This window comes from Methylomonas sp. MgM2 (assembly GCF_054172045.1).
Genome location: NZ_JBSYXO010000003.1, coordinates 1 through 115343, shown reverse-complemented (window position 1 = coordinate 115343; position 115343 = coordinate 1). Strand labels below are relative to the sequence as shown.

Here is a 115343-nt window from a genome sequence, read left to right as displayed (position 1 = left end):
GCGATTCCATTCACTACGATGACCGCATCTATGAGTCAAGTCCTAATATATTGAAAAACGTTCTGGCGGATTGTCCGACGTTTGCCGGGAGGGTATTGTTGATCGGGCATAATCCTGGCTTGGACGCATTATTGGTGGATTTGGTAGCCGGCGTAGTTCCTGCGGAAGACGGAAAGTTGTTTGCTACGGCGACGGTGGCAAGGTTAAGTTTGCCGGATAATTGGCTGCAATTAAATCCGCAATCCGGTCAATTGCTGGAGCTGCGGCGGGCCTCGTCACTATATGGGTTAGATGAAGATGCAATGTAACATACCGGGTTTATGCGGGGTCGGTATGGGTGGCGCTCCGGTATCACGGCACCGTGTCCACTAAGGATTTGGCCAAAAACAACTTCCCGTTTTGCCGGTGCGAACCCCGGGGCATACCGGAATGAGGAACGCCGTGAACCCTTCCATGGGGGCTTGACGGCAGCGTCCTTGCTGCCGACATCCTCACTCGGTACGTCCCCAGTGACTATTGCCATATCGGGAAGTTATTTTGGACGATATCCTAAGCCCTCAAAAGAACATATTTCAGCAGGCAATTTAATGAGCGGAATTCCGTTTCCGTGTCAAACAAAAGGCTATGGCCAATTTTTTGCCATCCGAAATTGCAATGCATGGCACGCTTAAAGCAAGCATTAGGACATTGCCGTTAAAGGTTTAGGTTTGGCCAAGCAGTAACCTTGCGCGTAATTTACGCCTATCGTTTTCAGTAAGTTTAGTATGTCCTCGTTCTCGACGAATTCGGCAATCGTTGCGAGCCCCATTACATGGCCGATGCGGTGAATCGCTTCGACCATCGCGTAATCTGTCGGATCGTTAACCATATCTTTGACGAATCGGCCGTCGATCTTTAGATACTCGATTGGTAGCGTTTTGAGGTAGGCGAACGATGACAAACCGCTACCGAAGTCATCCAGCGCAAAGCTGCAACCTCTTGGTTTGAGTGCCGAGAAAAAGCGGCGGGCGTGGCTTAAGTTACTGATAGCGGCCGTTTCGGTTATTTCGAAACAAATGCGATCCAGGGGTACGCCTCGTTCGGTGACTTGCTGCTCGACAAATTCCAGGAACATGGGGTCACTCAAGGACTGGCCTGACAGGTTGATCGCCAGACTGACGGATTTCGGCACGATCGCGGGATCACGCATGAGGATAAAGGCATTCCGCACCACCCAACGATCGATTGCTTGCATTTGACTATAGCGTTCGGCCGCCGGAATGAATACCGAGGGCGGTATCAATTCTCCGGATCGGTCGAGCATCCTAAGTAACACTTCGTAATGAGTGTTGCGGTTCGCTTGCAAAGGGAAGATGGGTTGAAAAAACAATGCGAAACGATCCTCCGCCAGAGCTTCCTGTATGCGAGGAACCCATTGCATTTCACCTTGACGTTGCGCAAGTTCCTGGTCGCCGGCCTGATAGACATGTACTCGGTTACGTCCTCGTTCTTTGGCCGCATAACAGGCACTATCGGCAGTCCTAAAAATACCGGTTAAGGTATCGATGCCCGGTTCTATGGGAACCAAACCCACGCTGACGCCCACCTTGAAGCTTCGGTCATTCCAAACGAAAGTGAACTCTTGCATGATGCTTCTTAATTGCTGAGCGATATAAAGTGCCTGCTCCAAGCCGCAATGTTCAAGTAAAACCCCAAATTCATCGCCACCGAGACGAGCCAAAGTGTCTCTTTTACGGATAGCAGGCGCTAAAATCCCGCCCACTTGCCGCAACAACTCATCGCCAGCGGCATGGCCGCACGTATCGTTGACAATTTTGAACTGATCCAAATCCAAATAAAGCATGGCATGCGATTCTTCAGCGGCGGCCGTTGTCAACACGCGTTTCAAGCGCCGTTCGAATTCGCTACGATTAATCAGACCGGTTAAGGCATCGTGTGATGCCTGATAGATCAATTGATGCGTCGCAGTTCTAATATCGGTGACATCGCGGCAGACCAAAACCGCGCCCATGACAACACCGTCGCTGCCGTGAATCGGAGCGGCCGAAATATCGATCGAGAGCTCCTTTTGGTTCGGCCTAAGCAAAAGAATGTTGCTCAGTTCGACTACTTTTCTGTCCGTAACACACTGTCTAACCGGATCGTTTATAGGAAGACGGCTAATCTCGTCGACGATACCGAAAGTCTCAGTGAAACCGCGGCCGATGGCCAATTGTTGCGGTAGTCCGGCCAGGGTTTCAGCCAAGGCGTTGAAATATTCGATGCGGCCTTGAATGTCGGTAGTAATTACCGCGTCGCCGATCGAGGCCAAAGTCACTTGGCTCCGCTCCTTTTGATTATAGAGGTCGATCTCGGTTTGTTTCCGCACCGCGATTTCCCGCTGCAAATCCTCGACCGTATTCGCCAATTCGGCTGTTCTTGTCCGGACACGGTGCTCCAAGTCCCGCTGCGTATCGGCAACATGGGCGGCCATACGGTCGAACGCTCGACCTAACATCGCAACTTCGTCACGGCCTCTTAAGGCGGAACGCGCATCGAGATCGCCACCGGCAAAGCGAACTGTGGCGTGCACCAAGTGTTCCAAACGTCGAGTAAAGAAGACGTGAACCAAGAGCCCGATGACAAAAGCGAGTATCGTAAGCAAACCGACCATTTCGGTGGTTTTTTCCGAAACCGCCTGCCTGGCACGAGCCAAATCAGGGCTTAAATCGCGCCATATGACCAATGCACCCATACGAGCGTCCCGGTCTTGATGTTGAGTTCCGCCGAGAGATGCCGGATAAACGGCTAATAAGTAGCGGCCTTCGCCTATCAAATGAACTTCACCGCCCGATTGACGCTTCACGCGCTCGATAATGGTTTGCAAAGGCTCGCTCAAGCGAGACTGCCAACTCGGCGTTCCCAATTGATAAAGAGACCGTCCGACCCAATCCTGGTTGGTCGCGTTCATCACGATGGCGCTATCATCCGTTAAGGCTACCGATTGCAGAGTGGCATCGCGGCCGATAAGGGAAACATCGTCGGCCAAGCGATCCAGTTTGCCGGCGTTCAACGCATCGCGAAATTGTTGTTTTAGTTCGGGGGCGCGGCCCATCATGTGCGATATGGCTTCGCCACGCACCACGGCTTCCGCCGTTTCCCAGTCCCGCCGTACGGTGTAGGCAGTCAAACCTAGGGTGAACAGGACGATTAGCAACGGAATGCCGTAGCGTATGGGGATGAAGCGCATAGTCCTGCTCTGGTTGCAGATGACGAAGTTTGCGATTTATTTTCTAAAACAGTACCGGCTCCCGTTTAATGTCGTGCAGTAATAAGATTGTGAACTCAGACCGAACTGGATATTCTCAGGCTGATATTGGGGCTGGTCGGATGCGAATGTACAGCTATCAACCGCGCCTGTTTGAGCCGACGGATCGCATTGCGAGATTTGTTCCTCGCAACTGCAAGCTTGTACGTCCCCGTCCGAATTATCTGCTTCTTCAATTTGAAGAACCAGAGTCGTGTCGGCCGAACAAAGATTAGGTTCGCAGGCCGGTAACTCGGTTGGGTTGTAAGGATCGGCCAAGCCATAACAAAATGAGACCGATCTGATTTTACCTTGAGCGACTTCGTCGGTGTCGCTGATGGCCCCTTCGGAGTTAAAGTGGAACACTCTGCCGCCTGCTCTGCCTTGCCTTCTCAGTACCACAAAACTGGCGGGCAGCTGACCGTCACCCGGCAGCGGCGACAAGATTTGCCAACTGGCAATCGTATCCCCCGTCATATTGGTGCTGCCGATATAATACCTGAATGTCTGTCCGTCGGGTCCTGTCACATCATGATACTGGCCTACTTCCGGTGGGCTTTGATCTATGGCTTCCATGGCCGGATTACCCGCGAGCGAACCGCATGAGGAGCGTCCGTCTATGTTAAGCACCGCTGTGCTGTTGGTGGCCCGGGCTGGCTGGCCAATGGTCAATGCCGTTAGTAAAGAGACTAGGCCTGCCATCATGCATGGTTTAATTAGGTTCATTATTTTTTCTCCCGTTTAAGAAATATAAGTCGAAAAAGTGATTAGCTTTCTTAAAAAGAAAACTGCAGTCGTCCCATGATGATTCGGTCCGGAAAATACGGACCTATCGCGGGTTCATCCCTAAACTCCCGATAACTGTTGTCCTGATAACTGAATTTGGTATTCAACAGGTTTTTCACGCCAATACTGACTAGACCCCAGCGTTTCGGCAGGCGGTAGCCCAGTTCGGCATCCACAAGAAAGAAACTGTCGTTGCCTTGATTGGAATATATAGGATCACGCTTCACATTCTGATGCACGAAAGTGCCGCCTAAACGGCCGAACCACCCGTTCGGATGAAAATAACTGGCCGTCAGCGGCGCAGAAAAAGTCTCGACCGTTTGCGGAGTACCGGTTTCGGTCAATATGCCATTTTGGTTCCAGTAGCGGTCGTAGGTAAATTCGGCGTTGAGCGCCAATCTGTCCGAGGGTGTCCAATAAAAATACAGACTGTGCAATTGTTCCTTGATGTCTTCAAAAATGCCGATTGCTTGTCCGAAGTCATCGAAGGTTCGGGTAGGCTCGTCGAGAACTCGCCAAGTGATTTCGCCACCGACGAAAATATCGCGGCCGGGATGCCAGTCAAAACCACCTCCGTACCGAGTCGAGCGAGTTCCGTTCGGATCGTCGAACAGTTGATTGAAACCGGCTATTTGGGTGGGTTCTATCGTCCGGTTGTTAACCAGGGCCGATTTAATGCCGCTAAAATATGCTCCGCGCAGTCGAAAGTCCGTCGTGATATCCCAAATCGCTCCCAATTTCGGATTGAACTTCGATTCGCCGATGATCCCCTCTTCGTAGTCGTCGTAACTAAACCCTAGCGTCCAGGTAAGCGATGCCGGCAGTTTTAGATGAGAATATAGATAGCCTTTAGTGTTGTTTATCTGTCCAGAGCCATTGTTGGACAAGGTAAATGGCGGCGGGCTGGCGGCATCATCGAAAACAACGCCACCGTCTGTACGGCGCTCGGTCAGGCTCTGCGTGAAACCCGCGATGATGTTGAAATTTTCATGCAGGTAAAGATATTGCCCCTCGAATTGATCGCCATCATCGCGCGCGCCAAGAGTTGAAGTAATGGTTGTAGTCGGATCGATTGGTAATCCGTCGATAAATTCGTTTTGGGTTCGCTGACTGTGAATATACGAAAACAGAAAATTGGATCTTACGCTGGGTGTAAACCGGAGCCCAAAGCGGACTGTATCCTGTTCCCGCTTAACGCTTTTTTCTTGCGTGTAATCGTTCGGATCGAAATTGAAAGGTAAATCGCCTTCATCCGAATTTCGATGCCGGTATTCCGCTTGCACATTGAACTGCGGTGTAATCGCCGCTTGCGCGAAAAAATCGTATAAGGTCTGGTTTAAACCGTTGTTGTCCCGCCATCCGTCGGATTGGTAATGCGTCCCCGCCGCGCCGAAGGAAAAACGATTGTACAGCGCCGTTACCGCTCCTTCTCCGCCGTAAGTGCCGTTATTGCCGCCGAAGCCTATGCCATCAACTTTGGTGCTGTTATGTTCGTACAAAGGGGTAAACTCGTTGAAGCCGGGCGTAAAGGAGCCGCCTAAGGTGGTGATATTGAGGTTGGTCTCCGCGATACTCGGCTGGATGGGGTTGATGTTGACATCCTGCATTAGTTGAGCCTGCAGCAGTTCGCTGACCCTGGCGATTTCGCGCCGGCGCACGCCGCGGTAGGAATCGGACAGAAAACGGTGGGCGGACGCGTTGGCGGGATCGTCCTGCAACGAAATACTGGCTTCCCTTTGCGCCGTCTGGAAAAAGCCGAGTTCCTTGTACACTCGGGCTAGGCTGGCCCCGCGCGAAGCGCGGTCTTGGTCAAGCAGCAGGCGGCTTCGGTACACTTCGCGGTTGTCGTTAAGGTCTTTTGCCGTCTGCAAATCGTGCAGGCCTTCTATGGGCCGGTTTTCCGACTGTTTGCGTATGCCGTCATAAAAATAAGCGGTCGGATCGAGCGGGTCCAGTTCTTTAGCGACTTGATACTGGGTGGCGTCGATCCGGGTGCGCCTTTCGCTAAAATAAGCCTTTCCCAAATACGCGCGAAGCAAGGCGTTGTTTGAGTCCAAGGCAACGGCGACCTCGATTTCTTTACGGCCTTCGATTAATTCGCCGGAGCTTATCTTGGCCAGGCCCAAGCCCAAATGCGCCATCGGGTCGGCGGATGCCGATTCGATAGCCTTATTGAAAGCGGCGATCGCCTCATCGTTGCGGTAGTCGGACAATGCGCTGAAACCCAGTACCCACAGAGCTCGCGCAGAAGACGGCGCCAGCGAAACCGCCCGTTTGGCCGCCGATATTGCTTGCGAGCGGTCGCCAAGCATCAGTTCAAGTTCACCTAGACGAGCCCAGGCGAGCGCGTTTTCCGGATGTTCCCGGGTTACCGTGAGCATGGTTTCCAGGGCGGCTTCTAGCTGTAAGTTCGCCTGCAACGCGTATGACAGAGCTATTCGGCCAGCCGGTGTGGATTGTAGCGCAAGCGCGTGTCTGGCATCGATCAGTGCGGTCTCTTGCTGGTTTTGCACGATATTGATTATCGCCCGTAAAGCATAAGCCAAACTTGTTTCCGGTTCTAGTCGCAGCGATGACGCGATATCGGCCCTGGCTTCGTCGGGACGACCGACGGCCAAGAATAATGCCGCCCGGCACAAAAAGTACCGTCCGTCGCGTTCGGATTCGGGGATTCGGTTCAGCAGGTCAAACGCCTCATTCGAACGGCCGTTGCCGGCGAATACGGCGGCTTGGCGGAACGTTTCCGCGCTGGCTGCTTTCTCGTCGTCAACTTGCATATCGTCAGCCGATAGAATAGGCGGATAGTAAAGCCCCCACTGTACCGCGTCCCGGGGATGAACGACCGTTCGCACATAGGGCGCGGTGCCGGGTTGAGCGATGGCTTCTTCGCCGGGGTTAACGCTGACGCGGCCGAAATCGTTTTCGACATCGACATGGCCTTCGAGCACGGCCAGTTTCGATTGGGTTTGATCGGCGCGAGCATAGAATTCCGTACCGCCGATGAGCGCTTTAAGGTAGGGGGTTATCACTTTAACCTTCCAAGGCATACGGCTGAAAGAATGGATCGTGCCCTTGGCTAAATCCAGCCAAGCCCATTCTTCGTTGTCGTTGGTTACATTCACCAGCGTTAATGTCGTATTTTGGTCCAATCGAAGAACGGCTTGATTGGCCAACTGGATCGCCGCCCGGCTATTTTCGCCCACTCGGATGGTATCGGCTTCGCATAATACATCGCCTGTAGTCACTGGCGCCCAACCGCTCCAGGTGCCGGAGCGCACTTCAACCTCTCCGTCAATGCTGGTAAATTTACCCGCTTCCTGAGCACATTTCGCTTCGGCATAGGCATTGCTTGGCCATATTTGCAGGAAAAGGAAAATAAAGCCGAAAAAGCCGCAGACACGCGCTGTTGTTTTGGTCATGATTTCTACTATAAGACCAGACCTGCGCATTTGCTTCCAGCCTGACATGAAATAATAAAGCTTATCCTTGAAGCAGTTAGATGGAAAAATTGCAAATGAACTTGGCCATTACAGGTTTCGTCTTTTCGTTTTAGCGATTTCAAAAAACCGGATCGAATGGCATAAATTCTGATCGGATATATAAATTTCACATGCTTACATCAAACAAATCGTCAGGCGCTTTAGGTATTTCTCTAATACTTTTTGAATATTATTGTAGACCATAAAGCCAAAGGCTTTCGGTGGCGTTGGGCCCGAACGTTCCGCGAAATACCTGCAAGTATAGGGACAAGACGCTACGAGTAAAAACCGAGCCGAAAAAAGAGCCGCGCCTCCCGCTTAAACTTTCCGCGGCTGTTTCCGTTTTTTCGCTGTAGCAGCAGGGCAACCGCAGTTAAATGCCGGGAATCAACCGCAACAAATAGTCGATATTCCTAGCAATCCGCTTGCGTCGGACCTTGATCCCGACCTTGCGTTGGGTATGGTTTTTGATGAGGTTTAAGGCGATATCGGGCATCACCGCCAAATTGACGGGGCCGTGCCCAATTGCGATCCTCGTAGAAAGCCGGCATCCTGTGCAAAGTTGTTTTCGGTCACCCGTGCGTGGCCAAGCGATATCGTTGTTCGCCGCACCGTCAATGGCGATGATTTCGTCGCCGTTCAACTTGGCTAAATCAGCCAACCGGCGCGAAAAACGTTCGCTGAATTGGGTGTGATCGATCGCGGCGAATACGGTGCCGAACGTGTCGTGGGACGGAATGCCGTTTACCGCCGAGTGCTTGCGGAAACCAATCGGCCTTGGCTCACGATTTTCAGCCAATTGCCGGTCCTGCGGACACCGCAGACAGCGCGATTGCCACGGTTGTAGCAGCACTTGTACGCTACTTTTTCGAATTTAAAAAGTAAATTGTCTTAGATTATGCTAACTTATCGGCGGCATAGATGGCCAGCGATCGTCGCCTATCCTGATTCGCGGCGCGAGACCGTTGACCCGTGTTGGTTTGCCGGCGCGACGGCGAGCGTCTGAATTTAAACCGTTACCATGTGTTGTCCCGGGCACGGGCAGCCGCATCGGTTCCCGGCTAGTTGCAATGCATTCCGACTTCCCGAGTATGGCCGGTGCTGATATACAGTCGTTTCAAATTTTCGGGGCCGCGGTCCTAAAGCGTCGCCGGATTTCCAGCCGAGTAGGTTCAATCGCGTATCCATCATACCTTTCTTTTTATCCACTAACCCTTAGAAATTAGATAATGAGTGATTTACCAAATTGTCCCGAATGCGGCTCTGAATATACCTATCAAGAAGGCAAGCTTTACGTCTGCCCGGAATGCGCACACGAATGGTCGGCGGATGCGCCGGGCGATGTTGCCGGCGACGAACGCGTCGTCAAAGATGCTTACGGCAACGTGTTACAGGACGGCGATAGCGTGACCGTTATAAAGGATCTGAAAGTAAAAGGTTCTTCATCGGTGGTAAAAGTGGGAACCAAAGTTAAAAACATTCGCCTGGTCGACGGCGATCACGACATCGATTGTAAAATCGATGGTATCGGCTCGATGGGTTTGAAATCGGAATTCGTCAAAAAGGCCTAATTATTCTTTGCGTTGAATAGATGGGGATCTTTGCTCATCTATTCCTGCCGTTGCCGATTTCTCCGGTAATGTTGTTTTTATCCGCTTCATCCGTTCATGAAAAAAAGCGATTTTAACTATCACCTCCCACCCGAGCTGATTGCGCAGAAACCCCTAGCCCAACGCAGCGCCAGTCGATTGCTTCAATTAAACCGTAAAACGGGCGAAGTCGCCGATGTACAATTTATTGATTTTTTGAGTCTTTTGACCCCGGACGACTTACTGGTTTTCAACGATACCAAAGTCATTCCGGCACGCATATTCGCAAACAAGAGTACCGGCGGTAAGGTTGAAATTCTGATTGAACGCATTCGGGATGCCCATCATGCGCTGGCTCATGTCAGAGCCAGCAAGTCGCCTAAGGCCGGTGCCGAACTTCGACTAGCTAATGGCGTTACTTGTCGGGTGTTGGAGCGCGAGGACGATTTATTTCAGTTGCAGTTTGAAACCGACATGACCTTGTTGGAATTATTGGCCGAGATCGGCCACATACCTTTACCGCCGTATATCGACAGAGCCGACGATAAAGATGATCTGGAGCGCTATCAAACCGTATTTGCCTCACAAGCCGGCGCCGTGGCGGCGCCGACTGCCGGTTTGCATTTCGACCATGAAATCATGCAACGCTTGGAGCTAAAAGGCATTCCCAAAACGTTTGTGACCTTGCATGTTGGCAGCGGTACGTTCCAGCCGGTAAGGGAAGAGGATTTAAGCCGGCATGTGATGCATAGGGAGTTTTTTCAAGTATCCGAAGCATGTGTCGATGCGGTCGCTGCCGCGAAAAAACGCGGCGGCAGGGTTGTCGCCATCGGCACGACGGCGGTCCGGGCTTTGGAGTCGGCTTCCGCTTCGGGTGAATTAAAAGTGGGATGTGGCGATACTCGGCTGTTCATCACGCCCGGTTATCGATTCAAAACCGTCGACGCCATGCTGACCAATTTTCATTTGCCGGAGTCGACTTTGCTGATGTTGATATCGGCATTCGCAGGTTACGATGCCGTGATGAGCGCCTACCAACACGCCATTCAACAGCGCTACCGCTTTTTCAGCTACGGCGATGCGATGGCAATTTTTTGATAGCCTGTATGCTCGGTGTTTGCGTGGTTTGTTATATCTTATTTGCCTGAGGCTATGAACATGAAAAAAATTGCGCTAATGACGCTGGGTCTCGCATTTGTGGGTTTTACAACGCATGCGAAAGAGACGGTTTCCGAAAATGTGCACGCCGACAAGCTCGGTGTTGACCAACGAGTGCCTTATGTGGTCGATCAAGCCGTTGAGGGGTTTGCCAAAACTGCAAATGGTGGTGTCATGCAGATCGTTGCCAAGGCCGACGCCGATGCCGAACAAATAAAACTGATACAACAGTATTTGCGTCAAACGGCGGCGGAATATAGTCAAAACGACTTTTCATCCACCGAACGTTTTCACGGTAGCGATATGCCGGGTTTGGCCCGGATGAAAACGGCGAAACAGGGCGAGATCAAGTACGAATACAAGGCCTTGCCGAATGGCGCGCAAATTCGTTTTTCAACCGTATCTCCCCAGTTACTACGGGCGCTGCATGACTGGATAGCGGCGCAGATTGAAGAACACGGTAATGCGGACTTGTCCGATTATCGATAAAACCCGAGCCGCCTTCTAAGTCAATTTCTGAATGGATTAACTTAAGGCCGGATAAATCTTGCGGAATCGGTAATGGCTGGTCAAGCGTAATGAGCGTCAAGAAACTGCTGTTTATCGCATGCTTGCTGCTCTGCAGCCGCCGCTTCGGCCTTGCCGATTCCGTCAAAATAGCGATTGATGTCGGCCATTCTCGAATATTCCCCGGAGCAATCAGCGCAAGAGGTAAACCGGAGTTCGAATTTAACGTCGATTTAGCGCAATCGCTACAGCGGGTTTTGGATGCGCGTCGAATCGATTCATTCCTGATTGGCGCAGACGGCAGGATGGTGGAATTAAAACAGCGCGCCGCTAAGGCAAATGCCAACCGCGCCGAACTTTTACTGTCCATCCATCATGACTCGGCGCAAGAAAAATATTTGAAGCGATGGAAATGGCGAAATAGCGAATTCAGTTATAGCGACGATTTCTCCGGATTTTCCTTGTTTGTTTCGCATAAGAATCCATACCCGGAACAGAGTCTTGATTGCGCTCGCTTGCTCGGTGAATCGCTTAAAGCGGCAGGCTTTAGATCGTCAAATCATCATGCCGAGCCGATCCGCGGTGAAAATCGGCTGTGGGCTGATCAAGACTTCGGCGTCTATTACCATGATGATCTGGTTGTGTTGAAGGAAGCGCAAATGCCGGCGGTCTTGGTTGAAGCGGGCATCATCATCAATCGAGATGATGAGCAAAAGTTACAAATGGATTCGATTAGGACGTTAATCGCATCCGCACTGGCGCAAGGGTTGCAAAACTGTTTAAAACCTCATTCTGGATGACTGAATTCGCCGCAAAATTTTCGATGTGAGCAAAGATTGCGAGTGCTTTTAGGCATAATTAGATGCGAGCGGAGTTCGCTTATTTCCCGAAAAAGCCGGTTTTGCGTTGTCCTGCGGCAATGCGGCGCTTCAGTTGGTTCAGCCGCCTTTAACATCAAAGGCCTTCAGGGCATTCTCGTCGAAGCTGAGGTTATGGTTTTGGTTTCGAAAGCATAGGCTGGCGGCGTACCATGATTGAACCTGACCGCGGACACGGAATAAAGCGTCATCCGTCGGGCCATTCTAAAACGATGCAACCCCGAAGGCTAGCATCTGAGTAATCGGCATGTCGGTCTGCTTGCCCCAGTGTTAACGACGGTGTCCAAGGTTGCCGCGAACATGTCCAGGCCCGCTTCCGAACCCCCGATTCCCGCCGCGAAATTGTCCGCGTCCGCTTCCGAGCCCCCGATTCCCGCCGCGAAATTGTCCGCGTCCGCTTCCGAGCCCCCGATTCCCGCCGTGAAATTGTCTACGTTCGCCCCAGTATTCCCGATTACCGCGGCGATAATGTCTCATACCGCTGTCGTGTCGCCATCTTCCGCTGCGGAAATGTCGTTGGCCGCCACCATTGTGCCATCTTCCGCCACGGGAATACCCGCCACGGTAGGCCCAGCCTTCGCGGTAGCCGAAACTTGGATAAATTCCAATACCCATACCGGAACCGTAATAACCAGGCGGATAGCCGTAATATCGATAGCCGTACGGATAGGATGAATAGCCGACAGCCACTCTCGAAGGCACATATGTCGCACACCCCTGCAATGCGATGCCTAATGCGATTAATAAGAGTGTTCGCAGGATTCTGATGTACATAACTCTCCTTAACGTTTGAATTCCATTCGGAAGTAGACAAATTTGTCGGAGTACTGCTAGTAATTATTAACAGTGACGATTCGACAATGGTTGTATTGGTAAATATCCGATTCCGTGGGAATTTGTTTGGCGGGCAGGCTTTAAAAAAGAGTCAAGCTATTGAAGCGAAACCGTTTAGCGGGACCGGAGCGCTTATAAAGGCGGACTTTATACTGTCGGTAGATGTGATTATGACAAACGAGAAAATGCCCAACCGGCCGAAACACGGTTTGGAATTTAAGCAGGATGCCGCCAAGCTGATTTTCGAAAATGGCTTATTGTTAACAACAGATTTGGCCTATCCAGAGACGCGGCAGGATTAATCTCTCGAAGGCTAGCATGGAACCGGCAAAGTTATGGAGATCGTCATGCTGATTTATGTCCGGAGCATTTACCGATCATCCGGCTTATTTTGCTATAAACGTTAACGTAAGGCGAAATGATGACTTTCCTTATTTGACAAGGCGCTGTCCATGAAGTGACTGACCCGTCGAAACGGAAAAAAGCCGCATATGAAAGGCATTGAACCGGTGTTAAAAGCCTAAATGCCGCTCGGTTAGTCATTCAAGAAGTGCGGATTCCTTGTACGCTTGCAGCCAGGGAGACATCGGCCTCCTCTGACCCTATGCAACTAGCATCGGCGGCCATTTGCCGGTTTTCATTACATGATATTGAACTCAGCCTCCTGGCTGAGAAGGAAGTAAAGATATCTAAAATCGGGTCTTCCGAAGCGGCTACACACTGTATTAATTTACGATTTCTGTTGTCTGAGCTCGTAATTTTCTCGCGGTATTTCGCGACACGGAGCGAAGTTTATACTGCATATGGTGACCCGAAGCTTTGGTCGCGCCCGTTTCAAAGGCAGAAAAATCCGCGCGTTCCGAGGGAAGATCCTTAACTTTTAACAATACACAGTTATAAGGAACCTTTGGATAGAAGGCCGTGCAGTTGTCGGCACCCGCCAAAACGTTAGTTGAAATTAAAGCAATAACCAAAGCTGCCAACCAACTTGCAATAGGTGTAGGTTTTTTCATTTTTATAGCCCCGCTGTTGATCTAGTTATAAGTAATTAACTCCGCCCGCCATTCCAGACGCTGAAAAGAGCGGCTTAAATTATATCGAATCGAAATTAATTATGCAACACAATTTTGCAAAATACGGCTGGGATCGAAATTGAATGCGTACTATTTTGGTGCTCTTTTATGCAAAATGCTCTAATTTGGTGCTATTAAGTTTCGGTTAACCAGGTTTTATGCTGATAACTATTTGTAACTAAAGGATTTGTATTTATGGCATGCGATATGCGGAGCAAACAGATGTGAGGTAATTTGATTTTCGAGGTCATTATGTTTACACATATCTTGACTGTTGTATTTGTTAGTTTGTACTTTTTCGCAACGCCAGCTCAAGCTGTGCCAGCCGCTCAATTCGGTACGACGGTTCCGATGAGTAAAAAAGGGACGGCTACCTTTTATGTTCCAGTCGAATTTGACGGAGTAGCCAGGAACGAGCTTATGGTTGATACCGGTTCTGACTACGTTACTATCAACGAAGCTACGCTTGATTTACTGAAGGAGCGAGGAAAAGTCGACTACGTCAAGCAAGTCGGCGGAATAATGGCCGACGGTACCGACGTCATTGTCCCGATTTATCGCATTTCCAATCTGAATATCGGTTGCTGCTGTATCGTTCATGATGTGGAAGCGGCTGTATTTAAGGGGACCGAACGCCAGATACTTGGCTTAAGCGCATTGAAGAAAGTAGCTCCATTCGCGCTCTCGGTGGATCCCGCTCACTTGATTCTCAGTGAATGTAAAGCGCGTCCGCTGGATCTGGCTGAATATTAGCCGTTAGACAAGGATCAGCGTTGGCAACAACGTGTCTATATAAAAATTCCTTCCAGGCTCTCCTGGTTTTCACTTAACGAAAGCGGCTATAACAATTCGCCCGGCTGCTTGCCGATATTATTATCCTTGTCGTGGCGAGCGCTAAAAAGCTGCGGATGCGATCGCTATGTCCGCTGAAGCGTGCCGCGAGTTTGGAGGAGAGAAGTTGACTCGCATTTTTAGCGGGTCAAAGCCGTCAAGCCTTGAACTCAACTGTTAAATGGGATTGGCTCAATTCATCCCCATAGATCAAGCTGAGGCTCGATGTGTCGGGCGTATCGATTTGTTTTGCCGAATAGGCATCCAATAGCGGCGAAATATATCGTACCGATTTAGGCGTGATATAAACGAAATAGCAGGTTTCATCATCTTTCCAGCACCCGAACATTGCCATGCCTGCGGGCCCGTTTTTTGCCACATAGGCTGCACGGAACGCCCCCAATAGCACGTTCAATTCACCGGATTCGTATTCATGGCGCGAGAGAGCGATGCGGTGCCAGCTTATGGGTTTCGTCATCTCCTATCTCCTGTTGTTTAAGTCTTATCTATAAAATTGGATCGTCGCTTATCCAATATCGCTATCTTGCGCTTAGCCAAGATTGTCCGTCGCCAGCATCGTTTTCATTTTCACGGTTCAGTCAAACTCCATTGCACGGGCGGTCCCGCTTTGATCGTGTCTGTGCCGATCGAAATTAAAAGTCTATGAATCGGTAGTATTGGCGATGATTTTGTGAATTCGCTTCGTGCTGATCGAGATAATGACCAAAATTAAAGGAATCGATACGCCCTCAACAAATTCAGGGTTAAGCTGCCATCCTATTGAATGGAGGGCTTCGGCGATTTTACCGATAAGACTCGCCGCATAATATGTAATAGCGACGATCGATATGCCCTCGACCATTTGTTGCATACGTAATTGCATTTTCGCGCGCAAAGCCATAGAGGCCAGTAAGCCTTGATTTTGGCGTTCGATAACTATATCGACTTTGGTACGCAATAATTGGCTGGCATTGCTAATCCGTTCCGAAACCAAATTGAATCGATGAGAGATTGAGTTACAGGTGTTCATTGCCGGTTCCATGCGCCGTTTCATGAACTCGCCCAAGGTCTGAATGCCCTGAATACGCACTTCGCGCAGGTCCACCAGGCGTTGACCGACTAGTTTGTAGTAGGCGCTAGCGGCGGCAAAACGGAATTGATGGGATGAAATATGGTTTTCGACTTCTGCGGCCAATGCCGTTAACTCATCGAGTAATTTAGCATCGTCGTTATCCGGTTGTTTCATCGAATTGGTGATGCTATACAATTGGCGGTCGGCTTTTTTCAGTTCCGGATAAAGTTTGCGCGCAATCGGGAAGGCTAACAAAGCCATGACCCGGTAAACTTCAACGTCGAATAATCGATGCAACAGCCGTCCGGCTTGCGCCGTTCTTAAAGCGTTATTTACAACCAGAAAGCGGCTGAACCCGTCCACATGGATGCGGAAATCGGTGAAAACGGAAGCGGCCCCGCCGGTCACTTGAGAACCTACGATCGGGTTGCCGGCAAAATAACGGGATATAGGCGATAAGTCCATTTCGCTTTGGTAATTAACGTCCTTTGCCGGTACGACGCTAGCGTGAACGGCAATGATCACTTTTCCGCTGAGTTGCGACAGCCAATCGACCGGTACTTTTTTCAAAGCCGGATCCGAAAAAGGTTCCTTTTCCGCGTCGTAGGCATAAAAGGTATAGGAGCTGAATTCCCCGTGTTGTTCCCAACTCATTTGAAATGAATCAAAACTTGCGGTGAAGTGGTCGGCATCGTCGTCCGGCGATACGGAGCCAAATCGTTCGCACAGGGTTTTGAGATGTTTACATTCCGTGATTTTTTCTGCGCTCGATAACGATAATGCAAGATAACTGGCCCTAACGGGCAGGCTTCGGATGGACGAAGCCCTTGCATGCACTTCGTTATGCAGGATAAAGCGTTGCGGATGATTTTGCGGGATTTTAAATAAGGTGGTCACGATGATTTTGGTTAGTGTATTTTTGGAGTTAAGCCATAAGGCTTATCTTAGCATCATGCAGGCTTGCGCTGGGAGCCAAGCGACTTGCAATTCCGCCTGCGCCGGAGCGGGCGCAGGAGAATCTCGTTTGATTATGAATCCGGAAGGCACGCCGATGAATTATCCGGCGGCACTAAGAAAGCTTGTTTGAAAAGATGCCGGTCGCTATCACCGGAGCCCGGTCACGGCGGATATATTTTTCGCGCGTCGTTAGACCGAACCCGGTATAGTACCGTAGCCTCTCGGGCGGTAAAAACGGTATTGTTCCTATGCAGTTCATCCGCTTTAACGGAAGAACAAAAACCAAGGCAAAAAATGGCAAATAGACCTTTGAAAAACGGTTGGGAGGTTACATGGAATTCGCTAAGAATTTACTCTCCGAAAACGTTAAAATTCTAAAAAGCGAGGTATCAAAAAGCGCTTATCATGGCGTCGGGATTGCCATAGGCGCCATTTCAATCGCCACTCTGGCAGCGGCTTTTTTCGGCAGCGGCGAAATTTCTTTAGAGAGCGTCAGTAAAGCTCAATCGGAAAATTACGCCCTATGGGTACTGGATACTATTCCCTTTATATTCGGTTTTTGGGGTCAATATTCCAGCTCGGTAATAGCCTATCGGGCGGGGGCGATCATTCTGGACCAAACCCAAGAGCTGCGTTCTCGGGCCGAATCCATGGAAGAGCAGGCGAACTATTCCGCGACCCACGATTTGGTGACCGATTTACCGAACCGGGCGTTGTTCTACGATCGTGTCGAGCAAGCTATTTTCTCCGCCAACAATCAGAACAAATTATTATCGATTCTGTTAATCGAAGTTGCCAATTTTAAAGAAATCTACGATACCTTGGGCCGCAATGCCAGCGATTTGCTATTGAAGCAAATGGCGACCCGCTTGCAACACGTAGTGGTAGGAGTCGATAGCGTCGCGCGTATCGATGGGAATATTTTCAGTCTGTTGGTGCAGGCGACGGACAATGCCGATGCCGGAATCGAATTGGCGAAAAGCGTGCAATCGTCGCTCGATCCGGCATTTAAGGCGGAACGTTTGAGCCTGACAGTCCACTGTAATATAGGGATCGTCAATTTTCCCGAACACGGAGACGACGTCGACTCCTTGGTGCAAAAAGCCGGCGTGGCCTTATTTATGGCCGGAAAATCCTCTGAAGGCTACGTCGTCTATTCTCCCTCGTTCGACGACCATAGCCCCAGGCGTTTGACTCTGATGGGCGAACTGCGGCGAGCGATTCAACAGAACCAATTGCAGCTTTATTACCAACCCAAAGTATCCGTCCGCACCGGACGCTTGTACGGCGCCGAAGCGTTGGTGCGCTGGGTGCATCCCAGGCACGGCTTTATTTCGCCGGAAGAATTCGTGCCTATGGCCGAACGGACCCGCATGATTAAGCATTTGACCAAATGGGTGTTAAAGCATGCGTTCAAACAATGCGTCGAGTGGCATAGGCGGGGTCTGGAACTCGTCGTATCCATCAATTTATCGGCCAGGGATTTACACGATCCGGAACTGTCGGACATTATCGCCGGCACGGCAGCGGCTGCGGGGATTCAACCGGACTGGATCATGTTAGAAATTACCGAGAGTTCCATCATGAGCGACCCGGAACGAACCCTAGAAATCGTGCAGCGTCTACACCAGATGGGCTATCAATTTTCCATCGACGATTTCGGAACCGGTTACTCGTCGCTAGGCTATTTAAAAAAAATGCCCCTCACCGAGCTGAAAATCGACAAATCGTTCATAATCGATATGCTGCAAAGCGAAAACGACTCCGTGATCGTTAAAGCGACCATTAATCTCGCGCACAATTTGGGTTTGACGGTTACCGCGGAAGGCGTGGAATCCCAAGATGTACTGACATTGTTGAATAGCTACGATTGCGACATTGCACAAGGCTTCTATTTCAGTAAACCCGTCAGCGTGGACGATTTCGAGTATTGGGCGCAGACTGAAGCGGCGGAATTTATCAAGCGCTGAGGTTTGGTTTCTCATTCGAAAGCTTGAGTTTAATCGGCCGGACTCCGTAGGAATGTTGTGACTAATGATGCGGCTTTTTCATCGCCGACTATTCGCAAGGTGTCGATGAAATAAGGGGAGGAGGGCCGATATATGGCCCCTATTTCGCTTCGGCGCCGGGCAGTGCATTTAAAAAGCAGCGCTGCGTCGGCATGGTCTACCATAAGATAAATGCTTACCGTTTGATGGCCGTCGGGTTGCGGTCGGGATTGATTCGCATCGCGCTGACTCCATTTGATTTTTTCCCGAAAAGACCGGTTTTCCGCGGGCATTTCCAACAATACCGGCGGATTTGTCGATTTTACGACAGAAAAATGGCCGAAAAAATCCGGCAATTAATATCAACTATTTGAATTTAAACAAACTATTAAAAACCATAGCAATTGGACCGTTTTTTGATTGAAAGCGGCAGCATCCACGTACGGAAATCAGCCGCTAACATGTCTCAACCGGAATACATTCATAACTTATATCCGCCGAAAAAAAAGGTCGCCAAACCGCGCTTGCCGATCCTAGAGATCGGCAAGCGCGTACGTCTGCAAAGCTCGTCGTCTGTGGCCGGCCGGCCCGTACACGGGCTGATAGGCGGTTACCGGTTCGATGCACATTCCGCCGAGGTCTTGCCAGCCCTGGCTTCTCGCAACGGCGAAATCGACGCGTACGTTTGGGACACGAACTGCGACCTGGCGGACTTACAAGTGAGTCTGGAATCCGAAGACGGTTCGTCCGCCCAAGCGCTTTCGGCCTATCGATTGCAAACCAATAGTCTGGAATTCTACCAAGTCGCGCTAAAAGGTCCGGAAATTATCTCGGACGAATCAAATATCGCGCTGAGCTTATCGGCGCATTTCGAGCTGACTTATACGACGGATGTCTTTGCGGCCCGACTGGGGCTATTGCATCTGGTGCAAGCTCAGCGTTTTCTGATTTTGGCCAACGGGGAGCGAATTACCTTATTGGATAGCGGCGACGAAGACTGTCCTGTCCTGTATTTGCCTTATCGGGACGATGACCGGCCTATGTCTTGGTTGTCCGAAAATCAAGCCGCAGGCGAATCGAAAGCTTATGACATAACAACCTCTATCTCGCAGAGCATTCCGGTCGAGATCCATGGCGCCGCCGTGGAAGGGTTGACAGTGCAGGAACGCTACAGCAGTTATTTTATGCAAGAAGCCACGCCGTCGAGCGCCGAAAAAACGATCTGGACGCCGATATATCCCCGTATCAGTTGGGGATGGAGTATCCGGGCCGGATGCCGCGAAGACGGCGTATGGGACATCATGCGTCGAAAACTGATGTTGCCCATTGTCGACGGCGACGGTTTGCAGATACCGCTGTGGCAAACCAACAGTCGAGCTTGTTTCGTCGGCTGAAGCGGGCGGTCTATCCATGCTGGACATAGCGATAGTCGGCGGCGGTTTGTCGGGTCTGTCCTTGGCGCGGCGCCTGCAAAGCCAGCGGCGCGAATTCGCCCTGTTCGAGGCCAGAGAGCGCTTCGGCGGGCGCGTATTGAGCCATGCTGCTCCGCCCGGCTATCCCGGCTTTAGAAACGACCTGGGTCCGAGCTGGATTTGGCCCGACGATCAGAGGCGCATTGCTGCCTTCCTAGCCGAAAACGGGATGCATACCTTTCCGCAGTGGCTTGACGGCAGGGCTTTGTACCAAAGCGAGCGTCAACTGCCGCCGCAGGCATATCTCGACCATACGACTTACGCGACGGCACGCAGGATAGCCGGCGGCAGCTATCGCCTGATAGAGGTTCTGCTGGAGCGCGTGTCGAATTGTAGTCTGCATGCGGGTCATCGCCTGCTGCGCATCGGCGACATGGGCGAATATGTCGAACTACAATTCGAGTGTGCCGGAAATGTCACGGCGGTTGCTGCTAGACAAGCGGTGTTAACGGTGCCGCCGCGTTTGCTGATAGGCAGTGTCGAATTCGAACCGGCGCTGGATGCCAGATTGCAACAGGCAATGAACGATACGCCGACCTGGATGGCGGGCCATGCCAAAGCCGTGATTTATTACGAAAGGCCGTTCTGGCGGGAAGCGGACTATTCCGGCAGCGTATTGGCCGCATATCGTGGCGCAGCGCTGATGGAAATTTTCGACGCCTGCTCGGAAAGCGGCGAAGTGGCGGCATTGTCCGGATTTTTCGGGCTGCCGGCCGCGTTGCGTCGGCGCTATCGAGACGATCTCGAAGCGTTAATCGTCGAGCAATTGGTCAGCCTGTTCGGTCCGGAAGCGGCAAAACCGCACGCTTTCCTTATTCAGGATTGGTTTGCCGAGGCTTACACCGCCACCGAATTGGACGAAATCCCGCCACCGGCGCATCCGCATTATGGTCATCCGTGGCAGCAAATGGACCATTGGAACGACAAATTGTTTTTCGGCGGTACGGAAACGGCCGCCGAACACGGCGGTTATCTGGAAGGCGCATTGGTGGCGGCGGAAAGGGTGGCAAGCGCCTTATCGCTGTCGCAGCGATGTAAAACAAACCGAAATTGTCGCTGACTTTTTGCGATGACTACAAATCGGCTCGTATGGTGAATGATGGTTATCGCCGGCGCTCGTTCGGTAATATGCAGTGCTTCTATCGAATGAGCCTCGGCATTAGCCGGTCTAGGACGTGCTTAAAATCGACGGCAGCTCTGCATGCTTCCTTTTTAGAACAGGCGGCGGTCATCGGCGGATTTCGGATATGAATGAGCCTCAAGCCTGATTAGGTTTGAAAAATCGACGCATAATGATCTTTAGTTGATGTGTACGGTCACATGGCTCATCATGATGTATCGTCCTTGATCAAGGACCGCATCAGTTGAAAAAACAACCCTAAAGCAATATGCCTAATCCCTGGAACATAAGCCGTCAATTGCCTAGAAAATGGATAATCAGTATAGCCATATTGCTCGCAATGGCCGTTGCTATGACTGACGCTTATGCCGGAAGTGAAATCCGGCTTTTACCATTTTATTTTGTGCCGATTACTCTGGCGGGTATGAGTTTGAGTCAAGCGTGTGGCTATCTATTTGCGGTTAGCTGTTCCATTCTGTGGGGAGTCGCAAATTATCACGCCGGTCTTCGATTCAGTTCTGATTTGATTTGGGAATGGAATTTGCTCGTTCAGTCGATCGCTTTCATTACGGTATTGGAATTGGTGCGTCAATTACAAGCAGCAAGGATTAAAGAACATGAAGCGGCAAGGATTGATCCGTTAACCGGCCTTCTTAACTCGCGCGCATTAGATGAACAAGCACGCGCCCTAATAGCGCTTTGCCGCAGGGAAAACCTTTCTATTGCCTTGGCATATATCGATCTTGACAATTTTAAGGCAGTAAACGACGACGAGGGACATCAGCGCGGAGATGAAATTCTTAAAATCATTGCCGACATAATGAAATCAACTTTTCGGGCAAGCGACTTAATTGCCCGGGTCGGCGGAGACGAGTTTGCCGTGATCTTGCCTAATACTGCCGCCGATGATGCGCACGAAGTGCTCGAAAGATGTCGAATAGCAATCTCCGATCAAATGCTAGATTTAGGAAACAGGGTAACTACTAGCATAGGATGCATCGCTTATAGCCGTTCGCCTTTAGATCCGGACATGATGATCAAGACAGCCGACCAGTTTATGTACAATGCGAAGCGTTCCGGGAAGAATCGGGTTTCTGTGAAGACACTCAGTTAGGTTTACAAGACAGGCAGGCCGAAATGACACCGATTTTGATCGGCAGGTAATCCGCGCAGAGCAGTTACTCGATTAACCAAATTTGATAGCCGGCAAAGGGTCGGTCGCCCGCTTACGTTGCAATTCGGCGCGACTAGCGGAAAGGGCTAATACGCCTGATTCAATATGCAACACATGTTAACGTTACGGTAACAACATTGCGGGCCTATTTTGTTATTTTGACAAATGGATTGCTGCGCATTTCTGCGGCGAACGTGGACATGGGGCCGTGTCCCGGAATGAAGGCGACGTCGCCTCCAAGCGGCCATAATTTATGCCGAATTGAGTCGATCAGGGTTTGGTAATCTCCGCGCGGAAAATCGGTGCGGCCTATCGAACCTTTAAATAGCACATCGCCGACGATTGCCAAGCGCTCGCTGGCGCTGAAAAACACGATATGGCCCGGTGTATGGCCGGGGCAATGAATGACTTGCAGCGTTTCGTCGCCGACTCGCACTTCGTCGCCATCGTCAAGCCAGCGACTAGGCGTGAAACTGTCGGATCGGGGGAATCCGAACATTCGGCATTGTTCCGGCAAGCTTTGTATCCAAAAGTCATCATCCCGATGCGGGCCTATGATCGGCAAACTCATTATCTTGGCCAACTCGGCGACGCCGCCGATATGATCGATGTGACCGTGCGTGACCAATATCGATTCCAGGTCAACGCCTTGTTTTTTGACTTCCGCCAATACCCGTTCCAAATCACCGCCCGGATCGACCACGGCCGCTTTGTTGGTCTTTTCGCAGACTAACAGTGTGCAGTTTTGTTGATAAAGTGTAACGGGAAGGATGGTGTGGCGCATGACGGCATGAATGCGATGGGGCGCACCGGGTGTACCGATGCGCGCTTTTAGTTCAGATGTTGAGTAGTAAGTGGGCGGGTGCTTCCAGGCTTTCTTTTATGATGCCCAAAAACTGTACGGCTTCTTTGCCGTCGACGAGTCTGTGATCGTAGGACAACGCCAGATACATGATAGGGCGGATCACGATTTCTCCGTTTTCGACTATCGGTCTGTCTTTGATGGCATGCATGCCTAAGATGGCGCATTGCGGCGGATTCAGTATAGGAGTCGATAACATGGAGCCGAAAATGCCGCCATTAGTAATCGTGAATGTGCCACCGCTTAGATCTTCGACGCTAATCGAGCCGTTACGGGCCTTACTGCCGAAATCCTGTATGCCTTTTTCAATGCCGGCGAAATCGAGCTGATCTGCGTCGCGTAGAATGGGAACGATCAATCCGCGCGGCGTCGAGACGGCGATACCGATATCGTAATAGCCGTGATATATGATGTCGTTCCCATCAATCGACGCGTTAACAGCGGGGAAGCGTTTTAACGCCTCTATGGATGCTTTGACGAAAAACGACATAAAGCCCAGTTTTACTTTGTGCTTGGTCTCGAACCGGTCTTTATATTGGTTGCGCAAGTCGATGACCGCCTTTAGATTAACCTCATTGAAGGTGGTTAACATTGCCGCATTTTGCTGAGCTTGCAACAAGCGTTCCGCTACTCTGGCGCGCAATCTGGTCATCGGCACTCTTTGTTCCGGCCGCAGACTGGCGACGACGGTCGCCGACAACGGCACTTGGCTGGCCTCGGCAATTGGCGTCGGCTCTTCGGGACTGGATTGTTGTTCGTTCAGATAATCCAATACGTCCGTTTTCAGGATACGGCCGTGCTTACCTGTTCCGGCGATGGCGGAAGGGTTAACGTCGTTTTCGGCGACCAGCTTGCGGACGGACGGACTTAACAATGGCGCTTCTTTGTTGCTCGCTTTGGTCGAGGGTTCAGCTTGTGTTTGCGCGTCGGATATAGCCGGACTCGATGCGGGTTCTTCTTTGCTTACCGGTGTGCTGGATGTTTTAGCTTGTTTTTTTACGTCAAGCTTGGCCAACAACTCTCCACCGACTACGGTTTCGCCGGCTTTCCGCAGAATTTCGGTCAATACGCCGCTGGACGGGGCGGGAACTTCCAATACTACCTTGTCGGTTTCAAGATCAGCCAAATTTTCACCTGCATCAACCCAGTCGCCGGGTTGTTTGTGCCAAATGACCAGGGTGGCATCCGCGACGGATTCAGGGAGATTCGGAACCAAGATATCAGAACTCATTTTTTCTTCCTTCATGTTCGCCGTAAAGGGCGGTGTGAACAACGGTTTTTTGTTCGTTCAGATGGGTCTTGTAATTACCTACGGCGGGCGCTGCGCACGGTATGCGACCGGCATATAAAATCGGGATGGCTTCATTGATCATTTCGTAAAAATGGTGTTTGCTTTGATACCAAGCACCTTGGTTTTTAGGTTCCTCCTGACACCAAACAACTAATTCAACGTTTGGGTATTTGTCGATTTCGGCTTTGAAATATTCATTCGGAAAAGGATACAGTTGCTCGATACGGATAATCGCGACGTGTTTCAAATTATCTTCGCGGCGAGCTTCCAGTAAATCGTAATAGACCTTGCCGCTGCACAAGACCAGGCGGGTGACATGATAAGGGTCGATGTCGTCAATTTCGCCTATGATTGTTAAAAAGGCGCCATTAGTCAAATCGGGTAGCGTCGACACCGCCAATTTATGCCGTAGCAGGCTTTTTGGGCTCATAATTATTAGCGGCTTGCGGTATCGGCGAATCAGTTGTCTCCGTAATAAGTGAAAAATTTGCGCGGGTGTAGTGGGATAACAGACTTGCATGTTCTGATCGGCACATAGTTGCAAATAACGTTCTAAACGGGCGGAGGAATGTTCCGGTCCTTGTCCTTCAAAACCGTGTGGCAACAGCATGACCAGTCCGCTAAGTTTGCCCCATTTGGTTTCGCCCGAACTAATGAATTGGTCGATGACGACTTGAGCGCCATTGGCGAAATCGCCAAATTGCGCTTCCCAAATAACGAGCTTGTCCGGCTCGGTCGAACTATACCCGTATTCGAAACCGAGCACGCCGGCTTCGGACAATAAAGAATTGAATATCTGGGCGTGGCCTTGGTCGTCGGTCAAATGTTTGAGTGGAATGTAACTGTCGCCGTCTTGTTGGTTCAATAATATCGCGTGGCGATGCGAAAACGTGCCGCGGCCTATGTCTTGCCCGGTCAGTCTCACGTGATAGCCTTCCACAAGTAAGGTGGCGTAGGCCATGTTCTCGGCGAAGCCCCAATCCATGGGGATATCTCCGGCCGCCATTTTATTACGCTCTTCCATGACTTTGGCGACCCTAGGGTGTACTTCGAAATCGCTCGGTAGTTCCTGCAGGCGCTGATTGCAAAATTGGATGCGTTCCAGTGTTACCGATGTATCGGCGGGTTGGTCCCATTCTTTGTTGATGTATTTTTCCCAACGCGCGGAATAAGAGTAATTCAGATTTTTGACGATAGGGCGCGATACGCAACGGCCTTCACTTAAATGCTGGTAGTAATCCTGCTCTATATTATTTATGGCATCGTCGGTCAACACCCCTTCCGTGATTAATTTTTGCGCATATAATTGGCGGGTCGGAAGCAGAGAGCGTATCTTTTGATACATCATGGGCTGAGTCGCTGCCGGTTCGTCGGCTTCGTTATGACCCAGTCGGCGATAGCAGATCAAGTCGATGACGACATCCTTATGAAAAGTCATTCGATAATCCAGCGCCAGTTGGGTGATAAAGGCCACCGCTTCCGGGTCGTCCGCATTCACATGAAATACCGGGGCTTGAATCATGTTAGCGACATCGGTGCAATATAGCGTAGAGCGGGCGTCGAAAGGATTGCTGGTCGTGAAACCGATCTGGTTATTGATGACGATATGTACGGTGCCGCCGGTTGTGAACGCGCGCGTTTCGGACATGTTCAGGGTTTCCATAACGATCCCTTGGCCGGCGAAGGCCGCGTCGCCGTGAATCAATACCGGAACGATAGCGTCGATGCCGCCTACGCCGTGTCTATCCTGTCTGGCCTTAACCGACCCTTCGACCACCGGGTTAATGATTTCCAGATGTGAAGGGTTAAACGCCAATGTTAGATGGATCGGATCGCCGGGCGTGGCGATATTGGACGAAAATCCCATATGGTATTTAACGTCGCCGGTCAATACGCCCGGCGAAGAGGCATGAGTCCCTTCGAATTCGCCGAACAACACGGCCGGACTTTTGCCCAGGACGTTGATCAATACGTTCAAACGCCCGCGATGCGCCATGCCGATAACCATTTCCCTCACTTTGTTTTCCCCGGCCCGTTGCACGAGTTCGTCCAGGATGACAATCAGCGATTCCGCGCCTTCCAAAGAAAAACGTTTTTGCCCGACATATTTGCGATGCAGATATTTCTCCAAACCTTCGGCTGCGGTTAAGAGCTTTAATATCCATGTGCGTTTTTCCGGATGGCTGGCGAAGTTGGGCTTTGCCCCTTCCAGCTTTTTTCGTATCCACATTTTCGGTTCGGCATCGACGATATGCATAAACTCGCTGCCGATGCTGCCGCAGTAGATTTCTTTTAAGGTTTGAATAATCGCTTGCAGCGGCAGACGCTCCGTACCGCATAAACTGCCGGTATCGAACAGTGTCTTCATGTCGGCGTTGGTTAGGCCGTAATAGATTGGTTCCAAATCGGCCGGAACCACATTCGGCGAGCCCAAAGGATTATTGTTGGCTATTTGATGTCCTTTGACCCGGTACTGATTGATCAAGCGTGCAACCGAGCCTTGCTTTTTTACGCTTTGTTCGGTGAAGCCCTGCATTTTGGCCAGTTTGCCCGGTTCCGAAATAGCCAGTTTTTCAAAACGGTCCACGATTACGCTATGAGGGGTGTCATCGGTTGAGCCGCGATGAATGTCGTCGAATCGTTCGCGCCACTTCCCGGTGACCGCGTCCGGGTTGCTTAAATATTGCTCGTACAGTAACTCTATATAGCTCGCGTTGCTGCCATATAAAGCCGACGTTTCTTCAAACAGTTTACGCAAGGTACTCATGCGGCATCCGGGTTTTCAGCAAGTGTTACCCGATATGTTAGAGCTAAAATGGTATATTACCAAGCAAAAATGTAGTCGCGGCACGGGTTCGCTCGTTATTGGAGAGAGCCTGTATTTTGATTAGTTTAACGAGAAACAAAATGACGGATAAAGGCAATCGAGTGGTTATTAGAATAAATTACGATAACGATAGGAAGAGGAAGGAACTGATTGATCCGAAAATGGTAACTGTGTGGCATAAGGGACGTATATTCGGCGTATTCGCAATTTCGGTATTGCTTATCGGGTTGATAATTTTTTTGTCTTCTGGGACAGAAACTCAGGAGAATAAGGCACCCGTTGTAGAAAGTATTGAGGAGACTAAATCGATAGAGCCGGTCCAACAACCGGTCGAGCCTGCAAAAAAGCCTGAAATAATAACCCAGAAGCCGGCAGGCGATAATTTGCCGCCGGAACCGGTAAAATCGAGTCCTAAGGTAATTAGTTCTAATCGGCCATCCGCTATCATTTTTGATAAAAGGGTAATTAGAGCCTCTTTAACTACGGCCCCTCAATATGGTGAGCCGGGCGACCCTTTAACACCGCTAGTGATAATAAAGCCGGAGCAAACTTTAGATGCCTTTTATTTTAGTGAAATTAAAGGCATGAAAAATAGGGTATTATTTCATCACTGGTTTAAAAATGGCCGGTTGGTATATGAGAAACAATTCGACGTCGAAACTGATAAATTCAAGTTGATATCTAGTAAAAAGTTAAGCTCAAAAGATGTCGGAGAATGGCGCGTGACGTTAATTGATAAAAAGGGAAAGGATTACAGTGAAGTTAATTTTTCGGTTAACCCTTAAAATAGATGTTTATTAATATTGATGTAGTGTTACAATTAATCGGGCTGTTAATTTAAGAGGAATAAAGTACATATGAATGATTTTAACAATCTCTCCGAAACGGAAATACAAGCACTGATTGACAATGCCGAGAAAGCACTCAAAGAAAAGCAATCCAGCAGACGTAAGGAAGTGATTGCTCAAATTAAGGAACTGGCGGCGTCGATTGGTGTGGCGGTAGAGATTCATGAGGGCGAGAAGAGAGTCGAGAGAAGAGGCAGTAAAGTGGCGGCGAAATATCGCAACCCTGCCGATGCTTCGCAAACTTGGACCGGCCGAGGTCTTGCGCCTAAATGGATGCAAGAGTTATTGGCTCAAGGGCGCGATAAGTCTGAGTTTGAAATTAAATAATCTCTAAGCGATTTCAACCTGTTCGACCCATTCTTGAAGACGGGCGGCTACCCAATCGCCGTCGTCCGTCGTGAGATCGTGCCCGCCCCATGGATGATTCCTGATTGGAATCTGCCATTTCCGGCAAATCGTGTCCGTACAAGTCGGGGAAACTAATCGGTCGCCCCGGCTTGCCAATAACAAGACCGGTACTTCGAGCTTTTTATCTTCCGGGTAGTAACAAGCGGCAGCAATTAACTGCCTTAAGGTGGTACTAAATCGAATAGGACGTTTAGTCTGAATATTTGCCCACTCCGAGGCTATTTTTTCGTCCCGATCTCGTCGATTAATCACGCATTTAACGATGGCCAATTCCCGTCGAAATTGATCGCGCTGTAATATTACCTTGAAAAAATTCGGATATGCCTGCCAGCGTAAACGATGATAAAAAGGGTTTAGGCTAGCCAAGCTGGTATTGATAAACACGGCGCCGCAAATATCTTCAGGATGTCTTTGCATCCATTCCCAGCCTACCATACCGCCTAAAGACAAACCTATGATTGTCAATGGACGATCCAATAGAGCTTGTTCTTGTGCTTGTTTTCGCACCGCCGCGGCGATTTCTGTCATATTACACGGGCTGGTTTCCCTATAGCGTTGACCGGTTCCCGGTAAATCGAGCGTCGAGATTTCGGCCATTGGAAAGCTTGACCGCAATAAAGGCAAAAACTCGCCCCAATGCGCCGATTCGCGCGACAAGCCGCGCAACAATAGCCAGTTTTGTCCGATTTGTTTAGGCATACCAACATTTTATGGCTTGCTGATAATGAAACGCCATCTGCTCGGCATTCAATTTTGCCCATTTGGCGGGAGATAGCAAGCTACGATAAAGAAAATCAAATAGCGTGAAATGCCGGCGCAAAATGCGCTGGTGTCGATGCGGTAATAAAGGGTGAAACAATCCGTGGCGCTGGAATAAATGCAACGGACTCTTGCGTAGCCATAGCCAGGAGCCCATTTCGAGCGTGAACGGCAAGAATAGGCCACGGCGATTCTCGGCGTTCATGTAGTTGTTGTACAGATAATCCCATAAATCGCCGTTAATCACGTATTCCTCGCTCATCGGTTCGATTTTATAAAAATGCGTGGGGTAGCAGCGGTCGAACAAGATCTTTAACGCATGCGCTTCGGCAAGGTTCGGAAACGGTTCTTTTTTGGAAGCGTAAGGAAACCACAGCCGGTCTTGGATCCCAAAGCCGGAATGCAGATCGAGCGCAACGGACAAAGGCGAATTGAACACGTATTTTTCGACGATCCCGCACAGGGCTTGCGCTTCGGCTTCCATTTGGGAACCGTTTCCCCGATACCAGGGCAGCTTCGGGCTCAAACGATGTCCGCTATACAATTTGATATTGCCGGAGCCTTCGATTGGCGCATTCCGCATCAAATCCACGCCGTTTCCATTGCTTCGGGTGCCGCGGAAGACTCCGACCGGATTGACGATAGGCACGAATACTAGTCGCGACTTTTCCAGACGTTGATTGAATTCGTCATCCCAGTCCAACAACTGTGCGATGGTTTGCAGGTAGGACAGGATGACTTCCGAGCCTATCTTTTCCACGCCGTGCACGCCGCCGAAGAAGGCCAATACCGGCACGTCGGTCCGCATTGAACCCAAGACGATGTTATAAATCGGAAACTCGCGCCCTTCAAAGTCAATGCGATCCCGGACTTCTACTTGAGCCCGCTCGCCGAGTTGCGCAATGATCGCTTCCAGTTGCGACAGCTCGGCAAAATCTCGATTCGACATGCCGGTGTTAATGCGTCAGAGTACTTTCGATATAGCGTATGCGTTTTTTCGGGGCGATTTTGTCGATTTCCACCATGATCAGGCTGTCGATACAATTATTGAAATCGGGGTCGATATTGAAATCGATAAAATGGCAGCCTTTGTCCACGCATAGCTCGACATACTGCTTATACAAGGTCGGTACCTTGACGCCGAGTTTCCTTAATTCGCTGTTCAGGATTTTGAAACTGGTCGCATAGTCGCCGTTAAACTCCTGTAAAGAGAACTGCCGGCATTGTTCGGAAATGACAAAAGGTTTTTTGGCTTGCGCTTTCGGCAGTTCGCCGCCGAATTGCTGCTTATAGAATCCGATGATCAGTTCTTTGGCAAGCTGCGGATAGGCATTACTGATGCTGACCGGGCCGAACAAATACTTGATCTCGGGCTGTTCGCGCAAATAAGCGCCTATGCCGTACCATAAATAATCCAGGCTGTGCTGCCCCCAGTAACGCGGCTGCACGAAACTGCGGCCTAACTCGATGCTGAAGGGAAGCAGGGCGGCAAAATCGCCGTTGAGATCGAATAAAGTATTCGTGTAAAAGCCTTCGATACCATGGCTATCCATGATTTTAGGGCCTTCGCCGACACGATAGGCGCCGACGATTTCTAAGGCATTGTCGTCCCATAGCACGATGTGACTGTAATAGACGTCGAACTTGTCCAAATCCAGAGCCAGGCCCGTACCCTCTTCGACAGTGCGGAAGGTCAATTCTCGCAAGCGGGCGATTTCGGTCATCACCGGACAGTCGTCCTTAAACTGGTACAGAAAAATTTTCTTACCGTCGCGGGTTTCGCCTAACAGGCGCGATTGCAGCAGCGCTTTTTTGATTGTCTTGGCGTCCTCCGGATGCACGACGGTTGCGACCGTTTCGAACAAGGGCGGTTTCTTTTTCTTACCCAGATTTTGTACATGTTTGCGGAAGCGCTGGCTAAGCTGTTTATTGCTTTGATCGCTTTCGACGATTGCGTTGAACGGAATCGGCGGGCCGATCTTAAAGCGGATTTCCTGGTGCTTTTTGTTGAACATTTCCCTGACCAATAACATGGTGCCTAACGGCTTATATAAGGTGGATGCGCCGTAAAACAATGCGGAATTTTTAGCCTGGATATGTATGGGCAAAATGGCGCAGCGGGCCTTCTTCGCCAGCTTGATAAAGCCGTTCTGCCATTTGCCGTCGCGTACGCCTTTCGGGGTAATGCGGGAAACTTCGCCGGCCGGAAAGATAATCACCGCTTCTTCGTTATGCAGGGCCTCCAACATTGTTTTATAGCTGTCTTTAAGGTTTTTCTTGTCCGATAACACGTCGACCGGCAAAAAAACCGACTGCAACGGCTCCATATACGACAGTACTCGGTTAGCGACGATGCGCACGTCGGGCCGCACCGAGCGGATCAATTTAACCAATGCCAGTCCGTCCAGCGTTCCGATCGGGTGGTTGGCTACGATCAACAAGCGGCCCTCGGCCGGAATATTACGGTAGGAGCGGTCGCTGACTTGATAGTGGAAATCGAAATAGTCGAGCAGGCGGTCCAAAAAAGCGAAACCGCGCAGGTGCTGATTTTTCTGTATGAACTTGTTGAAATCGTCTTCGTGCAGCAGTTTTTTTAAGGCCTTCACGGCGATTTTATTGTCCTTGCCGAATTTAAAATCCGGGTAGGTTTCTTGCAGAATGCGTTCGGCATCTATCATAACGGCGGTTTCATGGATTAAATATGATTCTGTAGGTTTGGAACTTTGATCGACTGGAATCGGTTTACGCGCGATTGGATACGTAATATCGAAAACAAGGCTCGAATCGGCTAACTCTGCCGATTCAATCGGTATGTTGATCCTAGGCTCAAATAATCCAAAGTTGCTTACAGCCTAATCCGGTAAGATGACAATAGTGTGACGGTCGGTGCGCTGATTAGCCCAATATCAATCGCTTGATTTCATTCGGGAAGCCTAACGATCACCGCCGTTCGGAGCCGGGATTTTCCGAAACAGGACATGCGCTCGAAATCCTCGCGCGCGATCGGAATGAACTGGCAGTCGAGCTCGCTTTGGCGGCTGTCGTCCGGGTCGGAATCGTGCATGTACAGGCAATCGTAATCGAAGCCGCTCATGACCACCCAATGCGGCGCTTTTCGCTGGTCCATCGCATAAGTGCTGATCAATATCAACGGAATGGCGCCGGCTTCGAAGGCGGCGGTCAAATCGTTTTGGGTGATGTTGGCGTAATGTACCGGAATCCGTTGTTCCGCCGCATCGGCTTTGAAACCGGTGTCGACCAATTCGATGATTTGTTTCTTTTCGTCGCTACGCACGCTGTCTATGAACAAAGGGCCGGTCTGGTTTATCCAGACTTCGACGTCGAAGCCGCGCCGTTTGGCCGCCAAGGCCAAGCCAACCGGGTGGCAGCCGCCGTGGCCGGACGTCATGAAGATCGTGGTGGCTTCACGCCATAAATCGATTTCCTCTTCCCGGGACGGTTTGTACGCCGAGTTCAAGCCATGCATCGCCATCATCAAGGCCGCCGGGCCGCAAGTAAACGGCGTGGTCTGGCGCAGCCAATGCACAGAACGGTGCTGCGGCCTATCCTGGTAACGGCGTATGCGCTTTTGATAGCGCAAGGCGTCGGTATGGTCCTCGTAATAATCGCGGTACAAGCCGAATTTTCGATAGCCCAGTTTTTCGTATAGATTGATCGCCGGCCTGTTGTCGACGTTGACTTCCAGCCTTAAATACAAACGGCCGTCGTTGCGGGCCGCCCGTTCGCCGGCCTCTATCAATGCTTGGGCGACGCCTTGACCGCGCAAGGCAGGCCGGACCGCCAAAGAATATATGCGCGCCAGGCGGGTACCGGGATGGTAGATGATTAAAATATAACCGGCCAGTCTTCCTTGGATGTCCGCAATCAGCAGCGATCGATGTTCCGTGCCTATCCAGTGCCGAAAACTGCGCCGACTCAGGCGGTCGGTGGCGAAGCTGGCGTTTTCCAAGGTGACTAGGTCGTTCAGGTCGGATAGCGTGGCGGGGCGTATCGACAGCATCAGAACGATACCCCTTGCATCGCTTGGTAGATGACCTGGCGGGCGCGCAGCAAGACCATTTCCTGCCAGGCGCTGTCGTTCGGACAAAAATGCCGGCGCATCAGCAGGCTATGCGCGAGGCGGGATGCGTTGATATCGTCTTGAGCCCATATCTGATGATCCAACAGCAGCACGTCGAACAAGCGGTCGGTGCTGTAGGTGCCGAACTCCAATGTGACGTAGCAACTGCGGTCATCCATGACTTCATGCCAAAGATAATCCAGCAAGCCCTGTTTCGGAACCGAGCTCGAGGTGCCGGCCAGCGGCAAGGTGACCGAGTCGCCGTACCATGTTCCGGCGACTGCGGCGCCGGCGCTGTCCGGGGCATGGTCGCAAATGATTTCGCCGTAGCTGTAGGGACCTAGCCCCGTGTGTAGATCGATTACGGCCAGTCGGCGTTGCGACAAACCGTAACACTCCATCAGCGCTTCGCATACCAAGCGGCCGTGCGCCGGCGCTTTGCCGCCGTAAAACGGGCCCTGCGGGTCGTGATATTGGCCGCCGCTGACGGCTATTTCCAAGGCCACGCGGCCGTGGGTTCGGCCGAATTCGTCCAGCAAGCGCCGGCGTTGTTCGGCATCGGCGGCAAACAAGGCCGGCCTCAGTTGGTCGTAGCCCGGATTTTCCGGCGGCGGCAGGGAAAAATCCACCGCATTGCGATTCAGATCGACCCCGTCGGCGTCGCAGCGCCGCAGCCAGGCGTAACCCCAAGGCGTCAAGGCGTGGACCAGCAATATCGCCGTTTGTTCGGGACAGGTCAGTCGGCGTCCTGCCAATAGCTGCAACAGGTCGGTTTGTATTGCACTGCCGGTCAAGCCTTCGACGCCGTGAGTGCCGCCGATGACGACCAGCACGTTTTCGGCGTCCGCATTGCCTAGCCAGAGCGTGTCGGTTGCCAACTCTTCGCCGTTCGGGCCGGTACCGGGGCTGAGGAAAACCAAGTGTTGGCCGGAGGAGGGCAAGGCATTCAAGCTATCCAGCCACTGTTGCCGGCCCGACCGATAACTGGCCGGAAACAAATTCGTATCGGTCTCGGCGAACGGAAAACGCAGCCCTATCATGATTTTCCCCAGTAACTTAAATGCCCGGCAATATTACTCCTTGTTTTAACGCCTGTCTGGTCTCAGAATGCGCGTTTTCGAATATTTGTATCGGGTTTTTCGCTATGGCAAGCACACTGTTGGTGGTGGACGATCTTTCGGATTGGAGTCCTTATTACCCTAGCGAACGGGTGATCAGTTTTGAGCAGTATCTTGCCGGCGACAGAGTCAGTGCCGAACAGCGCGTGCGCGTGATCAATCTGTGCGGCAGTTATGCCTATCTGTCCGACGGTTATTACTGTTCCTTATTGGCGGAAGCGCGCAACCACCACGTGATTCCGTCGGTCAAGGTCATCAACGATTTGGGCAAGAATGCGTTATTTCGCTTGCAACTGGAGGATTTTAGCCAGCCGCTGGCGCGTGCCTTCAAGCATCAGGACAAGAACGGCGAATTCGTCTTACACAGCTATTTCGGCATCACGCAGGACACCGCGTTTCAGGAGCTGGCCCGGCTGTTGTTCGAGCGCTTCCCGTGCCCGGTGCTGGAAATCACCTTACGCCGGCAACAGCATTGGGAGATCACCGACCTAAAGGCCGTTTCGCCGCGCGATCTGGACGATGAAATGCAAACCCTGTTTGCCGATGCCTTGGATCAATACAGCAAGAAAGTGTGGCGTAAAAGCCGCATCCGCAAGGCGGCGCGTTACGATTTGGCGATCCTGATCGATCCGGCCGAAAAACTGCCGCCCAGCAATCGCAGGGCTTTGACCAAGTTCATCAAGACCGGCAGGCAAATGGGTATCGACGTGGAATTGATCACCCAACATCATTTCGGCCGCATTCCGGAATTCGACGGCTTGTTCATCCGCGAGACCACGGCGATCGACCATCATACCTACCGTTTCGCCAAGAAAGCCGAAGCCGAAGGCTTGATGGTGATCGACGATCCTACCTCGATATTGCGCTGCGCCAACAAAGTCTATTTGGCCGATTTGTTTCGTACCTATAAGGTGCCGTCGCCGCGCACTTGGATATTGCATAAGGGCAATACCGAGCATTTGAATACCGTGGAGCAGGCATTGGGTTTTCCGATGGTGATCAAGATTCCGGACGGCTCGTTTTCGCGCGGCATCGTCAAAGTCAACAACCGCCGGGAGCTGGATGCTGGCGTGGCGGAGTTATTCGAGCAGTCGGCTTTGTTATTGGCGCAGGAATTCGTTTATACCGATTTCGATTGGCGCATCGGCGTATTCAACAACAAGGCCTTGTACGCTTGCCGCTATTTCATGGTCAAAAATCACTGGCAGATCTACCGTCACGGCGGGCGCCGGACCGACAGCGGCGACTTTACCACGATGCCGACCTTCGAAGTGCCCAAGGCGGTATTGGATGCGGCGTTGAAGGCCACGCAAGCCATAGGCGACGGCCTGTATGGGGTCGACGTCAAGGAAATCGACGGCAAGGCCTATGTCATAGAAGTCAATGACAATCCCAACATCGATGCCGGCATCGAAGACAAGTATTTAGGCGACGAATTGTACCGGGTGATCATGAGCGAATTTTTGCGGCGCATGGAGAACAGGAGCAAGGGTTCCGAATAATTCGGCCTTTTGCCGTGTTGAGCTTGGGCTGTGGCAGCGACCCTGCCGCAGGACGGAACATGTCGCAAACGCCCTCGGTTCTCGCGGGAGAGGGCGGGGTGAAGAGGGTATACAATGTCAGTGTTTGCTTTATCTCCTTCTAAGCTTCTCGGCAACCGCGCCTTGCGTTGCTTTACCTTCTTCATGCTGCCGTCCCTAAGGAAGAAGGATCTGATTTAAGTTTTCCGCAGCCTGTTAAACAAATCCCTATATTTCCTTGCTTTTATGGGCTAGCGTATGCGCATTTTCTTCCCAATTTCGACCGTCAAAATCAACGATTTTCATAGTTGAGGGCTTGGTGTCCAGGCAGCGTACGTTGACGTCGATACCGTCCGGATTCGACCGGGGAGTGTAAAACGCTTTAATGCCGCATGTTTTACAGAAGGTATGCGTTGCAATGCCGGTATTGAATTTATAATGAGCGAGATTGTCCGCTCCGCTTACCAGCCTAAAGTGACTTAAAGGCACTATTAAGTGAAGATATCCGGATTTAGAACAGATAGAGCAATTGCAATTTTCGACTTCGATATTTGCCGGTGCTTCAACCTCAAAAGTCACTGCCTGGCAATGACAACTACCTCTATAGATCATGGTTTACTCCTTTGTGCGTGGCGATGCCGTATCGGCTAATATTTGTCTGTCACTCGATATTCGTCAAGGTGCGGATGTGGATTTTCAATACTCCTGCGGTTGCGGGGATGAGCATGAACGCCGGCGGCTAGAGCGCCTCTCGCCGGGCTTTTATTTTCAATTCCCGAGATACGCACTAAAATTCAAGGAAAACAGCGTCGATATCGACCGGATCTAAATCTAATAAAACCGGCGGCCGCCGTTTCGCGGGGCATAAGCCGGTTTTTATCGCTTCATACCGGGCTGGAATCCTAGCCCTTCGAAAATCGATAATTACGGCGAACTCGTTACCGGAGCGGTCGTCGCCGTTTACAGAACGAGTCATGGAGAAAAGATGCGGCTATCTGCGGACGATTTATTTTTGTTAAGCCAGTGCGCTATCTCGGCGGCCTATCAGGCCGGCCATATCGTCGCAAAACAGGCTCAACGCGAGGTGGCGGTCAAGACAAAAAGCGGCGGCGGCAGTTGGGCCGCTCAGGTCGTAACGGAGGTGGATCATCTAAGCCAGGATTGTATCCTGCAGACATTGCTGCCGACCTGCAATCAATTCGATATCGCCATGCTTTCCGAAGAAATCCCGGACGATCGGAGCCGCCTGCGTAAAGATTATTTCTGGTGCATCGATCCTTTGGACGGCACCTTGCCGTTTATCGAGGGTGTTCCCGGTTATTCGGTGTCGATCGCGCTGGTGGCTCATGACGGCACACCGATGATAGGCGTGGTCTATGATCCTTTAACTCAAACGCTTTACCATGCGATTAAAGATCGAGGGGCTAGGCGTAATGGTCAAGTGCTGGAAACATCGTCGCTACGGCCGTCTACAAGTCAAACGCTGACGCTAATCACGGACAAGAGTTTTGTGCAAGATCCGTTATATCAAAAAACGCTGATCGGGCTAGGGCGCATGGCCATTGATTTGGGTTACGCCGGCGCGACGATTTTGTTACAAGGCGGAGCGACAATGAACGCCTGCCGAGTATTGGAACATTCGTCCGCGTGCTATGTGAAATTTCCGAAACCTCACGCGGGCGGCGGCAGTGTCTGGGATTATGCCGCGACCTCGTGTTTGTTCCGGGAAGCCGCCGCGCCGGTTAGCGATATTTTCGGCAAACCATTGCTGTTGAATCCGGTCGGTTCGACATTCATGAATCATTGCGGCGTGTCGTATTGCACCAATCAGCTGATCGCCGAGCGCATAATCGGGCTTTTTCAACAAGTCAGTGGAGATCATCCGAATGGCAAGCGAGGCGATACTGATTGAAATCGGGTTGCTATTGAATTCGCCGCAACGCAGTACCTTGGATCAAATGGCCGAACCCGTTTTGATGCTCGTAAACTTGTATTGCGTTATAGGCGGTGATACCAAGGGTATCGCCAACCTGGCGGGTTTTGGCGGGAAACGGAATATCGAAGCGATCTAATTGAAGGCCAAAAATACGATGAGCGACCCATTCCTTTCAACTCCGATACCTGATGTCGATTCAGGCGAGGCCTTCAACGACGCCGACTGGTTTTCATTGTTACAGTCGCTGAAAGCCGGCAACGTCATTCCCATTGTCGGTCCGGATGCCTTACAGGTCGAATACCTGGATCAGAGCGGCGACCGGCATGTCGGGCCTTTTTACCGCCTGGTCGCGAGCGATCTGCTGAAAACGTTTCAGCTGGAACCGGCGGCCGACTTGCTTGAACAGACCTGGGTATTGCATAAAGCCGTTAATGCTATTTTGGCGCAAAAAGGCGCAGGTCTGGAACAGCGGATACGCCGAGAAATATCGCGCTTAATTGCGTTTCAGAGCGAACAAGTCCAGCCTGCCGAATCGTTGCGCCAATTGGCCAACATCGGCGTTTTCAATTGGTTCGTCAGTCTGACGCCCGATAACTTGCTTGAGCGCGCCATGGAAGGTGGTAATGGGAGCGCAGGCCTACGGTGGAATTCGTTTTCGCCGCGCGAAGCGTCCGAATCGATTGCCGAATTGAATTTGCTCAGGCCCGGCGAGCGTGGAGTTTTTCAGTTATTGGGTAGTTTTACCAACGTCGCCGGCGGCTTCGCGATTCACGAAGAAGATACCTTGGAATATTTGTATCAGTTGCAATCGACCGCGGCGCGGCGTTTTGCCGGTGTTTTGTCGGAATTGCGCCGCCGCGATAAGTTCCTGATCGGCTGTAATTTTCCGGATTGGTTTGGTCGGGCCATGTTAAGGCTGCTGAACGACAACCGGTTTTCGGCCAAGGATACGGTGGATTTTTTGTTGCCGCAGGTCGATGACGCCGGCTTGCGGGCATTTTTGAGCCGGTTTAGTCCGACAACGCTCGGTTTTGAGCAGCCCCCCGGCTTTTTTATCGAAAAACTGGCCGAGACTTTTACCGGGTCTACGCAAAAATCGTTCCGTCCGGGACAGCTTAAAGCCAATGCGCCTACGGTCTTCGTCAGCTATGCCAGCGAAGATGCCGAGGCGGCGCGCCTTACCGCCGACCAATTGTTAAGTCTCGGATTCAGCGATGTGTGGCTGGATAAGAAGAAACTGATAGGCGGCGACGATTGGTCTAATCGCATCGAAGACGCGATCGAGAAATGCGATTTTTTCATGCCTTTGTTATCCGCACAGGCCGACCGACGCCGCGAGGGCGTGTTTTGGGAAGAATGGCGTTTGGCCGTGGCGCGGGCCAGGCGGATACGGGACGCGTTCTTGTTGCCGGTCGGCATCGATAACGAAGTGGCTAACAAAACCCGTTATCTACGGATAGGCGGCGGCGATACCAAGATATTTTTCGAGAAACAGATATTACACGCCCCTTCGGGCGTTTTCGGGCCGGATGACCGGCAGGCGCTGACCGAACGTTGCCGCCGCTTCGCGGAGACATTTCATGGCTGATGCGCTAGTCCTCGATGCCGAACATCCTTGGCCTTGGCTGGACGCCTTTCCGGAGTCGGCCGAACGCTTTTTCAATGGCCGGGATGAGGAAAAAGCCGCGTTGTTCCGCTGCCTGCTGTCCGCTCCGGTCACGGTGTTGTTCGGTAAATCCGGTCTGGGCAAATCCTCCTTGTTGCAAGCCGGATTGTTTCCGCGATTGCGCGAGGAACGCCTGTTGCCGGTTTATGTGCGTTTGCTGCATGACAGCGACGCCCCTTGTGCTTCGGCGCAAATCGTCAAACGCCTGTGCGAAGAAGTTTATCGTAGCCGGGCAGCCGCTCCCGATAGTCATGCGCTTAACTACCGTTACCGAGAAGAGGTGGAAGATCGCGCGGAAGCCATTGTATTCACGGACGATCTTTGGGCCGAGCTGCATAGGAGCGACATCGAATTGCTCGATGGCAACGGCAAGCGCTGGCAGCCGGTATTCGTGCTGGACCAGTTCGAAGAGATCTTTACATTGGCCGCGCAAAATCCGGCTCGCCAGCAACAATTGTTTTACGAATTGGGCGATCTGCTGGAGAACCGGATTCCGAAAACATTGGCCGAACGCCTGAATAGCGATGACGAATTGTTCGACCAGTTGAATCCGGATATTCAGCCTTACCGGTTTTTGATTTCTTTGCGGGAAGACTACCTGCCGGATTTGGAGGAATGGAGCGAACTGATCCCCAGATTGGCGCTGAACCGTTTCCGTTTGCTGCCGATGTCTAGGAATCAAGCGATCGACGCCGTCGAGAAAACCGGCGGTCGCTTGGTCGATCATAACGATGCCGAAAACATCGTCCGCTACTTATCCGATGCGCGAGTCAAGCAAGCGGCCAGCCCGCACAAAAGACGCGGTCCCGGCCAAATCGAACCGGCGCTATTGGGTTTGATGTGCGCCGGGTTGAACGACGAGCGCATCAATGCCGAGCAAGCCAAATTGAAAACCGACGACTTGGCCCAGTCGGGCGGTTTGATCGTCGAACGCTTTTACGATGATGCCCTTAAGCGCTTACCGGATACCGCTGGGGAATTTATCGAACAGCGTCTGATAACCTCCGACGGGGTGCGCTTGGCTTATCCTATCCGTTCGGTCGCGAACGAAAAGAGCCTAAATCAAGAGCATCTGCAAATTCTGTTGGACAAGCGTTTGTTACGCCGCGAGGCCCTGGAAAGCGGTGACCGCATAGAATTGGTGCACGACCGGCTGGCGCAAGTGGCCTTGCAACGCCGCCTGCAGCGGCAAGAATATTTGGACGCGCTGAAGGAAAAGCGCCGCCGCTTGCGCTGGCTGCTGGGGGGCGCCAGCTTGATATTATTGCTGACGATGTTTGCCGTTTATATGTGGCATGCCCAGGACAAAGCCTGGCAGGCCGAAACCAAAGCTAAAAATGCCTGGATGGTGGCTACCGGCACAAGGCTGGTGATTGAGGGTGGCTCGATTACCGCAGGCACACGTGAAGGTGGCACCATGATGGGTTTGTTAAAGGTGATCGCCGGTTATCGTTTGGCCAAGGCTGCCAACAGCGGCGAGGCATTGCTGGACGAAGTTCTGCAAACTGAATACCTCAAATTTCTGCCGTTGAAATGGCTGCGCGAGAGCAGCGCCCTAGTCTCTAGCGTTGCCTTTAGCCCGGACGGCACTCATATCGTTTCCGGCAGTTACGATAACACCCTGCGCTTGTGGGATGCCAAAACCGGTGCAGCGATCGGCCAGCCCATGACCGGCCATACCGCTCCTGTACATAGCGTCGCCTTCAGTCCGGATGGCAACCGTATCGTTTCCGGCAGTGCAGATAAAACGTTGCGATTGTGGGATGCCAAAACCGGTGCGGCGATTGGCCAGCCCCTCGCCAGCCATACCCAAGAGGTTACGAGCGTCGCCTTCAGTCCGGATGGCAACCGTATCGTTTCCGGCAGTTACGATAACACCCTTCGCTTGTGGGATGCCAAAACCGGTGCCGCGATCGACCAGCCCATGACCGGCCATACCGCTCCGGTACATAGCGTCGCCTTCAGTCCGGATGGCAACCGTATCGTTTCCGGCAGTTGGGATAACACCCTGCGCTTGTGGGATGCCAAAACCGGTGCCGCGATCGGCCAGCCCATGACCGGCCATACCGCTTCGGTACATAGCGTCGCCTTCAGTCCCGATGGCAAATGTATCGTTTCGGGCAGTATGGATACAACCCTACGCTTGTGGAATGTCAATACCGGCACCGCGATCGGCCAGCCTTTAATCGGCCACTCAGGTGATGTCCAGAGTGTCGCATTTAGCCCCGACGGCAACCGCATCGTTTCCGGCAGTTGGGATAAAACCCTACGGTTGTGGGATGCCAATACCGGTACTTCGGTCGGCCAGCCATTGACCGGCCATACCAGTGGGGTTCTGAGTGTCGCCTTCAGCACGGATGGCCGCCGTATCGTTTCTTGCGGTTACGATAATACGCTTCGGCTGTGGGACGCTCAAACTGATATTGCCAATGGGCAACCCTTGATCGGTCATACCTTACCGGTCGAGAGTGTTGCCTTCAGCCGGGATAGTAGTCGCATAGTTTCTGGCAGTTGGGATGCAACACTTAAGTTATGGGATGCCAAAACTGGTCTCGCCATTGGCCAGCCTTTGACCGGCCATACCGAACGAGTCTGGGCCGTTGACTTTAGCCCGGACGGTCGCCGCATCGTTTCCGGCAGTGAAGATAAAACGTTGCGATTGTGGGATGCCAAAACCGGTGCCGCGATCGGCCAGCCCTTGACGGGCCATACCGAATCAGTCTGGAGTGTTGTCTTTAGTCCCGACGGTAGCCGCATCGTTTCCGGCAGTGAAGATAAAACGTTGCGGTTGTGGGATGCCAAAGCCGGTGCCGCGATCGGCCAGCCCATGACCGGCCATACCGCTTCGGTGCATAGCGTCGCCTTCAGTCCGGATGGCAACCGTATCGTTTCGGGTAGTATGGATACAACCCTACGGTTGTGGAATGCCAATACCGGCACTTCGGTCGGTCAGCCATTGACAGGTCATACCGGACCGGTCTTTAGTGTTGCTTTCAGTCGGGACGGCGGTCGCATCGTTTCAGGCGGTGACGATGGCGAATTACGGCTGTGGGATGCCAAAACTGGAGCGGCGATCAGTCATTATGCAACCGGCACCGGATCGGTCGACACTGTCGCCCTCAGTCGGGATGGCAACCGTATCGTTTCCGGCAGTTGGGATAACACCCTGCGCTTGTGGGATGCCAAAACCGGCGCAGCGATCGGCCAGCCATTGACTGGCCATACCAGTGGGGTTCTGAGTGTCGCCTTCAGCCCGGACGGCAGCCGCATCGTTTCCGGCAGTTACGATTCAACTCTACGGTTGTGGCCCGTCTTCGACGGTTGGGCCGACGAGCTGTGCAAGAAACTCGACCGCAACATGAGCCGCAAGGAATGGCGCGAGTGGGTTTCGCCCGAAATCGCCTATCACGAACAATGTCCCGGTCTGCCGGTTCCAGCGGACGAAGCCGAAGAAGAGCGGGCCCCGCCGGCAAACCCGGTCGAAGCCCCATCATAAGGAAGTCAGCGTAACCAGTTTTTTCATCAGTTCCGCCTGGCTGTGCACTTCCATTTTTTGCATGATGTGCTTGATGTGATTCCGGACGGTTTCCTGCGAGCGGAAGCTGTTGGCGGCGATATCCGGAATCGACGGGGTATGCATGAAATCGAGCGCGCACATCGCTTCGCAGGGCGATAAATGGTAAATGCCGGTCAAGCGGTCGATGATCTGGTTTTTTCCGTTGTTATAGACGAAGGCCAGAATGTAGCCGTCTTTGAAACATTCCCATTGGTAAAGATTTTTTAACGAGGAAATGGGGATCAATATGATTTGACAGCTGTGGCAGTGATTCGGAATATCGGCACAGCGGTTGTTTTCGATGAGTGCCAGTAGCTGACGTTCCACATCGTGATGTTTCATGCCAAAGCGATTGCCGGTGATTTGGACGCAATCCATTTGACTGAGGATGGATACCAAAATCGGGTCGGAAAACAGAATATTCAATTTCCGGTCGACAATGATATAGGCGTCGAAATGCCCGCCCAGCTGATGCCGCAATTGCTTGTCAATTTTTTGCCGTTGCTCGGCATGAATGGCGTTTTCCAAGGCAGGGATGATGCTTTGCAGGGTATGGATGGCCTGTTGCTGTTGATCCGGGTTACAGGCGGTTTTGCGATTGACTATCAGGCTTAAGGCATGTTTGTGATTACAAGGAATGGATAAACCAAAGCGGTAATGTTGATGGTCGGGCGGAATAAAATCCGATTCGGGCGCTTTCAATCCGAAGCTTGCCAACGTCCCGTTGTAAAAGGCGCGGTAAGGATGCTTGCTGATGAACTGGTTGAAACCATCGAGTTTGTTGAATTTGCTCTCGTAAGAGGCTTTATAGTCCGGCTGAATACGCTTGCTGAATAGAAAATGCGTATTGCCGCTGTCGTTCAAATCGGTGGCCAGCAGTACGCCGGAGTCGCAGGCCAGCAGATGGATCAACTCGGTTAAAAACTGTTCCCATACCAGGGTTTGGCCCGGCGCATTCGCTAAAAACAAGTGCAAGCGTTCATTGTCGGCAATCTGATTCATTACCCGCCCCCGTTAGTTAATAAGCGTATTCGTCCTCAGTACGCGGTATCCGGAATAAGCTATTAAGCGCCAAACCTTTCTGAAATGATTCGGAGGGCGTTGATAAGCGTATTTTTTGCCGAGCCTATGGTATCGGGGTCTATTTCAGACGAAATTATCGTTTGCGAATATCAGAATCCCACCCGATGGATTCAGCGCATTCCATCTCGGCCCATGCCATGTAGTTTAGTCGCTAAATAGATGATTTTTATTCGAATGACCTATTTGGGTCATGACGCTATTACAACATTTGTTCTAAGCTGACTCAACTTTTCTCTGAACGGGATTGGATTACTCAACGGTTACGGGAGATAAGAACATGACGAGGAAATTCACATTATTGCTGCTGTTCGCGGGGACGTTTTTTCAGGCCGGCCTATGCGGCGCCGTGCCCGGAATCGACAAAGAAAGATTAAAAGCGGATAAGGCTTGCCTGGCAATGACGGCTAAAGGGCTAAGGCTCATCGCGACCGAGCAGACCGGGCGCTTTTTGGGTAAAGTCGATGCCGACACGGCCGAATGCCGGGGCGGCGAAAAGGCCTTGGCCGGCCGTCAGTCGGTTTGGGTGGATTGGCAGAATTACTGGGGTGCGGGCGACGAGAGTAGCAAAGTCGTCGGCTGGGAATCGATTACAACGATAGGCAAGCATTTGAATCCTAACGGTCGCGGCATAGACGGCGCGTTGATGGATCTCGAATATCAGCGTATGGAGCTAATCCGTTTCAATTTGTACGACAACAAGACCTACGAGACATACATCAAAGGCAAGGACGGACTGGTAGGACCTATCGTAAAAGTTTGGGACGAAATGAAATTACCGTCGTCTCATCCTAAATACGCCGAGGTGACCGGTGCCGACGGCAAACAGCTTTGCAAAGGCGAGCTGATACGTCACCGAAACCTGACCGGCATTTGTAACGATATTTACAATCCGGCCATGGGCTCTACTAATCAGCTGTTTGCCCGCAATGTCAGTTTCGATTCCACGTTTCCCGAACAGCGCGCCAACGAGTTGGTACGCAATCGCCACGGCGAGCGTTTAAGTTTGTTAAAACCGGATCCTCAGGTGATCTCGCGCAAGCTGTTTACCCGCCAGCAAACGAATCCGGAACTATGTAATCAAGGCAAAGGATTGGAGGGCGATCCGGCCAACGCGAATTGCGATTATAAAAAGGCGCCATTTTTCAATGTGTTGGCTGCGTATTGGATACAGTTCATGACGCACGACTGGTTTTACCATTTGCGCGAAGGCCATAACAGCGATCAGAAAATGCCGGTCGGCTGTACGACCGAATTGGTTGATAACAAAGAGCAGCCGATTAGCGAAGAACAAGCGAAAAAATTGGGCTGCCGGCCTAAAGACAGAGTCGACGTGGCTTTCGTTGCCGACAAAGAGCCCGCCCCGACCTTCGAATACAACGGAAAAACCTATCTGAAACGCGCTCCGCGCACCACGCAAAATACGGTGACCGCCTGGTGGGATGCTTCGCAAATTTACGGTTTCGATGAGTTGTCGCTGAAACGCGTCAAACGCGATCCCAAGGACGGCGCAAAGCTGTTGATGCAGCCGCGCGGCGATCACGCCGGTGCCGGAGAAAGCCAGGGTTATTTGCCTGTTTTCGAGGATAGTGATCCGATCAATCCGGCATGGAAAGGCCAGGAAGCCGCCGGCTTCGCGGATAACTGGACGGTCGGATTGAGCTTTTACCATAATCTGTTCGTGCGCGAACACAATCTGTTCGTCGATGCGTTCAGAGCGTTGGCGGCCAAGAATCCGAAGGCGGATTCCGGCTTGCGCGATCCGGCCAAACCCGACAAGGTCATCGCCTATAAAGACGTCAGCGACGAGGAGTTGTATCAAGTCGCGCGTTTAGTGGTCGCGGCCGAAATCGCCAAAATTCATACCATCGAATGGACCACCCAGTTGCTGTACGACGAACCCCTGTATTTGGGTATGAATGCCAACTGGAACGGTTTGGTGGAAAAAGACGATCCGGTTAATAAAGTGTTAGGCAAGATCGTCACCAATTATTTGGCCAAATCGCCCAAGGAAAAGAAAGCCAATCAAATTTATTCGGTGTTTGCGTCCGGCGCCGGCATTACCGGTCTCGGCAGTCACCGTTACAAAGACGGTTTGTTTTCCGGCGGAAAAGACATTTGGGATTTGCGTAATCCCGAGCATGTCAACGGCGGCGTGAACCATTTCGGCTCGCCGTTCAATTTTCCGGAAGAATTCACCACTGTTTACCGCTTGCATCCCTTATTGCCCGATTTGCTGGAATTCCGCGAGCTGAAAACCGCAAACGATGTGAGCCGGAAAGTGCCTATAGTCAGTACCTTCCGGGGCAAAGCCACGCAAGCCATGACCGATGGCGGACTGAGCAATTGGGCGCTCAGCATGGGCCGGCAACGTTTGGGGCTCTTGACGCTGCAAAATCACGCGCAATTCCTGCAAAACCTGGAATTGCCGCGCCTGCAAAGCGAGACCAATCTGATCGATATCGCCGCGTTGGACTTGATTCGCGACCGGGAACGCGGGGTTCCGCGCTTCAATGAATTCCGGCGCCAATACGGCTTGAAACAGTTGACCAGCTTCGATGATTTCGTCGATTGGCGCTTGCCGAAAGACAGTGCCGAATATAAGGAGCAAAAGCGTTTAGTGGGATTGCTGCGGGAAGTCTACGGCCAGCATAAATGCGACGCCGGCAAAGTCATTACCGATGCGCAATTGAACGACGATGGCACGCCGATCAACGATTGCTTGGGCCATCCGAACGGCAGTTTGGTCGATAATATCGAAGATGTCGATACCGTGGTCGGCTGGCTGTCCGAGTTTCCCAGGCCGCACGGTTTCGCCATTTCCGAAACCCAGTTCCATGTCTTCATTTTGAATGCGTCCCGGCGCTTGTTCAGCGACCGCTTCTTTACCTCCAGCTTCCGTCCGGAATTTTATTCCAAGCTAGGCGTGGACTGGGTCACCAACAACGGACCCAACGGCAAACAATATGAGCCTAAGCCATCCAACGGTCATAAAGTCGAGATCTCGCCTTTGAAACGCATCATGCTGCGTACGATGCCTGAACTGAAAGACGAATTGGCCGGCGTCGTCAATGTGTTCGACCCATGGGCGCGCGACCGCGGCGAATACTATACCTTGCAGTGGAAACCGCGCGGCGCGGCGGTTCTCGATAGCAGCTTCAAATGATCGCCGAATGTCGGGAGGAGGGCATATGAAACGCCAAATGGGCATCGACGAGCTGGTCGCTGAGATGAACCGCTGCATTGATGCGATTGCGGCCATGGAAAAGGAAGGCGATCATATTCCCAGATTAAATCAAGTGAAGACCGTGGCCTGTGTCGACGCCACGTTCGAGGTACACGAAGACATTCCGGACGAGCTTAAAAAAGGCCTGTTCTCCAAGCCGGCTTCTTATCCGGCTAGGCTGCGCTTCGCCAACGCCACCAGCTTGGACGACTCGGAAAAAGACATTCGAGGACTGTCGATCCGCGTATCCGACGTCGAAGGCGAAGTGTTGTGGGGTCAACCCGGCCAGCAGGACTTTTTATTGAATAGTTATCCGGCATTGTTTGTGGCGACCCCGGAAGAATTCCTGACTTTCATTCAGGCCCGTGAACATGACAAACAACTGTGGTTTTTTGTGAATCCCCTGGACCCGCATCTGAAATCGTTGTGGATCGTCATCCAGTCGCGCAAGAAACATCTTTGCCCGTTCGACGTCCGTTACTGGAGTACCGTGCCGTTTCGGCTGGGTAAGGAGAGCGATATTGCCGTTAAATATTCGGTGATTCCGTGTTCCGATTACCGGACCTCGCAGCCGGTGGAGCCGGGACGCCATCAATTGCGCGCGGCGATCAAAGCCCATCTCAAAAACGGCCCGGCACGGTTTCATTTTGCCGTGCAAAAACAATCCGACCCTCGCAGTATGCCGATAGAAGATGCGTCAGTTATTTGGGACGAATCGGTTTCGCCGTTCCAGACCGTGGCGACCATCACGATTCAAGATCAAGAATTCGATGATCCCGAAGCTTTAGCGGCCTGCGAACGCAGCAGTTTCAACCCGTGGCAAGCATTGGCGGACCACGAACCGCTGGGCCGCATGAACGAGGTCCGCCGTCTGGTTTACGCTCACGCCGCGGCGATGCGCAATCAATCGCAATGAAGGAGTAAGTCCGATGAACGAAACCGTCAATAGCTGGTTAAGCAAGTCGCGAGAAGAGCTCGATGAAATTTACCGTAACGCGCAGCCGGGCGAGATCCCGACGGGCGACACCCAGGGTACCGCCATTTTAGCGGGTTCGATTTTTGCCAAGTTGGTGGCGTTCTGGGCGGCCTTGTATGCGTGGCAGGGCAAGGTGTTCGATTTGTTTTGTCCGCGCGGCGACGCCGGCTTGCTGGTCAATAAAATCACGCCGTTCAGCTTGACCTTCATTGTCGCCAAGGTTTACCGGGACAATAGCTGGTTGGACCAAAAAGAAACGATAGTAATCGACTATTCGCGCACCTCGTTCTTCGCCAAAAAAATCCGCGACGAAATCCGCGAAGTCGAGCCGGGCGTGTATCTGGGCAAGGTCTGGTGGGGACGTAAGCGCGTTCTGGATTTCGCGCTGGTCCGCAAAGACGGCTAGCCGTTTGGATCGGGTTCGGAGACAGTTAGATGACGCCCCAGTCCAATTTCATGATCGTCGCGGCTGTGAGGGACGGCCGGAAAGACGCGCTGCGCGAGCTATTGTCCGGCATGAACAAGAGCGTGGGTTTGGCCGACCCAACTAATAAGCTAGTGCCGTTCGGTCAGTTCCAGCGGCTGCACGTGGCCCGTTTTGCAATCATAGAAGCCGTCACGGCCGACGAGATCAGGGCCTTCGGCAAGAAACCGTATCCCTGGCAATCGACCTTGGTGTTCTTGGGCGATTTCGACGGCGACAGAAAAAGTTTTCTGGCCGACTTGGCCAAGCGGGCCGAATCGGGGTTGCGCCGGATTTTCAGCCATTGCGAAGGCTATTCCGATCAAACCGATTTGTTGCGCTGGATGCTGGCGCGCAACGTCAAACCGGCCGCGAACTATGTGAACTGGATGGGGCGCACCGTGCGCCAGGTGCATGAAGAAGCCGCTTTACATCAATCATTGCGTGAATATTTACCCAAAGCCGTCGCCGAAGTGGGTGGGGAAAATATACGCGCGGTCCGGCAGAAATTGTTGTCGCATGTCGAAATGCAAAAATATGCCGGCACCCTCTATCTGACGCCGAAAGAAGCGACGCCGTGGGGCTGGCTGATCCGCAACTGGCTGCACAAGGTCGGCGTGCCGTTGATCTTGCTGTTGCTGTCGCCGCTATTCTTGTTGCTGGCGCCTTTTCTGGCGTTGCGCCTTAGAATGTTGGAGCGCTCCGATCCCGAGCTTTTCATACGCCCCGGCCGCGAGCATATCGAGGCCTTGGCATACAAGGAAGACCGCGAAGTCAGTAACCAGTTTAACGTGTTCGGCGACATCAAGCCCGGGCTTTTTCGTTTACTGACCTTTAAGTTTCTGATGCTGTTGACCGACTATACGGCACGGCATGTCTATAACCGTGGCTTTCTAACCCGCATCAAAACCATACACTTCGCCCGCTGGGTCCTTTTAGACCGTAACCGCCGGGCTTTTTTCGCCAGCAACTACGACGGCAGCCACGAAAGTTACATGGACGATTTTATCAATAAGGCGGGCTGGGGACTGAATGCGACTTTCAGTAGTGCGGTCGGTTATCCGACTACCCGCTGGATCATCAAGGACGGCGCCGAGCGCGAACAGCAATTCAAATACACCCAACGCCGCCATCAACAAGGATCGGAAGTCTGGTACAAAGCTTATCCCGATCTGACGGCGGTCGAGTTGGCAAGAAATACTCGTATTCGCAAGGGCGTGGAAATTCGTCAAGAAAACGATGACGAACTGCGCGAATGGCTCAGCGAAATCTAATTTCGGGATTCGGCGATGAATAAGTCCAGCGATTTTGAATTTGAAGACCTGCAAGGTCTGATACGGTTCGGCTATCGCAAGCTGACCGAAACCAGCTTTCTATTGCTGAACGTGGCTGACGCTCAGGCGGCGAAAGCCTGGTTGAAACAGGCTCCGATCAGCAATGCGGCCGAGTCCGATCCTCCGCCCAAAACGGCCTTGCAAATCGCGTTTTCGGTGGACGGCCTGCGTGAATTGGGCCTCGACGAAACGGCGATTAACGAATTTTCGGACGAATTTATCGTCGGCATGAGCGGCAATGAAAGCCGCTCCCGCCGCTTGGGCGACGTCGCCGCCAATGCGCCGGCCAAGTGGGAATGGGGCGGTAAGCCCAAACGAGTACCGCATATTTTATTGCTGATGTATGCGACCACTAAGAACGGCTTGACCGCATGGCGCAAGAAAGTCGAAGGCAAGGGCTTTGCGTCCGCCTTTAAGGATGTGCGCGAGCTACCGACCTTAAATATCGGCGATATCGAACCCTTCGGTTTTGTGGACGGTATCAGCCAGCCGAAACTGGATTGGGAAAGACGGCAAGCCACCGATAGCCACAGCCGCGATGCTTATTCGAACCTGTTAGCGCTGGGCGAAGTGATTTTGGGTTATCCGAACGAATACCGGCAATACACGGTCAGGCCTTTGCTCGATCCCCAAAAAAATAGTCTGGCGAGCGAACTGCCCAATGCCGAAGACCAACCCGAGTTGAAGGACTTTGGCCGCAACGGCAGCTATCTGGTGTTGCGGCAATTGGCGCAAGACGTGCCGGGTTTCTGGCAATTCGTCAATAAGGCTGCCGGACCCGATCCCAGCCAGCGCGAAGCGTTGGCGGCCGCCATGGTCGGCAGGCATAGAGACGGCACACCGCTGATGCCTCTGAGCGATGGCGACATTCCGGGTATTCCCGTTAATGACCATCTGAATCGATTCAAATATGATACCGACCCTAAGGGCTATATTTGTCCGGTCGGTGCGCACGTGCGCCGAGCCAATCCCCGTACCGGCGATTTGCCGTCGACCAGTAAGTGTATCTTTAGCCGACTGATCCGGATTTTGGGTTTCGGCGGCAAAAATCCCGAGGAAGACTTGATTGCATCGACGCGTTTTCATCGCCTGCTGCGGCGCGGCCGCACTTACGGGCCCTTGCTTAAGCCGGAAGACGCCGTGAAGAAAGATGCGCCGAAAGAAGCGCGCGGCTTGCAATTTATTTGCCTGATGGCCAATATCGGCCGCCAATTCGAATTCGTGCAGAATGCCTGGATGGTGAACAGCAAATTTGCCGGGCTACAGCAACAGCAAGACCCGCTGCTAGGTGATCGTGAGCCCTTAAACGACGGCAGTCCGACCGATCGATTTCATCGTTCCGAAGCGGACGGCCCTAGTCCGACAATCGGTCCGCTGCCTCAATTCGTCACGGTTCGCGGCGGCGCCTACTTTTTCATGCCGGGGCTAAAGGCAATCAACTATTTGGCAAGCCTGCCGAATCGGGGAGATGAGTCGTGAGCATCAAAAACTGTATCTTAATGGCCATTCATTGGTTTCTAATGCAGATTTTATATTTCGAACGCCGTTTGGAGCCTTTTTTCAGGCCGCAATGGGATAACTGGTTTCGCGAACCCGGCACCCGTTGCGTGCAGTTTTTGATCAACCTGCGCCGCAAAAACGAAGGTTTGAAGATCGCCGAGGAAACATTCGATCCGGATGAAGAGGAAAGCCTGAACGGCATCATCGATCTGATGGCCGACCAGATGCGCAGCCGCTTCAAGCCGGGCGGTTACGAACGCGGCGGCAATACCAAGACCCACGGCGTGGTCAAGGCCACGGTAACGATACGCGACGACCTGCCCGAAAATTGTCGCGTGGGCGTGTTCGCCGAGCCGCGCAGTTATCCGGCTTACGTTCGATTCGCCGGGCCAGGGCCCAATGTGCCGGCCGATATTCAGGACGTGGGTTTCATGAGCATGGCGGTCAAATTGATGGGGGTGCCGGGCAAGAAATTGATGGATGAAGAAAAATTCACCCAGGACTTCATCACCACCAGCGGCGGTGCCACCTTCGTGACGCCCAATACCCGGGAAAACGTCAAGCTGCAGTATTGGAGCTTGCGGAATATGCCGCTGTTTTATTTCATCAACCCCTTCGATACCCATCTATTGGACATGGCGCAACAAAGTCTGTGGAATGCGACCCAGTACAATCCCTTAGGCCAACGTTATTGGAGCTGTACGCCTTATCTGTTAGGCGAGGGTCAGGCCATCATGTTCAGCTTCGTGCCCAAATCCGATGTCTATAAAAAGATTAAGGGCGTGCCGTTCGGCGAAGTGCCGTTCAACTATTTGCGGGAGAACATGGTCACGACCTTGGCGCATCAGGACGTCGAGTTCGACCTGATGATACAACTGCAAACCGATCCGCACCGGATGCCGATCGAAAACGGCGCGGTGCGCTGGCCGGAAAAACTGTCACCGTTCATTCCGGCCGCAACCGTGCATATACCGAAACAAATATTCGATACCCCGGCCATGGCCGAGTTTACCAAGCGACTGAAAATGAACCCCTGGCATTGCCTGCCCGAGCACAGGCCATTGGGTAATCTGAATCGGGCCCGTTTTAGGTTGTATTTCGAGCTATCCAAATTCCGCCAGGAAATGAATCAGGTCAGCCATTTGGAGCCTACGGGCGACGAGGTGTTTGATTGAGGCTATGATCGGGTGCGTTTTCGAATAGCTTGTCATTGCATAGAAGCTGCCGCCGGCGCGATTGAAAAAGGAATCAGAATAGCTCGACAAAAACCTCATCGTGGCGGGTTTGCGGCAGAATCGTTACCTTGTTGGTTGACGTTGAGAGGAGGGCGATATGAATTCCGATCCAAATAATCCGGTTGAATTGAGCAATGATGAAATTGCTTTGCTGGTGGAGAAAAAAGCCACCTGCCCGTTTATCGGCAGTGCCGTCGCTCAAAGGGAACTGTCCGTAAGGAATAGCGCTAATAAGCCGCTTGCCGGTATCGAAGAAGTCAGAAATCTCGGAAATGCAGGCGGAGGCGATCTCGGCGACCTGCTGGTGCACTTCGCTAGCGGTAATCACGCATATATGCCGGGCGATAGCGGTAAATTGGACATGCCCGTGCCAAACGGTTTGTTCTCGCTGGATTTCCCCGGTTCGCAAGGTTCTCATCCGGGACATAGCGGTATTCTCCAGCAGGCTCCGGACATACCCGGCTCGGGGCGTTTCAGCGAGGAGAACTTTGAAAGGTTGACCGGCCGCGCGCGAGACGGGTGGATCAAACGCTCCGATGTAGGGCGCTTTATTGCCGAAAATTTGCTGAAGGACCCGGAATCGAAAGTGTTCATGAAATCTGCGTTTGCGGCACTGGGAAGCGATCTGGTCGAACTGGCCAAAACCGCGGGTGCGGCCTTGTTGAGCAAGTTTCTCGGCGGGGAAGATGAACCGAAAAAGGATTACCGGGATATCGAGGAAAAACTGACCAAACTTGCCGGGGAAAACAATCTGATAGGCTCCTCCGGCGAGTTCGGCCTGCTCTTCGCTTTCTTGGCAAATAAGCCTGGCGCGCAACAGATCGATGGCGAGCCCGCGATATCGGTCGAGGATCTTAGGACGATGTTTGTGGATAAGCGTCTGCCCGATGGCTGGAAGGCCTGGAAAAAAACGCGGAAGGATTGGGTGATAAACACGACAGCATTAGTGATCGGTGCGGGCAAGGAGTACCATTCGCTCAAACCGGACTGACAATTTATTAAATCAGAGGTGTGTGTACCCAGCCCAAGGTATAGATTAAAGCACCTATTCGTCTTTTATTTTAAGCCGATACCCCAGGCCAGATTCAGTGACCAAGTACTGCGGCTTAGCCGGGTTGCTTTCGAGTTTGGCGCGCAACTGGCTCATGTACATGCGTAAGTAATGCACGTTATCCTGATAGGGAGGCCCCCACACTTCTTTCAGAATCTGGCGGTGGGTCATGACCTTGCCGGCATTTTTGGCCAACGCGGCCAGCAAGCGGTATTGAATCGGCGTCAAGGCGATTTCCCGGCCGTCGAGGCTGACCAAGCGTTTGTTCAAATCCACTCTCAAGCCGCCGGTCACCAACACATCGTTGCTTAACGATTGCTCCTTCCTGTTTGCATGGCGCAAGGCCACTCGAATTCTGGCGATCAGTTCGTCTATACCGAAAGGTTTGGTCAAATAATCGTCGGCGCCCCGGTCGAGTGCATCGACTTTTTGCCGTTCCCGGTTACGAGCCGATAACACGATAATCGGCAGCGTCGACCATTTGCGAATGGCTTCGATAACCTCGATGCCGTCCATATCCGGCAGACCCAAATCCAAAATCAGCAGATCGGGCTTACGCATGCCGGCTTCGATGATGCCGCGCTTGCCGGTATCGGCTTCGTATACGGTGAATCCTTGAAGACGCAAAGCGGTCCGCAGAAATTGGCGTATAGCCCGTTCGTCTTCGATGATAATGATGACGGGATCGGTTTTAGACATCAGCTAACGGAGCCCCCGTCCTCGGGTATGACCAGTGGCGGCATCGGCTCGTTCGGCAGCGTAATGGTAAATACCGCACCGCCTTCCGGCCGGTTTTGCGCGCGAATTTTGCCGCCGTGGACTTCGACGATCGCCCGGCAAATCGCCAAGCCCAAACCGACGCCGCTTTGCGCGGTTTCGTGGCGGACCTGATAGAATTTTTCGAACAATTTTTCCTCTAGACCTTTCGGAATCCCCGGGCCATGATCGGCAACGGTAATTTCGACATGGCCGCCCAATGCTTCCGCCGCGATTTCCAGCGCGCTACCGGCCGGCGTGTAACGCACGGCGTTTTCCAACAAATTGATCAATACCTGTTCTATCATGACCGCGTCGACATGCAGCATGGGGATATCCGGCTGTATGCGCACATCGACCGGCCGGTCGGCAAGCGGTTTCCGCAAACGCTCCAAGGCGACACCGATAAGTTCTTCCAGAGGGCACCATTGCTTGTTCAATTCGGCAATGCCGGCATCCAGACGGGCCATGTCGAGGATGTTGTTGACCAGATTGGTCATGCGCTCGGCTTCGTCGACGATGGCGAAACTCAGTGCCTGCCTTTCCGGCGAGGACATTCGGTTTTCGTTGGCCGCCAAGGTGCCGGCCGAACCGACGATGCTGGCCAGCGGCGTGCGCAAATCGTGAGAAATCGCGCTAAGTAGGGAATTGCGCAGGCGCTCGGCCTCGATCTGCATTTGCGTCAACTTGGCTTGTTCTGAAAAGCGAATCCGCGTCAAGGCTTGAGCGATCTGCCGCAGGAAGGTTTCCAGCAATTTCTGTTGTTCCGGCAAAAACAGCCTGCGCAGGTTGACCGGCAACAAGGCCAACACACCCAATACCTTTTCTCCGTCGTAAAGCGGAAAATAAATGGCAGCCGCGCCCGGCAACGTGTACGTGCCTTGCCCCGCCATCTCGTTATGGTCGTAGACCCATTGCGCGACGCTGAGGTCGGCACCGCGCAGGGATTGCGATAAGCCGGGCCGCCGGGGGTAAACCAAATGCCCCGAGGCATCCGGAAACAAAATCACGTTGGGACTGCTGAACTCCGCATACAAATGCTTGACGGCGATAGCGACGATGTCCTGCTCGGTTTGGCTTGTCGCCAGCTCCTTGCTGATCGCATACAGCACCGACGCACGGCGTTCCCTGTGCGCGGCCACTTTGGCTTGCGAGCGGACGTTGATCATCAAATTACTGATGACGATGCCGACGATCAACATCACGGCGAAGGTGATCAAATATTGGCTGTCGGCCACCGTCAAACTCAAATACGGTTTGACGAACAACACGTCGAACATGCCGACCGCCAATACCGAAGCCAGGATGGACGGGCCGCGTCCGAAGCGCATCGCGATATAAACCACCCCCAGCAAAAACACCATGACCAGATTGGCCAGCTCCAGGCGCCGGAACAGAAAATGCCCTAACAAGGTACTGATAACGGTCACCGCCACGGCCCAGACATAACCGCGATAACGCTTTTGCAACCTGGGCGGAATGCGTTGCCCAAGCCCCGGAGGCGGCGGCTTTTTAAATAGAGAAGATTCGACGATTTCGAGGACATCGTCTTCTCGATGTTGGCGGCTACCCAACAAGTAGATATTGATGTTATGGGCATGGCTGATCAATGTATCCACCACCGATCCCAACAACCAGCGTTTCCAACCGCGCCGGCTGGGTTTGCCGACCACGATCTTGTTGATGTTGCGCTCGCGAGCCAAACGAATGATGGCTTCGCTCATATCCGGCGAACTCAAGGTCACTGTTTCGGCGCCGAGCTGTTCGGCCAGCCGCAATATTCGCAACACCGCGTCGCGTTTTTCCGCGGACAATCTGGCCAGTCGCGGGGTTTCGACATAAGCCACCACCCATTCGGCTCTCAATCCGGCCGCCAAGCGTTTGCCGGCCCGCACCAAACGCTCTGCTTGCAGATTGGGACCTATGCACACCAGAATCCGCTCGCCGACTTGCCAGACTTCTTGAATCGCGTGATCTTCCCGGTAATCCAGCATGTCCGCATCGACCCGGTTGGCGGTCTGCCGTAACGCCAATTCGCGCAGTGCAATCAGATTGCCTTTGCGGAAAAAATTCTGCATGGCGAGTTCGACTTGTTGCGGAATGTAAACCTTACCTTCCTTGAGCCGGGTCAATAATGCGTCCGGCGGCAAATCGACCAATTCGACTTCGTCTGCTTCTTCGAACACGGTATCCGGCACGGTTTCCCAAATCCGAATTCCGGAAATCTGGCCGATGTCGTCGTTCAGGCTTTCCAGATGCTGCACGTTCAGCGCGGTGTAAACGTCGATGCCTGCTTCCAGCAGTTCTTGAATATCCTGCCAGCGTTTCGGATGTCGGGAACCCGACACGTTGGTATGCGCGAGCTCGTCGACCAGGATCAACGCCGGCCGTCTTTTCAAGGCCGCGTCGATGTCGAACTCTTCAATAATATTGCCACGGTAATGCATTTGCCGCCTCGGCAACTGTTCCAACCCAGCGAGCAAGGCTGCCGTATCCTGGCGGCCGTGAGTTTCCACCAAACCGACGACGACATCGAGATTTTCCGCCCGCCGTTCCCGCGCGGCCAGCAACATCGCATAGGTCTTGCCGACGCCGGCCGCCGCGCCGAAAAATATCTTCAAACGCCCGCGCTTGGCCTTGGCCGCATCGCGTTCGACGCGAGCCAACAGTTGGTCGGGATCGGGGCGTTCGAGGTTCATGAAAGTCGGTATAGACTGTTGACTAGCCAAGATAGGTCTAGTTTACGGCTATGGTTATATAAATGCCGTAAATATTCCGGCTGGAAGGCTGTACCGTGTTTTACGGCTTGTAATGGCTGGCTTTTAAAATCACAAAAGTTACCGGCGAACGAATTGCGGAGCCAATGCAAGCGAGCGGTGGTTGCTTTGATTTTGGGTTAGCCCCTCGTCAGCAGGCGGCCCACGAGCGACGTTCATTCCAAATCGTCAAACGGCAAATAATCTCCAGTTAGCGGCCGGTGATTTTTAGTGATGCGCAACGGCGAAGTTATTGATCACACGACGATGACCTTAATATCCTGATTGGTTGCCAGTTTTTTATCGCCCGTCAAAAACGGGTCTGCTTCGGTTTTTCGGCCTTGATCCTGTTGCGACTCGATCAGATAAATGACGGCGCAAGCGTCCAGGAACAGTTTCACGGCTGATCCCACTCGTCGCGAATGGTTTGAAATTCGGCGTTGATTTCTTCGTCGCTACGCTGTCCGATCGGCAAACTGTGAAGAAAAGCGGCCAAGGCTTCGTTGGCGCCGGGCGCCGGCGTTGAGTCGGGTTTGGATTCCAGAAATTCGACGAAATGTAAAACCTCCAGCGCTTTGGCGGGCGGAAGGGTTTTGACGTGTTGGTAGATGGTGTCGGCGATGCTCATAATGCTATTTTGTTTTCTAAAATTCGTCGGCTAGTTTTGATCGTGTGATTTGTTGGAGTCACTGTTAGCTAACTCATTCATAATGCGTCCACATCATGATGACCTTAATCGCCTGTTCGTTTTCCAAAACCTCATACACGAGCCGATGCTGTTTGTTGATACGCCGGGAAATCGCACCTTTTAAATCGCCTTTTAAAAACTCAAATTCAGGTGGATACGCATAAGGATCCTGCGTGATTAAGTCTAAAAGCGCCTGAGTTTTATTTTGTAAATTAGAGGCTTTGATTAATTTGGCGTCTTTTTTAGCGCGCTGGGTAAAGTAAAGCTTGTACATTACCAATCCAAACGATCCGAACACTCGTCCAAAGGCGTATTCAAACCATCGATAATCGCTTGCTTGATTTTCGGGTCTTTAGACAAATAGTCGCTGTCCGTCTCGGTATTGAGGGTGTTTTTGAGAAAAAGCACGAAATCCAGGACTTCTTTTTGGGAAGTCAGCGGCAGTGTGTTGATTTCTTGATGAATTTTTTCTTGCAGGGTATTCATTTTTTTACCTCCAGAGCTGATTAAACCATAGTAAATCGCAATCTGTTATTTCAATTGTTCACGCAAATTATTCGAGTCGTTTAATCCGGGTCGGCAAAGGAAAACGCCGCCAGTTCGCTGAGTTTGGCGTAACCGCGCACCACCCAAAAACCGCCCAAGGTATCGGAAAGTACGCCGCGCAAAGTAAACGGCCCAATCGACGAACCCACCAGAAAGCCGTCGGCATCGTGTTTCAAACTCATGCGTTTACCTCGCCTGATAACCGGGCAACCCTACCAACCCTACGAAGTATTGCAGGTACGGGCTTTCCTGAATCTGTAGCACGGTTTCCACATCAGTAAGACACAGCTTGTGTTTGATGACAACGGCGCCGATCACCAGTCGCGCGTCTTTCAAAGGCCGGCCTCGATCCGCGGGTAGGCCTTGATAATAGCTGTCCGCCAGTTCGTCCCACGGGATGCATTCACTGAGTTTGACCCAGCGGCTGTTTTTATCCAGTACCGTCTCAAACGGCCAATCGAATTCGGCAATCGTCAGTTGTTTTGAGCTGGTGGTTCGAATCATTGCTGCACGGTTTTTGAGGGTGGAGGCATGTTTTTTAGGCAGCAATTATAGCAAATCCGCCCAATAATTAATGATAATCAATGAGTTATATTTACTGAGCAGACTCTATTTATTTGCGGTGACCGGAAAAGACAAATAAGCTGTCCTTCACAAGGCCTGATTAGTTTAGGTAATCGCACATTTCGATATCCACATTTATCCGATTAAGCTCCGCTAATCGAGCTGCTTAAGTTGTCATAATAATTTAGCCTTCCCTAGCCCCGTATTGGACAAGCGGTATTTGCGTTTGCCATCGATTAGTTTTATTTCGTAATACGGATAAAAACGTTGGTTGAAATAACGGCTAACGTTGTTTTTGCTGCGCTGCCGATCTACGGGTTGGTCGCGGTTTATCAGGTGGGCGATTTCGGTGGTTGTGAAATAATTCCGGCTAGGGTATTCCCCCAATAAAGCTTTCAGAATCAATTTTTCGAGTTCTCCGGCATTCAATGGATGACTTGGATTGTCTTTCGGATACGGCCAATCCTGAAGATGCCGATCCGCAAATGCGTTGAAGAGTTTTTCTTTGCTGCCTTCGTTTTTGAACAAGTTCGATTGCAAAATCTGGGCTAAATCGTCAAGCCCCATCGCCAACTGTTGTAAATCCCGCTTATCGAAGCGTTCTCTGGTCTCTGGCGACGTTTCACGCCCCCGAAGCAACGAACGCTGAAATCGAATAGAAGGCTGAGCGTCGATATATACCTGCACGATGGGTTGGTGGCCGGCATAGTGCTCTTGAAGCCAGGTCAACTCCTCTGGCGAGCGGAAGCCGGTAACCACGGCCGCTAGTGGTTGACTGGATTCGATGTCTTCCAATACTTGTTCGGCGACGATTTCAGGCTGATCTTTCAGAGCTTGCTCGGCAAAATCGCCGATAGGCACCGTCGAACTGACGCCGTGGCGCTGGTAATAGCTGCGGTACATGAAATCGCTGGCTTCGATATGGTAATAACCGTAGCTGTCGGCCAAATGTTCGGCCAACGTAGTCTTGCCGGCGCAAGAAGGGCCGCAAATGATGAACAAGGGCGCGGCGGCCTCAAGCTGGTATTGTTTGGGTGCCGTATGGCGTTTTCGGATTTCACCCCGATTTTCTAAAAAACCGAGCATTTCCCGAAAAGCACGGGCGCGAAAATCGTGCTTATCGGCTTCTTCGATAGGCAACAAACTAATCGGGTCTTGGCACCCCTCCGGTACAAACCATTTATTGAACGTCTTGTTATCCAGCCACGGATAAAGCAGATTGGTTTTGAAATCCTGCTCATACTCGACAACGTTGCCGAAACTGAAACTGGTAAATATTCGGTAGCTATCGTTCGAATCTTTCGACCGCAACTCCGGCGGCAAATGCAAAACCAAATCGGAACGTACCCGGCAGCGCCGGTCGTTACCCAGATTCCGTAAGGTTTCGTCCAACTGGGCAAATTGAGTTTCCTTCATCCAGTATTTGACGTCCAAGCCGGGCATTTCCCGCTCTTTGCTCAATGCCTCAATGATGACTGAAGTGTCCTCGAGAAAAAACAGTTTCTGCTCGTTCTCCGAAACGAAACGTTTCCAGCGTTGCAAGGCGTCTTGATAACTGCGCTCGATCAATTCCGCGCGGTCGTAAATGCGAGGCTCTTCGTAATTGGCCCCGAAAGTCTTCTCGCGAAATCCGACGATGCGCACGGCGTAATCGCGGCATAGATAACGGGCGTGAGCCAGTTTGATCGCGCTGGAAGTAAAAAAAACGATTTCAACCATAAATGATTTCCCGACCGCGATTGTCCGGGCGCGTGATCAGCCAATCGCAATCCGGCCGCGACTGGCGCATTGCGGTAACGATGCTGTTCACGTCGTCGGCCAGAAAAAATAAACTCGGCCCCAGACTGGACATGCCGACCGCTTGGGCGCCTGCGGCGTAAAGGGCTTGTTCGATTTCCATTAATGCCTCGCCGTATTCCCGGCGTTCCGCCAGTTTCCAGGCACAGTTTTGCACTGCTTTCAAAGCGGCGCAGAATGCCGCGCGGTCGGCTTCGCGAAGAGCGGCATATAGCCCGAACAAGGTGTGGTAAACGGTTTCGTAAACCTTGTCGGCCGGTAACGGGCAAGTACGCCGGAAAAAATCGCGTTCCTCGGATTGGCTCTTATGTGCTATCGCCGCCGGCATGCAGATGCCGAATTCCCAATCCGGCATCTGGCCTTGGTCGAGCAGTAAAGGCGCGGGTTTGCTGCCGTTCAGATGCGACGGCGAGAACACGCTGTCATCGACCTTGCGACCCAGATCGAACACATAACCGCCGGAAAAGTAGCTATGGATGCCGACGCCCGACGTGCCTCCCCGACCGGATGCAGCCACCAGTTCGGCTGGCGATATTTCGGAGCCGTTGAGAATATGCAAAGCTTCCAGGCAGGCGAGTGTCACGGCGGTGCCGGAACCGAAGCCGGCATGGGGGCGCATATTTCCCGAGATGGAGATTGCTAGGCAATGATCAAAACAGAGTTTTTTTTGTTCAGTTTGAACTATTAGCTGCAATCCTTCCAATTCCTCTGCGGTTGATGGATATCGACGGTTGTCAGAAATAGAAGGCCTATCAGCAAGCGAAAATGTTAATTCGCATTGTGGTGTTTGTATTGAGAAACCTAATCCCCCGTTGCAACGATATTGGTCGTCATGTAATGCAAGTAGTGTTATATGTAACCTTGAATTTAGAAGAATTCTTAAGCTATTTATCCTATTTATCACAGACGTTCCATTCGCTATCGAAATAGTCTTCATAGTGTTTAGCAAGTTGACTATGTCTTTCAAGATGAATGGCAGGTGTTTCTCTATTACTCTTGCCCGTAAAAATTGGCCCTACAATGCATGTGTCGTCCACTATAACTATACTGTGGGCCGGCGTGTGTTTATAGTATCTAACGCTAAAATTATTATTTTTTGATAAAACTGCCAATTTTGATTTCGCTGTACCTGCTTTCGCCTTATGCGCCTCATCCAAAAAAACTTCATCAGCGAGCAAGAATTGGATTTGACATTTTTTTTGGATTGCGGTTATTAAGGCTTTAGATATTTCATCATCGGAATTCTCATTGCCAAAGTCATTGAGTAAATCAGCGGCCGTTATACCAAGCATCTTTATATCTTTGTTGGTATGCAATATAAGCTTCCCATAAAACTCTCGTTTTTTCTTATTGCCCAATATATCCGTTACACCAAGACGTCGGTATTTGTCTACAGTTTTAAATTCGTAACCATCCATTAATGCTTGACATAGCAGTATAACTCCACCGGTTATTAGGCCTGACAGAATCGATTGAGTCTTGCTATCTTCAGAATTTATGTAGAGTATAAAAAATCCAGATACGAAAACAAATATTCCGCCTACTATTATCTGGTAATATGAAATCTTTTTGTCATGAATATTCAATTTTACATACCTATAAACAATAGCTCAGTTTTGCTTTTTTTTGCTAACACATGAGATATTTCTCTTTTTAAAACATAGTTTTTTTTGAATGTCTGCTTGAAAAACTTATATATGTCTTCTTCTGATGGGTAAGCATCTGAAATATATGACAAAACAACTATTGATTTTCTATGTTTAAAAATTAATTCAAATAGTAGGCTTTTAAAGTGTCTTTTGCTCTGCCAGTTCTCTAAATGAGGGGTTGAATTGAACGAATTGTTTTTTGAAGCTGTATTAATTTTATCATCCCATTCTTCGTAAATGCATAACCCTTCAAGAAAATGATATCGTTGCAAATAGTCTTCGCTGCTTCTACTTTTTGCTATGTAAGGCGGATCTAAATATATTAGATCATATTTTGCTTCCAAACTCGATATATCACCAGGTTGAAGAATTTTTGAGTTTTGGTTGTTTAGTGAAGAAATAAACTGAAAATCAATAATATTGGCTTTTGTTGAGTCTTGAAAAGTTCTTTCCCAAGTTGAAAAATTGCCAAAAGAACGTTTTACATCTTTATTCGTTCGCAAATTTAGATTGGCTCGATGAAATAAATTAAATGGTCGCTTTTTTAAACAGGCCTGAAATAGGGAATAAAAATAAACGCTGCGCTGATGTGGATTTTCTACGGCATGAATTGCTTTCGCTGCACCGTCCAACCATTGATTTTCTTCATCCGTGTAATACATGTTGGCGAATGTCTTTGCTATAAAACCATTTTCTGGTTTTATACTTTCTATAAATTGATAAGCATCGTTAATGTCGGAAAAAGGGAATTCGTCGGCCAATAAAGCCTGAGCTGAAATGGTGTTACTGAGCAAAGCATCATGGTAATAGACCTGTTTACCCATCGCTTTAAATAGCAACGAAACGCTTGCCGTTCCGCCAAAACCATCCAATACCGTATTAAATGGTAAGTCCTTAACTGCATGATATATCCAGCTCAGTAAACGGCGTTTGCTACCGTAGTATCTTGTTTTGGGGAATTTGGAGATGGCTAATTCGATTTCGGCATCGCTGTACGCTCTAGGTGTCTGGATATTCCAGTCGGTTGCGTCGTTGATTAATTCGGAAGGTAGGTAATCGAAAGTCATGCCGAAATTCTAACAAGCGTGTTGCGTGAACTGAACATAGTTGGAAATGGATTCGATGTAAGGTGATAGGGTTAGATTTTTAGGATTAATGCTTGTCCCGATAAATGTCTTTTCGATGGCCCAATTCGACGACCAAAACGATGAGTTCGTCGTCTTGAATCTGGCAAATCAAGCGGTAGTCGCCGACCCGGTAGCGCCAGTATGCCGACAATTTGCCTTGCAAGGCTTTGCCGTTAATGCGCGGATTGTCTTGCTCGGCTAACTGAGCGAGAAAGGTCTTGATTCTGTCGCGGACCGGTTTGTCCAGCTTGTTGATGGCTTTGGCGGCGCCCGTCTTAAGCTTAACGCTCCAGCGCATTGAGTTGTTGCTCCCATTCCGCCAAGCTGATCGTATCGTCCTTACCGCTGGTCAATTCTGCTAATGCGGCATCGCCTGCTGCGGCGTCGGCCAAGTCTTCGAGATAATCGCTGAGTAGATTTTTGATCAGTTGCGCTGGGCTGACGTGTTCCCGCTCGGACAATTGGCGGAGTAGGTTCGCCGTGTCGTCGTCGATATTTAGTGTCATCATGCTGTTGCCTGTATTGTGATTTTAGACGCTTAGTCTCGTTGTATAGCGCCGAGTAGGCTGGGTAAGCCAACGTTTATTCAAAAAAAGAGCTGTTGGCGTTTGTTGTGGGCCGTTCGTGCTAAGCAATGTCGAGGCATGGACGGCCCACGACACACTCACCCGCCGGGTAAATGAAAAATCCCACTCGCCCTTCGACAAGCTCAGTACCCAACGGGTATAAAGATGAACGGGATTTTTCATGGCCCAACTGCTCTTAGGTTTATAGTGATTCTAGCATGGGTTCCGGCTTTCAATACCTGCTTCGCGGTTTAGCGCAGGCATAAGATTACGCCTCGGATTGAATCGCAATCCTGCGTACTCCGAATATTGCGCAGCCTCACAAGAGCAGGACTTGCAATCATGCATAGACGGCTAAACTACTGACCGGCGGCGAATGAATCAACCGCTGTCAATGCCCCGGCAATATGACAGTCCGGTTTTGGCCGGCCCGAGCTGGTCGACAAACCCTTTAATCCTTGCCGCCCAAACCAGCCAACGACAAATTTAGTTTCAGCACATTGACTCTGGGCTCGCCGAAGATTTGCCATTGCCGGCCTTCGGTGTGTTTAGCAAGCAAGTTGCGTAGTCTGGCCGGGTCGATGCGGCGCACTTTGGCAATGCGCGATACTTGGTATTCGGCGGCTGCGATGCTGATGTGCGGGTCCAGGCCGCTGGCGGAGGCGGTGACCAGGTCAACCGGAATCAGCGCACGGCTGCCGGGATCGGCGTCGCGTAGCGCCTTGACTCTTGCCGCGACTGTATCGATCAGGGCGGGATTGGTCGGGCCGAGATTGGAACCGGACGACGCGGCGGCGTTATAAGGATAAGGCGAGGTCGCCGACGGCCTGCCCCAAAAATATTTCGGATCGCTGAAATCTTGTCCGATCAACTCGGAACCTATGATTTCGCCTTTGTCGTCTTTGATCAAGCTGCCGTTGGCTTGCACCGGAAAAAATCCTTGAGCTAAAGCCGTCACCAATAACGGATAGACGACGCCGGTCAAAAGCGTCAGCAGTGCAAACAACGCAACGGCGGGTTTCAGATAAGTAGACATAACGCCTCCCGTTAAACCAGATGCAGACCGGCCAGCAAAGCATCGATCAGCTTGATGCCGATGAATGGCACAGCCAAACCGCCCAAACCGTAGACCAGCAGATTGTTTTGCAATAGCTGCTCGGCACCGACCGGCTTGTACCTCACGCCGCGCAAGGCCAGCGGAATCAAGGCGATGATGATCAGGGCATTGAAGATCACCGCCGACAGAATCGCGCTGGCCGGCGTCGCCAGCTGCATCACGTTCAACACGTTCAAGGCCGGATAGGTGCCGGCGAAGGCGGCCGGGATGATCGCGAAGTATTTGGCCACGTCGTTGGCGATGCTGAAGGTGGTCAAGGCACCGCGCGTCATCAGCATCTGCTTGCCGGTCTCGACGATTTCGATCAATTTGGTCGGATTGGAATCCAGGTCCACCATGTTGCCGGCTTCCTTGGCGGCGATCGCGGCGGCGGTCAGGCGGCGGTCAGGCGGCGGTCAGGCGGTTGTCGCCGTTGATCATGACGGTCTTGATGCCCATTTGCCTAAGTTCGATGAAACGTTCCTTGATGCCGCCCTTGACGACGTCCTTCAGCTCGATGACGCCCAATGCATGGGCGCCTTCCGCGACCACCAGCGGCGTGCTGCCCCGGCGGGCGACGTTGTCCACACGTTTTTTCAGTTCCGACGGCCATTTGCCGCCTTGCGCTCGCACCATCTAACCTTATTCGTTAGTTCGATAGCCGCTCGTCGCCGGTCTTTCGGTCCGGCGGGTTCAAACCGCAGCCCGCCAAGCGAACTCATCCTTGGACTAAAATTCCAATTCCTTTCTGAACAGCATCGGTTGATAGCCGAATATGGCGTTCAAATGGTGGAGCAGGGCGTGTTGGCCTTCATATCGCCATTTATCGGTAATTCTGGCGTTAACTTCGCGGTATTTTTCCAACAATTGGTGGATATCCTTATATGTCCGGGGGGAATCTTGCATGTCCTCGATAATCAGCCCCAGCCAAAGCGAACTGACGCCCATGATGAACGAGGGCCAGTTGTTCTGAAGTTCCGGCGACCAGTTTGGGTCGCTGGCATCGCCAATGTCCGGGAGGCGGGGTTGATTCGGATTATCCATAACCGCTTCTGTCACTAGATTGGCATTCAACGTATTTTTTAACACTTCACTCTCATCGATCGCTTCAAATATTGAAGACGCCAATTCCGGCGCGCCGTAAAACAGAAATGTAAATTGGTGTCCCGCACTATCGCGGGCCGCGCGTCTGTGGAATCGCCAATAGGGAATGTCCTTCGCATATTGCGATAGGACCGGTAAAACCACCGCATGGGCCAGAAGCAGGTCGACGGCCCAGTCAACCTCTTCAGCATCAGGCCAAACCACCTTGAACCGGCATTTCCACCAGAAAGAATGGTCTTTTGCCGTCGTGCCTTGCGGAAAATTATGAGTGGGCATTGTTATGCCCGGCTTCGTAAGCATACCGCATCCATAAGTCGACAACAGGCATAATGAAAGCAGCGAACAGAGTTTTATTACATTGGTTTTTCTTGCCGGATTCATTTGACAGTCCTTAAATGCACATGCATAAGCAAAAAGTGGTGACACTCGTGAGATCACGCAAGGAGAATCGCGTCTACGACTCGTAAGCCTAATGACGCTGACAAGGATAGCCGGCAATCGACCAATGGACTAGCTGCATGACATAGCCGCTAGCAGGCAGATAATACCGCTCTGCGGCGATCTTCATATCTCTAGTATCCGTCATAATCTCGCGCATCCGCTTGGCTTGCGATAAACTGGAGCCTTTTTTGCTGCACGCTTTCAAATATTTCAGTCCTCAACATTGAACGCATGAAAACGTCCGAATTCGCACGCTATATTCATATGGAAATTGTCGGCCAGGTATTTATCTTGGATAAGTCGGCTGACGAACCGGGTTTTGAAATTCATGTCGTTGGCATTACGGGCGAATACGACAAATATATGGCCAACCACGGCAGATGTCTGGAGCTTTCGGCCGGCGTGCCGCGCCGATGGAAAGATTTGGATAAGGCTTATGACTTCATTCTGGAAAGCGGCTGGGTTGGAAAGGTCTTCATCGAATGCGATTCCGAAAAAGATCCGTTGTTTAATAATCAAATCCTTAAATAAGAACGCGAAACGGCCATCTTAAATATTGATAGACGACAGCCAATGTATTGAAGGACAGTCTTCACAACAAGAAACTTTCCGAAACGTAAACCGATAGGCAAGTTAGAAAAGATATGAAAGTGACGCAAGTACGACTCTATATGATAATCGGCGCAATCAGTGATGTTTCCATCGTTCACAGGACCTCATCGTCGGCTTACGAAGCGCACTTTTTCGTTCATTCGGATTCGTCGAATAAATTGTCAGGCAGAGATCCGATCTTAAGATCGATAGACGGAACGGCACGCACTTGGGACAGTTTGGGAGAGGTCTACTCGTTTGTCAGAGGCTTGGGGTGGAAGCAAATCATTACTGTCGCTAATGTCGAGTAAGTGAGCCGAACATCATCGGCACCGGTGCCGATGCCGATGTAGATGGCTGCATTTCCGGCATTCGCTCTAAGCACAATCAAGCTTGTAAAATTCAAATCTCGCTCGGTCCGCTCCGCTTGATCTCTAGTCCCGCACAAATCCTGTCGTTACAAACTTTACCGTTTCATCAGTTTGTAACCTAAAGTCGGTACAGTCGCTTCTTTATTTGGTGGGCATAGTCGCCCTTGATTTTGAATCCAGAAATATAAAAGGGAATCATGTTGAAGAAGCGTGTGTTTAGGCTGGCCGCGATGGCCGCTATTTTTCCGGCCGCCGCAATCGCCGACGATGCGGCAATATCGTTCGAAAAAATTTGGACGCATACCCATGTCGATGCCGGTCAGGTTTCCGAAATCCCGGCCTATGACCACAAAACCAATACGATCTGGGTGGCCGGCGTGGTCGGGGTCGACGTTCTCGATGCGGATAGCGGCCGTTTGGTCAAGCATATCGACGTGACCGATTACGGTTTCGTCAACAGCGTTGCGATACACAACGGACTAGCCGCATTTGCGATCGAAGATAGCGCGGATAGACGTAACCCGGGCAGCGTGGTGTTTTTCGATACCAAGACCTTGCTGCCTAGCGCCGGCGAGAACCGGCTTACGGTCGGTTCATTGCCGGACATGCTGACCTTCACCCATGACGGCAGCAAATTGTTGGTGGCCAACGAAGCCACGCCTAATGCTGCGGCGGACGAGGACTACACTCCGGACCACGACCCCGCCGGCAGCGTCAGCATTATCGATACGGATTCGCGCAGCGTCATTGCGACGGCGGGTTTTGCCGGCGTCCCGACTTCCGGCGAAAACCTCAGAACCGATACCGGTATGGACTTCGAGCCCGAATATATCGCCCCGACGCGTGACGGCAGCAAGGCTTTCGTGACCCTGCAGGAAGCAAACGGGGTCGGCGTGTTGGATTTGACCACCAACGAATTCACGCAAGTGATCGGGTTGGGATTGAAGGATTTCAGCTTGGCGGACAACGGTTTCGGCGGCAGCAACTTCATCGATCCTAACGACAAGGACGGCGAAATGTATCAGTGTTTCAGCCAAGTCAAAGGTTTGTACCAGCCGGATGCCGTTGCATCTTATGAGTTCCGCGGCCGTACCTACATGGTCATGGCCAACGAAGGCGATACGCGCGAAGACGACGGCGACAAGAAGCGGGTAAAAGATGTCGAAGATTTGCAAGACTCCGATCCGGATTTGCAGCGTTTGAATATTTCAACTACCGACTCTGAACCCGGCAATCCGGTGACCTTCGGCGGCCGCTCGTTTTCGATTCGGGACGAGGACGGCGTGCTGGTGTACGACAGCGGCAATCTGTTGGATGCCGAAGCCATTGCCCGCGATATCTATAACGACTCACGCAGTGACGATAAAGGCATGGAGCCGGAAGGCGTGACATTAGCGCAAATTGCCGGCCGTACTTATGCGTTTATCGGTCTTGAGCGCACTACGACTTCGGCAGTGGCGGTGTTCGACGTGACCAATCCATTCGAAACCGGCTTTGTCGACATGATCGTCACCGAAGGCGATGTTTCGCCGGAAGGCATGGCCGTTTACAAGCATCGCGGCGATTTCTACTTGGCGATTGCCAACGAAGTGTCGAATACCACATCGGTTTACCGCATCGACCGCACCGGCAAACGCCGTCATGCGCGAGGTTTTCACCACAGTCACCCTCGCCATGCGCACGGCGATAAACAGGGAAGAAGCTAAGGATTTGGCCAAAAACAACTTCCCGTTTTGCCGGTGCGAACCCTGGGGCATGCCGAAGGAACGCCGTGAACCTTTCCATGGGCTTGACGGCAGCGTCCTTGCTGCCGGCATCCTCACTCGGTACGTCCCCAGTGACTATTGCCATATCGGGAAGTTATTTTGGACGATATCCTAATCGCCGACCTTCGTCGCACATCGGTACTGGCCGTTCGCTCTCGACAGCGGCAAAACCGATTGCAATAGGCGTCAGTGCTCGCATCGAGCGTTACATTCAAAGCCGATAATCCAAAATACCGGGCTTCGGCCCGGGTGTTCGAAGGCCTGGATTAAATAGGCCTTATTATCCGCTCCCGCGATTCCGCGGAGCCCTTCCTACAAGCACTTATTTGCTGGGGTGGGGGTGATAATGCCCGCCGTCAAACGGACTATCCTACCCTGCGGCGCGTATTAATCGTCATCTTCGCGCGGAATCAGATTCTTTAGTTCTTCTGACAATAATGTTTGAGCGCCAACGGTGACGATTTCTTCACCCGGCTTGAACCCGCCCGAGGCGAAATATCCGCCTTGGCTTGGAATCAGTTGCGGTAGCAAGTGACGCTGAAAATCTCCTTTTTCCGTTTTGATAAAGACGAATGCCTGGCCTAAATGCCAAACCACCGCGTTTTCCGGAATGAGCACACCGGAATTTTCTGCATGCTTTTCACCGGCAATCCAAACGCTAATGTGGGTGCCGAAAGGGAGTTTGCGGTCTTCGATTTTGAAGAAATAACGCTGGCCTTGAGTGACAGGGTCCACTTGCGGTGCCGGCGAAATCAAGCTGGCTGTAATGGCTTTGTCACGACGGCCTCGCTCGTCCACGTTTATACTATCCACCGCGGAAGCGAGAACTACATTAGCCGGCAGCGTGATTTGGAGTAACTGCGCCTGACTATTTAAAAATTGGTCGGCGTGGCGGTTGTGATTTGCGGTAAACCATCCGGTCAGAGTGTCGCCCCATTGCAAGCGGCTGGTAGCCAGAATGGTTTGTTGCTGGCTGGTGCTAGTGGCTAGATTGGCTTTATAGTTGCGCCATAGCGCTTGCTGTTCTTGCAGTTGACGAGTCGAAGCGATGTCGTGCCGGTGTAAGTTGCGGATGCGGTTCAGATTGAGGTCGGCTTCATGGAATTTGGCTTCCGCACTGTCCCGTTGAGCTTGCGCCGCCAAATATTGCTGGCGCAGCGCTAACAAGGGTTCTAAGCCAAGAACCGTACCGTAGGCGCTGAATTCGGGTTGATGGGTAGCCTCTAACAGACGTTCGGTGACGATGCCGGCGGAAGGAGGAGTGTTTGAGTCCGTGGACTTGGCCGCGGCAGAAGAGGCTTTAGGGCTGGATGAATGCGTATCTTCGTCCTCATAGACGGCAGCACGATTATCGGTGCTAAATAGAATCGCGGCAAAGCAGACGAAACGTAACAATTGCATTATCGGATGATTGATTGAGTTTGCTGGCTTAAATTATAGAGTTTGCCAAGCCGGTAAATTGTAATTTTTTGTTGTTTAATAAAAATAGCGGGTTATCCTTTGTCGATTGCCATTTTTTGAAAACAGGAAACGGAAATGAAAGAAATGCCAGAACATCTGAAATACGCAGAGACTCACGAATGGGCGGCTTTGGAGTCGGATAATCTTGTTCGAGTCGGAATTACCGATTTTGCCCAATCGGAACTGGGCGATATCGTTTATATAGGTTTGCCCGAACTCGGGCGTACGGTAGCGGCAAAAGAACCGATTGCGGTGATCGAATCGGTGAAAACGGCCTCCGATTTGTATAGTCCGGTGGCCGGTGTGGTCGTGGAAGTTAACGACTCCTTGCAGGATGAACCTGAAAAGGTCAATGAAGATGCTTTCGGCACCTGGTTGTTTTGCATAAAAGCGGAGGACGCCGCCGGTCTCGATCTATTGATGGATGCGGACGCTTATCAGCGTCTGATCGAAGAGTAGTAGCGAGGATATTGATGGCTAATCAAAATGCAAAAGGCTTGAGGCGACTCATTAATGCCTGTTTTTTCTCGATAGCCGGGTTTAAAGCGACCTGGCAAAACGAAGAGGCCTTTAGACAGGAAGTAATCTTATTTGTCGTCACGACACCGTTGGGGTTATGGTTGGGACAGAGTCCGATCGAAAAAGTGTTGTTAATTGGAAGCGTTGTAGTGGTGTTGCTGGTGGAGTTGCTGAATTCGGCCATAGAGGCAGTCGTTGATAGAGTCGGCTTCGAGCATCATGAGTTGGCCGGGCGTGCCAAGGACATCGGTTCGGCTGCGGTTATGCTGTCATTGTTGTGGGCCGCCGCAACCTGGGTCTTGATTCTTCTTTAGGTGAGTCCAAAGTACGAAACGGTAAACTTTTTTGCGTTCGTGTCCGTCATCTTGCGCCGCCGGCGAACATTCGATATTTTAACAACACGAATAATTTAGTTAAACAAAGGATAAGAATGAGTGCGTTAATCTGTGGGTCAATGGCTTACGACACCATCATGGTGTTTCATGACAAATTCAAACACCATATCTTGCCGGAAAAAGTGCATATCTTGAATGTGTCGTTTCTGGTCCCGTTGATGCGTAGGGAGTTCGGAGGATGCGCCGGAAATATTGCTTATAATCTGCAACTATTAAAGGAAGAGCCGTTAATTATGGCGACTGTAGGACACGACTTCGAGCCTTATGCGCAGTGGCTAAGTCAACGCGGTATTTCAACCCGATATATAAAAGTGTTGGATGATCATTATACGGGACAAGCCTATATCACCACCGACGAAGACGATAACCAGATTACCGCATTCCACCCGGGAGCGATGAATCTGTCGCATTTGAACGATGTCCCCGCCACTTGCGAGATATCAATCGGTATCGTATCTCCGGATGGAAAACAAGGCATGCAGCAGCACGCCGCGCAGTTTGCGGAATTGGGCATTCCGTTCATTTTCGACCCGGGTCAAGGCATGCCGATGTTTAGCGGCGAGGAGTTGCTGCAATTTCTCGATCTGGCGAATTACGCAATCTTTAACGATTATGAATTCGAGTTGATGCAGCAGCGTTCCGGTTTGACTTTGGAGCAGATTGCGGAAAAGGTCGATGCCTTGATCGTTACGTTGGGCGGTAACGGCTCAAAAATTTATACTCAGGGCCGATGTATCGATATCCCGGCCGCGACACCTAAACAAATGCTCGATCCGACTGGTTGCGGCGATGCCTACCGGGCCGGTTTGTTGTACGGCTTGATGAACGATTACGATTGGGATGTGACCGGGCGCATTGCCTCTTTGTTGGGAGCCATTAAAATCGAACACAATGGTACCCAAAATCATATGTTTACGATGACGGAATTCAAAGAACGTTATCTGGATAGCTTCGGTTCATCGTTTTGAATTTAGCTAAAACTCGAGAACTCCTGGGCATAATGGCGCGTTTGCGCGATCCGGATGCCGGATGTGCCTGGGATCAAAAGCAGGATTTCCATAGTTTGATTCCCTACACGATAGAGGAGGCTTACGAAGTCGCCGATGCTATCGAGCGTGGCGATTTTGAAGACTTACGTGGGGAACTAGGCGATTTGTTGTTACAAGTGGTGTTTCATTCCCGTATCGCCGAAGAGCAAGGTTTGTTTGATTTTGAACAAGTCGCCGGCGCTATCGGAGAAAAACTGATTAGCCGGCATCCGCACGTGTTTGCCGGTGTCCGCTTCGAAACCGACGAACAGCGGCAACAGGCTTGGGAGGAGGCTAAAGCGCAAGAACGGCGGCAAAAAAATCAGACGCATGAATCGCAAAGCGTACTGGCCGGGGTGGCTAAGAGTTTGCCGGCGCTGGTGGAATGCGAAAAAATCCAGAATCGAGCGGCCGGACATGGTTTCGATTGGCCTGAAACCGAGCCGGTATTCGACAAAGTCACGGAAGAGTTGCACGAAGTGCTAGAGGCTTGGCAATCGAGCGATCAAGTTCATATCCAGGAAGAAGTGGGCGACCTGCTATTGGTCGTGGTCAATCTGGCCAGGCATCTTAAAGTCAATCCGGAAATCGCATTAAGGGAAGCGACCAAGAAATTTACCCGCCGTTTCAACTACATCGAAAAGCAGGTGCAAGCGTCCGGACGGACACTGCGTGACTGTCCTTTAGAAGAATTGGACGGACTATGGCATGAAGCTAAGCGCGTGCAAAAAAAGGTTCAGTCAAACCAATGACATCAAAGTTGTTAGTCGTAACGACCGGTCTAGTCTTGCTGTTTTATTCCGCGCATACTACGGCCGAAGTATTGGGACACATTTCGGATGAAACCGAGCCCGGTGCGGCATTACCCGAGCCTGTATCTAAAGACGACAGACGAATCATTTACCGGGTAATCTGTACGCCGGGGGGCGAAGTTCTGCCGGATTGTGAACGTCCTTTTAATGATACGGAATCCGTTGAAAATTCCGCTCCTGAGGCACTTGACGCAGAGTTGGAAGGTGCGGATTTAACGGATGGGACCGCCCCGACGTCTAAAGCAAACAATAAAAAATCGAAAAAATCTTCCGCTAAGAAAAAGTCTGCAAAGAAACCGGCAAACAATAAAACGTCTTCCAGCCAATAAAGCACGGCTTAACGCGAGCGAGTTAAGCCGGTTTTCTATATTTCAATAATAAAAATGTCGCGAAGATTGCCCCTAAACTGTCCGCCAGCCAATCCTCGACACTGGCGGTTCGGCCATACACAAAGGATTGGTGCCATTCGTCCGAAGCGCCGTAAATACTGCAAAATACACACGATATTACCGCCAAATGCCGATCGCCTATGCCGAAATGGCTGAAGGCGCGCCAACTTAAAATCGCCATCGCGAAGTAGGCGCCGAAGTGCAGCGCTTTGTCTTGAAAGCTAAAAACTTCCGGGACTGGCAGCGTCTCTTGGGCCGATAGCCAAAATATCCATCCGCAATAGGCTATTAACGTCAATGGATCCAACCATCGGGCAATTCGATTAGGCATCACTCTCTAACCGGCCGTTTTTCCAGCTTGCGCTGTAAGGTGCGCCTGTGCATATTCAAGGCTCTCGCCGCCGCCGAAATATTGCCGTCATGCTGCATCAGCACTTTCTGCAGATGTTCCCATTCCAGCCTTTTCACCGAAAGCGGGTTGTCGCTGATGGCAACCGTGGCATCGCCTTCGTTTTTATATAAAGCTCTGACGATTTCGTCGGGACTGGCTGGTTTGGTTAAATAGTGGATCGCCCCTAGCTTGATTGCTTCGACGGCTGTGGCGATGCTGGCAAACCCGGTCAACATGACGATCTGGGTATTGCTATCCAATGAAATCAATTTTTTAACCATTTCCAAGCCGGAGTCGTAACCGATTCGCAAATCAATTACCGCGTATTCAGGCTCGGTTTGTTCGGCTAACTGTATGGCTGTGGTGACGTCATTCGCCACTGTCACCTGAAAATTACGTTTTTCCAGAGCCGGTTTCAAAACCGAACAAAATGTGATGTCGTCGTCGACCAATAGCAGGTTAGGTTTATCCGTAGAAGTTTCCGTCATATTCACTCTCCTTAGTTAATAATGGCAAGCTGATTTCAACGCAGGCGCCTCCGGTAGCAAGATTGTTGAAGCTTATTGTACCCCGCAAGCGCTTTATGGTGGTATAGGTTAGAAATAATCCGACTCCCATGCCTTGCTTATTGCTCTTTACCGGTTTTTGGCCGGCAAAGTCCAATAATTCAGCCGGCAAGCCCGGTCCAAAATCACGAATTTTCAGCGTCAAACTGGAAGCGTTCCAATCCGCATGGAATTCGATGCCCTTGTCGGCATCGGTGGCTTCTGCGGCGTTATTCAGGATATTGATGAGGGAATGGGTCAACGTGCGTTCCGCGATAATCTGCGCTTCCAAGTCCGCTGTGCCGGAAACGAATAAATTGAGTTTTGTGGCGGCTTTATGTGTGCGCCACTGGTTCAATATGTCGTCGATATAATCGCTGACCAACATGACTTTGCCGGATTCAGCGCGCATTTCTCCGGCTGATGCGGACATGACCGATAGGGCTTGCTTGCAGCGATTGACCTGTTGCTGCAAAATGATCAGCTTTTGATTGAGTTCCGGGAAGCGGTGGTCGGGGAATTCTTCCGCCAGTTCGTGCGCCAGAATGGCGATAGTGCCCAAAGGCGTGCCCATGTCATGGGCGGCGCTTGCCGCTAATGTTCCCAACGAAACCACACGTTCGTCACGCAGTGCGCTTTCTCGTGCTTCCGCCAGGCTGCGTTCTCGTTCTTTCAAAGTTTTTGCCAATGCGACGACGAAAAAAGCAACCAATCCGGCACTAAACACGAAACCGAACCACATGCCGAATACATGTAAATTGAAGTAACGTCTATCCTCGAGTAGCTGCATGCGTAGGCTCATTTCCGGGGTGAGGTTAGGCATATTATGGTGTTCGGCATGCGGTGCAAGCGCGGGTAAGGGTATGTTGTAAGCGATCAGCACCGTGTAAACGCATGAGGTTATGATCACCATATTCCATGCATACGCTTGCGGCAACATGATTGCCGTGACGATTATTGGCAACAGGAATACCCATATTATCGGATTCGACGCGCCGCCGGTTAGATAGAGAAGGTAAGCCAAAGCCAGTACGTCCATGCAGATTTGCGAAAAAATTTCGTGCTCGGTGACCGGTTCCGGAGTCCGTAAGCGTAGCCAAGTGTATAAATTAAGCATGGAAATCGCGAAAATCGCCAACCAAAGATGATTCATCGGTAGTTGGATTCCTAAACCATGCACGGCGAAAAACGCTGAAATTATCACCACAAACAGCATCAGGTTTCTTAGGATATATAGCCAATTCAAGTTTTCGCGAATCGAAATTTCGGCTTTAGGCAGAATGTGTGACAACATGGCAAACAGACCAAAATAAAATCCGATTATGTTACTCCTGTTTAGCGTAGCAAGGCCAGTGCGAAGCTATGGATCGATTTGACTGGATAAATCGCGGCATAACCCTGAAAAACACTTTGTTTGTGCAGATTTCAAGACAGGGTTTAGTGGCGCGTAGCGGTACGAGATAATGCATTCGTCAGAACAAATGCCGGCCCGTGTGATAAATTGCTGCGACATTTTTTTAAAGGGCGGCAAAAGATCGCGCGGCCGAATGTTTAAAAAAATCGACTGCGCTGCCGAGCGTAAGGTCTTTTCTGAATCTATTGGCGCGAACGGCAATAAACGCCGCCGCTTGGCTTTCCGAAATTTCCGGCGTCAAATGTTGATTGATCATGCAAGCTTTGGTTTTAAATGAGTCGTTGTCCTATCGCCCGGATTTTCCGGAACCTGTGTTAGCGGATCGCGAAGCGTTGATCCGACTGAAGTTGGCCGGCATCTGTGCGACGGATCTGGAATTAACCAAAGGTTACGCCGATTTTTCCGGCATCATCGGGCACGAATTTGTCGGCGTGGTCGAAAAGGTCAACGATGGACTCGATTCTGATTGGTTAGGTCGCCGTGTGGTTGGTTCGATCAATATCGGCTGCGGTCGCTGCGAGGCCTGTCGAATCACGGGGCCCGAGCATTGCTCGGAGCGAAAAGTGCTGGGGATACGCGGACAAAACGGCGTATTCGCGGATTTCTTTGCGCTACCGGTGAAGAATTTATTCGCTGTTTCCGAACGCATTTCGGACCCTATAGCGGTATTTGCAGAACCTTTGGCCGCGGCATTACGCGTGGTGGTTCAACTACGGCCATTATCTGTCGAAACGGTCGCCGTCCTAGGTCCGGGGCGCCTGGGTATTTTGGTCGCGAAAGTCTTGTCTTTGCATGGCTACAAAGTCGTGGTTTTGGGAAAGTCCGAATCATCATTGAAGCTTCCGGCGCAATGGAAACTTGTGACAGCATTGATTGATGCTGTTGCGGAGAATTGCTGCGAATGCGTGGTTGACGCGACCGGCCAAGCAAGCGGACTTGCGCAGGCATTGCGCATAATTAAACCGAGGGGAACTCTGATATTGAAAAGCACTTTCGTACCCGACAAGCCTGTCGACTTGAGCAAGTTGGTGGTTGGCGAGATTAATTTGTTAGGTTCACGGTGCGGGTCGTTTTCGGATGCGTTGAAGTTGTTGGAGCAAGAAAAAGTGCCGGTTGAGACGATGATAGACGGTGTTTATGCATTAAGCGACGGTTTGCTTGCGGTTCGACACGCTACGCGCAGCGGCGTTAGGAAAATATTATTGCATCCTTGATTAAGCCACCGGCTGCATCAAGGCAATCCGGCTCGTTCGAATACTTAATATAGCCCGAAGGCCGGCGCATGTTTTTTACGATTATTTAAAATAAAGTCGACGGCGTGGCTGAATTGTGCGGGTTGAATGATATTGCGGGCAGTCGATTGCATAAAAAATTGATTCTTTTGTCCGGCTCGGCACGTGCGCGATACGGCGATGGGAGGTTTTAGTTAAATGCGGGTGTTGGTTGCGGAAAAATAGGAATTGTGTAGATGTTATCCCCGGATAAGGCGTTTAAACGGCCGGTGTCGGTTACCGTTGTTATTGTCAATTGGAATAGCGGTGATGCGCTTTCCAAATGTTTGGATCACATGTCGAAGCAGTCAGTGGCGCCGCATGGAATTCTTGTGATGGACAACGGTAGCGGCGACGAGTCGCTTAGCGCGGTCGCCGATCATAGTCGAGTCGAAGTCCACTTACTCGGCGCTAATCTAGGCTTTGCCGCTGCAAATAACCTGGCGCTATCGAAATGCGATACGGACTATGTCGCATTACTGAATCCGGATGCCTTTCCCGACCCTGACTGGTTAGAGCGTTTGTTAAGCGCTGCTGATAGGCATCCGGAATGCGCCGCGTTCGCGTCGCTACAACTGTGTGATGACAATCCTAAGCTTATAGACGGTACGGGAGACCGCTATCATATTAGCGGTCTGGTTTGGCGTGACCGCTACGGAGCGCCGTTAAACTTAACGGCACAAGAGAATGAAATTGTTTTTAGTCCTTGTGCGGCAGCGGCCTTATATCGGCGTGAAGCCATGGCCGATGTCGGTGGGTTTGATGAAGATTACTTTTGTTATGTTGAAGACGTGGACTTGGGCTTTCGCCTTCGTCTAGCGGGGCATAAAGCGATGTATGTTCACGATGCTGTCGTTCGTCATATGGGGTCGGCATCCACCGGCGGGCAGCATAGCGATTTTTGCGTTTATCACGGTCATCGCAATTTGGTTTGGACCTATTTCAAGAATATGCCTGGGCTTTTATTTTGGGCGCTGTTACCATTACATTTGTTGTTAAACGCGATTACGGTAGTTTATTTCACATTTAAGGGGCAGCGTAACGTTATTTGGCAGGCCAAACTCGATGCTGTTAAAGGTATTCCAAAAATGTGGCGGAAACGTCGACAAATACAGAAAAAACGCACAGCGACGTTTATTGAAATATGGCGATGTTTGGATAAACGTATATGGTTAAGTCGGCGATAGTTATTTTTTCTCATCAACTAATCCATTTGAATGCATGACCTTTCAAGTTTCCGCCGTTATTGTGAATTACAATGCAGGGGAGTTGCTGCGTTTATGTATCGAGTCGTTGGTGTCGTGTCCACTGAATGTGGAGGTCGTCATCGTCGACAATGCCTCGTCCGACGGAAGTTTGGATACCTTGTGCGGACTGGAGCGGCAGTTAAAAATCATCAGAAATGATGTTAATCGGGGTTTCGCCGCCGGTTGCAATCAAGGTCTTGCGGAAACGCACGCGGATTATATTCTTTTTATAAACCCGGATTGTTCGTTTGTTCCCGGAGCCTTGCAAGAAATTCTTGCCCATTTAAAAGCCGATTCAAAAGCCGGTATGGCGGGTGGTCTCCTGGTGAACCCGGATGGCACGGAACAAGTGGGTGGCCGCCGCGCGGTGCCCACCCCCTGGCGGTCTTTTGTGCGTATGTTCGGCTTGGCGCGATTTGAAAAGCGTTGGCCGAAATTGTTTGGCGACTTTAATCTTCATCAGCAGCCGTTGCCGGAAAAAACGATAGAAGTCGAAGCCATTTCCGGTGCTTGCATGTTAGTAAAGCGTAAGGCCGTTGATGATGTCGGTTTATGGGATGAGGGTTACTTTCTTCATTGCGAAGACTTGGATTGGTGCATGCGGTTCAGGCAAAAAGGTTGGAAAGTTTTATTCATACCAAGCGCACGTGTTGTTCATGAGCAAGGTACTTGCGGGAAGTCTCGCCCAATCTTCGTTGAGTGGCATAAGCATAAAGGCATGTTGCGCTTTTATCGAAAGTTTTTCCAACATCAATATCCGGGAATTTTGATGGGGCTAGTGATTGTCGGCGTTTGGCTTAGATTCTTCTGGGTAGCTGCTTGTTATTTGTTAGCTCGTATACGTCAAAAATAGGTAATGCGAGATGAGCCATGTTAAATCCGTAGGCGTCATCGGCGCCAGTAGTTTGATTGGACAATTTTTGTTACCGCTTTTAAGGAAGGAGGGATTCAAAGTCTTCGCGTTTTCCCGTCGGCCGCATCTAAATGAATCGAATGATGTCGTTTGGCGCTCACCTTCGGCAAGCGGTGATATCGCCGAAATTAACGATATTAGCTATTGGATTAGCCTCGCACCGATCTGGGTCCTTCCCGAGTTTTTCGAAATGATCGGCGCTTCAGACGCAAAGCGTGTGGTGGTATTGTCGTCAACGAGTCGTTTTACCAAAAAGGATTCGCCTGTGTTAGAAGAGCGTGAATTAGTGCAATGCTTTATCAAGGCGGAAGATCAATTGCAGGGCTGGGCGGAAGAAAAACGCATTGACTGGGTCATTCTAAGGCCCACATTAATTTACGGCGGCGGTAGGGATAAAAATATTTCCGAAATCATGCGTATCATTCGACGGTTTCGTTTTTTTCCGATTCTGGGCGATGCAAAAGGACTTAGACAGCCCGTCCACGCTCAAGATATCGCATGGGCCTGTTTCGCGGCTTTGTCGGCTCCGGCAGCGGCCAACCACAGCTATAACCTTTCCGGCGGTGAAACCTTGACGTACAAGCAAATGGTCGAACGGGTATTTCAGGCCTCAGGCTGCGGGCCGATATTCGTTAAATTGCCGATTGCGATGTTAAGGGTTGCCGTCACCTTATTACGCTTTATTCCCCGCTATCGTAATTGGACGTCGGCCATGTTCGAACGCATGAACCACGATTTGGCATTTGACCATAGCGAAGCTCAAAGAGATTTAAATTTCAATCCCCGGCGCTTTGAATTGTCGGCAAGCGATTTAATAAGTGGTTAGGCAGCCGATCACGGGACACAATGAGATCTTCGTACGACAAAGTGCGTTTTCGGTCGGGCTGGAGTGGTGAAATAGCACTAGTATTCAACAGCTTGAGTGCTATTTGTCATGACTGGATCGATAGGTTTTTCGGATTTCTATGTCAGTCGGCGCACACTCAAAGGCAATTTTTTAAGTCCAATCGATCCGCGAAAAACCGAAAACCAAGCCGACATAACTTCGCTCTGGAGGAAGTTCTCCTCTGAGTCAGCTTCCAGAGCACTTTACGCTAGAAGAAACATAAAAACTCCGATGACTCCCGCGAACTGAAATATCAGCAGTTTGATTTTTTGATCAATACTAAGCTTTAGCCAAAGTCGGAATGTTCGGTATTTTAAGCGGGTGGTAAGGGCTTGTAGATCAGTTTTGAATTTCATGAACAGTTTGGGCAGATTGCGCCAAAAGCGGTATAACAATAGGAAGCCCAAAAGCCAAAGCAAATAAAACACCGCCATTTGTGAGAGTTGTTTTCCGATGCCGAAAACGTCGGTCAGTATAAGCTCAAGACCGAATGAAATGACTTCGTAAGATAAATGTAGAATGAATGTCAGCTTATGCCAAAGCAAGTCGGGTACCAACATCAGGCTAACGGTCATCGTTACAAGACCCAGCTTTTTGGCATGGGTCATGGTTTTAGCTAATGACCTTACCGAGGGTGATTTCATGGGTGATTCCTCCATCAATCAGTCATTAAAGCGACGTTTTCTACCGGCATTCCGAGCGCTGCTTGGTAGTCGGCGTGCGCTTTGAATAAATTTGCTTGGGCTTCAGCCACCGTCATCGCGGCGTCGCCATGGGCTATTTCTCGGAGATTGACAAACAGTAGTGTTGTCGCGCCCAGTTCAAAGCGCTGCTGTTCGCCTTCTTCGAGTTGCTGAGCCGCTTGCAACTGCTGTCGGCTCAGTTCCACTCGTTTTCTGGCTGCGTTGATCGCGGACAAGGCATCCTTGACTTCGTTGCCGATTCGGTTCTCGATCAATTGCCCGTCCCATTTCAAGCGTTGCAGATCGGCCGCCGCTTTATCGGCCCGGCCGCCGGCGACGCGCCTTTGCAGCGGGATATCGATGCTCAGTCCTAGATAAAGTTCATCGCGATTGAGGGTTGCCTTGCCGTAACCGATGTCTTTGGCCCCGGTTACCGAAACATCCACTCCGGGCGCTCGCTGGTTCTCTTGAAATTCCAGTTCGGTTTCGGTTTGGCGTTTTTGCAGGGCTAGCCGCTTCAGCTCCGGTCTTTGCTGCTGCGCAATGGACAGCGATTGCTCGAGGTTGATTTCAAGCGGCGGCTCGGCATTGGGAAAATCCTGGGGCAATAGTTCTTTGCCTGGCAAGCGAGGCTGTCCTTCGGCATCGCGCAGATACAAAGATAATTGGATGGCGCTTTGTTCGAGCAAGCGCTGCGCGGCAACCAGGCGCTCGCGTCGCTCCAGGATGGCTCGCTGGTTGTCCAGCACTTCAAAATCGGCGATATCTCCTGCCGCGGCGCGTTCGCGGATGCCGTCATTACGGGTTTCCGCGATTTTTAACAGGCGTTCGGCGATTCTCATGCGCTTGCCGGCCAACAGCCAGTCCCAGTAACGCAAACTGCTGACTCGGCGAATTTCCAGTAAGGCTTGATCGTACTCGTGGCCGGCTATTAGTTTGCCCAGTTCGGCTTGTTGTAGTTTGGTTCGGCGCTGGTCGATGTCGCGATTGCGCCAGAGCGGAACATTGACGCCTACGCGCAGTTCGCCGTCGCTGGCGGTCTGGCTTTTGCCTTCGTAAATCGGATAGTCGCCGACGCCGCGGCGCCAGCCACCGAAAAAGGTTGCACCCCAAAGTCCTGTGGGTTGTTCGATGACGACATCGTTATTCTGATTTTCGTAGAGGCCGGCAATCGAATAACGGTTTTGTGACTTCAACAGGGTGTCGAAACTACCTTCGGCGGTCGTATAGTCGGCTTCGGAGGCGCGTATGCGTTGTTCGCTGGCCAATAGGCCAGGAAACGCTCTAAGGGCGGCTCCGAGTACGTCGTCCAATTGTAAGGGTGTCGATTCCGAAGCGTGGCTTGACAGGCTACCTACCAGCAGTAATAGGCTAAGTAACTTTCGACCCATAGTTCTGGGCGTCATAGTGGGAGCGACACTTTGTCGCGACAAAGTGTCGCTCCTACATCGGCTGTCTTTCATGTACCTAAGCGATGCCAGTCGTTTCATGAGCGTTAGTCTTTCTTTTCGTCGCTGTAGGAGGTCTTGTCGCCGCCTTTGGTTTGGGTTACGGCTTCGGGTTCCGGCAATACCAGCGGCGGAAAGCCGTTGAAGACGCGCCATAATTCGTAACCCAACGTGACTTGGCCCAGCAACACCCAGCCGTTGACGCGCACGCCCTGGCGTAAGAAGCGCGGGTCGGGCCAAGGCAGATCGTCCGGGTCGGGATTAACCAATATACGGAAGTGGCCTTTGCCGTCGTCGCTGGCGTCGATCAAAGAGACCCGTCCGCCGAATGAACCGACGGAAAATTCCGGCCAGCCGCCGAATTGGATCGCAGGGTAACCTTCGAATTGCAAGCGCACGTGACTGCCGGTCACGATCAGCGGTAAATCGTTGCCGTCTACCCACAGCTCGACGGCGCGTTGCCCGGTGTCCGGCACCAGAATGGCGATGGCTTGGCCGGCCTTGAGCAATTCCGCATTGGGATTGGCTAGCAGACGCAGCACGGTGCCGTCTTGCGGGGCGACGACGGTTTGGGTTTGCTGGCGTGCCAAGCGGGTTTCCAGTTTCAGTAGGTCGGCGCGCAGATAATTCTGATCTTCTATCGCTTTGTTAAGCTCGGCGCGGGTTTTTTCGATGGAGGACGTCGTATCGGCCGCCAGCTTCTGCCAATCGGCCTGCAAAGCCGCGATTTCGCTGTCCGCGGCTTGCAGCCCGGCTTTGGCTCTATTCGATTCCGCCTCGCGTTGAGCGCTGTCCAATATTGCCAGTTCCAACGTGCGTTGTGAAGATAAGCCTTTCTCGCGCAAATACCGTTGTCTGGATAAATTGAGGTCGGCCGTTTTTTTCGCGGCAAGCGCGGCATCCAGGCTTTGCGCGGAGGCACTGCGCCGTTGTTTGGCCATCGCAATGCGCGATTCGGCCGCGGCCAAGGCTTGAGGGCGGGCTTGTTCCGCCATCGCCAATTGGGTGCGGAAGGTTTCGACGCGATTGTCGATGGCGGTTTGTCTAGCCAATAGCGTCTGTTTTTCCGCTTCTAAGCGTTGCAGCAGCAATGGGTCGTTGTCGAGCAGTTCGGCGATGACCTCGCCTTGTTTTACCCGGCTGCCTTCCCGGACCAGCCATCGGCTGATGCGGCCATCCACCGGCGCGCCGACGGATTGTCGGCGTTCGGCCGGGGTATAGGCAACGACTCGGCCCAAGCCGCGGACGTTCTGTTGCCAAGGCGTTAAAGCCAAGAGAATCAACAAGATCAATAGTAAGCCAAATAGTGAACGAGCCATGCGCCCGGCCAAAGGGGTTGTTTGGGCATGGTAGAGCTGGTCCATGCCCATATCGGTCGCTGGGTCGCAGTGTTTCGCACTCACGATGCATTCTCCAGGGCAGAGCCGTTTTCGAGTCGGATTCGTCGTTTGAATGCTCCAATGATTTCAGGTTGCTGGCTGCTGGCTATCAGCGTCCAAGGCACATTGTCGGACAACAGAGCGTCGAGCAGGACCCTTGCATAACGGAAATCGATCCGGTCCAGCACGCGGTCGAGCAGCAACAATCGAGGTTTCTTCAATAATGCGCGGGCCAAGGTCAAACGCAAGCACTGTTCCGGGCTCAACGGCAGGCCGTTCAAATTGATCGTCGTGTTCAAATGTTCAGGCAATGCAGCGATGACATCCTGCAACCCGACTGTTATTAATGCTTCCCGAATGCCGTTCGGGTCGAGCTCCCGGCCCAAACCGAGGTTGTCGGCGATACTGGCGTGTATGATTTCCGCATCACGCACCAAAACCACGTTGTCCCTAAGCAGGCCGAGATTGAGGTCGCGTAAATCCTGATCGTTCAATCTGATGTAACCGGTCGCAGGTGGGCGTAAACCGAACAACAAGTCGAATAGACTGCCGTGTTGGGCGTCGCCGCAAATCGCGGTATGTTCGCCTGCCGCCACGGTCAAATGAACGTGGTTAAGTTTATCGAGCCCGGCGCCGTGCGGTAAGCCGACATTGTTTAAAACGACGCTATAAGCCTGCGCAAGCGTTTGGGGCGGGACGCCAAGCGGCTTTTCCTGGGGTAAATCCAAAAGATGCCCGATTTTGTCGACGCTGGTGAGCAATTCGTAGAAATTATCCAAGGTCTTGCCCAAGCGGGTCAGGCCGTAGATCATCGCATTGACGACCAGTTCGGCGGCGATTAGCTGGCCCAGGCTCAGTTGGCGTTCGATCACCATCCAGCCGCCCAGGCCCAGCAACAAGGTATTGGTGACGGCATGCAGGATCAAGGCACCGACATTTTGCCGTGCCAGAATCCTAAAATGCCTGACGCAGGCGTCCAGATATTGCTGGGCTATGGTTTGGGTTTTTTGCTGGAAAAAGTCGCGGTTATGGCTCGATCTACCGAGCAATGCGTTGGCTGCAAGATTTTCCAGCCAGGCCGCAGCCAGATACTTGGCTTTGGATTGTTCGATCGCCGTGTCCAGGCCGTGCTTGCCCATCACGAACAAGATGATGGCCAGCATCGCGACGATGAATAAATCCAAACCCAGCAACAGCGGATGGTAGAACGCCAATAGCACCATACCGATCAGGGTTTGTAGCACGTAACCCAACGTTTCCAATAGCATGACGGCCGCTGTCTTTTGTAAGGTGACGACGTCGAAGAAGCGGTTGCTCAGCTCCGGCAAATAATGTTGCTCGTGCACGCTGAACTCGGCATGTTGCAAACGCTGGGCGGCTTTGGCGAAAAGACGCACGAACAAGCGGCGCTGCAACATTTCGACGACATAAAACTGCAAAGCCGCCAAGGTGTCGCTGAAGCCTACCAGAACCAGCAGCACCAGCGTCAGCACCAACAGCGGTTGGAACAATGCGCCGAAAGCAATGGTATTGACCAATGCCTGCACGGCAATCGGCGTTGCCAACGACATCAAGCCTATGCCGATGCCGTAGATGATCAGCGTAGTAATGTCTTCCCTTTCCAGAGCAACCAATTGTTGCAAACGTTCTATCGGCGTAGCATGGCTTGACATGATCCTTACCCGGTGTTTCTCATCCCCGCCGCAATAGCGTTGATCGTGCGCAATAGGGGTTTCATCCAGCGGCTTTGGCTGCTATCGTCTTCGTTTTCCTCGTTTAACGCGCGCAATAAGCCCGCCTGAATATAGTTTAGCGGCCCCAAATAATCGTTACGGCGGCGCAAGGATGCCGCTAAGCTCGGATTTTCCGCCAATAACCGGTCGGATTCCGCAATTTCCAATATCCAATCGACGCAACGCCGGTGTTCGGCGGCGATCAAGCCATGAATTTGTTTGCCCATGTCCGGGTCACTACAGAGCGCGGCGTATTCTTCGGCAATGGTCATGTCCGATTTGCTAAGCGCCATTTGCGCATTGCTGAGCAAATTACGGAAAAACGGCCAGTTTTTATACAGTTCGCGCAGAGAGGCCAGGCGATCCGGGTTTCCTGCGCAGTAGCTTTCCAGGCTGGAACCGATGCCGTACCAGGCCGGAAAGGTCTGGCGCGACTGCGCCCACGCGAATACCCAGGCGATGGCCCGCACCGAGTATTTGGATCTGTCCTGTTTTTTGCGGTGCGATGGACGCGAACCGATGTTGAGCTGGCCGATTTCCTGCACCGGCGTGGCTTCGTAGAAATAATCCAAGAAACCGGGAGTATGTTCTGTCAGGTGGCGGTAGCTGCGTTCTCCTAGTTGCGCAAGTTCGTTCATCACTGCCAGGCTTTCCGGCTTGTCCGGTTCTACCGCTTGGATCAGACTGACGCTGGATTTCATCAAGCCGGTCACGCCCATGGTCAGCTCATAGATCGCGGTTTCCATGTTGTTGTAGCGATAAAACAGCACTTCGCCTTGCTCGGTAAACTTGATTTGGCCGCGCACGGTCGCAGGCGGCTGAGCCAAAATCGCTTCGTGTGTCGGGCCGCCGCCGCGTCCTATTGTACCGCCGCGGCCATGGAATAGGCGGCAGGGCACGCCCAGCTCGTCCGAAATCGCTACGACCTGCTGCTGGGCGCGATACAAGCCCCATGCCGACGCCAAAATGCCGCCGTCTTTGCAGGAATCGGAGTAGCCCAGCATGACTTCCTGGCGCAGGCCCGATGCATCGAGTAGGGCTCGGTACGCGGGTTGCGCCAATAGGCCGCGTAACACGCTATCGATATGATTCAAGTCATCTATGGTTTCGAACAAGGGGCTGACGCCGATATGGCAATACCACTGGCCGCTAATGCGGCCGGCCAAGCCGTTTTGGGCGGCCAACAGCAATACTTCCATGATATGGCTGGCGGAATGAGTCATGGAAATGACGTAGCGGCTGAAGCAATCGGTGCCGATCTCGCGCCGCATTTGCGCCATGACTTGAAATACTTCCAAAGTCTCGTTAGTGGCCGCGGATAAGCGACTAGCGTCGAAGCCGAGGCCGCCGGGCACTGCAATCGCTTCGCTCAATATTTCAAGACGTTTTTCTTCGTCCAGGCTTAAATAATCAATGTCTAACGCTTCGCTCAGAATTTCGGCTACTGCCTGGCCATGACGGCTGGATTCTTGGCGCACGTCCAATTGCATTAAATGGAAACCAAAAATATCCGCTAATCGAATTAAGTCAGCCAGGTCACGCTCGGCTATGGCCGCATCGCCGTGGCTAGCCAGAGAGTCACGAATCGCGCACAAATCGGCGTGAAAGCTTTGAATGTTGTTATAGGCTTGGTCGTCGGTTTGGCTACTGTCGCCTGCGATGCGCTGCTCAATTAGTTCCAGGCGGCGCTGCATGCGGTATTTCATCAATACCAGCTTGTGCCGGTAAGGTTCTTGTTGACAAGTGCGCTCTAATGTGTCGGCAATGTCGCCAAGCAATTCGCGGTCGCTTTTCAGGCTTTGCAAGAATGCCCCGGTGGGTCGGCATAGGTCGTGCGAATAAGACAATTGCTCGCGAAGAGCATCGATGCGGCGCACGTATTCCTGAGTAATGGTGCGGGCCTGCAGGCGTAAGGCCAGTGCCGTGGTGTGGGGTTTGACGTTGGGGTTGCCGTCGCGGTCGCCGCCGATCCAGGAGCCGTAATTCAAAAAGCTGGGAACCTGAACGCTAGCCGCGGCTTCGAGTCCGTAAACATCGACTAAGGCGCGTTGAAAATTGCGGTAGACCTGGGCGGTGGCCTCGAATAACGACAGTGGAAAATAAAACAGGCCCGACTCGATTTCGTCCACGACCCCCATGCTTCGGGCCCGTACTTCGTCGGTTTTCCATAGCAATTGAATTTGGCTTTGTAAGCGGGACATCGCTTCTTGACGGAAGTAACCTTTGACGTCGGCGTGCTGTAACTTTTCATGACTGACGAACACGTTCCGCAAAGCGCCGCGTACCGTGCGGCGTTTCGCTTCGGTCGGATGCGCCGTCATGACGGGCAGATAATGCATCTGATCCAGCAGCGGCTGCAATTGTCCGGCACCGATGCCTGCGTTCTTGAAAGCCAATAATGTATCGTGAAACGAACCGCGCCAATAATGCTTGTTCTTCTCGATCTGGCGACGGCGATATTGAAGCTGGGTGGATTCTTCGGCGATGTTCAGTAGGCTGAAATCCATACTGAAAGCGCGGATTACTTCGTTCAAAATTTCTGCGGGTAAATCTTGCACGGTCTTTATTAATTGTTGGCGTTTCGCTTGATTGCCGTCTCGTTGCAAAGCCGTATATTGGCGCTGAAGCAGCTCGACGGTGTGGGCCACACGCGGACTGGCTTGATTTTTAAGCATTTTGCGTAGCATCGTTCTTAACAATCGGTTGGCCGATCGTAAGGCTTTGTCATCGTAAGGTTGCGTTTGCGACATGGTTGAACTCGGTTGAAAGGAAAACGAGCTATAAATTACGCCAGTTTTTGAAATAGTAAAATCGAATAAAACTATTTATGCTATAGAAATTTTCGATATATTTTACAGTCATGGAACGGATTAACTATCAACACCTATATTACTTTTGGACCGTTGCCAAACATGGCAGCATCACTGCCGCTTGCGAAATGCTACATTTGGCGCAGCCTACGATCAGTGGGCAATTAGCGGTTTTTGAGCAATCGGTCGGTACCAAACTACTGCGCAAGGACGGGCGGAAATTGGTGCTTACCGAGACGGGGCGGACGGTGTTTCATTACGCGGACGAGATCTTTGCCTTGGGGCGGGAAATGAGACATACGCTAAAAGGCCTAGCCACCGAAAGGGGATTGCGCTTGAACGTCGGGATTAGCGATGCGATGCCGAAATTGATCGCCTACAGACTGATGGAACCGGTGTTGAAGTTGTCAGAGCCCAAACAAATTCATTGTGTGGAGGATAAAACGGAGCGTCTGTTGATTGAGATCGGCATGCACAGCATAGACATCGTATTGTGCGACGTCCCCGCCACGCCTGCCTCCGGTACACGGGTATTCAATCATTTTTTAGGCGAATCGCGTGTGGCCGTGTTCGCGGCACCGGAATTGGCCGCCCGCTACCGCCCGGATTTTCCTAATAGCTTGAAAGGCGCGCCGTTCTTGCTGCCCACGGCCAATACCGTGCTACGCCGATCTTTGGATCATTGGTTTGAAGAACGCCAAATCAGCCCCAAGATTCAAGCCGAAGTTGAAGATAGCGCTTTGCTAAAAACCTTTGGGGCGGCGGGCGTAGGTTTATTCTTTGCATCGATGACCGTTGCGGCGGAAATTTACCGGCAATACGGTACCGAAATGCTCGGACCGGTTGATGGCGTTGTAGAGCGGTTTTATGCGATTACCGCGCAAAGACGTATGAAGCATCCCATGATTTCGACCATCCTAGCACGAGCGCAAAGCAGCTTATTCAACTGAATTGAGGCTGGAGAATTGGATTACGATCTTTGTAATCGTGCGATCTCCGCTTGATAATCGGTGTTCCGGTCTGTGTTGCCGCCAATATAGACGGCACGCATCCTATTTTCCCTTATGAAGACTGTATTGTTGCGCTTTTGCATGAAACTGGTCGATGCTGGAAACCAACTCGCATGCTTCCGGCGGCGGCGATTGTTTATCGAACCAATACTCCGCGCCGGAGCCAGCCAGCCAAATCTGGGTTTTATTGGCGTTGCCGAAATCGATTATATGGGCAAGATGTCGCAGGGTTTGTTGTTCGGGTGGGGTCGCCACCATTCCGATCACGATAATATCCGGATGCAAGTGTGCACTCGCGTCGACAATGTCCGCCCCCGGCAAATCCGCGCCGACGAAATAGCAGGTGTATTGTTGGGCGGCGGCAATCATGCAGGCTAACAAAATCCCGAATTCATGCATTTCGCCGCTGGGTGTGGCAAAAAGCATCGAAGGATTCCGTTTCGACGGTTGATGAAGGTTGTTGACCATGGTTAGAACGATGCGTTTAACACAACTGGAAAACATATGTTCTTGGGCAACGTTGATCTTGCTTTCATGCCAAAGCTGGCCGACTCGATGTAAGGCCGGCAACAAAACGTTTCTAGCGTAGTCTAGAGGTTCATATGCCAACAAAGCCCGCTTCAATAAATATTCGCATTGTTCGATTTGGTAATTCTGTAGCGATCCTATGATTTGATTGAACAAATTGGCCTGTTGAAGGTCATTTTGTTCCGGGGTTTGCTGCAGAAACTGGCGTAATTGTTCGCTTGAAAATTTGGCGAGTTTGCCGATTGGGTGACCATTTTTGGTGAGCGCAACCAGCAATTTGAGTTTTTCCAAATCGGTCTGTGAGTAAGAACGGCGGCCGCTGGTGTTGCGTTGAGGAGTGATACATTGATAGCGTCGTTCCCATGCTCTCAACGTTTCGGGAGTGAGGCCGGTCAGCGTGGTAATGGCTTTGATTGAATACATTTGTATATGTTTTGTATAGATAAAATATTGACAAAAATTTTACATCAATGTATCTTCGATTCCAACTTATTAATTTGATCGGTGATTACTGATGTCAAATATTTCTGTATCAGTTAAGCAAAACGCTGGAATTAACAGCGAGTCGGAGCCGGTGACATTGGCCTGTCGTGTCGAACGGGCACGCCGGCAGTTATTGAAAAAAATGTTGGAAAACAACAGGGTGGCGGCTTATGTGGCTAAGCGATTGATCATCGAGCAAACTACAGGCGGCGACTATTCCGAAATCCTGCTTTTAAAAAACAGCGAAGAACACAAACGGATAATGTACAAGTTTTTTGCGGAATTCGCCGAACCGTGCGGTGATTTTGAGCAAGATCATCCTGATGCGGATGAAACGGTCAACCAAAAAGTTGTACAGTTGGCCCATTTTGTACAACCAAATAAACCGGTCAATCTGGAAAACCTTGAAGTGTCTTCGACGGCTCGCGAGATGATGCATCTCGTACATTTTTTACCTGTGTTCCTAATCGGCTCCAGCGAGCTGATACAGAATCAATTGGCATTATCCGGAGACTTGAATCCTCTCTATAAGGCTGAGCTGGATTACAGAAGGCAAGAGCTTAAAAAATTGAGGCAAGAGATGATTGTCGGCAATACCGGCTTAGTGGCGTTTGTCGCGCATAAATATAAGGCAATTTCTTTGAGTTTCGAAGATTTGATGCAGGAAGGCATGGTCGGGCTAATCAAGGCCGTAGACCGCTTCGACCCGGAACGAGGAAACTGCTTTTCAACCTATGCCATTTTCTGGATCAAGCAAGCGGTTTCAAGGTTAATCGTAAAGCAAGATAAGTCAGTACCCTTACCGGTAGCATTAGCGGAAAAATCATCACCGGTATTTGAAATTCTGCGTAAGACTTATTTGACTTATGAACGTTGGCCAACGTTAATGGAACTCAAAGCGTGTTGCAGCTTGTCGGAGCAAGAAATCAAGACCATTAGTAATTATTATCAGGCCACCTTTGTGAACGACACGAGCAACGACCATGAAGACGATGGTATGTCGGTAATGGAAAAAATGCAGCAACAACAATTTACTCAACCCATGGATAAACTGATAGAGACCGATCTTGTACGGTATATGGACCGAGTTCTGGCAACATTACCGGAAAAGCAAGCCAATATTCTAAGCATGCGATTTGGTTTAAAAAATCATACGGAAATGACCTTACAAGCCGTAGCCGACCAGCTACACGTCACCAGAGAGAGGGTCAGACAAATTCAAAACGACGCATTACATAAATTAAAGCAACAATTTGGTTTCGATCTGATGCCGTTTTTGGAACCAAAAGACACTTGAACGATCTTTATCCTTGTTTTGGCTTTGTTTAACGGCGATATTATGTATGACTTCGATAAGAAATAACAATGAAGGCCCAATTCAGGTCACATCACGAGAGGAGTAATTATGTCTTCAGAGAACCACGACGCCGATAAACAAACGCCGTCACCCGATTGGAAGATGGAGTTTGAAAAGCAATGGAGAAATATCTCAACCAAAACGGTGGATTTTTACAATGAACACAAGGAGTTGTTTTCCGTGTACAAGATTGCCGGTTTTTTTGGCGGAGCGTTAGTTATAAGCTGGCTGATCAGTGGTGTCTACATCATAGACCAAGGTAACCGCGGCGTAGTGACCCGTTTCGGCGCTTATACCGAGACGACTATGCCCGGACCGCACTGGCATATTCCTGCGCCATTTGAATCGGTAAGCGTGGTGAATGTCGAACAGCAACGCTTCATTGAAGTGGGTTATAGCGATGCAGCCCGATTCAGTAAATCGTCGATGATTCCGCAGGAATCGCTGATGTTGACCTCCGATGAGAATATTATTGCCGTTCGTTTGGCGGTTCAGTACCAAATCCACAATGCCAGAGATTACTCGTTCAACGTTAAAAATAATGAAAAAACGTTGAAACAGCTGACGGAAAGCATTTTGCGCGGCGTGATTGGGCGCAACAATATGGATTTCGTGTTGACGGAAGGCCGCAGCCAGATAGTTGCGGAAATCAAAGATCAAGTCCAGGAAGCCATGGACGATTACAAGGCGGGTATCAGTGTGGCTAGCGTCAATTTGCAAGATGCCCAGCCGCCCGAAGAAGTGCAGGGCGCTTTCGAAGATGCCATTCGCGCACGCGAGGACAAACAGCGTTTGATTAATGAAGCGGAAGCTTATAGCAACGAAGTGATACCTAAATCGCGCGGCGCGGCGGCACGTATCCTACAGGAAGCCGAAGCCTACGCAGCCGAAAAAGTAGCGAAAGCTAAAGGCGAAACCGAACGCTTTGATCAATTATTGGTCGAATACGAAAAAAATTCGGCCATTACGCGTAAACGTCTGTATTTGGAAGCGAAGGAAAGGCTTTACGGTTCGGTCAATAAGATAGTCGTGGATACGGATCAGCCGCCGGCTTTGTATATGCCGCTACAGCAAGCGCAGAGTCACACAACGGTATCTTCCGGATTAGCGGAGAACGACAATGAACCGAATGAAGAAACACACAATGCGGAAAAGCATAGCGTAAGAAGAACCGCAACTAGAGATTTACGACCAAGCAGGAGCAGACAATGAGTAGAACATTAATTCTATTTCCAGTCGGTTTAATTATTTTGGTGCTGGCCTCAATGTCGGTTTTTCATGTGAATGAATATGAAAAGGCTATCCTATTTCGTCTTGGGGAAATCGTCACAACGGATTTAAACCCCGGACTCCATTTTAAGACCCCCGTCATCAATAATGTCAGTACGTTTGATGCGCGCGTGCTGACCTTGGATGCTAAATCCGAGCGTTTCCTTACCTCAGAGAAGAAAAACGTTATCGTTGACTCGTTCGCCAAATGGCGAATCGGTGACGTGGGTCTTTTTTATACCACGGTCGGTGGCGATGAATTCCAAGCAAATCTGCGTCTCGACCAAATCATGAAAGATGCGATGCGTAGCGAATTCGGCGTACGTACGATTAAACAGCTTATTTCGGAAGATCGTGATGACCTTCGCCACACCTTATTGGAGAAACTGTCGCCGCTAGCGAGGAAATACGGTATTGAATTGATCGATATCCGGGTCAAGCGCATAGACTTGCCGCAAGAGGTTAGCAGCTCCGTGTTTCAGCGTATGCGGGCCGAGCGCGAACGGGTGGCTCGCGAATTCCGTTCACAAGGGGCGGAAAGTGCCGAACTAATCAGTGCCGAGGCGGATAAGCAAAAACAGGTGATTGTCGCAAACGCGCAACGGGAAGCCGAAAATATTCGCGGCCGGGGTGATGCCGAATCGGCCGAAATTTATGCGAAAAGCTTCGGTAAGAACCCGGAATTCTATGCGTTTTACCGCAGCCTGCAGGCCTATCAAGCCTCATTTGAAGATACTCAGGATACCTTGATAGTCAAGCCGACCTCCGATTTTTTCAAATATTTCTCCAGCGAAAAATAGATTAGGGGTCAGTGACATGAAAAAGTTTTTGATCTTTGCGGTTATTTTGGCGGCGATCGGTATTGTGGTTTCGTCCATTTTCAATCGCACCATGCCGGAGTACGACCCGCATTACGAAATTTCGTATTCCGATTTTATTGAAGATGTGCGGAATAACGTCGTGACGGAAGTCGTCATAGACGGTAACGATGTTGAAGGGAAGCGCAATAACGGCACGCGTTTTTCGACATACAATCCGAACGATATGCGCATGATAGACGAGCTGCTCGAATACGGCGTCAAAATCAAGGTCGAAAAACCGGAGCGGCCGTCGACACTGATGAATATTTTCATCTCGTGGGCGCCCACGCTGTTATTGATTGCGGTCTTGGTGTATTTCATGCGCAAACAATCGCAAATGGCCGCGGGACGCGACGGGCAAATGGGGTTCGGCAAAAGCCGCGCTAAACTGATGGAAGAAGATCAGGTGAAAGTGCGCTTTAAAGACGTGGCGGGATGCGAGGAAGCCAAGCAAGACGTAGTCGAAATGGTGGATTTCCTGAAAGATCCGGGCAAATACGAGGCGTTGGGCGGAAAAATACCGCGAGGCGTGCTGATGGTTGGTCCTCCGGGTACGGGTAAAACCTTACTTGCTAAAGCGATTGCGGGCGAAGCCGGTGTGCCTTTCTTTTCGATTTCGGGATCGGACTTTGTCGAAATGTTTGTCGGCGTTGGCGCTTCGCGGGTGCGCGACATGTTTGAGCAGGCCAAAAAACGGGCGCCCTGCATCATTTTCATAGACGAAATCGATGCAGTAGGACGTCAGCGGGGCGGCGCCGGCATGGGAGGCGGTAACGAAGAGCGGGAACAAACGCTGAATCAGCTGCTAGTGGAAATGGACGGTTTTAGCGGCAGCGAGGGTATTATTGTCATTGCCGCGACGAACCGCTCGGATATTCTCGATAAAGCATTGTTACGTCCGGGACGTTTTGATCGCCAGGTGCAAGTCGGTCTGCCCGACATTAAAGGCAGGGAACAAATTTTAAAAGTCCACGGCAATCGTGTGCCTTTGGCTCAGGACGTTAATTTGACCGACTTGGCCCGCGGTACTCCCGGGTTTTCAGGTGCTGAACTGGCGAATTTGATTAACGAGGGCGCATTGTTCGCGGCTCGGAATAATAAACGCGAAGTCACGATGAACGATTTGGATAAGGCTCGCGACAAAATGATCATGGGCGCCGAAAAACGCACGATGGTTATGAGCAAAGACGATTTGTTGATGACGGCCTATCATGAAGCCGGACATGCCATAGTCGGTCGCTTGGTTCCCGATCATGATCCGGTTTACAAGGTCAGTATCATGCCGCGCGGCGGAGCGTTAGGCATCACGATGTTCCTGCCCGAACGCGATCAATATAGTGCTAGTAAAGAGAAGCTCGAAAGCCAGATTTCCAGTTTATTCGGCGGACGGGTGGCTGAAGCTCTGATTTACGGTAAGAGCAAAGTGACCACAGGCGCGTCGAATGACATCATGCGTGCGACGCAGCTGGCGCGCAACATGGTGACCAAATGGGGCTTGTCCGATCGTTTGGGGCCTATGGATTACGGTGACAGCGAAGGCGGTTACATGGGGCCGCAAGCTAAACCGATGTCGGAGCAAATGGCGCAAACGATAGACGAGGAAATTCGTTCAGTTATCGATACCAATTACCAGCGTGCGGAAACCATATTAAAAGAAAATATCGAAATTTTGCATAATATGGCTCATGCATTGCTTGATTGGGAAACCATCGATAAGTATCAAATCGACGAATTAATGCAAGGTAACAAAATCGAGCCGCCGCAACCCGAACCAGAATCTTCAGATACCGAAATTGAACTTGATGATGGTCGTGAGCAACCGGTAACGCATGAACCGGTCATGACGTCTTAACCGTCCTCCTCTATATACCCTCCCTGTGCAGTATTTAGGGAGGGTATCTTTTTTGATTGATAGGTATTAATTATGAATACCCAATCAAGATCAAATATTTATTTGAATTTATTGTGTTTTATTTTTCAAATAAATCTAAACACATCCATTTTAGCTTTTTTGATATCAAGCATACTGCTGTTATTTGGTTGCGATATCTATTTTTACCGATAATAACGATTCGTGCGGAGCGTTGATCAATAATCTGCACTTCGTGTTGGTTTATTCGCTTTTGTTCCTACCGATATTTGTATCCAGATTTATGTGCAAGAGAGGGATAATAATTTTTAATTAATCTTGTCATTATCAATAAAACCTTTCAGCCTAAAAAGAGCCGTTCAATTAGGTTGAAATCTGCTAACCATATGATTTTAAAGTACTGAATTCAACTGCGGAGCAGTTGAAAGCGTCACCATTTTGGTGAGTGTGAAAAAACCGTTGTTCTCAATGAATACAGCGATTTACATCATTCAAATAGCTTCCACTGCCGAATTTAGGTTCAGGCTTGACTTAAACGATATCTGTGGATTACTTAATATTGATTAATGCGTGGCGTAGGTGTTTTCATCGGTTTGATAAAAAGTCGAATACGCACAAAATTTATACTGAGGAAAGATGATGCCGATTAAGTTTCCTTTTGATTCGACTAAACCGGTTGCGGGCCAGGCGAGTATTGTTATCGATAAACATTTGTCTGAGGTTTTTGCTGTTGTTGGTGAAAATTTTTTCGAAAACTATCCGAAATGGGCAATAGAAGTTGTCGATTTTTTGCCGTTGGACGGCAATAAGGTATTTGTGGGAGCAAGAGCAAAGCAAATCCGTAAGGATAGCGACGCCGAAATCGAATCGACTTTCGCTATTACCGACTATCAACCTTATAACAAATTGGTTTTACAGGGATTGGACGAACCATATAGACATATTTATCAACTAGACGGTAGCGAAGAATTGCTGCCAACTCATTTAACTTTTCGGTTTGAACTATTAGAGCTGGAAGTATTCATGCGGCCATTTGAAAAATTGATTCGTTATGCGATCGAAGAGGGCGCAGAGAATATGGTAGAAAATATAAAAAAAATAATTACCGAAGAGTAAGATTAATCATAATAATATCAATATTGCGGCATGGAGTTTTGTTATGGCTTTTATTGTTGAGAAAGATTCCGGACTTATTCCACAAGTGCTATCAGCAATTTTAGATGAATGTGTCAATGGTGTTACTTTAGCTGATCCCGATTTGGATGATGCGCCCATCGTATATGCAAATAAGGCATTTGAACGACTTACGGGTTATAGCCAATCAGAAATTGTCGGACGAAATTGTCGGTTTTTACAGGGGGATGATAGAGAGCAGTCTGCGCGGTATCAAATTGCTGAAGCAATTAAAAATCAAGAGTCTATAGAAGTGACGTTGCGTAATTACAAAAAAGATGGAACGCTGTTTCATAATCATCTGAAGATAATTCCGTTGTTTGACAGAAAGAAGAGGGTTATTTATTATTTGGGCGTTCAGTACGATATTACCGAACAAATTAATTCAGATAATGAGATAAAAGAGTTAACCAATCTTTTAAGTTCATGCCAAAGCCAATAGTTATTAATTAATTGAAATCGGAGTCGATATGGGGGGCGCGGAAGACGCAGGCAGCAGTGGATTGGCGTTTAACCAAGCTTTGTTCAGCTTGGCGATTCTGGCTTTCATTATTCTGCTTGTCGTAGAGAAAATAAAGCCTCATCGTAATTTTGCAAAAGAGATTTATAAAGGCTCTATCGTTACCAATACGACGGCATTTTTGATTAACAATATCATATTAACTGCTTTAAGGGCTTCTTCGTTATTTTTAGTTGCGCAACAATTTTCATCTTTTGGGTTGTTAAGCGGTCTAGATAACGGTCCTATTAAATGGGTTTTGGCTTTTGCTTTATTCGATTTGGCTATTTATATATGGCATGTGGCGAGTCACAAATTTGAATGGTTATGGCGTTTTCATAAAGTGCATCATAGCGATAAAAGTTTTAACGTATCGACCGGTTTTCGTTTTCATGTCTTCGATTTGCTTCTGGAAATAGTTTATAAATGTATATTTGTGATCGTGGTTGGCGTCGATGCCTACCTGGTATTATCGATCGAAATCATAGAGCTGTTTTTTATATTTTTTCACCATGCCAATATCAGGGTGCCGCACGAAGAAATAATTTCAAATTATATTATTACGCCATCTTTACATAGGACGCATCATTCTACCTTGCGAATGGAACATGATAGTAATTACGGCATTGTATTGTCAGTTTGGGACCGAATGTTCGATACACGTAAAGACCTGGTGCCAGTCAATATAGGGTTAGATTTAATCGAAGCGGAAAACATAATTCAACTATTTTCTCTGGTGTTTATTACCGAGCGAAAAATAAGGCAGATATTCGGGTTAATTCCCAAAGGTAGAAAATAGGGTATTTTAACGGAAATCGATATCGCGTCATTCGCTAGGGCAGGTTTGGTATGATCATAAAAACAGAAAAAGCGATACCTTCAAATGAAATTACCGACCCGGCCGTGTTTCGGGGGCGTCGGAAGATTATCAAGGCGATGCTTGCCGGAGCTTTATTACCCGTATCCGGCTATTCTGAGATGGCGGAGTCCCGTGTCAACAGCACTTCCTGGTCAGCGCTGCCGAGGAGCAAAGATTTTTCCGATCTAAACGCCGTAACGCCTCAGCATCTTGTAGAAAGCTATACAAATTATTACGAGTTTTCGTTTAACAAAGAAGACTCAACGGAATTGGCACAACGTTTTCGTGCTGATCGCTGGAGTGTTCAAATTGGCGGAGAAATAGCAAAACCAGGCCAATATTATTTAGAAGATATTATCGGTAAACAAACCTTGCGAGAATACGTTTACCGTTTTCGTTGCGTCGAAGCTTGGTCTATGGTTGTTCCATGGATGGGTTTTCGCTTAGTCGATTTGATCAAGATGGTTAAACCTTTGTCCAACGCCAAATTTGTCAAATTCACTTCTGTGTATCAACCGGATACGATGCCTAAGCAAAGGATTAATGCAATGTTGGACTGGCCTTATGTCGAGGGCTTGCGTATGGACGAGGCCACGCATCCGTTGACTATCCTGGCTGTGGGCATGTATGGCGAGACTTTACCTAAACAAAATGGTGCGCCGCTTAGATTGGTGGTTCCCTGGAAATATGGTTTTAAAAGTATCAAGGCCATTGTCAAAATCGAGTTCTTGAAAAGAGCACCTATGACAACTTGGCATTCATTCGCACCTAAGGAATACGGTTTTTACGCCAACGTCAATCCTGCCGTGCCGCATCCGCGTTGGAGCCAATTTAGCGAGCGTCGGTTAGGTAGCGATTTTTTCACGCCCCGTAGAAAGACCGAACTGTTTAACGGTTACGGGGAACAGGTCGCCGGCATGTATAGCAACCTTGATTTGCGACATTTTTTCTGATGTTGATTCGCTTTAATAATGTAAGGAGCTGGATGTCGGCCGCATGTCTGCTGCCTTTAATGTGGTTGTTGTTCGACATCTGGAATAATCGGCTAGGGTCGAATCCGATACAGGAAATTCATATTCGTTTAGGTGACTGGGCGCTACGCTTTTTATGGATCACGTTAGCGGTTACGCCGGTCCAGGCCATGACAAAATGGCGAGGCATGGCTGATTATCGGCAAATGTTCGGTTTATTTGCGTTCTTTTATGCGACCTTGCATCTATTAGCATATTTATTTGTCGATCACGCCGGCGAGTGGAGCTTAATTGGTATCGATATTCTCGAAAGTACTTACATCTGGTTTGGAGTTATCGCTTATATTATCTTGCTGTCGCTCGCGATTACCTCGCCGAATTCGTTAAAAAAACGCATGGGCAAAAACTGGAAGAAACTCCATCGTTTTATTTATTATGCGGCGGCAGCGGCAATAATCCATTATTTTTGGCAACTCAAAGGCAATTTATTCCAGCCGTTATTTTATTTGACCCTAATCGTGATTCTACTGGGTTTTCGAATAGTGGTCGGCATAAGAAATCGGCGTTCTAATGGATTAATGATTCCGAAACGACGGATTGTTTCGCTTAAAGAAAGCGAATGAACCGGTTTATTGGCCTTTTTACAATGGAGCATACCGATGTCAACTCATTCCGTGTTAATTACCGGCGGCACAGGCTTTTTGGGTAGTGCACTGGCCCATAGTTTGTTACAGGATCGGTATAGCGTTGCGATTTTGAGCCGTAATGCCGTCAAAGTCGCACGTGCTTTCGGTACCCAAGTTCAAGCATTTGCCAACGTCAATGAATTGCCTGACGCCGGGCAATTTGAGGCGGTTGTCAATTTGGCCGGGGCCGGGATATTTGATCGGCCTTGGAGCGATGCCCGCAAACAAATTCTGCGAAGCAGCCGGATCGATCTAACGGAACGGTTGGTAGCTTGGATCAAGCAGTCCGATAAACCGGTGGATGTCTTGGTCAGCGGTTCCGCGATAGGTTTCTACGGCGATCAAGGCGAATCTATTCTGGACGAAGAAAGCCAACCGAAATACGATTTCGGTCATCAACTTTGCGCAGACTGGGAATCGGCAGCATTGCCGGCCGAGACAGCCGGCACCCGGGTCTGCCTGATTCGTACCGGCTTGGTGTTAGGCTCGGGTGGTGGTATCTTGCAACGCATGTTGTTGCCGTTTCGGTTCGGTTTGGGAGGGCGTTTAGGTAGCGGTGAGCAGTGGATGTCGTGGATTCATGTGGACGATTGGGTAGCGATTGTTAGAACGATGATCGAAAATCGCGATATGCGCGGCCCGTATAATGCCGCGGCGCCCAATCCCGTGCGTAATCGAGAATTTAGCGCAACGCTGGCCGCTTTGCTGAATCGGCCCATGTTATTGCCGATGCCCGAACAAGCACTCAAATTGATATTGGGTGAAATGGCGACATTGGTCTTAGGTAGCCAACGGGTCATGCCGCAACGTTTACTGTCGCATGATTTCAAGTTTAAATATCAGGACTTGGAGGCCGCTTTGCGTAATATTCTGAATCCACACCGAAATTTAAATTAATGTTGATCGATAGCCTGTCTTTGTTATTTGCCTTTACCTCGTTTATCGGTTTATTTGAAGTGGCGATAATATCGCTGGCGGTTTTCATCTTAATTTATGCGCTTACGCCGGAACCGTTGATTGAATGGAGTGTGCGCATTCCACCCACGCTGTATTTCTATTTGCAGTGGAGTTGGCTGGGCTATCTAAAACTAAAAGACGCTTTCTGGCCTTTTTTCATTCTGTTTAACGCCGTCCTTTTTTACATTGATTATCGTGTCCTGGAAGGCACATTCACGATAGCCAGCTGGGTGACGATGCATATCATCATGGCAATGCCATTGATTTATTGGACGGGGGCCGTTTGGCGCTGTTCCAAAAATTGTTCGAGCCGGCTTTGGACGACGGTAGCAAGGTGGATCACCGTTGCCGCGTACGGTGATCTGCTTTTACGCTGGGTGATCTACCATTATTATCCGAACATCATGTTTAACTGCCAGCAAATGATTATCCAATGGGGAGACTGCGTGTAGACGTGGTTATCCGACGATGGAGAAGCGTTATTCGAAATCGCTGTTCATATTTCGTCGCGACTTGCGATTGTCGGACAACAACGGGCTGAATGCCGCCTTGCTGCAATCCGAGCGGGTGTTGCCTTGTTTTATTTTCGATCCCCGCCAAATCGAATCACATCCGTATCAAAGCGGGCCGGGGCTGCAATTTATGTTGGAGGCGTTGCAGGACTTACAACGGCAATTTCAAAGGCACGGCGGATATTTGTACACATTTCATGCCCTACCTGAAACCGTCATAGCTCAACTGCATCAGCAGCAGGGCATTGGAGCGGTATTCGTCAATCGAGACTATACGCCATTCAGTAAGCGACGAGATGCCGATTTGCAAAGAGTCTGCGATGAACTGGCGATTCCGTTGCATTGTGCAGGCGATGCCTTGCTGAACGAGCCGGAAGAAGTCGTGAAGGACGATGGTAGTCCGTACCGAGTGTTCACGGCGTTTTATAAGCGGGCGAGGCAAATTCCGGTGGCGATGCCCAGCGATTTGGCCGGCGGTCGATTTATACCGAATGCGAAGGACGAAGAGAATTTAATCGAGAAATTCAAACGCAAGCATCGCAACGTTCGGCAGGGCGGCCGCTCTGCCGCTGTTGAGCTGCTGAATGGTTTGGACGCCTGCGGGAAATACAATGAACAACGAGATTTTCCCGCCGTTGACGCAAGCAGTCATCTATCGGCCTATTTGAAATTCGGATGTTGTTCGATACGAGAGGCTTATTACGCTGTATTGGATAATCTCGGCAGCGAGCATCCGCTACTGCGGCAATTTTACTGGCGCGATTTTTTTACGCACATCGCCCATCATTTTCCGCAGGTGTTTGGGCACGCGTTTCAGACGCGATACGACGACATTGTTTGGGGCAATAACGCCGATGAATTTGAGGCATGGAAACAAGGGCTCACCGGATTTCCTATCGTCGACGCCGGTATGCGTCAATTGAAGCAAACCGGAGACATGCATAATCGGGTGCGTATGATTACGGCCTCGTTCTTGGTTAAAGATCTGCAGATCGATTGGCGCTGGGGCGAACGCCACTTTGCTCGGCATCTGGTCGACTACGACCCTTGTGTCAACAACGGGAATTGGCAATGGGCGGCGTCGACCGGCTGCGACGCTCAACCCTATTTCCGGATTTTCAACCCTTGGCTACAGCAGAAAAAATTCGATGCCGAGTGCGTGTACATCAAACGTTGGTTACCGGAGTTAAGGGCTTTCAGCACTTCCGTTATTCACGAATGGCATAAAAGGCCTCAAACTTGCGACTATCCGGCGCCGATAATCGATCACAGACTGCGCAGCCAACAAAGCAAATCCCTGTTTCAGCAAACAAGGTTTGACGGCCATGCCAAAAATAATCGGCTTTAGTCTTATTCTGTTTTTAACCGCTTGCATGGGCATACCGGAGGGCGTTACTCCCATCACGGGGTTTGAGTTGGACCGTTATCTCGGCACCTGGTATGAAATTGCCCGGTTGGATCATAGCTTTGAACGGGGTTTGACCGACGTCACTGCAGAATACAGCTTGCGCGGCGACGGCGGCGTCAGAGTGATCAATAGCGGCTACAACGCCGAGGCTAAACGGCGCCAGTCGGCAGAAGGAAAAGCCTATTTTATCGAGAACCCCTCCACAGGGCGGCTAAAAGTATCGTTCTTCGGGCCTTTTTATGGCGCTTACAACATTATCGCCTTGGATAAAACCGATTACCGATACGTAATGATTTCAGGCAATACCAAGGATTATTTATGGATACTGGCGCGCCGTCCGGTTCTTGAAAAGGAAATTCTTCAGTCTTTAATCGATCAAGCCAGGACGTGGGGTTTCCCCGTCCAAAATTTAATTTATCCGCAAGCCGAATACTGAAATGACGACGATTCCGGTTGGTGTAAGCAGTTGCTTGTTGGGGCATCAAGTGCGCTACGACGCTGCCCATAAGTATCACAGTTATATAGAACGTACTCTAGGCCGGTATTTTCAATTCAGGGCGTTTTGCCCGGAAGTCGAAGCCGGTTTAGGCATTCCTCGGCCAGCCGTGCAATTACGGCAATTCGAGCATCAAATTCGCGTGGTCGGTGTTAAAGATCACGCCTTGGATGTGACCGAACCGCTTAGCCAAGTCTGCGAAAAACAGCGCGAGTGGCTGGACGGCCTATGCGGCTATATCTTGAAGAAAGATTCGCCCAGTTGCGGCATGGAGCGCGTGAAACTGTATGAACACAACGTGCCTGCGCGAAAAGGGGTGGGCATATTTGCCGCGTACTTACAGCAACATTTTCCGGCATTGCCGCTGGAAGAAGAAGGGCGCCTGGGCGATCCGGCCCTGCGAGAAAATTTTGTTCAGCGCGTATTCGTTAGGTATCGCTGGCAACAAATGTGTCAACAAGGTCTTTCCGTACGTAGTTTGATGGACTTTCATAGTCGGCATAAATTGATCGCAATGAGCCACGATCAAAATAGCGTTAGAGCGTTGGGTAGACTAATTGCGCCGGCAACCCCGGCGAACTTAAACGATATCGCTGATCATTACTTGGTCGACTTAATGGCCTGTCTGAAAATTGTCGCAACGCGCGGTAATCATGTTAACGTGTTACAACATATACAGGGTTATTTGAAGACCAAGCTCGACAGCGACGACAAGCAAGAGCTGGTTGAAACCATTGAACATTATCGTCTGGGAAAGGTGCCGTTAATTGTGCCGCTGACCTTGTTGCGCCACCATTTCAGAAGGCAGCCGGATACCTTTATCGACGGGTCGTATTACATGATGCCGCATCCGGCCGAATTATCGTTGCTTAACGAAATATAATCGCGGCGTTATACAATAAGGCCTTTTCTGCCGGCCCATTCCCCTTTCATCCGACCAAACTAGAATAATATATAAGGAAACGTTATGGAAAATCTGCAAAGACTGATGCCTTATTTCCAAGATCAACTGAGCCAGTGGTATCAAATGACCATGGAAAGACCGGATTATGCCGCCGCGATTGCGGTTTCCGTGTGGCTATTGATGGCTATTTTTTACAGTATCCGCATCGGTTTCTTAAAAAAAGACATTGATAAGCTTACGAAGCTCAATACTGAAAACCAAGCCAGTCTGAACTCGACCCAGGAACAGGTTCAAACATTGCAGCAACAACTGAAGGAAGCCGCTACACAGACGCAAAGCGCCGTAGAGAAAGCCGAGGCGGAGTCTGAGCGTGCGTCGGCAATAGAACAGCGCTTGAGCGCGGGCAATCGGGAATTAGTCGCAAGTTTGGCCAAGCTGGTTGAGTGTTTCGAACTCAACGTACATAATTTGCCGGAAGCGAATGCCGACAATTTGCTGCCCGAATACCAGGCTATTATTGGTCGCGTCGCCGAGCGATTTCAAAACGAACAAAAATCAAAAACCGAACTGCAATTATCGTTTCATGCCGAATCGGCAAAATTAGCCGAAAAGGAAATGCTGATTAGCAGTTTACAGCATCGATTGGATAATCAAACCCAGCAATTGGCGCACATGGAACTGGCAATCGAGCAGTATGAATCGGCTCAAAGGCAACTCGAAGCCGATAGGGAGCAACAATTAACGGCGGCGATGGCCAAGCAACAAGCGGAAGCGGCCAAGCTAGCGGAGCTAAAAAGACAAGAGCAGGAAGCAAAGCAAGCCAAGCCTTCAGCTAGCCTGTTAGAGCAAGAGGTCGATCCGCTATCTGCTTCGGTAAAACCGGCAGAGCCGGTTGCGACACCCGCTGAAAATATACCGCCCGGGCAGCCGAAACCGGAGCTTGGAAAACCTCAGGCGGCGAGCGAAGCAAAACATTTCGAGGGCAAAGCACAGCCGAAAGCAGCAACCGCCAAACCAAGGGAGGAAGGCCGCAAATTTAAAGGCTTCTTTAGTAAAGCGATGGAAAAAATCGCCCAAATGGACGAAAAGCTGGGTACTCAAACCTCAGATTCTGGAGAGCCGGAAACAGAAAGCGATGAACCATTGACGGGGTTCGAGCCGGAGCCGGTCAAGACTGCTCAAGAAAGGAAAGAATCCGTAGATTCCAATCAAAAATCGAAATCGACTGAAAGCGTAACCGCGAAAATGAGCGGCTTGTTCGGTGGTTTTAAAAAATCGTCGGCAAAACCGTCTGAAAACGAGACTGAATCGCTGTCGCCCGCGTCCGCTGCTCCTGAGCAATTAAGTGCTGAACAGGCCGAAAAACTCGCTAAACCGGATAAGAAAATCCCGTCACAACTGACGGGTTGGTTCGGTAAATTGAAATCTAAAAAGTAAGGGACTTTTTTCGTCATTGAATAGTATCTGATAGTCCATATATCGGTTTTTCAGACGGTCAAGCGTGGCGGCGCAGACACCTTGGTTGCCGGTCTCATTGGACTTCACTGGGTGAATACATTAACGCCCGGTTGTCATATCAACCGGGCGATTTCCAGGTTTAGTTTGTGGTCACGCGAACTTTCAAGCCATGGTAAAAGCGATTCATCGAGGACTTAGAAAATTTCATACGGGCAAAAAATCGCTTACAAAAAACCGATGATTTCAAAAATGCCGGATTCACTCTTAAATCGCGTTGTAATCTCGTAGTCATGTTTCGGTTGTATTGTTATGAAGTCCATCAGTGATGATGAGCGTTCATAACAATAACCGAGACAATTAACATGCGAAACTTTGCTCCATTGGTGTTTATCGCTGGCTCGTTGGCGATGCTGGCACCGACTACTACTCTTGCTTACGGCTCTATCGATAATGATCGCAGAGAGTCTCAGCATAATCATCATAAACACAAACCGTTGAAAGTAGCCTTGTGGGGTGACGAGTTCTACAGCGACGATCCGGGTGAAAGGTCGGTCATGGTCGAACAAACCATTCGTTCCATGAATGAGCATCACCTCGACTTCACGATGTTTGCGGGCGATACCAAAAGTGGTAGCAGTTTGTGCACTGATCAGGCTATAGGTCGGGACGTAATCGATATATTTAACAGCCTTAAGGCGCCGACGCTGTATACGTTGGGCGATAACGAATGGACCGACTGCCACCGCACCAACAACGGTGCTTATAATCCCCTGGAGCGCTTGGCTTACCTGCGTGCAACCTTTTTCAACAAAAACACCACTCAGGGCAAGCATCCGATCGCAGTCGAACGTCAAGGCGAGTTGGGTAAAGATTATTCGGAAAATAGCCGTTTCACCAAAAACAATGTTCAGTTTGTCGCACTGCATGTCGTTGGTAGCAACAACAACTTGGTGGTTACCGACAAACAATGCACGAATAAATCCGAAAGATCAGCTGCCGAGTGTGAGGCTGCAACAGCGGAATACCAAGCTCGCAATCAGGCAAATCTGGATTGGTTGAAAGATTCATTTGCTAAAGCCAGAGAAGAACATAATGCCGGCATGGCGATCATCATTCAGGCCGATGTTTATTTTCCGTTTGAGTTGAGCGACGGAGGCTATGACGATTTCTTGGCCCAACTCGACCAAAACAACGGCTATACCGATTTCTTCCGTATTTTAGCTGAAGAAACCAAAAACTTTTCCGGCCAAGTGGTATTGATCCACGGTGATTCTCATTTTTACAAGGTCGACAAAGCCATGTTTAATGAAGATGGAACTTTGACCGGCAATTTCAGCCGGGTTGAGGTTTTCGGCAGTTTGGAAAACAGTTGGATCGAAATGACTGTCGATTCGTCGGCCGAGCACGTTTTTTCGTTCGTGCCCGTGATTCTCAAACACTAAGTTTTTCCTTCTCCAGACAAGGAAGCGACCGCCGTAGGCTGTGTCGGCTACGGCGGTTTATCTTTATACGGGCGCCGGAATAACTCGTTTCTTGTTATGACATTCTGAAAATCATGATACCGGCGTACTCTGCGAACTTTCGATTCAGTAACCGAGTTCAAACGAGTGTGTGGCTTTGTGTCAATACGCGTTTGCGGACAGACCGGCCGGTTCAAAAACGAAATTCGTCATGAATCATGCCGGTTTCTAATCGCCTTAAAACCGATATCGGTCCGGTAATATAGATCTTGCCAATGAATTTGCTTACACAATTGATAGGCTTTGGTTTGTGCTTCGGCGATGCTGTCGGCCAATGCGCAAGCACACAATACGCGTCCCCCGGCGGTTACTATTTGGTCGCCTTTTTGCTTTGTGCCGGCGTGAAATACTTTGGTATCTTCGCCTTCCGAGGAAGGAAGGCCATGGATAACGTTGCCTTTGGCATAATCATCGGGATAACCGCCGGCCGCCAGTACTACGCCCAGTGCCGCGCGTTCGTCCCATTCAGTTGTTTGCCGATCAAGTGATTGATTTAGCGCCGCTTGGCATAATTCGACCAGATCGCTTTTTAACCGCATCATGATGGGTTGAGTCTCAGGGTCGCCGAAGCGGCAATTGTATTCCAGTACTTTGACACTGCTGTCTTTGCCTATCATCAAACCGGCGTATAGGAAGCCGGTATAGGGCAAACCATCTTCCTGCATACCCTTTAACGTCGGATTGATGACTTCGTCCATGACCCGTAGATGAATTTCAGGCGAGACTATGGGCGCGGGGGAATAAGCGCCCATACCCCCGGTGTTTGGGCCTTGATCACCGTCGTCCCGAGCTTTATGGTCCTGCGACGTGGCCATAGGTAAAGCGTGGCGGCCGTCCGCAATGACAATAAAACTGGCTTCTTCACCGTCTAAAAACTCTTCAATGACGACGCGATGGCCGGCCTCGCCGAAGCCATTGCCCGATAGCATGTCCTTAACGGCCGCGATGGCTTGTTCGTTGGTTTGAGCGACGACAACCCCTTTACCGGCCGCCAAACCGTCGGCTTTGACCACGATGGGCGCACCTTTACGTTGAATATAGGCAATGGCTTGCTCGGTGTCGGTGAAGGTTTCGTATTCGGCAGTCGGAATGCCGTGGCGGGCCATGAAGTCTTTGCAGAATGACTTTGAACCCTCTAATTGAGCCGCTTTCGCCGTGGGGCCGAAGCAGGCTAGGCCTGCGGCTGCAAACGAGTCGACTATACCTTTTACCAACGGCACTTCCGGGCCGACGATGGTCAGTGCAATATCGCGGACCTGGGCAAAGTTGACAAGGCCGTCGATATCGTCGACCTGAATGGAAACATTCTCGATACCGGTTTCCAGCGCGGTGCCGGCATTACCGGGCGCAACAAAAACGTGACTGACCTTGGGGGACTGTTTGGCCTTCCAGGCCAGGGCGTGCTCGCGCCCGCCGCTGCCGACGATCAAAATTTTCATAAATTAAAAATCCTAAGATTGATGAATGGACTAAAATTTTTCGCAAATTTTACCGGCATTTTTCGGTATAAGTTGGAATTTGTAATCCGATCATGGTAGCGTGGCACGTTACAGCGAAGAGCTTTGAAATGGCTCATTCGGGTTTTTTTGGATCGAACGGGAGTAAAGCAATGCCGGATTGTCTGTTCTGCAAGATGATTAATGGTGAGATAAAACCGGATGTCGTGTTTGAAGACGATAAGGTTTTGGCCTTTCGGGACATCAATCCGCAAGCGCCGATGCATGTGTTGGTCGTGCCTAAACAGCACATAGTTAATCTTAATGCGTTAGGCGATGCGGAGTTAGGCGGCCATTTATTAAAAATCGCGGCGAAAGTGGCGTCTCAGGAAGGCTATGCGGATAGCGGTTACCGAAGTGTGTTCAATTGCAACAATGATGCGGGTCAAACGGTGCATCACTTACATTTGCATGTGTTGGGCGGAAGACGCATGCATTGGCCGCCGGGCTGATTTTCGGCGCTGAATGAACAACTAATCGCTGCGCAGTTGGCCTTGAGCTTGCCAAGTGATGAAGTGAGACAACCCTAATTGCCTTTGTATATCCCGCAAGATGATATCTACGCGTTCCGGGGTATCGTAAAACTCGACGATTAACGGCAAATCCAGCGACATATCTACCAGTGAAGCCACATGAATCTGTCCGTCCGGGCCAAAGCCCTCTATGCCGCGCAGTACTGTGACGCCGGAAACTTTTTCGTCGTCGTGCAGTAGTTTGATAAGCTTCGCAAGTAGATGCTCGCCTTCGCGTAAATAAATGCGCGCTACGGTTACGGTTTGAGTTGCCATATCCAATTTCCTAACCATGAACCGGACCAAATCATCGCTACCCCGAATAGGGTGTTGATCACAAACAAACTGAGCAAATGATGAAATTCAATCTGTAGCATTGAATGCTTAGCGCTAAACCAAAGCGTTGAAGTCATCGTGATTCCGCTAAGTAGCGAAATGAAAAAGAATGCGCGAATTTCATTGTTTGCATCGAAATAATTGATGACAATTTGCGCCGCGATCGACAAGACGAATGCGGCTAAAAAACTGAGCACCAACTCAAGAAAAGGGATGTGTTGAGTGATCCAAGGCGCAATATTGTCTGAAAAAATGGTACGCCCCCAGATCAATCCGAACCAGCATGCGGTTAAACACAATACAACACTGAGAAAAATATTCAAGAAAGCTTTTAACAAATTCCCTTCCTCGAACAAATAAAGGGTTTCTAGCGCGAACGTCGAAAACGTCGTAAACGCGCCTAAAAAACCGACTAGAATCGCGGCACGGTATTCCGCTGCCATGGCAAAGCGCTGAATCAACAACTCGGTCAAAAGGCCCATCAACAAGGAACCAAGCGTGTTTACAAATAGTGTGCCGTGCGGAAAGTTTCTTCCTAGGACTGTGTAAATGCCGTTAGCCACTAGGAAGCGAAGCACGGCTCCGACCGATCCTCCTACAGCGATGGCAATAAGTTGTGACATTGTATCTTCCCGCAATTAGTTTGTTCGATTATGGGATCTATTAGCTACGATTAGCCGGTGGCATTTTTGCCCTGAGTTTCAGAAAACGTTGATAACGATTGTACGGGATGGCGCCGTTTTCTACAGCCTCACGGACCGCACATTCCTTGTCGTTAAGATGACGACAGTCGTTAAATCGGCATTTTCCGACGAATGGCTGAAACTCGCGGTATCCCCAAGCTAGCTGAGCTTCTGATAGGCCAGCCAATCCAAAAATGGCTACGCCGGGACTATCGATCAAATCGCCGCCGAATGGTAGGTGATATAAGGTCGCCGCGGTAGTGGTATGACGCCCATGGCGGGTGATTTCCGACACGCTATTGATTTTTAGTTCTTTGTCCGGCAACAGCGCGTTAGTTAAAGAAGATTTGCCGACGCCGGATTGTCCCGCGAACATACTGGTTTGATTAGATAAAGCGTTGCGCAAAGGTTCTAGCCCGATATTTTGTTTGGCGCTTACCCGGTATAAGCGATAACCCAGATTTTGATAATTTGTCAATTCTTGCGCCGCGTTTTCCGGGCGGCCTAAATCAATCTTGTTCAGTATCAGCGCTGCATCGATATTGTTGTTTTCGCAGACGGCAAGATATTGATCGAGTAACAAGAAGTCGCACTCCGGTTCGATGGCAAATATCACGAAGATCGTATCGAGATTAGCCGCGACCGGCCGGATTTGGTCTCCTCGGGCAGGCCGCTGCAGTACGGAACGCCGCGGTAATATTTCTTCGATTCGTCCCTGATCTGGCGAAGACTTTGAAATCAAAACCTTATCGCCGACCACAACCGTATCGAGTTTGCGCAACGTTTGGCATAATATCGTTCGTTCGTCCACCTCGACAGCAATACCCTTGCCGAGATGGGCGATGACCAAGCCTTCGTTCAGCGCGAGCATCAGGCTGACTGCATTTTATCTTCGATATGTGCAATACGAATAGCGGCCGGCGGATGACTATAATGAAAAGCGGAATAAATCGGGTCGGGTGTTAACGTGCTGGCGTTCTCTTCATATAGCTTGACCAAGCCGCTGATCATTTTTCTTCCCTGCGCATGATGGGTCGCAAATTCATCGGCCTCAAATTCGAATTTGCGTTGAAAATAAGAGCTGATCGGATGTAAGAATGTGGTAAACACCGGCGATACCAACATGAAGAGCAACAAGGCTGCCGCATTGGAGTGCGTGCTAACCCCGAGGCCATCGAAGAACCAGTTTTGCGTAATTAACCAGCCTAATATCGCAAAGCTGATTAGCGTCATCACCGACGATGCCGCTAGCATTTTTATAACATGTTTGCATTTGAAGTGGCCTAACTCATGCGCTAATACGGCTTCCAGTTCTTCTTCATCTAGCGACTTAACCAATGTGTCGTAAAACACGATGCGTTTATTGTTGCCAAGGCCAGTGAAATAAGCGTTGCCGTGACCGGAGCGGCGAGACCCGTCCATGATAAAAATGCCTTTGCTGTGGAATCCGCAACGTTCCAATAATTTTTGAATGCGATCTTTCAGACTGCCTTCTTCTATAGGTGTAAATTTATTAAATAGTGGAGCGATTAATGTCGGAAACAGCCAGCTCATCAGTAATGAAAAGCTCATGATGATGGCCCAAGCGTAAAGCCACCATAGGCTACCGATGCTGTCCATGACCCATAGAATCAGAGCCAAAATCGGCATGCCTATCCCCAAAGACAGAGATATCGAAATCAGTTGGTCTTTTGTAAACTGCGGTAGCGTATTCTTATTGAAGCCGTATTTATCTTCGATAATGAAAGTTTGATATAGGCTGAACGGAATTTCAACGACCGTCATCAGCAGGAAAATACTGGCTACCGAGATTAGATCGGCCCACATCGGCGAAAAATCGAAGGTCGCCCAGAATTCAAATACTAAGCTAATGCCGCCGCCTAATGTTAATAACAGCAAAAACAACATGCCTACGCCGCTGTCAATGTCACTCAGCTTGCTTTTGTCGATGGTGTAATCGGCCGCTTTTTGATGGGCGGTCAACGGTACGCGGTCTCTAAAGGCGGATGGTACGGCGTCGCGGTGTGCTGAGACATAGAACTTTTGCCGAGCCGAAAGCCAAAATTGGACGCCATACGACAAAACGAGTGCAATTAAAAAAACAACAGTAAAGGTATTCATTGCTCAAGATTAGATAGGGGTTAACAATTAGCGGTACAGAGTAGCTAATGCTACAATTTGCCGCAACATTAATCGTTAACGGAATTAAAATGCCGCAGGGTGTTGATAATCTTATTTGGATCGATCTGGAAATGACCGGACTGGATCCGGATACGGACGTAATAATAGAAATCGCTACGGTTGTTACCGATAAGAATCTGAATATATTGGCCGAAGGGCCTGTCATGGCGGTGCATCAATCGGATGAAAAATTAGCGGCGATGGATGATTGGAACCGGAAACATCATGGCGAATCAGGTTTGATTCAGAGAGTCAAAGACTCTAATACCAGTGCAGCTGATGTCGAAGCACAAACGCTGAAATTTATAATGGAATGGGTGCCCGCCAAAGCTTCGCCGATATGCGGGAACAGCATTTGCCAGGATAGGCGTTTTTTATACCGTTACATGCCGACTTTAGAGGCTTATTTTCATTATCGCAACCTTGATGTTTCTACCATCAAAGAATTGGCGGCGCGCTGGAAGCCTGAAGTTAGAGACAGTTTCGTTAAAAAGAATACTCACCGGGCTTTGCACGACATTATCGAATCCATCGAAGAGCTGAAGCATTATCGCGAGCATTTCTTCAAAATCTAAGCGTTGGTCGGTTGAATCGCTTGTTTTTAGGGCTGCGATCACCGGCTATCAGGTTTGATTTAATTTTACTCACACAATTTAGGTAACACACGCGCATGTTAGATCCTCGTTTATTTAGAAGCGAATTGGAGCTGGTTCAGCAACAACTTAAACGACGCAGCCACGAATTTGACGCCGAACGCTATCTGGAATTGGAAAGTCGCCGCAAAGACGTGCAAGTCAAAACCCAGGATTTGCAGAAAGACCGGAACAGTCGTTCTAAGGCCATCGGACAGGCGAAAGCCAAGGGCGAAGATATACAGCCTTTGTTGGATCAGGTGCAAGATCTCGGCGACCAACTTAAAGCCGCTGAAACCGAACTAGGTGAGATCCAAATTGAAATTAACGCCATCATGGAAGGCGTGCCGAATATTTTGGATGGGGACGTTCCGGAAGGTAAAAGCGATGCCGACAACGTCGAGATTAGTCGCTGGGGCGAGCCTAGGCGCTTCGATTTTACTGTGAAGGATCATGTGGATCTGGGCGAGCCTTTGGGAATGAACTTCGAATGGGGGGCGAAAATTGCCAGCGCTCGTTTCGTCGTGTTGGCTGGCAAGCTGGCTACTCTGCAGCGCGCGATCATTCAAATGATGCTGGATACCCATATCAACGAACATGGTTATCAGGAAACCTATGTGCCGTTTATGGCAAATGCGGACAGTTTGCGGGGGACCGGGCAATTGCCCAAGTTCGAGGCGGATTTATTCACTATAAAAAACGATCCGACGTTTTATTTGATTCCGACCGCTGAAGTACCCGTCACGAACATCGTGCGTGATGTGATCGTCGATGCCAAACAAATGCCGTTGAAATTCGTCTGTCATTCGCCTTGTTTCCGCAGCGAGGCTGGCGCTTACGGCAGCGACGTGCGGGGCATGATACGTCAACATCAATTTGAGAAAGTAGAATTGGTGCAAATCGTCACGCCGGAGCAGTCCGCGCAAGCGCATGAGGAATTAACCGCACACGCGGAAGCAATATTGAAAAAGCTCAATCTACCTTATCGAAAGGTTTTGTTGTGTGCCGGAGACACCGGTTTCTCATCCTCCAAAACCTACGACTTGGAAGTTTGGCTGCCCGGTCAGCAAAAATATCGAGAAATATCTTCTTGTAGCAATTTCAAAGATTTTCAGGCGCGCCGCCTTCAGGCGCGCTGGCGCAATCCGGAAACAGGCAAGCCTGAATTGGTACACACCTTGAACGGTTCTGGATTGGCTGCCGGCCGAACTTTGATTGCGGTTATGGAGAACTATCAAAACGAAGATGGCTCGATTACCGTGCCGGAAGCCTTGCGTTCGTACATGGGTGGTTTGGAAGAGGTTCGCTAGTCATATTGTGCGCCTCGTTGATCTTGAAATCTTGATTGTGGCTATCTTTGGTCGGGTCGGTTTCTGTGGGCTTGAATTCGGTATTTGTAGCGAAATAAAATACTGTTTGACAAGCTAAACGAATGTTGTAAAATGGCGAGCTCTTTTGGTCGAGATGGTTTGACCGGAGGCGGCGAGGCAGCGGTTTTGCCGGGTTGGTTGAGTGTTTTTTGGGGTTTTGTTTTCGGTGGTTTAGAAAGCTTTCAAAAAATAAACTTGACAGCGAATTTAGATGCTGTAGAATGCATCGG

At 50.6% G+C, this 115343-nt stretch carries 109 protein-coding genes (1 of these 109 running past the window's edge); 58 read left to right on the top strand and 51 right to left on the bottom strand.

From position 1 onward, the window contains the following. Positions 1-308, top strand: the 3' portion of a protein-coding gene (locus ACW73I_RS03745) for a SixA phosphatase family protein (RefSeq protein ID WP_458027881.1). Its footprint begins 223 nt before the window's first position; only the last 308 of its 531 coding nucleotides appear in the window; its start codon lies beyond the left edge, outside the window; its stop codon occupies positions 306-308. Between the two features lie 371 nt (positions 309-679). On the opposite strand, the gene ACW73I_RS03740 is transcribed toward ACW73I_RS03745, so the two are convergent. The 4 genes from ACW73I_RS03740 to ACW73I_RS03725 all read right to left on the bottom strand — a co-directional run bounded on the left by ACW73I_RS03740 (position 680) and on the right by ACW73I_RS03725 (position 8350). After that, complete coding sequence (locus ACW73I_RS03740; RefSeq protein WP_458027880.1) at positions 680-3229, bottom strand: EAL domain-containing protein; 2550 nt, start codon at positions 3227-3229, stop codon at positions 680-682. Between the two features lie 36 nt (positions 3230-3265). Further along, the gene (locus ACW73I_RS03735; protein WP_458027879.1) at positions 3266-4012 is read right to left on the bottom strand and encodes a hypothetical protein; all 747 of its coding nucleotides are present in this window, start codon (positions 4010-4012) and stop codon (positions 3266-3268) included. A gap of 50 nt (positions 4013-4062) precedes the next feature. After that, complete coding sequence (locus ACW73I_RS03730) at positions 4063-7491, bottom strand: FecR domain-containing protein (RefSeq protein WP_458027878.1); 3429 nt, start codon at positions 7489-7491, stop codon at positions 4063-4065. Positions 7492-7924: 433 nt separating this feature from the next. Next, positions 7925-8350, bottom strand: coding sequence for a hypothetical protein (locus ACW73I_RS03725; RefSeq protein WP_458027877.1), 426 nt, complete (start codon positions 8348-8350; stop codon positions 7925-7927). A gap of 430 nt (positions 8351-8780) precedes the next feature. On the opposite strand from ACW73I_RS03725, the gene ACW73I_RS03720 reads away from it, so the two are divergent. From ACW73I_RS03720 to ACW73I_RS03705, 4 genes are all read left to right on the top strand, one after another. Beyond that, entirely contained in the window at positions 8781-9122 is a 342-nt protein-coding gene (locus tag ACW73I_RS03720; RefSeq protein WP_458027876.1) for a zinc ribbon domain-containing protein YjdM, read from the top strand. Positions 9123-9218: 96 nt separating this feature from the next. Beyond that, positions 9219-10238, top strand: a complete 1020-nt coding sequence (queA, locus tag ACW73I_RS03715; RefSeq protein ID WP_458027875.1) for a tRNA preQ1(34) S-adenosylmethionine ribosyltransferase-isomerase QueA — start codon at positions 9219-9221, stop codon at positions 10236-10238. A 60-nt stretch (positions 10239-10298) separates the two neighbouring features. Then, positions 10299-10787 (top strand): aspartate carbamoyltransferase, encoded by a 489-nt coding sequence (locus ACW73I_RS03710; RefSeq protein ID WP_458027874.1) that lies wholly within the window; start codon positions 10299-10301, stop codon positions 10785-10787. Between the two features lie 89 nt (positions 10788-10876). Continuing rightward, the gene (locus tag ACW73I_RS03705) at positions 10877-11605 is read left to right on the top strand and encodes an N-acetylmuramoyl-L-alanine amidase family protein (RefSeq protein WP_458027873.1); all 729 of its coding nucleotides are present in this window, start codon (positions 10877-10879) and stop codon (positions 11603-11605) included. A 551-nt stretch (positions 11606-12156) separates the two neighbouring features. Here ACW73I_RS03705 and ACW73I_RS03700 read toward each other — a convergent pair. Beyond that, the gene (locus tag ACW73I_RS03700) at positions 12157-12387 is read right to left on the bottom strand and encodes a hypothetical protein (protein ID WP_458027872.1); all 231 of its coding nucleotides are present in this window, start codon (positions 12385-12387) and stop codon (positions 12157-12159) included. A gap of 156 nt (positions 12388-12543) precedes the next feature. Between ACW73I_RS03700 and ACW73I_RS03695 the strand changes: the two genes are divergently transcribed. Further along, positions 12544-12819 carry a hypothetical protein gene (locus ACW73I_RS03695; RefSeq protein WP_458027871.1) on the top strand — a complete coding sequence of 92 codons (276 nt, stop codon included), beginning with the start codon at positions 12544-12546 and terminating at the stop codon, positions 12817-12819. 423 nt (positions 12820-13242) lie between these two features. Here the strand turns inward: ACW73I_RS03695 and ACW73I_RS03690 are convergent, their stop codons facing one another. After that, positions 13243-13530: a hypothetical protein gene (locus ACW73I_RS03690; RefSeq protein WP_458027870.1), complete on the bottom strand. Its 288-nt coding sequence runs from the start codon at positions 13528-13530 to the stop codon at positions 13243-13245. A gap of 312 nt (positions 13531-13842) precedes the next feature. Between ACW73I_RS03690 and ACW73I_RS03685 the strand changes: the two genes are divergently transcribed. Further along, positions 13843-14343 carry a retroviral-like aspartic protease family protein gene (locus tag ACW73I_RS03685; protein ID WP_458027869.1) on the top strand — a complete coding sequence of 167 codons (501 nt, stop codon included), beginning with the start codon at positions 13843-13845 and terminating at the stop codon, positions 14341-14343. Between the two features lie 235 nt (positions 14344-14578). Here the strand turns inward: ACW73I_RS03685 and ACW73I_RS03680 are convergent, their stop codons facing one another. After that, the gene (locus ACW73I_RS03680; protein ID WP_458027868.1) at positions 14579-14899 is read right to left on the bottom strand and encodes a hypothetical protein; all 321 of its coding nucleotides are present in this window, start codon (positions 14897-14899) and stop codon (positions 14579-14581) included. Positions 14900-15082: 183 nt separating this feature from the next. Beyond that, positions 15083-16390, bottom strand: a complete 1308-nt coding sequence (locus ACW73I_RS03675) for a DUF3422 family protein (RefSeq protein WP_458027867.1) — start codon at positions 16388-16390, stop codon at positions 15083-15085. 392 nt (positions 16391-16782) lie between these two features. Here ACW73I_RS03675 and ACW73I_RS03670 point away from each other — a divergent pair, with 392 nt between their 5' ends. The 4 genes from ACW73I_RS03670 to ACW73I_RS03655 all read left to right on the top strand — a co-directional run bounded on the left by ACW73I_RS03670 (position 16783) and on the right by ACW73I_RS03655 (position 22144). After that, positions 16783-18420 (top strand): putative bifunctional diguanylate cyclase/phosphodiesterase, encoded by a 1638-nt coding sequence (locus tag ACW73I_RS03670; RefSeq protein WP_458027866.1) that lies wholly within the window; start codon positions 16783-16785, stop codon positions 18418-18420. 479 nt (positions 18421-18899) lie between these two features. After that, positions 18900-19832 (top strand): hypothetical protein, encoded by a 933-nt coding sequence (locus tag ACW73I_RS03665; protein ID WP_458027865.1) that lies wholly within the window; start codon positions 18900-18902, stop codon positions 19830-19832. 16 nt (positions 19833-19848) lie between these two features. After that, complete coding sequence (locus ACW73I_RS03660) at positions 19849-20970, top strand: flavin monoamine oxidase family protein (RefSeq protein WP_458027864.1); 1122 nt, start codon at positions 19849-19851, stop codon at positions 20968-20970. 412 nt (positions 20971-21382) lie between these two features. Continuing rightward, positions 21383-22144: a GGDEF domain-containing protein gene (locus ACW73I_RS03655; protein ID WP_458027863.1), complete on the top strand. Its 762-nt coding sequence runs from the start codon at positions 21383-21385 to the stop codon at positions 22142-22144. A 205-nt stretch (positions 22145-22349) separates the two neighbouring features. On the opposite strand, the gene ACW73I_RS03650 is transcribed toward ACW73I_RS03655, so the two are convergent. Genes ACW73I_RS03650 through ACW73I_RS03640 form a run of 3 tightly spaced genes read right to left on the bottom strand, consistent with a single transcriptional unit; the run spans position 22350 to position 27124 of the window. Continuing rightward, complete coding sequence (locus ACW73I_RS03650) at positions 22350-22988, bottom strand: MBL fold metallo-hydrolase (protein ID WP_458027862.1); 639 nt, start codon at positions 22986-22988, stop codon at positions 22350-22352. Between the two features lie 52 nt (positions 22989-23040). Beyond that, positions 23041-24297: a 2-oxoglutarate dehydrogenase complex dihydrolipoyllysine-residue succinyltransferase gene (odhB, locus tag ACW73I_RS03645; protein WP_458027861.1), complete on the bottom strand. Its 1257-nt coding sequence runs from the start codon at positions 24295-24297 to the stop codon at positions 23041-23043. Next, positions 24287-27124, bottom strand: a complete 2838-nt coding sequence (locus tag ACW73I_RS03640) for a 2-oxoglutarate dehydrogenase E1 component (protein WP_458027860.1) — start codon at positions 27122-27124, stop codon at positions 24287-24289. Before ACW73I_RS03640 ends, odhB begins: the two co-directional genes overlap by 11 nt. A gap of 140 nt (positions 27125-27264) precedes the next feature. On the opposite strand from ACW73I_RS03640, the gene ACW73I_RS03635 reads away from it, so the two are divergent. Together ACW73I_RS03635 and ACW73I_RS03630 are read left to right on the top strand one after the other, a co-directional pair. After that, positions 27265-27969 (top strand): DUF2914 domain-containing protein, encoded by a 705-nt coding sequence (locus ACW73I_RS03635; protein WP_458027859.1) that lies wholly within the window; start codon positions 27265-27267, stop codon positions 27967-27969. A 72-nt stretch (positions 27970-28041) separates the two neighbouring features. Further along, the gene (locus ACW73I_RS03630; RefSeq protein ID WP_458027858.1) at positions 28042-28359 is read left to right on the top strand and encodes an H-NS histone family protein; all 318 of its coding nucleotides are present in this window, start codon (positions 28042-28044) and stop codon (positions 28357-28359) included. Between the two features lie 3 nt (positions 28360-28362). Here the strand turns inward: ACW73I_RS03630 and ACW73I_RS03625 are convergent, their stop codons facing one another. The 5 genes from ACW73I_RS03625 to ACW73I_RS03605 form a co-directional block, all read right to left on the bottom strand. After that, a complete protein-coding gene (locus ACW73I_RS03625) occupies positions 28363-29139 on the bottom strand; it encodes an alpha/beta fold hydrolase (RefSeq protein WP_458027857.1) in 777 nt (258 codons plus the stop codon). Then, positions 29132-30148: a M14 family zinc carboxypeptidase gene (locus tag ACW73I_RS03620; RefSeq protein ID WP_458027856.1), complete on the bottom strand. Its 1017-nt coding sequence runs from the start codon at positions 30146-30148 to the stop codon at positions 29132-29134. The genes ACW73I_RS03625 and ACW73I_RS03620 overlap by 8 nt, the downstream gene beginning before the upstream one ends. Positions 30149-30155: 7 nt before the next feature. Continuing rightward, a complete protein-coding gene (locus tag ACW73I_RS03615) occupies positions 30156-31877 on the bottom strand; it encodes a lysophospholipid acyltransferase family protein (protein WP_458027855.1) in 1722 nt (573 codons plus the stop codon). 242 nt (positions 31878-32119) lie between these two features. Beyond that, positions 32120-33220, bottom strand: a complete 1101-nt coding sequence (locus tag ACW73I_RS03610) for a GNAT family N-acetyltransferase/peptidase C39 family protein (RefSeq protein ID WP_458027854.1) — start codon at positions 33218-33220, stop codon at positions 32120-32122. Beyond that, positions 33220-34320: a DUF2817 domain-containing protein gene (locus ACW73I_RS03605; protein WP_458027853.1), complete on the bottom strand. Its 1101-nt coding sequence runs from the start codon at positions 34318-34320 to the stop codon at positions 33220-33222. The genes ACW73I_RS03610 and ACW73I_RS03605 overlap by 1 nt, the downstream gene beginning before the upstream one ends. A gap of 104 nt (positions 34321-34424) precedes the next feature. On the opposite strand from ACW73I_RS03605, the gene ACW73I_RS03600 reads away from it, so the two are divergent. Continuing rightward, positions 34425-35900, top strand: coding sequence for a RimK family protein (locus tag ACW73I_RS03600; RefSeq protein WP_458027852.1), 1476 nt, complete (start codon positions 34425-34427; stop codon positions 35898-35900). Between the two features lie 246 nt (positions 35901-36146). Here ACW73I_RS03600 and ACW73I_RS03595 read toward each other — a convergent pair whose 3' ends face one another. Continuing rightward, positions 36147-36530, bottom strand: coding sequence for a GFA family protein (locus ACW73I_RS03595; RefSeq protein ID WP_458027851.1), 384 nt, complete (start codon positions 36528-36530; stop codon positions 36147-36149). 373 nt (positions 36531-36903) lie between these two features. Here ACW73I_RS03595 and ACW73I_RS03590 point away from each other — a divergent pair, with 373 nt between their 5' ends. From ACW73I_RS03590 to ACW73I_RS03575, 4 genes are read left to right on the top strand one after another with little or no spacing between them, the layout of a single operon-like run. Beyond that, on the top strand, positions 36904-37830 hold the full coding sequence (locus ACW73I_RS03590; RefSeq protein WP_458027850.1) for a 3'(2'),5'-bisphosphate nucleotidase CysQ family protein: 927 nt from the start codon (positions 36904-36906) through the stop codon (positions 37828-37830). Further along, positions 37805-37990 (top strand): hypothetical protein, encoded by a 186-nt coding sequence (locus ACW73I_RS03585; RefSeq protein ID WP_458027849.1) that lies wholly within the window; start codon positions 37805-37807, stop codon positions 37988-37990. Before ACW73I_RS03590 ends, ACW73I_RS03585 begins: the two co-directional genes overlap by 26 nt. 18 nt (positions 37991-38008) lie before the next feature. Next, the gene (locus ACW73I_RS03580; protein ID WP_458027848.1) at positions 38009-39442 is read left to right on the top strand and encodes a toll/interleukin-1 receptor domain-containing protein; all 1434 of its coding nucleotides are present in this window, start codon (positions 38009-38011) and stop codon (positions 39440-39442) included. Next, complete coding sequence (locus tag ACW73I_RS03575) at positions 39435-43016, top strand: WD40 repeat domain-containing protein (protein ID WP_458027847.1); 3582 nt, start codon at positions 39435-39437, stop codon at positions 43014-43016. Before ACW73I_RS03580 ends, ACW73I_RS03575 begins: the two co-directional genes overlap by 8 nt. Here ACW73I_RS03575 and ACW73I_RS03570 read toward each other — a convergent pair. Beyond that, positions 43011-44078 carry a helix-turn-helix transcriptional regulator gene (locus tag ACW73I_RS03570; protein ID WP_458027846.1) on the bottom strand — a complete coding sequence of 356 codons (1068 nt, stop codon included), beginning with the start codon at positions 44076-44078 and terminating at the stop codon, positions 43011-43013. The genes ACW73I_RS03575 and ACW73I_RS03570 overlap by 6 nt on opposite strands. Positions 44079-44436: 358 nt before the next feature. Between ACW73I_RS03570 and ACW73I_RS03565 the strand changes: the two genes are divergently transcribed. The 7 genes from ACW73I_RS03565 to ACW73I_RS03535 all read left to right on the top strand — a co-directional run bounded on the left by ACW73I_RS03565 (position 44437) and on the right by ACW73I_RS03535 (position 53881). Beyond that, positions 44437-47322, top strand: coding sequence for a peroxidase family protein (locus ACW73I_RS03565; protein WP_458027845.1), 2886 nt, complete (start codon positions 44437-44439; stop codon positions 47320-47322). Positions 47323-47347: 25 nt separating this feature from the next. Continuing rightward, positions 47348-48298: a hypothetical protein gene (locus ACW73I_RS03560; protein ID WP_458027844.1), complete on the top strand. Its 951-nt coding sequence runs from the start codon at positions 47348-47350 to the stop codon at positions 48296-48298. Between the two features lie 13 nt (positions 48299-48311). Continuing rightward, positions 48312-48764, top strand: a complete 453-nt coding sequence (locus tag ACW73I_RS03555; protein WP_458027843.1) for a hypothetical protein — start codon at positions 48312-48314, stop codon at positions 48762-48764. 29 nt (positions 48765-48793) lie between these two features. Continuing rightward, on the top strand, positions 48794-50095 hold the full coding sequence (locus ACW73I_RS03550) for a hypothetical protein (protein WP_458027842.1): 1302 nt from the start codon (positions 48794-48796) through the stop codon (positions 50093-50095). Between the two features lie 15 nt (positions 50096-50110). Then, a complete protein-coding gene (locus ACW73I_RS03545; RefSeq protein WP_458027841.1) occupies positions 50111-51634 on the top strand; it encodes a Dyp-type peroxidase in 1524 nt (507 codons plus the stop codon). Next, positions 51631-52830 (top strand): catalase family protein, encoded by a 1200-nt coding sequence (locus ACW73I_RS03540; protein WP_458027840.1) that lies wholly within the window; start codon positions 51631-51633, stop codon positions 52828-52830. Before ACW73I_RS03545 ends, ACW73I_RS03540 begins: the two co-directional genes overlap by 4 nt. Before the next feature lie 157 nt (positions 52831-52987). Then, positions 52988-53881 (top strand): hypothetical protein, encoded by an 894-nt coding sequence (locus ACW73I_RS03535; RefSeq protein WP_458027839.1) that lies wholly within the window; start codon positions 52988-52990, stop codon positions 53879-53881. 54 nt (positions 53882-53935) lie between these two features. Here the strand turns inward: ACW73I_RS03535 and ACW73I_RS03530 are convergent, their stop codons facing one another. The 18 genes from ACW73I_RS03530 to ACW73I_RS03445 all read right to left on the bottom strand — a co-directional run bounded on the left by ACW73I_RS03530 (position 53936) and on the right by ACW73I_RS03445 (position 66866). After that, positions 53936-54640, bottom strand: a complete 705-nt coding sequence (locus ACW73I_RS03530; RefSeq protein ID WP_458027838.1) for a response regulator — start codon at positions 54638-54640, stop codon at positions 53936-53938. Then, complete coding sequence (locus ACW73I_RS03525) at positions 54640-57396, bottom strand: ATP-binding protein (RefSeq protein WP_458027837.1); 2757 nt, start codon at positions 57394-57396, stop codon at positions 54640-54642. The genes ACW73I_RS03530 and ACW73I_RS03525 overlap by 1 nt, the downstream gene beginning before the upstream one ends. Positions 57397-57710: 314 nt before the next feature. Continuing rightward, complete coding sequence (locus tag ACW73I_RS03520) at positions 57711-57854, bottom strand: hypothetical protein (protein ID WP_458027836.1); 144 nt, start codon at positions 57852-57854, stop codon at positions 57711-57713. Further along, the gene (locus tag ACW73I_RS03515) at positions 57851-58081 is read right to left on the bottom strand and encodes a DUF2281 domain-containing protein (protein ID WP_458027835.1); all 231 of its coding nucleotides are present in this window, start codon (positions 58079-58081) and stop codon (positions 57851-57853) included. The genes ACW73I_RS03520 and ACW73I_RS03515 overlap by 4 nt, the downstream gene beginning before the upstream one ends. Positions 58082-58154: 73 nt before the next feature. Continuing rightward, the gene (locus ACW73I_RS03510; RefSeq protein ID WP_458027834.1) at positions 58155-58415 is read right to left on the bottom strand and encodes a Txe/YoeB family addiction module toxin; all 261 of its coding nucleotides are present in this window, start codon (positions 58413-58415) and stop codon (positions 58155-58157) included. After that, positions 58415-58627 (bottom strand): hypothetical protein, encoded by a 213-nt coding sequence (locus tag ACW73I_RS03505; RefSeq protein WP_458027833.1) that lies wholly within the window; start codon positions 58625-58627, stop codon positions 58415-58417. Before ACW73I_RS03505 ends, ACW73I_RS03510 begins: the two co-directional genes overlap by 1 nt. An 80-nt stretch (positions 58628-58707) precedes the next feature. Beyond that, positions 58708-58869: a hypothetical protein gene (locus ACW73I_RS03500; protein ID WP_458027832.1), complete on the bottom strand. Its 162-nt coding sequence runs from the start codon at positions 58867-58869 to the stop codon at positions 58708-58710. 4 nt (positions 58870-58873) lie between these two features. Next, the gene (locus tag ACW73I_RS03495) at positions 58874-59236 is read right to left on the bottom strand and encodes a transposase (RefSeq protein ID WP_458027831.1); all 363 of its coding nucleotides are present in this window, start codon (positions 59234-59236) and stop codon (positions 58874-58876) included. A 189-nt stretch (positions 59237-59425) separates the two neighbouring features. Beyond that, a complete protein-coding gene (locus tag ACW73I_RS03490; RefSeq protein WP_458027830.1) occupies positions 59426-60970 on the bottom strand; it encodes a non-canonical purine NTP pyrophosphatase in 1545 nt (514 codons plus the stop codon). Further along, complete coding sequence (locus ACW73I_RS03485) at positions 60963-61985, bottom strand: beta-ribofuranosylaminobenzene 5'-phosphate synthase family protein (RefSeq protein WP_458027829.1); 1023 nt, start codon at positions 61983-61985, stop codon at positions 60963-60965. The genes ACW73I_RS03490 and ACW73I_RS03485 overlap by 8 nt, the downstream gene beginning before the upstream one ends. Continuing rightward, entirely contained in the window at positions 61942-62634 is a 693-nt protein-coding gene (locus tag ACW73I_RS03480) for a hypothetical protein (RefSeq protein WP_458027828.1), read from the bottom strand. Before ACW73I_RS03480 ends, ACW73I_RS03485 begins: the two co-directional genes overlap by 44 nt. Before the next feature lie 2 nt (positions 62635-62636). Beyond that, positions 62637-63764, bottom strand: coding sequence for a DNA adenine methylase (locus ACW73I_RS03475; RefSeq protein WP_458027827.1), 1128 nt, complete (start codon positions 63762-63764; stop codon positions 62637-62639). Positions 63765-63849: 85 nt separating this feature from the next. Continuing rightward, a complete protein-coding gene (locus ACW73I_RS03470) occupies positions 63850-64122 on the bottom strand; it encodes a type II toxin-antitoxin system RelE family toxin (RefSeq protein ID WP_458027826.1) in 273 nt (90 codons plus the stop codon). After that, entirely contained in the window at positions 64106-64333 is a 228-nt protein-coding gene (locus ACW73I_RS03465) for a DUF6290 family protein (RefSeq protein WP_458027825.1), read from the bottom strand. The genes ACW73I_RS03470 and ACW73I_RS03465 overlap by 17 nt, the downstream gene beginning before the upstream one ends. Positions 64334-64841: 508 nt before the next feature. Next, positions 64842-65426, bottom strand: a complete 585-nt coding sequence (gene kdpC, locus ACW73I_RS03460) for a potassium-transporting ATPase subunit KdpC (RefSeq protein ID WP_458027824.1) — start codon at positions 65424-65426, stop codon at positions 64842-64844. Between the two features lie 11 nt (positions 65427-65437). Further along, complete coding sequence (locus ACW73I_RS03455) at positions 65438-65845, bottom strand: hypothetical protein (protein WP_458027823.1); 408 nt, start codon at positions 65843-65845, stop codon at positions 65438-65440. Between the two features lie 46 nt (positions 65846-65891). After that, a complete protein-coding gene (locus tag ACW73I_RS03450; protein ID WP_458027822.1) occupies positions 65892-66122 on the bottom strand; it encodes an HAD family hydrolase in 231 nt (76 codons plus the stop codon). A gap of 93 nt (positions 66123-66215) precedes the next feature. After that, positions 66216-66866, bottom strand: a complete 651-nt coding sequence (locus tag ACW73I_RS03445) for a hypothetical protein (protein WP_458027821.1) — start codon at positions 66864-66866, stop codon at positions 66216-66218. Positions 66867-67262: 396 nt separating this feature from the next. Between ACW73I_RS03445 and ACW73I_RS03440 the strand changes: the two genes are divergently transcribed. The 3 genes from ACW73I_RS03440 to ACW73I_RS03430 all read left to right on the top strand — a co-directional run bounded on the left by ACW73I_RS03440 (position 67263) and on the right by ACW73I_RS03430 (position 69699). After that, positions 67263-67562, top strand: a complete 300-nt coding sequence (locus ACW73I_RS03440; protein WP_458027820.1) for a hypothetical protein — start codon at positions 67263-67265, stop codon at positions 67560-67562. A gap of 113 nt (positions 67563-67675) precedes the next feature. After that, positions 67676-67933 (top strand): hypothetical protein, encoded by a 258-nt coding sequence (locus ACW73I_RS03435; protein ID WP_458027819.1) that lies wholly within the window; start codon positions 67676-67678, stop codon positions 67931-67933. A 257-nt stretch (positions 67934-68190) separates the two neighbouring features. Then, positions 68191-69699, top strand: coding sequence for a choice-of-anchor I family protein (locus ACW73I_RS03430; RefSeq protein ID WP_458027818.1), 1509 nt, complete (start codon positions 68191-68193; stop codon positions 69697-69699). 447 nt (positions 69700-70146) lie between these two features. On the opposite strand, the gene ACW73I_RS03425 is transcribed toward ACW73I_RS03430, so the two are convergent. Further along, positions 70147-71160 (bottom strand): efflux RND transporter periplasmic adaptor subunit, encoded by a 1014-nt coding sequence (locus tag ACW73I_RS03425; RefSeq protein WP_458027817.1) that lies wholly within the window; start codon positions 71158-71160, stop codon positions 70147-70149. A 135-nt stretch (positions 71161-71295) separates the two neighbouring features. Here ACW73I_RS03425 and gcvH point away from each other — a divergent pair, with 135 nt between their 5' ends. The 5 genes from gcvH (at position 71296) to ACW73I_RS03400 (ending at position 74303) form a co-directional block, all read left to right on the top strand. Beyond that, positions 71296-71679, top strand: coding sequence for a glycine cleavage system protein GcvH (gcvH, locus tag ACW73I_RS03420; protein ID WP_458027816.1), 384 nt, complete (start codon positions 71296-71298; stop codon positions 71677-71679). A gap of 14 nt (positions 71680-71693) precedes the next feature. Next, complete coding sequence (locus ACW73I_RS03415; protein WP_458027815.1) at positions 71694-72053, top strand: diacylglycerol kinase; 360 nt, start codon at positions 71694-71696, stop codon at positions 72051-72053. Positions 72054-72169: 116 nt separating this feature from the next. Continuing rightward, positions 72170-73102 (top strand): carbohydrate kinase family protein, encoded by a 933-nt coding sequence (locus tag ACW73I_RS03410; RefSeq protein ID WP_458027814.1) that lies wholly within the window; start codon positions 72170-72172, stop codon positions 73100-73102. After that, a complete protein-coding gene (gene mazG / locus ACW73I_RS03405; protein ID WP_458027813.1) occupies positions 73099-73914 on the top strand; it encodes a nucleoside triphosphate pyrophosphohydrolase in 816 nt (271 codons plus the stop codon). The genes ACW73I_RS03410 and mazG overlap by 4 nt, the downstream gene beginning before the upstream one ends. Then, positions 73911-74303, top strand: a complete 393-nt coding sequence (locus ACW73I_RS03400; protein WP_458027812.1) for a hypothetical protein — start codon at positions 73911-73913, stop codon at positions 74301-74303. Before mazG ends, ACW73I_RS03400 begins: the two co-directional genes overlap by 4 nt. Positions 74304-74325: 22 nt before the next feature. Here the strand turns inward: ACW73I_RS03400 and ACW73I_RS03395 are convergent, their stop codons facing one another. Genes ACW73I_RS03395 through ACW73I_RS03385 form a run of 3 tightly spaced genes read right to left on the bottom strand, consistent with a single transcriptional unit; the run spans position 74326 to position 76593 of the window. Then, a complete protein-coding gene (locus tag ACW73I_RS03395) occupies positions 74326-74694 on the bottom strand; it encodes a VanZ family protein (protein ID WP_458027811.1) in 369 nt (122 codons plus the stop codon). Further along, entirely contained in the window at positions 74694-75242 is a 549-nt protein-coding gene (locus tag ACW73I_RS03390; protein WP_458027810.1) for a response regulator transcription factor, read from the bottom strand. Before ACW73I_RS03390 ends, ACW73I_RS03395 begins: the two co-directional genes overlap by 1 nt. Beyond that, entirely contained in the window at positions 75220-76593 is a 1374-nt protein-coding gene (locus ACW73I_RS03385) for an ATP-binding protein (RefSeq protein ID WP_458027809.1), read from the bottom strand. Before ACW73I_RS03385 ends, ACW73I_RS03390 begins: the two co-directional genes overlap by 23 nt. Before the next feature lie 253 nt (positions 76594-76846). On the opposite strand from ACW73I_RS03385, the gene ACW73I_RS03380 reads away from it, so the two are divergent. From ACW73I_RS03380 to ACW73I_RS03360, 5 genes are all read left to right on the top strand, one after another. After that, on the top strand, positions 76847-76990 hold the full coding sequence (locus ACW73I_RS03380; protein WP_458027808.1) for a hypothetical protein: 144 nt from the start codon (positions 76847-76849) through the stop codon (positions 76988-76990). Further along, entirely contained in the window at positions 76968-77927 is a 960-nt protein-coding gene (locus ACW73I_RS03375) for an alcohol dehydrogenase catalytic domain-containing protein (RefSeq protein ID WP_458027807.1), read from the top strand. The genes ACW73I_RS03380 and ACW73I_RS03375 overlap by 23 nt, the downstream gene beginning before the upstream one ends. 254 nt (positions 77928-78181) lie before the next feature. Next, positions 78182-79171 (top strand): glycosyltransferase family 2 protein, encoded by a 990-nt coding sequence (locus ACW73I_RS03370; protein WP_458027806.1) that lies wholly within the window; start codon positions 78182-78184, stop codon positions 79169-79171. 34 nt (positions 79172-79205) lie between these two features. After that, positions 79206-80084, top strand: coding sequence for a glycosyltransferase family 2 protein (locus ACW73I_RS03365; RefSeq protein WP_458027805.1), 879 nt, complete (start codon positions 79206-79208; stop codon positions 80082-80084). Between the two features lie 10 nt (positions 80085-80094). Next, positions 80095-80970 carry an NAD-dependent epimerase/dehydratase family protein gene (locus ACW73I_RS03360; RefSeq protein WP_458027804.1) on the top strand — a complete coding sequence of 292 codons (876 nt, stop codon included), beginning with the start codon at positions 80095-80097 and terminating at the stop codon, positions 80968-80970. 263 nt (positions 80971-81233) lie between these two features. On the opposite strand, the gene ACW73I_RS03355 is transcribed toward ACW73I_RS03360, so the two are convergent. From ACW73I_RS03355 to ppc, 5 genes are all read right to left on the bottom strand, one after another. Further along, entirely contained in the window at positions 81234-81674 is a 441-nt protein-coding gene (locus tag ACW73I_RS03355; RefSeq protein ID WP_458027803.1) for a hypothetical protein, read from the bottom strand. Between the two features lie 14 nt (positions 81675-81688). After that, positions 81689-83119 (bottom strand): TolC family protein, encoded by a 1431-nt coding sequence (locus ACW73I_RS03350; RefSeq protein ID WP_458027802.1) that lies wholly within the window; start codon positions 83117-83119, stop codon positions 81689-81691. An 89-nt stretch (positions 83120-83208) separates the two neighbouring features. Then, entirely contained in the window at positions 83209-84564 is a 1356-nt protein-coding gene (locus ACW73I_RS03345; RefSeq protein WP_458027801.1) for an HlyD family secretion protein, read from the bottom strand. Beyond that, positions 84561-86213: an ATP-binding cassette domain-containing protein gene (locus ACW73I_RS03340; RefSeq protein ID WP_458027800.1), complete on the bottom strand. Its 1653-nt coding sequence runs from the start codon at positions 86211-86213 to the stop codon at positions 84561-84563. Before ACW73I_RS03340 ends, ACW73I_RS03345 begins: the two co-directional genes overlap by 4 nt. Before the next feature lie 5 nt (positions 86214-86218). Continuing rightward, the gene (gene ppc, locus ACW73I_RS03335) at positions 86219-89023 is read right to left on the bottom strand and encodes a phosphoenolpyruvate carboxylase (RefSeq protein ID WP_458027799.1); all 2805 of its coding nucleotides are present in this window, start codon (positions 89021-89023) and stop codon (positions 86219-86221) included. 110 nt (positions 89024-89133) lie between these two features. On the opposite strand from ppc, the gene nhaR reads away from it, so the two are divergent. Further along, on the top strand, positions 89134-90033 hold the full coding sequence (nhaR, locus tag ACW73I_RS03330) for a transcriptional activator NhaR (protein ID WP_458027798.1): 900 nt from the start codon (positions 89134-89136) through the stop codon (positions 90031-90033). 102 nt (positions 90034-90135) lie between these two features. On the opposite strand, the gene ACW73I_RS03325 is transcribed toward nhaR, so the two are convergent. Then, positions 90136-91044, bottom strand: a complete 909-nt coding sequence (locus tag ACW73I_RS03325) for a MerR family transcriptional regulator (RefSeq protein WP_458027797.1) — start codon at positions 91042-91044, stop codon at positions 90136-90138. A 91-nt stretch (positions 91045-91135) separates the two neighbouring features. Between ACW73I_RS03325 and ACW73I_RS03320 the strand changes: the two genes are divergently transcribed. The 16 genes from ACW73I_RS03320 to ACW73I_RS03245 all read left to right on the top strand — a co-directional run bounded on the left by ACW73I_RS03320 (position 91136) and on the right by ACW73I_RS03245 (position 107825). Continuing rightward, the gene (locus ACW73I_RS03320) at positions 91136-92401 is read left to right on the top strand and encodes a sigma-70 family RNA polymerase sigma factor (protein ID WP_458027796.1); all 1266 of its coding nucleotides are present in this window, start codon (positions 91136-91138) and stop codon (positions 92399-92401) included. Between the two features lie 108 nt (positions 92402-92509). Beyond that, positions 92510-93673: an FtsH protease activity modulator HflK gene (gene hflK / locus ACW73I_RS03315; RefSeq protein WP_458027795.1), complete on the top strand. Its 1164-nt coding sequence runs from the start codon at positions 92510-92512 to the stop codon at positions 93671-93673. Next, positions 93670-94530 carry a protease modulator HflC gene (gene hflC / locus ACW73I_RS03310; protein ID WP_458027794.1) on the top strand — a complete coding sequence of 287 codons (861 nt, stop codon included), beginning with the start codon at positions 93670-93672 and terminating at the stop codon, positions 94528-94530. Before hflK ends, hflC begins: the two co-directional genes overlap by 4 nt. Before the next feature lie 16 nt (positions 94531-94546). Further along, positions 94547-96442 carry an ATP-dependent zinc metalloprotease FtsH gene (ftsH, locus tag ACW73I_RS03305; RefSeq protein ID WP_458027793.1) on the top strand — a complete coding sequence of 632 codons (1896 nt, stop codon included), beginning with the start codon at positions 94547-94549 and terminating at the stop codon, positions 96440-96442. A gap of 654 nt (positions 96443-97096) precedes the next feature. Further along, entirely contained in the window at positions 97097-97576 is a 480-nt protein-coding gene (locus ACW73I_RS03300; protein ID WP_458027792.1) for a hypothetical protein, read from the top strand. A gap of 43 nt (positions 97577-97619) precedes the next feature. Then, a complete protein-coding gene (locus tag ACW73I_RS03295) occupies positions 97620-98075 on the top strand; it encodes a PAS domain-containing protein (protein ID WP_458027791.1) in 456 nt (151 codons plus the stop codon). A 28-nt stretch (positions 98076-98103) separates the two neighbouring features. Next, positions 98104-98931 carry a sterol desaturase family protein gene (locus ACW73I_RS03290; RefSeq protein WP_458027790.1) on the top strand — a complete coding sequence of 276 codons (828 nt, stop codon included), beginning with the start codon at positions 98104-98106 and terminating at the stop codon, positions 98929-98931. A gap of 50 nt (positions 98932-98981) precedes the next feature. Continuing rightward, positions 98982-99944: a protein-methionine-sulfoxide reductase catalytic subunit MsrP gene (msrP, locus tag ACW73I_RS03285; RefSeq protein WP_458027789.1), complete on the top strand. Its 963-nt coding sequence runs from the start codon at positions 98982-98984 to the stop codon at positions 99942-99944. 32 nt (positions 99945-99976) lie between these two features. Next, complete coding sequence (locus ACW73I_RS03280) at positions 99977-100585, top strand: sulfite oxidase heme-binding subunit YedZ (RefSeq protein WP_458027788.1); 609 nt, start codon at positions 99977-99979, stop codon at positions 100583-100585. A 36-nt stretch (positions 100586-100621) separates the two neighbouring features. Further along, on the top strand, positions 100622-101545 hold the full coding sequence (locus tag ACW73I_RS03275; protein ID WP_458027787.1) for a TIGR01777 family oxidoreductase: 924 nt from the start codon (positions 100622-100624) through the stop codon (positions 101543-101545). Next, on the top strand, positions 101545-102057 hold the full coding sequence (locus ACW73I_RS03270) for a hypothetical protein (protein WP_458027786.1): 513 nt from the start codon (positions 101545-101547) through the stop codon (positions 102055-102057). Before ACW73I_RS03275 ends, ACW73I_RS03270 begins: the two co-directional genes overlap by 1 nt. Positions 102058-102073: 16 nt before the next feature. Continuing rightward, on the top strand, positions 102074-103465 hold the full coding sequence (locus ACW73I_RS03265; protein WP_458027785.1) for a cryptochrome/photolyase family protein: 1392 nt from the start codon (positions 102074-102076) through the stop codon (positions 103463-103465). Beyond that, positions 103443-103961, top strand: a complete 519-nt coding sequence (locus tag ACW73I_RS03260; protein ID WP_458027784.1) for a lipocalin family protein — start codon at positions 103443-103445, stop codon at positions 103959-103961. Before ACW73I_RS03265 ends, ACW73I_RS03260 begins: the two co-directional genes overlap by 23 nt. 1 nt (position 103962) lies before the next feature. Next, on the top strand, positions 103963-104904 hold the full coding sequence (locus ACW73I_RS03255; RefSeq protein WP_458027783.1) for a YbgA family protein: 942 nt from the start codon (positions 103963-103965) through the stop codon (positions 104902-104904). A gap of 84 nt (positions 104905-104988) precedes the next feature. Further along, positions 104989-106362 (top strand): hypothetical protein, encoded by a 1374-nt coding sequence (locus ACW73I_RS03250; RefSeq protein WP_458027782.1) that lies wholly within the window; start codon positions 104989-104991, stop codon positions 106360-106362. Positions 106363-106745: 383 nt separating this feature from the next. Beyond that, positions 106746-107825, top strand: a complete 1080-nt coding sequence (locus tag ACW73I_RS03245; protein WP_458027781.1) for a hypothetical protein — start codon at positions 106746-106748, stop codon at positions 107823-107825. A 227-nt stretch (positions 107826-108052) separates the two neighbouring features. Here ACW73I_RS03245 and purD read toward each other — a convergent pair whose 3' ends face one another. Further along, positions 108053-109342, bottom strand: a complete 1290-nt coding sequence (purD, locus tag ACW73I_RS03240; RefSeq protein ID WP_458027780.1) for a phosphoribosylamine--glycine ligase — start codon at positions 109340-109342, stop codon at positions 108053-108055. Between the two features lie 170 nt (positions 109343-109512). Here purD and ACW73I_RS03235 point away from each other — a divergent pair, with 170 nt between their 5' ends. Beyond that, on the top strand, positions 109513-109851 hold the full coding sequence (locus ACW73I_RS03235) for a histidine triad nucleotide-binding protein (protein ID WP_458027779.1): 339 nt from the start codon (positions 109513-109515) through the stop codon (positions 109849-109851). Positions 109852-109872: 21 nt separating this feature from the next. On the opposite strand, the gene ACW73I_RS03230 is transcribed toward ACW73I_RS03235, so the two are convergent. The 4 genes from ACW73I_RS03230 to ACW73I_RS03215 are packed head-to-tail and all read right to left on the bottom strand — an operon-like array spanning position 109873 to position 113051. Further along, complete coding sequence (locus ACW73I_RS03230; RefSeq protein ID WP_458027778.1) at positions 109873-110187, bottom strand: DUF190 domain-containing protein; 315 nt, start codon at positions 110185-110187, stop codon at positions 109873-109875. After that, entirely contained in the window at positions 110169-110870 is a 702-nt protein-coding gene (crcB, locus tag ACW73I_RS03225; RefSeq protein ID WP_458027777.1) for a fluoride efflux transporter CrcB, read from the bottom strand. The genes ACW73I_RS03230 and crcB overlap by 19 nt, the downstream gene beginning before the upstream one ends. 40 nt (positions 110871-110910) lie before the next feature. Then, positions 110911-111801 (bottom strand): ribosome small subunit-dependent GTPase A, encoded by an 891-nt coding sequence (gene rsgA, locus ACW73I_RS03220; protein ID WP_458027776.1) that lies wholly within the window; start codon positions 111799-111801, stop codon positions 110911-110913. Then, positions 111801-113051 carry a M48 family metallopeptidase gene (locus ACW73I_RS03215; protein ID WP_458027775.1) on the bottom strand — a complete coding sequence of 417 codons (1251 nt, stop codon included), beginning with the start codon at positions 113049-113051 and terminating at the stop codon, positions 111801-111803. Before ACW73I_RS03215 ends, rsgA begins: the two co-directional genes overlap by 1 nt. 89 nt (positions 113052-113140) lie before the next feature. On the opposite strand from ACW73I_RS03215, the gene orn reads away from it, so the two are divergent. Together orn and serS are read left to right on the top strand one after the other, a co-directional pair. Next, positions 113141-113686: an oligoribonuclease gene (orn, locus tag ACW73I_RS03210; protein ID WP_458028021.1), complete on the top strand. Its 546-nt coding sequence runs from the start codon at positions 113141-113143 to the stop codon at positions 113684-113686. A gap of 95 nt (positions 113687-113781) precedes the next feature. Next, positions 113782-115053: a serine--tRNA ligase gene (serS, locus tag ACW73I_RS03205; protein WP_458027774.1), complete on the top strand. Its 1272-nt coding sequence runs from the start codon at positions 113782-113784 to the stop codon at positions 115051-115053. The last annotated feature ends 290 nt before the right edge of the window (positions 115054-115343 follow it).

Coding starts and splice junctions, on each gene's coding strand:
- ACW73I_RS03585 (WP_458027849.1), top strand. CDS start 37,805: ATGGCAAGCGAGGCGATACTGATTGAAATCGGGTTGCTATTGAATTCG.
- ACW73I_RS03375 (WP_458027807.1), top strand. CDS start 76,968: ATGCAAGCTTTGGTTTTAAATGAGTCGTTGTCCTATCGCCCGGATTTT.
- ftsH (WP_458027793.1), top strand. CDS start 94,547: ATGAAAAAGTTTTTGATCTTTGCGGTTATTTTGGCGGCGATCGGTATT.
- ppc (WP_458027799.1), bottom strand. CDS start 89,023: ATGTCGCAAACGCAACCTTACGATGACAAAGCCTTACGATCGGCCAAC.
- ACW73I_RS03340 (WP_458027800.1), bottom strand. CDS start 86,213: ATGTCAAGCCATGCTACGCCGATAGAACGTTTGCAACAATTGGTTGCT.
- ACW73I_RS03290 (WP_458027790.1), top strand. CDS start 98,104: ATGGGGGGCGCGGAAGACGCAGGCAGCAGTGGATTGGCGTTTAACCAA.
- ACW73I_RS03660 (WP_458027864.1), top strand. CDS start 19,849: ATGCTGGACATAGCGATAGTCGGCGGCGGTTTGTCGGGTCTGTCCTTG.
- ACW73I_RS03390 (WP_458027810.1), bottom strand. CDS start 75,242: ATGACGGAAACTTCTACGGATAAACCTAACCTGCTATTGGTCGACGAC.
- ACW73I_RS03435 (WP_458027819.1), top strand. CDS start 67,676: ATGAAAGTGACGCAAGTACGACTCTATATGATAATCGGCGCAATCAGT.
- ACW73I_RS03535 (WP_458027839.1), top strand. CDS start 52,988: ATGAATTCCGATCCAAATAATCCGGTTGAATTGAGCAATGATGAAATT.
- ACW73I_RS03400 (WP_458027812.1), top strand. CDS start 73,911: ATGACATCAAAGTTGTTAGTCGTAACGACCGGTCTAGTCTTGCTGTTT.
- ACW73I_RS03560 (WP_458027844.1), top strand. CDS start 47,348: ATGAAACGCCAAATGGGCATCGACGAGCTGGTCGCTGAGATGAACCGC.
- ACW73I_RS03625 (WP_458027857.1), bottom strand. CDS start 29,139: ATGCCTAAACAAATCGGACAAAACTGGCTATTGTTGCGCGGCTTGTCG.
- ACW73I_RS03570 (WP_458027846.1), bottom strand. CDS start 44,078: ATGAATCAGATTGCCGACAATGAACGCTTGCACTTGTTTTTAGCGAAT.
- ACW73I_RS03580 (WP_458027848.1), top strand. CDS start 38,009: ATGAGCGACCCATTCCTTTCAACTCCGATACCTGATGTCGATTCAGGC.
- ACW73I_RS03275 (WP_458027787.1), top strand. CDS start 100,622: ATGTCAACTCATTCCGTGTTAATTACCGGCGGCACAGGCTTTTTGGGT.
- ACW73I_RS03530 (WP_458027838.1), bottom strand. CDS start 54,640: ATGTCTAAAACCGATCCCGTCATCATTATCATCGAAGACGAACGGGCT.
- ACW73I_RS03680 (WP_458027868.1), bottom strand. CDS start 14,899: ATGACGAAACCCATAAGCTGGCACCGCATCGCTCTCTCGCGCCATGAA.
- ACW73I_RS03710 (WP_458027874.1), top strand. CDS start 10,299: ATGAAAAAAATTGCGCTAATGACGCTGGGTCTCGCATTTGTGGGTTTT.
- ACW73I_RS03360 (WP_458027804.1), top strand. CDS start 80,095: ATGAGCCATGTTAAATCCGTAGGCGTCATCGGCGCCAGTAGTTTGATT.
- ACW73I_RS03695 (WP_458027871.1), top strand. CDS start 12,544: ATGGTTGTATTGGTAAATATCCGATTCCGTGGGAATTTGTTTGGCGGG.
- ACW73I_RS03470 (WP_458027826.1), bottom strand. CDS start 64,122: ATGCGCTGGAGCGTTAAGCTTAAGACGGGCGCCGCCAAAGCCATCAAC.
- ACW73I_RS03700 (WP_458027872.1), bottom strand. CDS start 12,387: ATGTGCCTTCGAGAGTGGCTGTCGGCTATTCATCCTATCCGTACGGCT.
- ACW73I_RS03640 (WP_458027860.1), bottom strand. CDS start 27,124: ATGAGTACCTTGCGTAAACTGTTTGAAGAAACGTCGGCTTTATATGGC.
- ACW73I_RS03245 (WP_458027781.1), top strand. CDS start 106,746: ATGCGAAACTTTGCTCCATTGGTGTTTATCGCTGGCTCGTTGGCGATG.
- ACW73I_RS03430 (WP_458027818.1), top strand. CDS start 68,191: ATGTTGAAGAAGCGTGTGTTTAGGCTGGCCGCGATGGCCGCTATTTTT.
- ACW73I_RS03425 (WP_458027817.1), bottom strand. CDS start 71,160: ATGCAATTGTTACGTTTCGTCTGCTTTGCCGCGATTCTATTTAGCACC.
- ACW73I_RS03255 (WP_458027783.1), top strand. CDS start 103,963: ATGACGACGATTCCGGTTGGTGTAAGCAGTTGCTTGTTGGGGCATCAA.
- rsgA (WP_458027776.1), bottom strand. CDS start 111,801: ATGCTCGCGCTGAACGAAGGCTTGGTCATCGCCCATCTCGGCAAGGGT.
- ACW73I_RS03735 (WP_458027879.1), bottom strand. CDS start 4,012: ATGAACCTAATTAAACCATGCATGATGGCAGGCCTAGTCTCTTTACTA.
- orn (WP_458028021.1), top strand. CDS start 113,141: ATGCCGCAGGGTGTTGATAATCTTATTTGGATCGATCTGGAAATGACC.
- kdpC (WP_458027824.1), bottom strand. CDS start 65,426: ATGTCTACTTATCTGAAACCCGCCGTTGCGTTGTTTGCACTGCTGACG.
- ACW73I_RS03500 (WP_458027832.1), bottom strand. CDS start 58,869: ATGAGTTTGAAACACGATGCCGACGGCTTTCTGGTGGGTTCGTCGATT.
- ACW73I_RS03355 (WP_458027803.1), bottom strand. CDS start 81,674: ATGAAATCACCCTCGGTAAGGTCATTAGCTAAAACCATGACCCATGCC.
- ACW73I_RS03610 (WP_458027854.1), bottom strand. CDS start 33,220: ATGCTGTCGATACGCCCCGCCACGCTATCCGACCTGAACGACCTAGTC.
- ACW73I_RS03630 (WP_458027858.1), top strand. CDS start 28,042: ATGAATGATTTTAACAATCTCTCCGAAACGGAAATACAAGCACTGATT.
- ACW73I_RS03325 (WP_458027797.1), bottom strand. CDS start 91,044: ATGTATTCAATCAAAGCCATTACCACGCTGACCGGCCTCACTCCCGAA.
- ACW73I_RS03605 (WP_458027853.1), bottom strand. CDS start 34,320: ATGATAGGGCTGCGTTTTCCGTTCGCCGAGACCGATACGAATTTGTTT.
- ACW73I_RS03685 (WP_458027869.1), top strand. CDS start 13,843: ATGTTTACACATATCTTGACTGTTGTATTTGTTAGTTTGTACTTTTTC.
- ACW73I_RS03590 (WP_458027850.1), top strand. CDS start 36,904: ATGCGGCTATCTGCGGACGATTTATTTTTGTTAAGCCAGTGCGCTATC.
- ACW73I_RS03270 (WP_458027786.1), top strand. CDS start 101,545: ATGTTGATCGATAGCCTGTCTTTGTTATTTGCCTTTACCTCGTTTATC.
- ACW73I_RS03370 (WP_458027806.1), top strand. CDS start 78,182: ATGTTATCCCCGGATAAGGCGTTTAAACGGCCGGTGTCGGTTACCGTT.
- ACW73I_RS03650 (WP_458027862.1), bottom strand. CDS start 22,988: ATGCGCCACACCATCCTTCCCGTTACACTTTATCAACAAAACTGCACA.
- ACW73I_RS03615 (WP_458027855.1), bottom strand. CDS start 31,877: ATGATAGATGCCGAACGCATTCTGCAAGAAACCTACCCGGATTTTAAA.
- ACW73I_RS03445 (WP_458027821.1), bottom strand. CDS start 66,866: ATGCCCACTCATAATTTTCCGCAAGGCACGACGGCAAAAGACCATTCT.
- ACW73I_RS03230 (WP_458027778.1), bottom strand. CDS start 110,187: ATGGCAACTCAAACCGTAACCGTAGCGCGCATTTATTTACGCGAAGGC.
- ACW73I_RS03380 (WP_458027808.1), top strand. CDS start 76,847: ATGTTTAAAAAAATCGACTGCGCTGCCGAGCGTAAGGTCTTTTCTGAA.
- queA (WP_458027875.1), top strand. CDS start 9,219: ATGAAAAAAAGCGATTTTAACTATCACCTCCCACCCGAGCTGATTGCG.
- ACW73I_RS03575 (WP_458027847.1), top strand. CDS start 39,435: ATGGCTGATGCGCTAGTCCTCGATGCCGAACATCCTTGGCCTTGGCTG.
- odhB (WP_458027861.1), bottom strand. CDS start 24,297: ATGAGTTCTGATATCTTGGTTCCGAATCTCCCTGAATCCGTCGCGGAT.
- serS (WP_458027774.1), top strand. CDS start 113,782: ATGTTAGATCCTCGTTTATTTAGAAGCGAATTGGAGCTGGTTCAGCAA.
- ACW73I_RS03565 (WP_458027845.1), top strand. CDS start 44,437: ATGACGAGGAAATTCACATTATTGCTGCTGTTCGCGGGGACGTTTTTT.
- ACW73I_RS03595 (WP_458027851.1), bottom strand. CDS start 36,530: ATGATCTATAGAGGTAGTTGTCATTGCCAGGCAGTGACTTTTGAGGTT.
- ACW73I_RS03350 (WP_458027802.1), bottom strand. CDS start 83,119: ATGACGCCCAGAACTATGGGTCGAAAGTTACTTAGCCTATTACTGCTG.
- ACW73I_RS03620 (WP_458027856.1), bottom strand. CDS start 30,148: ATGTCGAATCGAGATTTTGCCGAGCTGTCGCAACTGGAAGCGATCATT.
- ACW73I_RS03415 (WP_458027815.1), top strand. CDS start 71,694: ATGGCTAATCAAAATGCAAAAGGCTTGAGGCGACTCATTAATGCCTGT.
- gcvH (WP_458027816.1), top strand. CDS start 71,296: ATGAAAGAAATGCCAGAACATCTGAAATACGCAGAGACTCACGAATGG.
- hflK (WP_458027795.1), top strand. CDS start 92,510: ATGTCTTCAGAGAACCACGACGCCGATAAACAAACGCCGTCACCCGAT.
- ACW73I_RS03235 (WP_458027779.1), top strand. CDS start 109,513: ATGCCGGATTGTCTGTTCTGCAAGATGATTAATGGTGAGATAAAACCG.
- ACW73I_RS03670 (WP_458027866.1), top strand. CDS start 16,783: ATGGAATTCGCTAAGAATTTACTCTCCGAAAACGTTAAAATTCTAAAA.
- ACW73I_RS03455 (WP_458027823.1), bottom strand. CDS start 65,845: ATGGTGGACCTGGATTCCAATCCGACCAAATTGATCGAAATCGTCGAG.
- ACW73I_RS03265 (WP_458027785.1), top strand. CDS start 102,074: ATGGAGAAGCGTTATTCGAAATCGCTGTTCATATTTCGTCGCGACTTG.
- ACW73I_RS03365 (WP_458027805.1), top strand. CDS start 79,206: ATGACCTTTCAAGTTTCCGCCGTTATTGTGAATTACAATGCAGGGGAG.
- ACW73I_RS03395 (WP_458027811.1), bottom strand. CDS start 74,694: ATGCCTAATCGAATTGCCCGATGGTTGGATCCATTGACGTTAATAGCC.
- crcB (WP_458027777.1), bottom strand. CDS start 110,870: ATGTCACAACTTATTGCCATCGCTGTAGGAGGATCGGTCGGAGCCGTG.
- ACW73I_RS03250 (WP_458027782.1), top strand. CDS start 104,989: ATGGAAAATCTGCAAAGACTGATGCCTTATTTCCAAGATCAACTGAGC.
- ACW73I_RS03505 (WP_458027833.1), bottom strand. CDS start 58,627: ATGAATACCCTGCAAGAAAAAATTCATCAAGAAATCAACACACTGCCG.
- ACW73I_RS03280 (WP_458027788.1), top strand. CDS start 99,977: ATGTCGGCCGCATGTCTGCTGCCTTTAATGTGGTTGTTGTTCGACATC.
- ACW73I_RS03525 (WP_458027837.1), bottom strand. CDS start 57,396: ATGAACCTCGAACGCCCCGATCCCGACCAACTGTTGGCTCGCGTCGAA.
- ACW73I_RS03740 (WP_458027880.1), bottom strand. CDS start 3,229: ATGCGCTTCATCCCCATACGCTACGGCATTCCGTTGCTAATCGTCCTG.
- ACW73I_RS03515 (WP_458027835.1), bottom strand. CDS start 58,081: ATGAGCATCGCCGACACCATCTACCAACACGTCAAAACCCTTCCGCCC.
- msrP (WP_458027789.1), top strand. CDS start 98,982: ATGATCATAAAAACAGAAAAAGCGATACCTTCAAATGAAATTACCGAC.
- ACW73I_RS03300 (WP_458027792.1), top strand. CDS start 97,097: ATGATGCCGATTAAGTTTCCTTTTGATTCGACTAAACCGGTTGCGGGC.
- ACW73I_RS03655 (WP_458027863.1), top strand. CDS start 21,383: ATGACTGACGCTTATGCCGGAAGTGAAATCCGGCTTTTACCATTTTAT.
- ACW73I_RS03410 (WP_458027814.1), top strand. CDS start 72,170: ATGAGTGCGTTAATCTGTGGGTCAATGGCTTACGACACCATCATGGTG.
- ACW73I_RS03475 (WP_458027827.1), bottom strand. CDS start 63,764: ATGACTTTCGATTACCTACCTTCCGAATTAATCAACGACGCAACCGAC.
- ACW73I_RS03555 (WP_458027843.1), top strand. CDS start 48,312: ATGAACGAAACCGTCAATAGCTGGTTAAGCAAGTCGCGAGAAGAGCTC.
- ACW73I_RS03730 (WP_458027878.1), bottom strand. CDS start 7,491: ATGACCAAAACAACAGCGCGTGTCTGCGGCTTTTTCGGCTTTATTTTC.
- ACW73I_RS03295 (WP_458027791.1), top strand. CDS start 97,620: ATGGCTTTTATTGTTGAGAAAGATTCCGGACTTATTCCACAAGTGCTA.
- ACW73I_RS03665 (WP_458027865.1), top strand. CDS start 18,900: ATGTCTCAACCGGAATACATTCATAACTTATATCCGCCGAAAAAAAAG.
- purD (WP_458027780.1), bottom strand. CDS start 109,342: ATGAAAATTTTGATCGTCGGCAGCGGCGGGCGCGAGCACGCCCTGGCC.
- ACW73I_RS03465 (WP_458027825.1), bottom strand. CDS start 64,333: ATGATGACACTAAATATCGACGACGACACGGCGAACCTACTCCGCCAA.
- ACW73I_RS03320 (WP_458027796.1), top strand. CDS start 91,136: ATGTCAAATATTTCTGTATCAGTTAAGCAAAACGCTGGAATTAACAGC.
- ACW73I_RS03720 (WP_458027876.1), top strand. CDS start 8,781: ATGAGTGATTTACCAAATTGTCCCGAATGCGGCTCTGAATATACCTAT.
- ACW73I_RS03215 (WP_458027775.1), bottom strand. CDS start 113,051: ATGAATACCTTTACTGTTGTTTTTTTAATTGCACTCGTTTTGTCGTAT.
- ACW73I_RS03550 (WP_458027842.1), top strand. CDS start 48,794: ATGACGCCCCAGTCCAATTTCATGATCGTCGCGGCTGTGAGGGACGGC.
- ACW73I_RS03385 (WP_458027809.1), bottom strand. CDS start 76,593: ATGTTGTCACACATTCTGCCTAAAGCCGAAATTTCGATTCGCGAAAAC.
- ACW73I_RS03635 (WP_458027859.1), top strand. CDS start 27,265: ATGACGGATAAAGGCAATCGAGTGGTTATTAGAATAAATTACGATAAC.
- ACW73I_RS03440 (WP_458027820.1), top strand. CDS start 67,263: ATGAAAACGTCCGAATTCGCACGCTATATTCATATGGAAATTGTCGGC.
- ACW73I_RS03510 (WP_458027834.1), bottom strand. CDS start 58,415: ATGTACAAGCTTTACTTTACCCAGCGCGCTAAAAAAGACGCCAAATTA.
- ACW73I_RS03485 (WP_458027829.1), bottom strand. CDS start 61,985: ATGAAGACTATTTCGATAGCGAATGGAACGTCTGTGATAAATAGGATA.
- ACW73I_RS03705 (WP_458027873.1), top strand. CDS start 10,877: ATGAGCGTCAAGAAACTGCTGTTTATCGCATGCTTGCTGCTCTGCAGC.
- ACW73I_RS03600 (WP_458027852.1), top strand. CDS start 34,425: ATGGCAAGCACACTGTTGGTGGTGGACGATCTTTCGGATTGGAGTCCT.
- hflC (WP_458027794.1), top strand. CDS start 93,670: ATGAGTAGAACATTAATTCTATTTCCAGTCGGTTTAATTATTTTGGTG.
- ACW73I_RS03450 (WP_458027822.1), bottom strand. CDS start 66,122: ATGGTGCGAGCGCAAGGCGGCAAATGGCCGTCGGAACTGAAAAAACGT.
- nhaR (WP_458027798.1), top strand. CDS start 89,134: ATGGAACGGATTAACTATCAACACCTATATTACTTTTGGACCGTTGCC.
- ACW73I_RS03490 (WP_458027830.1), bottom strand. CDS start 60,970: ATGGTTGAAATCGTTTTTTTTACTTCCAGCGCGATCAAACTGGCTCAC.
- ACW73I_RS03690 (WP_458027870.1), bottom strand. CDS start 13,530: ATGAAAAAACCTACACCTATTGCAAGTTGGTTGGCAGCTTTGGTTATT.
- ACW73I_RS03545 (WP_458027841.1), top strand. CDS start 50,111: ATGAATAAGTCCAGCGATTTTGAATTTGAAGACCTGCAAGGTCTGATA.
- ACW73I_RS03260 (WP_458027784.1), top strand. CDS start 103,443: ATGCCAAAAATAATCGGCTTTAGTCTTATTCTGTTTTTAACCGCTTGC.